Origin of the sequence: Pseudomonas sp. S36 (assembly GCF_016647875.1) — a bacterium.
Taxonomy (GTDB): domain Bacteria; phylum Pseudomonadota; class Gammaproteobacteria; order Pseudomonadales; family Pseudomonadaceae; genus Aquipseudomonas; species Aquipseudomonas parafulva.
The window spans coordinates 1-114725 of record NZ_JACVVG010000009.1; the positions used below are offsets into that span (position 1 = coordinate 1).

Annotated in this window: 105 protein-coding genes (1 of these 105 running past the window's edge); 62 read left to right on the forward strand and 43 right to left on the reverse strand. The window is 61.3% G+C overall.

Annotated elements, in window-relative coordinates; all coding sequences use genetic code 11:
• Positions 1 to 215 precede the first annotated feature (215 nt).
• From IAE36_RS07185 to dprA, 3 genes are all read right to left on the reverse strand, one after another.
• On the reverse strand, positions 216 to 521 hold the full coding sequence (locus tag IAE36_RS07185) for a hypothetical protein (RefSeq protein WP_201211483.1): 306 nt from the start codon (positions 519 to 521) through the stop codon (positions 216 to 218).
• A 356-nt stretch (positions 522 to 877) separates the two neighbouring features.
• A complete protein-coding gene (locus IAE36_RS07190) occupies positions 878 to 1435 on the reverse strand; it encodes an L-threonylcarbamoyladenylate synthase (protein ID WP_201211485.1) in 558 nt (185 codons plus the stop codon).
• 42 nt (positions 1436 to 1477) lie between these two features.
• The gene (gene dprA / locus IAE36_RS07195; RefSeq protein WP_201211493.1) at positions 1478 to 2575 is read right to left on the reverse strand and encodes a DNA-processing protein DprA; all 1098 of its coding nucleotides are present in this window, start codon (positions 2573 to 2575) and stop codon (positions 1478 to 1480) included.
• 206 nt (positions 2576 to 2781) lie between these two features.
• Between dprA and def the strand changes: the two genes are divergently transcribed.
• From def to IAE36_RS07220, 5 genes are read left to right on the forward strand one after another with little or no spacing between them, the layout of a single operon-like run.
• Entirely contained in the window at positions 2782 to 3288 is a 507-nt protein-coding gene (gene def, locus IAE36_RS07200; protein WP_028633176.1) for a peptide deformylase, read from the forward strand.
• Between the two features lie 59 nt (positions 3289 to 3347).
• The gene (gene fmt, locus IAE36_RS07205) at positions 3348 to 4280 is read left to right on the forward strand and encodes a methionyl-tRNA formyltransferase (protein WP_028633177.1); all 933 of its coding nucleotides are present in this window, start codon (positions 3348 to 3350) and stop codon (positions 4278 to 4280) included.
• A complete protein-coding gene (gene rsmB, locus IAE36_RS07210) occupies positions 4277 to 5587 on the forward strand; it encodes a 16S rRNA (cytosine(967)-C(5))-methyltransferase RsmB (RefSeq protein ID WP_201211495.1) in 1311 nt (436 codons plus the stop codon). Before fmt ends, rsmB begins: the two co-directional genes overlap by 4 nt.
• Positions 5588 to 5610: 23 nt before the next feature.
• Positions 5611 to 6984, forward strand: a complete 1374-nt coding sequence (gene trkA, locus IAE36_RS07215; RefSeq protein WP_060480975.1) for a Trk system potassium transporter TrkA — start codon at positions 5611 to 5613, stop codon at positions 6982 to 6984.
• A gap of 11 nt (positions 6985 to 6995) precedes the next feature.
• Positions 6996 to 7310 (forward strand): tetratricopeptide repeat protein, encoded by a 315-nt coding sequence (locus tag IAE36_RS07220; protein ID WP_201211497.1) that lies wholly within the window; start codon positions 6996 to 6998, stop codon positions 7308 to 7310.
• Between the two features lie 105 nt (positions 7311 to 7415).
• On the opposite strand, the gene IAE36_RS07225 is transcribed toward IAE36_RS07220, so the two are convergent.
• The gene (locus IAE36_RS07225) at positions 7416 to 8303 is read right to left on the reverse strand and encodes a lysophospholipid acyltransferase (protein ID WP_028633181.1); all 888 of its coding nucleotides are present in this window, start codon (positions 8301 to 8303) and stop codon (positions 7416 to 7418) included.
• A gap of 41 nt (positions 8304 to 8344) precedes the next feature.
• The gene (locus IAE36_RS07230; protein ID WP_201211499.1) at positions 8345 to 8896 is read right to left on the reverse strand and encodes a DNA-3-methyladenine glycosylase I; all 552 of its coding nucleotides are present in this window, start codon (positions 8894 to 8896) and stop codon (positions 8345 to 8347) included.
• An 83-nt stretch (positions 8897 to 8979) separates the two neighbouring features.
• Here IAE36_RS07230 and glyQ point away from each other — a divergent pair, with 83 nt between their 5' ends.
• The 4 genes from glyQ to IAE36_RS07250 are packed head-to-tail and all read left to right on the forward strand — an operon-like array spanning position 8980 to position 13344.
• Complete coding sequence (gene glyQ, locus IAE36_RS07235; RefSeq protein WP_028633183.1) at positions 8980 to 9927, forward strand: glycine--tRNA ligase subunit alpha; 948 nt, start codon at positions 8980 to 8982, stop codon at positions 9925 to 9927.
• Entirely contained in the window at positions 9924 to 11978 is a 2055-nt protein-coding gene (glyS, locus tag IAE36_RS07240; RefSeq protein WP_201162489.1) for a glycine--tRNA ligase subunit beta, read from the forward strand. Before glyQ ends, glyS begins: the two co-directional genes overlap by 4 nt.
• Before the next feature lie 3 nt (positions 11979 to 11981).
• Positions 11982 to 12509 (forward strand): D-glycero-beta-D-manno-heptose 1,7-bisphosphate 7-phosphatase, encoded by a 528-nt coding sequence (gmhB, locus tag IAE36_RS07245; RefSeq protein ID WP_028633185.1) that lies wholly within the window; start codon positions 11982 to 11984, stop codon positions 12507 to 12509.
• A gap of 46 nt (positions 12510 to 12555) precedes the next feature.
• The gene (locus IAE36_RS07250) at positions 12556 to 13344 is read left to right on the forward strand and encodes a lysophospholipid acyltransferase family protein (RefSeq protein ID WP_201162491.1); all 789 of its coding nucleotides are present in this window, start codon (positions 12556 to 12558) and stop codon (positions 13342 to 13344) included.
• A gap of 205 nt (positions 13345 to 13549) precedes the next feature.
• Here the strand turns inward: IAE36_RS07250 and IAE36_RS07255 are convergent, their stop codons facing one another.
• Both IAE36_RS07255 and IAE36_RS07260 read right to left on the reverse strand, forming a co-directional pair.
• Positions 13550 to 15169, reverse strand: a complete 1620-nt coding sequence (locus IAE36_RS07255; protein ID WP_028633187.1) for an MFS transporter — start codon at positions 15167 to 15169, stop codon at positions 13550 to 13552.
• Between the two features lie 98 nt (positions 15170 to 15267).
• Positions 15268 to 16914 (reverse strand): GMC family oxidoreductase, encoded by a 1647-nt coding sequence (locus tag IAE36_RS07260; protein WP_201211501.1) that lies wholly within the window; start codon positions 16912 to 16914, stop codon positions 15268 to 15270.
• A gap of 159 nt (positions 16915 to 17073) precedes the next feature.
• On the opposite strand from IAE36_RS07260, the gene IAE36_RS07265 reads away from it, so the two are divergent.
• Positions 17074 to 17961: a LysR family transcriptional regulator gene (locus IAE36_RS07265; protein ID WP_201211509.1), complete on the forward strand. Its 888-nt coding sequence runs from the start codon at positions 17074 to 17076 to the stop codon at positions 17959 to 17961.
• Here the strand turns inward: IAE36_RS07265 and IAE36_RS07270 are convergent.
• The 3 genes from IAE36_RS07270 to IAE36_RS07280 are packed head-to-tail and all read right to left on the reverse strand — an operon-like array spanning position 17950 to position 20959.
• Positions 17950 to 18768: a sulfite exporter TauE/SafE family protein gene (locus tag IAE36_RS07270; protein ID WP_201211512.1), complete on the reverse strand. Its 819-nt coding sequence runs from the start codon at positions 18766 to 18768 to the stop codon at positions 17950 to 17952. The two genes, IAE36_RS07265 and IAE36_RS07270, sit on opposite strands and share 12 nt — an antisense overlap.
• On the reverse strand, positions 18765 to 20036 hold the full coding sequence (locus tag IAE36_RS07275) for an NAD(P)/FAD-dependent oxidoreductase (RefSeq protein ID WP_201211514.1): 1272 nt from the start codon (positions 20034 to 20036) through the stop codon (positions 18765 to 18767). Before IAE36_RS07275 ends, IAE36_RS07270 begins: the two co-directional genes overlap by 4 nt.
• A 38-nt stretch (positions 20037 to 20074) precedes the next feature.
• A complete protein-coding gene (locus tag IAE36_RS07280) occupies positions 20075 to 20959 on the reverse strand; it encodes an MBL fold metallo-hydrolase (RefSeq protein WP_201211516.1) in 885 nt (294 codons plus the stop codon).
• Positions 20960 to 21180: 221 nt separating this feature from the next.
• Here IAE36_RS07280 and IAE36_RS07285 point away from each other — a divergent pair, with 221 nt between their 5' ends.
• Complete coding sequence (locus IAE36_RS07285; RefSeq protein WP_201211518.1) at positions 21181 to 22488, forward strand: sigma-54 interaction domain-containing protein; 1308 nt, start codon at positions 21181 to 21183, stop codon at positions 22486 to 22488.
• A 78-nt stretch (positions 22489 to 22566) separates the two neighbouring features.
• On the opposite strand, the gene gyrB is transcribed toward IAE36_RS07285, so the two are convergent.
• From gyrB to dnaA, 4 genes are read right to left on the reverse strand one after another with little or no spacing between them, the layout of a single operon-like run.
• A complete protein-coding gene (gene gyrB / locus IAE36_RS07290; protein WP_201162503.1) occupies positions 22567 to 24987 on the reverse strand; it encodes a DNA topoisomerase (ATP-hydrolyzing) subunit B in 2421 nt (806 codons plus the stop codon).
• A gap of 4 nt (positions 24988 to 24991) precedes the next feature.
• Positions 24992 to 26095 carry a DNA replication/repair protein RecF gene (gene recF / locus IAE36_RS07295; protein ID WP_201211520.1) on the reverse strand — a complete coding sequence of 368 codons (1104 nt, stop codon included), beginning with the start codon at positions 26093 to 26095 and terminating at the stop codon, positions 24992 to 24994.
• A 15-nt stretch (positions 26096 to 26110) separates the two neighbouring features.
• Positions 26111 to 27214 (reverse strand): DNA polymerase III subunit beta, encoded by a 1104-nt coding sequence (gene dnaN / locus IAE36_RS07300; protein WP_201211522.1) that lies wholly within the window; start codon positions 27212 to 27214, stop codon positions 26111 to 26113.
• Between the two features lie 44 nt (positions 27215 to 27258).
• Positions 27259 to 28791 carry a chromosomal replication initiator protein DnaA gene (dnaA, locus tag IAE36_RS07305; protein ID WP_201211524.1) on the reverse strand — a complete coding sequence of 511 codons (1533 nt, stop codon included), beginning with the start codon at positions 28789 to 28791 and terminating at the stop codon, positions 27259 to 27261.
• Between the two features lie 591 nt (positions 28792 to 29382).
• Between dnaA and rpmH the strand changes: the two genes are divergently transcribed.
• The 22 genes from rpmH to ptaA all read left to right on the forward strand — a co-directional run bounded on the left by rpmH (position 29383) and on the right by ptaA (position 50989).
• Positions 29383 to 29517 carry a 50S ribosomal protein L34 gene (gene rpmH / locus IAE36_RS07310; RefSeq protein ID WP_003253163.1) on the forward strand — a complete coding sequence of 45 codons (135 nt, stop codon included), beginning with the start codon at positions 29383 to 29385 and terminating at the stop codon, positions 29515 to 29517.
• A gap of 13 nt (positions 29518 to 29530) precedes the next feature.
• Positions 29531 to 29935: a ribonuclease P protein component gene (gene rnpA / locus IAE36_RS07315; RefSeq protein ID WP_028632795.1), complete on the forward strand. Its 405-nt coding sequence runs from the start codon at positions 29531 to 29533 to the stop codon at positions 29933 to 29935.
• A complete protein-coding gene (gene yidD, locus IAE36_RS07320; protein ID WP_075046823.1) occupies positions 29928 to 30173 on the forward strand; it encodes a membrane protein insertion efficiency factor YidD in 246 nt (81 codons plus the stop codon). The genes rnpA and yidD overlap by 8 nt, the downstream gene beginning before the upstream one ends.
• 2 nt (positions 30174 to 30175) lie before the next feature.
• Positions 30176 to 31858, forward strand: a complete 1683-nt coding sequence (gene yidC / locus IAE36_RS07325; RefSeq protein WP_201211526.1) for a membrane protein insertase YidC — start codon at positions 30176 to 30178, stop codon at positions 31856 to 31858.
• Between the two features lie 87 nt (positions 31859 to 31945).
• Entirely contained in the window at positions 31946 to 33316 is a 1371-nt protein-coding gene (gene mnmE / locus IAE36_RS07330; RefSeq protein ID WP_201211528.1) for a tRNA uridine-5-carboxymethylaminomethyl(34) synthesis GTPase MnmE, read from the forward strand.
• 470 nt (positions 33317 to 33786) lie between these two features.
• Entirely contained in the window at positions 33787 to 35679 is a 1893-nt protein-coding gene (mnmG, locus tag IAE36_RS07335; protein WP_201162510.1) for a tRNA uridine-5-carboxymethylaminomethyl(34) synthesis enzyme MnmG, read from the forward strand.
• The gene (gene rsmG / locus IAE36_RS07340) at positions 35676 to 36326 is read left to right on the forward strand and encodes a 16S rRNA (guanine(527)-N(7))-methyltransferase RsmG (protein WP_028632799.1); all 651 of its coding nucleotides are present in this window, start codon (positions 35676 to 35678) and stop codon (positions 36324 to 36326) included. Before mnmG ends, rsmG begins: the two co-directional genes overlap by 4 nt.
• A gap of 18 nt (positions 36327 to 36344) precedes the next feature.
• A complete protein-coding gene (locus tag IAE36_RS07345) occupies positions 36345 to 37136 on the forward strand; it encodes a ParA family protein (protein ID WP_028632800.1) in 792 nt (263 codons plus the stop codon).
• A 9-nt stretch (positions 37137 to 37145) separates the two neighbouring features.
• Positions 37146 to 38018, forward strand: coding sequence for a ParB/RepB/Spo0J family partition protein (locus IAE36_RS07350; RefSeq protein ID WP_201211530.1), 873 nt, complete (start codon positions 37146 to 37148; stop codon positions 38016 to 38018).
• A 148-nt stretch (positions 38019 to 38166) separates the two neighbouring features.
• The gene (locus tag IAE36_RS07355; RefSeq protein WP_028632802.1) at positions 38167 to 38574 is read left to right on the forward strand and encodes a F0F1 ATP synthase subunit I; all 408 of its coding nucleotides are present in this window, start codon (positions 38167 to 38169) and stop codon (positions 38572 to 38574) included.
• Between the two features lie 16 nt (positions 38575 to 38590).
• Positions 38591 to 39460 (forward strand): F0F1 ATP synthase subunit A, encoded by an 870-nt coding sequence (gene atpB / locus IAE36_RS07360; protein ID WP_028632803.1) that lies wholly within the window; start codon positions 38591 to 38593, stop codon positions 39458 to 39460.
• 144 nt (positions 39461 to 39604) lie between these two features.
• The gene (gene atpE, locus IAE36_RS07365; RefSeq protein WP_003097235.1) at positions 39605 to 39862 is read left to right on the forward strand and encodes a F0F1 ATP synthase subunit C; all 258 of its coding nucleotides are present in this window, start codon (positions 39605 to 39607) and stop codon (positions 39860 to 39862) included.
• Between the two features lie 56 nt (positions 39863 to 39918).
• Positions 39919 to 40389 carry a F0F1 ATP synthase subunit B gene (locus tag IAE36_RS07370; protein WP_028632804.1) on the forward strand — a complete coding sequence of 157 codons (471 nt, stop codon included), beginning with the start codon at positions 39919 to 39921 and terminating at the stop codon, positions 40387 to 40389.
• 12 nt (positions 40390 to 40401) lie between these two features.
• Positions 40402 to 40938, forward strand: coding sequence for a F0F1 ATP synthase subunit delta (locus IAE36_RS07375; RefSeq protein WP_003253191.1), 537 nt, complete (start codon positions 40402 to 40404; stop codon positions 40936 to 40938).
• Between the two features lie 21 nt (positions 40939 to 40959).
• On the forward strand, positions 40960 to 42504 hold the full coding sequence (atpA, locus tag IAE36_RS07380) for a F0F1 ATP synthase subunit alpha (protein WP_028632805.1): 1545 nt from the start codon (positions 40960 to 40962) through the stop codon (positions 42502 to 42504).
• A gap of 48 nt (positions 42505 to 42552) precedes the next feature.
• The gene (atpG, locus tag IAE36_RS07385; protein WP_028632806.1) at positions 42553 to 43413 is read left to right on the forward strand and encodes a F0F1 ATP synthase subunit gamma; all 861 of its coding nucleotides are present in this window, start codon (positions 42553 to 42555) and stop codon (positions 43411 to 43413) included.
• A 27-nt stretch (positions 43414 to 43440) separates the two neighbouring features.
• The gene (atpD, locus tag IAE36_RS07390) at positions 43441 to 44817 is read left to right on the forward strand and encodes a F0F1 ATP synthase subunit beta (RefSeq protein WP_028632807.1); all 1377 of its coding nucleotides are present in this window, start codon (positions 43441 to 43443) and stop codon (positions 44815 to 44817) included.
• A 43-nt stretch (positions 44818 to 44860) separates the two neighbouring features.
• Positions 44861 to 45280, forward strand: a complete 420-nt coding sequence (locus IAE36_RS07395; RefSeq protein WP_028632808.1) for a F0F1 ATP synthase subunit epsilon — start codon at positions 44861 to 44863, stop codon at positions 45278 to 45280.
• 120 nt (positions 45281 to 45400) lie between these two features.
• Positions 45401 to 46768 (forward strand): bifunctional UDP-N-acetylglucosamine diphosphorylase/glucosamine-1-phosphate N-acetyltransferase GlmU, encoded by a 1368-nt coding sequence (gene glmU / locus IAE36_RS07400; protein ID WP_201211532.1) that lies wholly within the window; start codon positions 45401 to 45403, stop codon positions 46766 to 46768.
• Positions 46769 to 46939: 171 nt separating this feature from the next.
• Entirely contained in the window at positions 46940 to 47713 is a 774-nt protein-coding gene (locus tag IAE36_RS07405; RefSeq protein ID WP_060480963.1) for a DeoR/GlpR family DNA-binding transcription regulator, read from the forward strand.
• Between the two features lie 6 nt (positions 47714 to 47719).
• Entirely contained in the window at positions 47720 to 49555 is a 1836-nt protein-coding gene (glmS, locus tag IAE36_RS07410) for a glutamine--fructose-6-phosphate transaminase (isomerizing) (RefSeq protein WP_201211534.1), read from the forward strand.
• Between the two features lie 351 nt (positions 49556 to 49906).
• Positions 49907 to 50989, forward strand: a complete 1083-nt coding sequence (gene ptaA, locus IAE36_RS07415) for a pyoverdine biosynthesis transaminase PtaA (protein WP_201211536.1) — start codon at positions 49907 to 49909, stop codon at positions 50987 to 50989.
• Positions 50990 to 51139: 150 nt separating this feature from the next.
• Here the strand turns inward: ptaA and IAE36_RS07420 are convergent, their stop codons facing one another.
• The 6 genes from IAE36_RS07420 to IAE36_RS07445 all read right to left on the reverse strand — a co-directional run bounded on the left by IAE36_RS07420 (position 51140) and on the right by IAE36_RS07445 (position 57828).
• Positions 51140 to 53560: a TonB-dependent siderophore receptor gene (locus IAE36_RS07420; RefSeq protein ID WP_201211537.1), complete on the reverse strand. Its 2421-nt coding sequence runs from the start codon at positions 53558 to 53560 to the stop codon at positions 51140 to 51142.
• Positions 53561 to 53672: 112 nt separating this feature from the next.
• Positions 53673 to 54638 (reverse strand): FecR family protein, encoded by a 966-nt coding sequence (locus IAE36_RS07425; protein ID WP_201211539.1) that lies wholly within the window; start codon positions 54636 to 54638, stop codon positions 53673 to 53675.
• 88 nt (positions 54639 to 54726) lie between these two features.
• Positions 54727 to 55224: an RNA polymerase sigma factor gene (locus tag IAE36_RS07430; protein WP_201162542.1), complete on the reverse strand. Its 498-nt coding sequence runs from the start codon at positions 55222 to 55224 to the stop codon at positions 54727 to 54729.
• Between the two features lie 111 nt (positions 55225 to 55335).
• Positions 55336 to 56175 (reverse strand): alpha/beta hydrolase, encoded by an 840-nt coding sequence (locus IAE36_RS07435; RefSeq protein ID WP_201162543.1) that lies wholly within the window; start codon positions 56173 to 56175, stop codon positions 55336 to 55338.
• Positions 56176 to 56357: 182 nt separating this feature from the next.
• Entirely contained in the window at positions 56358 to 57026 is a 669-nt protein-coding gene (locus tag IAE36_RS07440) for a GntR family transcriptional regulator (protein ID WP_060480952.1), read from the reverse strand.
• 67 nt (positions 57027 to 57093) lie between these two features.
• On the reverse strand, positions 57094 to 57828 hold the full coding sequence (locus tag IAE36_RS07445; protein ID WP_201162544.1) for an SDR family NAD(P)-dependent oxidoreductase: 735 nt from the start codon (positions 57826 to 57828) through the stop codon (positions 57094 to 57096).
• A gap of 186 nt (positions 57829 to 58014) precedes the next feature.
• Between IAE36_RS07445 and IAE36_RS07450 the strand changes: the two genes are divergently transcribed.
• From IAE36_RS07450 to cfaB, 5 genes are all read left to right on the forward strand, one after another.
• Positions 58015 to 59046: an ABC transporter substrate-binding protein gene (locus IAE36_RS07450; protein WP_028632823.1), complete on the forward strand. Its 1032-nt coding sequence runs from the start codon at positions 58015 to 58017 to the stop codon at positions 59044 to 59046.
• A gap of 3 nt (positions 59047 to 59049) precedes the next feature.
• On the forward strand, positions 59050 to 60171 hold the full coding sequence (locus IAE36_RS07455) for a phosphotransferase (RefSeq protein ID WP_328822855.1): 1122 nt from the start codon (positions 59050 to 59052) through the stop codon (positions 60169 to 60171).
• Positions 60168 to 61487: an aspartate aminotransferase family protein gene (locus IAE36_RS07460; RefSeq protein ID WP_201211541.1), complete on the forward strand. Its 1320-nt coding sequence runs from the start codon at positions 60168 to 60170 to the stop codon at positions 61485 to 61487. The genes IAE36_RS07455 and IAE36_RS07460 overlap by 4 nt, the downstream gene beginning before the upstream one ends.
• A 175-nt stretch (positions 61488 to 61662) precedes the next feature.
• Positions 61663 to 63714, forward strand: a complete 2052-nt coding sequence (locus IAE36_RS07465) for a TonB-dependent receptor (RefSeq protein ID WP_201211543.1) — start codon at positions 61663 to 61665, stop codon at positions 63712 to 63714.
• 120 nt (positions 63715 to 63834) lie between these two features.
• On the forward strand, positions 63835 to 65019 hold the full coding sequence (gene cfaB, locus IAE36_RS07470) for a C17 cyclopropane fatty acid synthase CfaB (protein ID WP_201211545.1): 1185 nt from the start codon (positions 63835 to 63837) through the stop codon (positions 65017 to 65019).
• A gap of 62 nt (positions 65020 to 65081) precedes the next feature.
• Here cfaB and cls read toward each other — a convergent pair whose 3' ends face one another.
• On the reverse strand, positions 65082 to 66521 hold the full coding sequence (gene cls / locus IAE36_RS07475; RefSeq protein ID WP_201211547.1) for a cardiolipin synthase: 1440 nt from the start codon (positions 66519 to 66521) through the stop codon (positions 65082 to 65084).
• 130 nt (positions 66522 to 66651) lie between these two features.
• On the opposite strand from cls, the gene IAE36_RS07480 reads away from it, so the two are divergent.
• Entirely contained in the window at positions 66652 to 67179 is a 528-nt protein-coding gene (locus IAE36_RS07480) for a DUF3617 domain-containing protein (RefSeq protein WP_201211549.1), read from the forward strand.
• On the opposite strand, the gene folE2 is transcribed toward IAE36_RS07480, so the two are convergent.
• Positions 67163 to 68068, reverse strand: coding sequence for a GTP cyclohydrolase FolE2 (gene folE2, locus IAE36_RS07485; protein ID WP_201211551.1), 906 nt, complete (start codon positions 68066 to 68068; stop codon positions 67163 to 67165). The genes IAE36_RS07480 and folE2 overlap by 17 nt on opposite strands.
• Positions 68069 to 68092: 24 nt before the next feature.
• Complete coding sequence (locus tag IAE36_RS07490; protein WP_201211553.1) at positions 68093 to 68473, reverse strand: glutamine synthetase; 381 nt, start codon at positions 68471 to 68473, stop codon at positions 68093 to 68095.
• A 113-nt stretch (positions 68474 to 68586) separates the two neighbouring features.
• On the opposite strand from IAE36_RS07490, the gene zigA reads away from it, so the two are divergent.
• The 3 genes from zigA to IAE36_RS07505 are packed head-to-tail and all read left to right on the forward strand — an operon-like array spanning position 68587 to position 71430.
• Positions 68587 to 69795, forward strand: a complete 1209-nt coding sequence (gene zigA / locus IAE36_RS07495) for a zinc metallochaperone GTPase ZigA (RefSeq protein WP_201211555.1) — start codon at positions 68587 to 68589, stop codon at positions 69793 to 69795.
• Entirely contained in the window at positions 69792 to 70418 is a 627-nt protein-coding gene (locus IAE36_RS07500; protein WP_201211556.1) for a DUF1826 domain-containing protein, read from the forward strand. Before zigA ends, IAE36_RS07500 begins: the two co-directional genes overlap by 4 nt.
• A 40-nt stretch (positions 70419 to 70458) precedes the next feature.
• On the forward strand, positions 70459 to 71430 hold the full coding sequence (locus tag IAE36_RS07505) for a CobW family GTP-binding protein (protein WP_201211558.1): 972 nt from the start codon (positions 70459 to 70461) through the stop codon (positions 71428 to 71430).
• On the opposite strand, the gene IAE36_RS07510 is transcribed toward IAE36_RS07505, so the two are convergent.
• Complete coding sequence (locus IAE36_RS07510) at positions 71431 to 71823, reverse strand: DUF3301 domain-containing protein (RefSeq protein WP_028632835.1); 393 nt, start codon at positions 71821 to 71823, stop codon at positions 71431 to 71433.
• 110 nt (positions 71824 to 71933) lie between these two features.
• Here IAE36_RS07510 and pdxY point away from each other — a divergent pair, with 110 nt between their 5' ends.
• Positions 71934 to 72806, forward strand: coding sequence for a pyridoxal kinase PdxY (pdxY, locus tag IAE36_RS07515; RefSeq protein WP_060480940.1), 873 nt, complete (start codon positions 71934 to 71936; stop codon positions 72804 to 72806).
• Here pdxY and IAE36_RS07520 read toward each other — a convergent pair.
• A complete protein-coding gene (locus IAE36_RS07520; RefSeq protein ID WP_060480939.1) occupies positions 72803 to 73288 on the reverse strand; it encodes an acyl-CoA thioesterase in 486 nt (161 codons plus the stop codon). The two genes, pdxY and IAE36_RS07520, sit on opposite strands and share 4 nt — an antisense overlap.
• A 338-nt stretch (positions 73289 to 73626) precedes the next feature.
• On the opposite strand from IAE36_RS07520, the gene IAE36_RS07525 reads away from it, so the two are divergent.
• Positions 73627 to 75387, forward strand: coding sequence for a cation:proton antiporter (locus IAE36_RS07525; RefSeq protein WP_028632838.1), 1761 nt, complete (start codon positions 73627 to 73629; stop codon positions 75385 to 75387).
• A gap of 105 nt (positions 75388 to 75492) precedes the next feature.
• On the opposite strand, the gene IAE36_RS07530 is transcribed toward IAE36_RS07525, so the two are convergent.
• The 5 genes from IAE36_RS07530 to zwf form a co-directional block, all read right to left on the reverse strand.
• Complete coding sequence (locus tag IAE36_RS07530) at positions 75493 to 75900, reverse strand: SMI1/KNR4 family protein (protein ID WP_201211560.1); 408 nt, start codon at positions 75898 to 75900, stop codon at positions 75493 to 75495.
• A 115-nt stretch (positions 75901 to 76015) separates the two neighbouring features.
• Positions 76016 to 76870 carry a Tim44 domain-containing protein gene (locus tag IAE36_RS07535; RefSeq protein ID WP_028632840.1) on the reverse strand — a complete coding sequence of 285 codons (855 nt, stop codon included), beginning with the start codon at positions 76868 to 76870 and terminating at the stop codon, positions 76016 to 76018.
• Between the two features lie 134 nt (positions 76871 to 77004).
• Positions 77005 to 79191, reverse strand: a complete 2187-nt coding sequence (uvrD, locus tag IAE36_RS07540) for a DNA helicase II (protein WP_028632841.1) — start codon at positions 79189 to 79191, stop codon at positions 77005 to 77007.
• A gap of 119 nt (positions 79192 to 79310) precedes the next feature.
• Entirely contained in the window at positions 79311 to 79625 is a 315-nt protein-coding gene (locus tag IAE36_RS07545; protein WP_201211562.1) for a hypothetical protein, read from the reverse strand.
• 89 nt (positions 79626 to 79714) lie between these two features.
• Entirely contained in the window at positions 79715 to 81157 is a 1443-nt protein-coding gene (gene zwf / locus IAE36_RS07550) for a glucose-6-phosphate dehydrogenase (RefSeq protein ID WP_201162573.1), read from the reverse strand.
• A gap of 103 nt (positions 81158 to 81260) precedes the next feature.
• Between zwf and hexR the strand changes: the two genes are divergently transcribed.
• Positions 81261 to 82127, forward strand: coding sequence for a transcriptional regulator HexR (gene hexR, locus IAE36_RS07555; RefSeq protein ID WP_060480936.1), 867 nt, complete (start codon positions 81261 to 81263; stop codon positions 82125 to 82127).
• 154 nt (positions 82128 to 82281) lie between these two features.
• Entirely contained in the window at positions 82282 to 82500 is a 219-nt protein-coding gene (locus IAE36_RS07560) for a PA3496 family putative envelope integrity protein (RefSeq protein ID WP_201211569.1), read from the forward strand.
• On the opposite strand, the gene IAE36_RS07565 is transcribed toward IAE36_RS07560, so the two are convergent.
• Complete coding sequence (locus IAE36_RS07565) at positions 82442 to 83404, reverse strand: LysR family transcriptional regulator (protein ID WP_328822856.1); 963 nt, start codon at positions 83402 to 83404, stop codon at positions 82442 to 82444. The genes IAE36_RS07560 and IAE36_RS07565 overlap by 59 nt on opposite strands.
• Before the next feature lie 188 nt (positions 83405 to 83592).
• On the opposite strand from IAE36_RS07565, the gene IAE36_RS07570 reads away from it, so the two are divergent.
• The gene (locus tag IAE36_RS07570; RefSeq protein ID WP_028632847.1) at positions 83593 to 85008 is read left to right on the forward strand and encodes an acetyl-CoA carboxylase biotin carboxylase subunit; all 1416 of its coding nucleotides are present in this window, start codon (positions 83593 to 83595) and stop codon (positions 85006 to 85008) included.
• A 96-nt stretch (positions 85009 to 85104) separates the two neighbouring features.
• A complete protein-coding gene (oadA, locus tag IAE36_RS07575; protein ID WP_201211571.1) occupies positions 85105 to 86913 on the forward strand; it encodes a sodium-extruding oxaloacetate decarboxylase subunit alpha in 1809 nt (602 codons plus the stop codon).
• Positions 86914 to 87016: 103 nt separating this feature from the next.
• On the opposite strand, the gene IAE36_RS07580 is transcribed toward oadA, so the two are convergent.
• From IAE36_RS07580 to IAE36_RS07590, 3 genes are read right to left on the reverse strand one after another with little or no spacing between them, the layout of a single operon-like run.
• Positions 87017 to 87688, reverse strand: coding sequence for a GNAT family N-acetyltransferase (locus IAE36_RS07580; RefSeq protein ID WP_201211573.1), 672 nt, complete (start codon positions 87686 to 87688; stop codon positions 87017 to 87019).
• Positions 87681 to 88142, reverse strand: coding sequence for a GNAT family N-acetyltransferase (locus tag IAE36_RS07585; protein WP_028632850.1), 462 nt, complete (start codon positions 88140 to 88142; stop codon positions 87681 to 87683). The genes IAE36_RS07580 and IAE36_RS07585 overlap by 8 nt, the downstream gene beginning before the upstream one ends.
• A gap of 14 nt (positions 88143 to 88156) precedes the next feature.
• Positions 88157 to 88786, reverse strand: coding sequence for an FMN-binding negative transcriptional regulator (locus tag IAE36_RS07590; protein WP_201211575.1), 630 nt, complete (start codon positions 88784 to 88786; stop codon positions 88157 to 88159).
• 89 nt (positions 88787 to 88875) lie between these two features.
• On the opposite strand from IAE36_RS07590, the gene pdxR reads away from it, so the two are divergent.
• Positions 88876 to 90408 (forward strand): MocR-like pyridoxine biosynthesis transcription factor PdxR, encoded by a 1533-nt coding sequence (gene pdxR / locus IAE36_RS07595; protein WP_201211577.1) that lies wholly within the window; start codon positions 88876 to 88878, stop codon positions 90406 to 90408.
• A 38-nt stretch (positions 90409 to 90446) separates the two neighbouring features.
• Here pdxR and IAE36_RS07600 read toward each other — a convergent pair whose 3' ends face one another.
• From IAE36_RS07600 to aspA, 4 genes are all read right to left on the reverse strand, one after another.
• Positions 90447 to 91550, reverse strand: a complete 1104-nt coding sequence (locus IAE36_RS07600; protein ID WP_201162583.1) for an extracellular solute-binding protein — start codon at positions 91548 to 91550, stop codon at positions 90447 to 90449.
• The gene (locus IAE36_RS07605) at positions 91547 to 92593 is read right to left on the reverse strand and encodes a histone deacetylase family protein (protein ID WP_201211579.1); all 1047 of its coding nucleotides are present in this window, start codon (positions 92591 to 92593) and stop codon (positions 91547 to 91549) included. The genes IAE36_RS07600 and IAE36_RS07605 overlap by 4 nt, the downstream gene beginning before the upstream one ends.
• A 131-nt stretch (positions 92594 to 92724) precedes the next feature.
• A complete protein-coding gene (locus IAE36_RS07610; RefSeq protein WP_201211581.1) occupies positions 92725 to 93717 on the reverse strand; it encodes an AraC family transcriptional regulator in 993 nt (330 codons plus the stop codon).
• A 148-nt stretch (positions 93718 to 93865) separates the two neighbouring features.
• The gene (aspA, locus tag IAE36_RS07615) at positions 93866 to 95290 is read right to left on the reverse strand and encodes an aspartate ammonia-lyase (RefSeq protein ID WP_028632856.1); all 1425 of its coding nucleotides are present in this window, start codon (positions 95288 to 95290) and stop codon (positions 93866 to 93868) included.
• A 182-nt stretch (positions 95291 to 95472) separates the two neighbouring features.
• On the opposite strand from aspA, the gene IAE36_RS07620 reads away from it, so the two are divergent.
• The 5 genes from IAE36_RS07620 to IAE36_RS07640 all read left to right on the forward strand — a co-directional run bounded on the left by IAE36_RS07620 (position 95473) and on the right by IAE36_RS07640 (position 99087).
• Positions 95473 to 96402 carry a LysR substrate-binding domain-containing protein gene (locus tag IAE36_RS07620; protein ID WP_028632857.1) on the forward strand — a complete coding sequence of 310 codons (930 nt, stop codon included), beginning with the start codon at positions 95473 to 95475 and terminating at the stop codon, positions 96400 to 96402.
• A gap of 170 nt (positions 96403 to 96572) precedes the next feature.
• A complete protein-coding gene (gene purE / locus IAE36_RS07625) occupies positions 96573 to 97064 on the forward strand; it encodes a 5-(carboxyamino)imidazole ribonucleotide mutase (protein WP_201211582.1) in 492 nt (163 codons plus the stop codon).
• Positions 97065 to 97074: 10 nt separating this feature from the next.
• Positions 97075 to 98157: a 5-(carboxyamino)imidazole ribonucleotide synthase gene (locus tag IAE36_RS07630; RefSeq protein WP_201211584.1), complete on the forward strand. Its 1083-nt coding sequence runs from the start codon at positions 97075 to 97077 to the stop codon at positions 98155 to 98157.
• A gap of 108 nt (positions 98158 to 98265) precedes the next feature.
• On the forward strand, positions 98266 to 98511 hold the full coding sequence (locus IAE36_RS07635) for a GlsB/YeaQ/YmgE family stress response membrane protein (protein WP_028632860.1): 246 nt from the start codon (positions 98266 to 98268) through the stop codon (positions 98509 to 98511).
• A 42-nt stretch (positions 98512 to 98553) separates the two neighbouring features.
• Positions 98554 to 99087: a DUF3299 domain-containing protein gene (locus IAE36_RS07640; RefSeq protein WP_201162591.1), complete on the forward strand. Its 534-nt coding sequence runs from the start codon at positions 98554 to 98556 to the stop codon at positions 99085 to 99087.
• A 123-nt stretch (positions 99088 to 99210) separates the two neighbouring features.
• Here IAE36_RS07640 and IAE36_RS07645 read toward each other — a convergent pair whose 3' ends face one another.
• The gene (locus tag IAE36_RS07645; RefSeq protein ID WP_201162593.1) at positions 99211 to 100107 is read right to left on the reverse strand and encodes a D-hexose-6-phosphate mutarotase; all 897 of its coding nucleotides are present in this window, start codon (positions 100105 to 100107) and stop codon (positions 99211 to 99213) included.
• Between the two features lie 71 nt (positions 100108 to 100178).
• The gene (locus IAE36_RS07650; RefSeq protein WP_003253317.1) at positions 100179 to 100577 is read right to left on the reverse strand and encodes an acyl-CoA thioesterase; all 399 of its coding nucleotides are present in this window, start codon (positions 100575 to 100577) and stop codon (positions 100179 to 100181) included.
• A 362-nt stretch (positions 100578 to 100939) separates the two neighbouring features.
• On the opposite strand from IAE36_RS07650, the gene IAE36_RS07655 reads away from it, so the two are divergent.
• From IAE36_RS07655 to IAE36_RS07690, 8 genes are all read left to right on the forward strand, one after another.
• The gene (locus IAE36_RS07655; RefSeq protein WP_201162595.1) at positions 100940 to 102229 is read left to right on the forward strand and encodes an MFS transporter; all 1290 of its coding nucleotides are present in this window, start codon (positions 100940 to 100942) and stop codon (positions 102227 to 102229) included.
• A gap of 129 nt (positions 102230 to 102358) precedes the next feature.
• Complete coding sequence (locus IAE36_RS07660; protein WP_028632864.1) at positions 102359 to 103357, forward strand: phosphate ABC transporter substrate-binding protein PstS; 999 nt, start codon at positions 102359 to 102361, stop codon at positions 103355 to 103357.
• 135 nt (positions 103358 to 103492) lie between these two features.
• A complete protein-coding gene (locus tag IAE36_RS07665; protein WP_201211586.1) occupies positions 103493 to 105781 on the forward strand; it encodes an ABC transporter permease subunit in 2289 nt (762 codons plus the stop codon).
• A gap of 71 nt (positions 105782 to 105852) precedes the next feature.
• Positions 105853 to 107469, forward strand: coding sequence for a phosphate ABC transporter permease PstA (gene pstA, locus IAE36_RS07670; RefSeq protein ID WP_174435874.1), 1617 nt, complete (start codon positions 105853 to 105855; stop codon positions 107467 to 107469).
• A 102-nt stretch (positions 107470 to 107571) separates the two neighbouring features.
• A complete protein-coding gene (gene pstB, locus IAE36_RS07675) occupies positions 107572 to 108405 on the forward strand; it encodes a phosphate ABC transporter ATP-binding protein PstB (protein ID WP_201211588.1) in 834 nt (277 codons plus the stop codon).
• A 143-nt stretch (positions 108406 to 108548) separates the two neighbouring features.
• Positions 108549 to 109319 (forward strand): phosphate signaling complex protein PhoU, encoded by a 771-nt coding sequence (gene phoU / locus IAE36_RS07680; RefSeq protein ID WP_060480922.1) that lies wholly within the window; start codon positions 108549 to 108551, stop codon positions 109317 to 109319.
• 164 nt (positions 109320 to 109483) lie between these two features.
• Positions 109484 to 110380 (forward strand): response regulator, encoded by an 897-nt coding sequence (locus tag IAE36_RS07685; RefSeq protein WP_201211590.1) that lies wholly within the window; start codon positions 109484 to 109486, stop codon positions 110378 to 110380.
• Between the two features lie 121 nt (positions 110381 to 110501).
• Positions 110502 to 111398 (forward strand): M23 family metallopeptidase, encoded by an 897-nt coding sequence (locus IAE36_RS07690; protein WP_060480920.1) that lies wholly within the window; start codon positions 110502 to 110504, stop codon positions 111396 to 111398.
• Positions 111399 to 111432: 34 nt separating this feature from the next.
• Here the strand turns inward: IAE36_RS07690 and IAE36_RS07695 are convergent, their stop codons facing one another.
• The 3 genes from IAE36_RS07695 to phoB all read right to left on the reverse strand — a co-directional run.
• Positions 111433 to 112773: a hemolysin family protein gene (locus IAE36_RS07695; RefSeq protein ID WP_028632871.1), complete on the reverse strand. Its 1341-nt coding sequence runs from the start codon at positions 112771 to 112773 to the stop codon at positions 111433 to 111435.
• A 135-nt stretch (positions 112774 to 112908) separates the two neighbouring features.
• Positions 112909 to 114216 carry a phosphate regulon sensor histidine kinase PhoR gene (gene phoR, locus IAE36_RS07700; RefSeq protein WP_028632872.1) on the reverse strand — a complete coding sequence of 436 codons (1308 nt, stop codon included), beginning with the start codon at positions 114214 to 114216 and terminating at the stop codon, positions 112909 to 112911.
• A gap of 112 nt (positions 114217 to 114328) precedes the next feature.
• Positions 114329 to 114725, reverse strand: the 3' portion of a protein-coding gene (gene phoB / locus IAE36_RS07705) for a phosphate regulon transcriptional regulator PhoB (RefSeq protein ID WP_003253341.1). It continues 293 nt past the right edge of the window; 397 of the gene's 690 nt are visible here — the last part of the coding sequence; its start codon lies off the right edge, out of view; it ends in the stop codon at positions 114329 to 114331.

A 114725-nucleotide genomic window follows, 5' to 3' on the forward strand; every position in this document is an offset into this window, starting at 1 on the left:
CGCGGGCGGCGCTCGATCTCCCAGGCGCTGCACCTGGAAAGGCGAACACCTGCCAGCCCAATCGCATTCTGCCGGTGAAGGGTCCGGGGCAGAGATTGCATCAGGGCTGCCAGGTGCTCGCCACAACACGGTCTGCGCCTACGAGACCGAGCGCCGCGCGGGCGGCGCTCGGTCGCACAGGCGAAACCATCACCAAAGCGTGCACCTGTATGCCCTCACTCCCTCTCTCGTAAACCCGTCGGCGACTCGATGCCATCGAGGATCGCCTCGATCACACCTTCTGCCATTTCAATCGCATGCAGGTTCGCCCAGAACAGGCCTCGGCCCTCTTCGCGCAGATAATCCAAGGCTTTGTAGCCGGTTTCATAGGCGCCGCGCAGGTATAGGGCTACATGAACCAGGGCGTCTTCAGCAGAGATATTGGGGTTTACGGTGAAGAGGTGGTCATGGCCGGCGTCGCAGTGGCCAAATGCGTGGGTGGAGGTGCAGGGGAGGGGTGGATCGGGGACAATCTTCTTCATGGTTTGCTCCAGACGATGAAGCCGGCGCCAAGCCATTACCACATGGTTAAGGCGGCAGCTGTACGCGAGGTGGTAAACCGGGCTAGAGCGATCCCGGCAGGCATGACGCCTCCCGCGCACAGCTGCCATAGCTGTGACGCCCCAGGTACATCCGGGTTACCACACCCGATCGCCAAGTTATTCGGCGACGGCTGAAGCCTATGGGTGACGGTTCCCACTGAAAAGGTGATGGCAGGGGACGCGGGTCGTAGGGTATTTCCTAAATGGCTAGCCGGACAGCCATTTGGGTAAGAATCAGAAAACCCTGACGATCGATCTCACAGGCGAAAACACCATCAAACCGGGCACCTCCGGCATCACCCTGGCCGAACAACTTCCCCGGTCGCCAAGTTACGAATCACACTCGGGTTCTTCCGCCCCCCCAACGCACCACCCAGCACCAGGTCCAGCTGGCCGTGGAAATATTGCTCCACCCGCAACCGGGTTTTCGCGGCCGGGCGCCCGCCAGGGTTGCAGGAAGTGGAGATAAAAGGCCCGACCAACGCGCACAATTCACGCACTACCGGGTGGTCGCTGACCCGCAGGGCAACGGTGTCGTGCTGGCCCGTCACCCACTCGGGTAGCAGGTCCTGATGAGACACCAGCCAGGTGTTGGGCCCAGGCCAGGTACTGGCCATTCGGTCAATCCAGTCTTCAGGAAAGTCTTCGAACAGAAAATCGAACTGGCGGATGTTGTCGGCGATCAGGATCAGCCCTTTATCCACAGGCCGTGACTTGAGCGCCAGCAGGCGATACACCGCGTCCTCGTTCCACGGGTCGCAGCCCAGGCCCCAGACCGCCTCCGTCGGGTAGGCGATCACTGCGCCCGCCCGGATCTCACGTGCGGCTTGTTGCACACGAAAACTGCTCACCATTGATGTTTCTCCACCTAGGAACCTTGCTTGCGAGCAGTGTACTTAGCCCACGCGGGCAAACCAACGCCCTGCTTGATTGCTGACCCGCCCCTGCAGCTCCAGTTCGGTAAGCTGCGCCAGCACATCGGTCAGGGCCTGCTCGCTGCAGTGGGCCAGGCTTTCGGTGGTTTGCGGGGCGGCGTGCAGCAATGCCAGCAGCGGGTGGTCAAATGCGTCCGTCACTGCCGGTGGCAGGTTCTGCCAGCCTTTGAGGCTGTCCATGATCTGCTCCACGGTCTCCACCAACAGCGCGCCGTCGCGGATCAGCTGATGGCAGCCCTTGGCACCGGGGTGGTGAATCGACCCCGGTATGGCGTACACCTCCCGCCCCTGTTCCGCGGCAAGGCGAGCGGTGATCAGCGAGCCACTGGCCAGGCTGGCCTCCACCACCAGTACCCCCAACGACAAACCGCTGATGATGCGGTTGCGACGGGGAAAGTTGCTGGGCTGCGGCCCGGCGTCCAGGGGGTACTCAGAAACCAGTGCACTGCCGCCCTCAATCATCGCCTGTGCCAACTGTACGTGCCGCTGTGGATAAAGTTTTTGCAAGCCCGTGCCCAGTACCCCGATAGTGGCGCCCCCGGCCTGCAACGCAGCCCGATGAGCGGCACCGTCGATGCCAACGGCCAACCCGCTGGTAATCACAAAACCTGCCTGCGCCAGGTACCTGGAAAAGGCCCCCGCCGTATCCACAGCAGGTGGCGTGGCACGGCGGCTGCCCACAATCGCCAGCTGTGGGCGGCTGAGCAAACACGGGTTTCCCGCGACAAAAAGCAGCGGCGGGGCATCGTCGATTTCGGCCAACAGCGGCGGATAACCGTCGCCATCCCACATCAGCAAATGCTGCCCAGGCCGCTCCAGCCAGGCCATTGCGGCATGTGCGCCCTCGCGCACCTCGGCACTGCGCCTGGCGTCGATGCTGGCTTGCGGGATGCCCAGTGAGCGCCAGGCAGAGCCCGGCGCACTCAAGGCGCAGGAAGCACTGCCGAATGCGTCGAGCAGGGTTTTGAAGCGGCGCAGCCCTGTATCGGGCAAGCGATGCAGGCGCAACCGCGCCTCGAGCTCGGCGGGTGGGCAGAGCGGAGAATGGCAAACTGGCATAGGGATCGTCCTTGATCTGAATCAGGTTATCTACCCACCACAACCTGTGGATAACTCTGTGGGTAATACTTTGAAAAGCTGTCCATTGGCTGGGGGCTATCGAGCCAATAGTCACCCTAGTCGAGCTTGCCAGGTGCCGAAATCCGCGTTTCCCTTTATTATGTGTGCTCAGTTTTCAACCAAACGCACAGTGACTGCCTGACCTTATGGCCATTCTGAACATTCTCGAATTCCCGGACCCGCGCCTGCGCACCATCGCCAAACCGGTGACGGCGTTCGACGACGCCCTGCGCCAGCTGATCGATGACATGTTTGAAACCATGTACGAAGCCCCTGGCATCGGCCTGGCTGCCACCCAGGTCAACGTGCACCAGCAGGTGGTGGTGATGGACCTCAGCGAAGACCGCAGCGAACCGCGCGTCTTCATCAACCCTTCGGTCGAGGAACTGACCCACGACATGGGCCAGTACCAGGAAGGCTGCCTGTCGGTCCCTGGCTTCTACGAGAACGTCGACCGCCCGCTGCGGGTGCGCATCAAGGCGCAGGACCGGGACGGCAAACCGTTCGAGCTGGAGTGCGAAGGCCTGCTGGCGGTCTGCGTACAGCATGAATTCGATCACCTCAACGGCAAGCTGTTCGTCGACTACCTGTCGCAGCTCAAGCGCGACCGGATCAAGAAAAAGCTCGAAAAACAGCACCGACAGCAGGCCTGACCCCCACCTTGCAGAAGGCTTGCTCCGGCAAGCCTTTTTCTTTTTGAAGCGAGAACTCCATGCGCATCGTCTTTGCAGGCACTCCCGAGTTTGCTGCCGAACACCTCAAGGCCCTGCTCGACAGCCCGTACGAGATCGTGGCCGTCTACACCCAACCTGACCGCCCTGCAGGCCGTGGGCAGAAACTGATGCCCAGCGCGGTGAAGGCGCTGGCCGTGGCCCATGACATCCCGGTGTTCCAGCCGCCGACGCTGCGCAATGCCGAGGCCCAGGCCGAGTTGGCGGCACTGAAGCCCGACCTGATGGTAGTGGTTGCCTATGGCCTGATCCTGCCGCAGGCCGTGCTCGATATTCCGCGCCTGGGCTGCATCAACAGCCACGCCTCGCTGCTGCCACGCTGGCGCGGTGCAGCACCAATCCAGCGCGCCGTGGAAGCCGGCGATGCCGAAAGCGGCGTGACCGTGATGCGCATGGAGGCCGGCCTGGACACCGGGCCAATGCTGCTGAAGGTCGCCACCCCGATCAGCCCTGAAGACACCGGCGGCAGCTTGCATGACCGCCTGGCCGAGATGGGCCCGCCTGCCGTGATTCAGGCCATTGCCGGGCTGGCCGACGGTTCGCTGCAGGGTGAAGTGCAGAACGATGCACAGGCCACCTACGCGCACAAGCTGAACAAGGACGAAGCGCGTATCGACTGGCACCGCCCAGCCGTCGAGCTGGAGCGCCTGGTGCGCGCTTTCAACCCTTGGCCGGTGTGCCACAGCACCCTGGATGGTGAAAGCCTCAAGGTGCTGGCCGCCAATTTATCCACAGGCCAGGGCAACCCGGGCGAGATCCTGTCCGCCAGCAAGGATGGCCTCGTCGTTGCGTGCGGTGACCAGGCCCTGAGCCTGACCCGCGTGCAGCTGCCGGGTGGCAAGGCCTTGAACTTCAGCGACCTGTTCAACAGCCGCCGCGAGAAGTTCGCCGCCGGCAAGGTGCTGGGCCAATGAACCCTCGCCTCGCCGCCGCCCGTGCGCTGGCCGCTGTACTCAGCGGCAAGGCTTCGCTCAACAGCTCACTGCCGGCCCAGCTGGACAAGGTGGAAGAGCGCGACCGCGGGTTGACTCAGGACCTGGCATTCGGCACTGCACGCTGGCAGCCCAGGCTGGAACTGCTGGCCGCCCAGTTGCTGCAAAAGCCCTTCAAGGCCGCCGATGCCGATGTGCAGGCCCTGTTGCTGGTGGGCCTGTATCAGCTGTTCCATACCCGTATTCCCGCCCACGCAGCCATTGGCGAAACCGTTGGCTGCGCCGACAAGCTGAAAAAGCCTTGGGCCAAGGCACTGCTCAATGCCGTGCTGCGCCGGGCACAGCGCGAAGGTGACGCACTGCTGGCTGACATGCAGCGCGACCCGGTGGTACGTACCGCGCACCCGCGCTGGCTGCAAAAGGCCCTGAAGGCCTTCTGGCCTGAGCAATGGGAAGCCATCTGCGCCGCCAACAATGCCCACCCGCCGATGATCCTGCGGGCCAACCGCCGCCACCACAGCCGCGACGCGTACCTGGCATTGCTGGGTGAGGCTGGCATCAGCGCCAGCCCTTGCGTGTACAGCCGTGACGGTATCGTGCTGGCCGAAGCGTGCGACGTGCGCAGCCTGCCAGGCTTCGCCGAGGGCTGGGTGAGCGTACAGGACGAAGCCGCACAACTGGCCGCCGACCTGCTGGAACTGGCCCCTGGCCAGCGCGTGCTCGATGCCTGCTGCGCCCCGGGCGGCAAGACGTGCCACCTGCTGGAAGCCGAGGCCGGGCTGGGCCACGTGGTCGCCGTCGATCTGGAAGCCAAGCGCCTGACGCGCGTGCGCGAAAACCTCGAGCGCCTGCAACTTCAGGCCGAGCTGATCGCCTGCGATGCCCGCGACACGGCAAGCTGGTGGGACGGCAAGCCGTTCCAGCGCATCTTGCTGGATGCACCGTGCTCGGCCACCGGCGTGATCCGCCGCCACCCGGACATCAAGCTAACCCGCCAGGCGGATGACATTCCGGCACTGGCCGCCTTGCAAGGCGAGCTGCTCGACGCCTTGTGGCCCACCCTGGAAGTGGGGGGCATGCTGTTGTACGCCACCTGCTCCAGCTTGCCGACCGAGAACACCGAGGTAATCGACGCCTTCCTGGCGCGTACCCCGGGTGCCCGCGAGCTGGACCTGGCCACCGAAGCCGGCCTGCGCCAGCCCCACGGCCGCCAGTTGCTGGCCCAGGAAGGCGGCCACGATGGCTTCTACTATGCCAAGCTGATCAAGATCGCCGCCGCGCGCGGTTAAGCACAACGGGTAGGGAGTAGCGGATGAAGATCATCATCCTCGGCGCTGGCCAGGTAGGCGGTACCCTGGCCGAGCACCTGGCCAGCGAGGCCAACGACATCACCGTGGTGGACACCGACGGTGACCGCCTGCGCGACCTGGGCGACCGCCTGGACATCCGCACCGTACAGGGCCGCGGCTCGCTGCCCACGGTGCTGCGCCAGGCTGGCGCCGACGATGCCGACATGCTGGTGGCGGTCACCAACAGCGACGAAACCAACATGGTGGCGTGCCAGGTGGCCTACTCGCTGTTCCACACCCCCACCAAGATCGCCCGGGTGCGTGAAACGGCTTACCTCACCCGCGAAGAGTTGTTCGACAACGACCACATCCCCGTGGATGTGCTGATCAGCCCCGAACAGGTGGTTACCAACTACATCAAGCGCCTGATCGAGCACCCAGGCTCCCTGCAGGTGATCGACTTCGCCGAAGGCAAGGCGCAGTTGGTCGCAGTGAAGGCCTACTACGGCGGGCCGCTGGTAGGCCAGCAACTGCGCCAGATTCGCGCCCACATGCCCAGCGTTGACACCCGGGTGGCGGCCATCTTCCGCCGCGACCGCCCGATCACGCCGCGAGGCGATACGGTGATCGAGGCCGACGACGAGGTGTTCTTCATTGCCGCGAAAAAAGACATTCGCGCCGTGATGGGCGAGCTGCGACGTATCGATGAAACCAACAAGCGCGTGGTCATTGCGGGCGGCGGGCAGATTGGCGAGCGCCTGGCCGAGGCCATCGAAAGCCGTTACCAGGTGAAGATCATCGAGATGAACCCGGCCCGCTGCCGGTACCTGTCCGACAACCTGGAAAGCACCGTGGTGCTGCAGGGCAGCGCCTCTGACAAAGACCTGATGCTGGAAGAAAACATCGCCGATGCGGATATTTTCCTGGCCCTGACCAACGACGACGAAGCCAACATCATGTCGTCGCTGCTGGCCAAGCGCCTGGGCGCGCGCAAGGTGATGACCATCATCAACAACCCGGCCTACGTCGACCTGGTGCAGGGCGGTGAAATCGACATCGCCATCAGCCCGCAGCTGGCCACCATCGGCACCTTGCTGGCCCATGTGCGCCGGGGCGATATCGTCAGCGTGCACTCCCTGCGCCGTGGCGCTGCCGAGGCCATCGAGGCAGTGGCCCATGGTGATTCCAAGTCGAGCAAGGTGGTTGGCAAGGCCATCGAAGCCATCGACCTGCCGCCCGGTACCACCATTGGCGCCATCATCCGTGACGAAGGCGTGCTCATTGCCCATGACGCGACGGTGATCGAGTCCGGGGACCATGTGATCCTGTTCGTTGTGGATAAAAAGCATATTCGCGATGTGGAGAAGCTGTTCCACGTCGGCTTGAGTTTCTTCTAGGAGCAGGGCGCATGCGGGAGTCACTGGAAAAGATGCTGGCCAAGGGTGTGGATAACCCGCTGCTGAGGTTTGGCCTGGGCAAGACCTGGCTGGATGAAGGCAACGGTACAGAAGCGGCCATTCACCTGGCGCGGTGTGTGCAGCAGGACCCGAAGTATTCCGCAGCCTGGAAGCTGCTGGGCAAGGCGTACCAGCTGCAAGGCGACCTGCCGGCGGCGCGCAAGGCCTGGGAGGACGGGATGGTGGCGGCACAGGCCCATGGGGACAAGCAGGCCGAGAAAGAGATGACGGTGTTTCTGAAGAAACTCGATAAAGCAGCGGGTTAACGCGGCCCCAGTGGGAGCGGGTTCACCCGCGAATGCGTCGGTGAAGCCAACATTGCATTCGCGGGTAAACCCGCTCCCACTGGGTACCGGCTACAGCAGGCTGACTCAATACCAGCGCGGTTCGCCTTCCGGGCGCTTCTTGAAGCGCTTCATGCTCCACATGTACTGGCTGGGGTACTCGCGCACATAACGCTCCACCACCTTGCTCATCGCCGCCGCCGACACGTTCACATCGGTGCTGTACATGTCCTGCGGGGCTGCCTCCAGGAACACCTTGAAGCCCGAGCCGTCGGGCAAGCGCAGCGCATGCAGGAACACCCCCACCGCCTTGCCGCCGGCCAGCATGTTCGGCACAAACTTGCTGGTCAGCGCCTGGGTGCCGAGAAACGGCACGAACACGCCTGCCGATTCCGCAGGCTCTGGGTCGGCCGGGATACCCACCTGGCCGCCACGGCGCACTTCCTTGATCACGCTCAGGATGCCTTCCTTGGTCGACGGCGCCACGCGGTTGCCCATCTGCACCCGTTGCTCGCGCAGCAGGTCGTCCACCGCCTTGAGCTTGGGCGGGCGGTAGAAAATGATCGGTTTGCACTGGTTGCAATAGAAGTGGTTGAGCACCTCCCAGTTGCCCAGGTGGCTGGTGATGCCAACCACCCCTTTGCCCGAAGCCAGGGCCTGCTGCAGTACTTCCAGGCCATGCACTTCTTTCACCAGGTCCAGGGAGCGCTGCGGTGGCCAGATCCATGCACAGGCGCTTTCGACGAAGGACTTGCCGATGTCACGCAGTGCCTGGCCAACCAGTTGCTCACGGGCAACCGGGTCCATTTCCGGGAAGCATTTGGCCAGGTTGATGCGCACCACATTGCGCGACCCGTTGGGCACTTTCCACATCAACCAGCCGATACCAGCGCCCACGCGCTGCACGGCGCCCCAGGGTAGCTTGGCGAACAGGCGCAGCACCCCGACCATCAGGGCGCCCTTGAACTTTTCCACAGGCTAATTCCTTATTTCAGCAAGGCGGGCATTGTAACCCTTCAGCGGCACAAGGCGGGGTAGCGATCACAGTCGGTGGTGTGGTCCATGACCATGCCAGTGGCCTGCATGAAGGCGTAACAGATGGTGGGCCCGACAAACGTGAAGCCGGCTTTCTGCAGCGCCTTGCTCATGGCTTTGGCTTCCTCGGTCACGGCAGGTATGTCGCTGCGCCCGGTGAAATGGTTGATTTTCGGTTCACCGCCCACGAACGACCATAGCCATTGGGCGGGGTTATCCACAGCCAGCCAGGCCTGAGCGTTGCGCCGGGCGGCCTTGAGCTTGAGGCGGTTACGAATGATGCCGGCGTCCTGCATCAGTACGTCGATGCGGTCGTCGTCCATGGCCGCCAGTTTCACCGGGTCGAAGCCATACAGCACCTCGCGGTAACGCTCGCGCTTGCGCAGCACGGTGATCCACGAAAGGCCAGCCTGGAACCCTTCGAGCAAAAGCATCTCGAAGAGCAACGCCGGGTCACGCTGGGGTGTCCCCCATTCCTGGTCGTGGTAGGCCTGGTACAACGGGTCGTCGGTACACCAAAAGCAGCGTGGCATAAGGCTCCAATGAGTAGAGGGCGAGGCGAATCAGGTTATACTCCCGCTCTTTACATCCGCATCCCCAGATACAGGTGAATTTCGTGAGCCAGCCTACGCCAGCCGTGCGTACCTTCCAAGACCTGATCCTCGCCCTGCAGAACTACTGGGCCGAGCAAGGTTGTGTGGTGCTTCAGCCCTACGATATGGAAGTAGGCGCCGGCACTTTCCACACCGCCACGTTCCTGCGCGCCATCGGCCCAGAAACCTGGAACGCCGCCTACGTGCAGCCTAGCCGTCGCCCTGCCGACGGGCGGTATGGCGAGAACCCCAACCGCCTGCAGCACTACTACCAGTTCCAGGTAGTGCTCAAGCCCAACCCGGCCAACTTCCAGGAGCTGTACCTCGGCTCGCTGAAAGCCATCGGCCTGGACCCGCTGGTGCACGACATCCGCTTCGTCGAGGACAACTGGGAATCGCCAACCCTCGGCGCCTGGGGCCTGGGCTGGGAAATCTGGCTCAACGGCATGGAAGTCACCCAGTTCACCTACTTCCAGCAGGTAGGCGGCATCGAGTGCTACCCGGTTACCGGTGAAATCACCTACGGCCTCGAGCGCCTGGCCATGTACATCCAGGGTGTGGATTCGGTGTACGACCTGGTCTGGGCCGACGGCCCGTTCGGCAAGGTCAGCTACGGCGACGTGTTCCACCAGAACGAAGTTGAGCAGTCCACCTACAACTTCGAACACGCCAATGTGGAAAAACTGTTCGAGCTGTTCGATTTCTACGAAAGCGAAGCCAACCGCCTGATCAAGCTGGAGCTGCCGCTGCCGACCTACGAAATGGTGCTGAAGGCCTCTCACACCTTCAACCTGCTGGACGCCCGCCGCGCCATCTCGGTGACCGAGCGCCAGCGCTACATCCTGCGTGTGCGTACCCTGGCCCGGGACGTGGCGCAAAGCTATCTGCAAGCCCGCGCACGCCTGGGCTTCCCGATGGCCACCCCTGAACTGCGTGACGAAGTGTTGGCTAAGCTGGAGGCTGCACAATGAGTGCTCAAGATTTCCTGGTAGAACTGGGCACCGAAGAGCTGCCACCCAAGGCCCTCGCCAGCCTGGGCGAGGCGTTTCTGGCAGGCATCGAAAAGGGCCTGCAGGCCGCCGGCCTGAACTACACCGGCAAGTCCATGTACGCAGCGCCGCGTCGCCTGGCCGTGCTGATTCGCCAGCTGGACGTGCAGCAGCCTGACCGCAGCATCAACATCGACGGCCCGCCCCTGCAGGCAGCCTTCAATGCCGAAGGCGAACCAACCCAGGCCGCCCTGGGCTTTGCCAAGAAGTGCGGCGTGGAGCTGGCCGATATCGACCAGAGCGGCCCGAAGCTGCGCTTCTCCCAGCACATCCCGGGCAAGGCGACCGCAGGCCTGCTGCCGACCATCGTCGAAGATTCGCTCAACGACCTGCCCATTCCCAAGCGCATGCGCTGGGCGGCAAGCCGTGAAGAGTTCGTGCGCCCAACCCAGTGGCTGGTGATGCTGCTGGGCGATCAGGTGGTCGACTGCACCATCCTGTCGCAAAAAGCTGGCCGTGATTCCCGTGGCCACCGCTTCCATCACCCGGAAAACGTCGCCATCACTGCCCCGGCCAACTACGTCGAAGACCTGCGCAAGGCCCATGTGCTGGCAGACTTCGCCGAGCGTCGCGACCTGATCGCCAAGCGCACCGCCGAATTGGCCATGCAGCAGGAAGGCACTGCCATCGTGCCGCCAGCGCTGCTGGACGAAGTGACCGCGCTGGTCGAGTGGCCTGTGCCATTGGTGTGCTCGTTCGAGGAACGCTTCCTCGAAGTGCCACAGGAAGCACTGATTACCACCATGCAGGACAACCAGAAGTATTTCTGCCTGCTGGACAGCGAAGGCAAGCTGCTGCCGCGCTTTATCACCGTGGCCAACGTCGAGAGCCGTGACCCCAAGCAGATCGTGCAGGGTAACGAAAAAGTGGTCCGCCCACGCCTGACCGACGCTGAGTTCTTCTTCAAGCAGGACAAGAAGCAGCCGCTGGAAACCTTCAACGAACGCCTCAAGAACGTGGTATTCCAGGCCCAGCTGGGTACGGTCTACGACAAGGCCGAGCGCGTTTCCAAACTGGCAGCTTTCATTGCCCCGCTGATCGGTGGCGATGCCCAGCGCGCTGGCCGTGCCGGGCTGCTGTCCAAGTGCGACCTGGCCACCGAAATGGTCGGCGAGTTCCCCGAGATGCAGGGCGTTGCCGGCTACTACTACGCACTCAACGACGGTGAGCCACAAGACGTCGCCTTGGCCCTGAACGAGCAGTACATGCCCCGCGGCGCGGGTGCCGAGCTGCCGCAGACCCTCACCGGTGCTGCCGTGGCCATCGCCGACAAGCTCGACACGCTGGTGGGTATCTTCGGTATCGGCATGCTGCCCACCGGCAGCAAAGACCCGTACGCCCTGCGCCGTGCAGCGCTGGGTGTGCTGCGTATTCTGATCGAGAAACAGCTGGACCTGGACCTGACCGGTGCAGTGCAGTTCGCGGTCAAGCAGTACGGCGCCAAGGTCAAAACTGCCGGGCTGGCCGAACAGGTGCTGGAATTCATCTTCGACCGCCTGCGTGCGCGCTACGAAGATGAAGGCATCGATGTTGCCACTTACCTCTCGGTACGCGCCCTGCAGCCAGGTTCGGCCCTGGACTTCGACCAGCGCGTCCAAGCCGTGCAGGCGTTCCGCAAGTTGCCCGAAGCCGAAGCACTGGCTGCCGTCAACAAGCGTGTGTCGAACCTGCTGAGCAAGGCCGAAGGCGCCATCGCCGAACAGGTCGAGCCCAAGTACTTCGACAACGCCAACGAGTTCTCCCTGTACTCGGCCATCCAGCAGGCCGACCAGGCCGTGCAACCGATGGCTGCAGCGCGCCAGTACAGCGAGTCGCTGGCGCGCCTGGCGGCCCTGCGTGATCCGGTCGACGCCTTCTTCGAGGCGGTCATGGTGAATGCCGAAGATGCCAAAGTGCGTGCCAACCGATATGCCCTGCTCAGCCGCCTGCGCGGTCTGTTCCTGGGCGTGGCTGATATTTCGCTGCTGGGGTAAGCCGTGAAGCTGCTGATACTCGATCGTGACGGGGTGATCAACCATGACTCCGACGCCTACATCAAGACGCTGGACGAGTGGGTACCCATCCCAGGCTCGATCGAGGCGATCGCGCAGCTGAGCAAAGCGGGCTGGACGGTGGCCGTGGCCACCAACCAGTCCGGTATTGCCCGTGGCTATTACACCGTCGCCACCCTCGAGGCCATGCACGCGCGCCTGCGCGCGCTGGTGGCCGAGCAGGGTGGCGGGGTGGGCCACATCGTTTATTGCCCGCACGGGCCCGACGAGGGTTGCGACTGCCGCAAACCCAGGCCGGGCATGCTGCGGGCCATCGCCAGCCACTACAAGGCCGACCTTCAGGGCGTGTGGTTCGTTGGCGACAGCACCGGTGACCTTCAGGCCGCGCTGGCCGTGGGTGCCCAACCTGTGCTGGTGAAAACCGGCAAAGGTGAACGAACCCTGGCGAAGGGCGTTCCAGAATCCACCTTGATTTTCGACGACCTGGCGGCTATCGCCAGAGAACTAATCTAAACAGTGCGCCGCCAGGCGCATTTTCATGCAGCGGGCAGGCCCCGCAATGGTACAAACCACTATGTCGATCCTGCAGGCGATCAGAGTCTTTCTTTTTTACCTGCTGCTGGGCACCAGTTCGTTGCTGTGGTGCTCGCTGAGCTTCTTCATCGCGCCGTTTCTGTCGTTCCCCAAGCGCTACCGGTTCATCAACGTGTATTGGTGCCGCTGCGCGGTGTTCCTCGCCCGCGTGATGGTTGGCATCGATTACAAGATCACAGGCGCCGAGAACGTGCCGGCTGTGCCCTGCGTGATCCTGTCGAACCACCAGAGCACCTGGGAGACGTTTTTCCTGTCCCAGTATTTTTCGCCCCTGAGCCAGGTGCTCAAGCGCGAGCTGTTGTACGTGCCGTTCTTTGGCTGGGCCATGGCCATGCTGAGGCCCATCGCAATCAACCGTGACAACCCCAAGGAAGCGCTGCGGCAGGTCGCCAGCAAAGGCGATGAATTGCTCAAGCAGAAAACCTGGGTGCTGATTTTCCCGGAGGGTACGCGTGTGCCGTTTGGCACCGTCGGCAAATTCTCCCGGGGTGGTACGGCCTTGGCGGTCAATGCTGGGTTGCCGGTGCTGCCTATTGCCCACAACGCAGGTAAATACTGGCCCAAGACAGGCTGGGGCAAACGTGCTGGCACCATCGAGGTGGTGATTGGCGAGCCCATGTATGCCAACGGCACGGGCCCGCGAGCCATTGCGGAGCTGAACGACCGCGCCGCTGCCTGGAACGAAGCGACGCAACGTGCGCTGGGATCGCTGCCGCCTGTTGAGGAAAACGCTCAGGTAAACAGTGCCTCCTGATCTGTGGATAACGTGTGTGCAATTTATGGATCAATTGCAGGAAATCAAACCTAACTAACTGAATCAATTACATATTTCCTTGTATGGTTTTTTCGCGAAAATCGTGCATAAGTTTTTTTAGGGCATAAAAAAACTGGCCGTTAGGTCCTGGGCCAGTTTGAGGTGACAGGGGCTGCGCTGCAGCCCCCACTTAGTGTGGTCGGCTTCACACCTTGTCGATATCTACATCCTTGGTCTCTTTCAGGCAGAAGATCCCCACCACCAGGCTGATGCCAGTAATCAGCACTGGGTACCACAGCCCATAGAAGATATCGCCGGTATACACCACCAACGCAAACGAAACCGTCGGCAGAAACCCGCCGAACCAGCCGTTGCCAATGTGGTAGGGCAGCGACATCGAGGTGTAGCGGATGCGGGTGGGGAACAGTTCCACCATCACGGCGGCCAGCGGGCCATAGGTCATGGTAGCGATCAGGATCATGGCTACGATCAACACCACCACCATCACCTGGTTCACCTGAGCAGGGTCAGCCTTGGCAGGGTAACCCGCTTGTTCAACGGCGGCGCGCATGGCCGTTTCATCATAGCCATTGATGGTCTTGTCACCGATGTTCACCACCACGTCACTACCGGCCACTGCCACAGAGCTGTAGGGCAGGCCCTGTTTCACCAGGAATGTCTTGACCTTGTCGCAGGGGCTGTCGAAGCGTGCCTTGCCCACAGGGTCGAACTGGAAGGTACAGCCTTTAGGGTCTGCGGTCACAACGATCGGCGCCTGTCGGCTGGCGTTGTCGATCTGGGGGTTGGCGTAAAAGCTCAAGGCTTTGAACAGCGGGAAGTACAGCACCGTGGCCAGCAGCAACCCAAGCATCAGGATGGGTTTACGGCCGATTCTGTCCGACAGCCAGCCGAAGAACACGAAGAAGGGCGCGCCAATCACCACGCTGATGATCAGCAGGGTATTGGCCTGGGCAGCGTCCATCTTCAGCATCTGGGTCATGAAGAACAGCACGTAGAACTGCGCTGTATAGAACGTGACCGCCTGCCCGGCGTTGATGCTGAACAGCGCCGTGAGTACCACTTTAAGGTTGGGCCAGGACGTGAACGATTCACGAATAGGCGACTTGCTGACCTTGCCCTGGGCCTTCATTTTCACGAACGCAGGCGACTCGTGCATGCTCATGCGGATCCAGGTAGAAATGCCCAGCAGCACGATCGACAGCAGGAACGGCAAGCGCCAGCCCCAGGTTTCGAACTGGTCGCCACTGATGTACCGGCTACCCAGCACCACCAGCAATGACAGCAACAGGCCGAGGGTGGCCGTGGACTGAATGAACCCGGTATGGAAACCGCGCTTGCCGGGCGGTGCATGCTCGGCTACATAAGTGGCCGCGCCCCCGTACTCACCACCCAGGGCCAGCCCCTGAAGCATGCGCAACACCACCAAAATGATGGGCGCGGCGATACCGATACTGGCGTAGGTGGGCAACAGCCCCACGGCGAAGGTGGACAGCCCCATCAGCACGATGGTGATCAGGAAGGTGTACTTGCGGCCGATCATGTCACCTAGCCGGCCAAACACCAGTGCCCCGAAGGGCCGCACAAGGAAGCCTGCAGCAAATGCCATGAGGGCAAAGATGAAGGCGGTGGTGTCGTTGACGCCGGCGAAAAACTGCTTGCTGATGACGGCTGCCAGCGCGCCATAGAGAAAAAAGTCATACCACTCGAAAACCGTCCCGAGGGATGACGCGAAAATGATCTTGCGTTCTTCACGACGGCTGGGGCTGCTGGCCGGCGCGTCCTGCTCTTGAATGTAGTCCGACATCGTTGCTGTCCTCGGCCCGCAGGGCCACAGTGATTATTCTTGTTGTTCCACTGTCGGCAGCTTTCGACCGCAAGCTACCGGTGTTGCACGCACCCTGGTCAGGGCGTCGGTAGTGCGTCTTCGCTTACGTAGGTTGGGGTATTGGCTCCTTTGAGAATCATCTGCGCCGCTTTCTCGGCGATCATCAAGGTGGGTGAGCAGGTATTCCCGGAGGTGATCTGCGGCATGATCGAGGCATCCGCCACACGCAGCCCGGGGATGCCATGCACACGCAGCTGGTTATCCACAACGTCCAGCGTGCCACTGCCCATGCGGCAGGTGCCGCTGGGGTGGAAGATAGTGGTGCCGATCTTGCCAGCCGCCTCGAACAAGTCTGCTTCGCTGTGCAGTGCCGCACCTGGCAGGTATTCCTTCGGCGCGAAGGCGGCGAGGGCAGGGGCTTGAACGATACGACGGGTAAGGCGAATGGCTTCGGCAGCCACGCGCAGGTCCTGCGGGTCGCTGAGGTAATTGGGGTCGATCAGCGGTGCACTGTTCATGTCCGTGTCACGGATATCGATACGGCCACGGCTGGCCGGGCGCAGGTTGCACACCGAAGCGGTAAAGGCGGGGAATGTGTGCAGAGGCTCGCCGAAGCGTTCCAGTGATAAAGGCTGTACATGGTATTGCAGGTTGGCACTGGCCTGCTGCGCGTTCGACCTCACGAACGCCCCCAGCTGGCTGGGGGCCATGGCCAGCGGGCCGCTGCGATCGTAAAGGTAACGCAGGCCCATGCCCATCTTGCCCCACAGGCTGTTGGCCATCTGGTTGAGGGTACGGGTGTTGCCGATCTGATAGATCAGGCGCAGTTGCAGGTGGTCCTGCAGGTTGCCGCCAACGCCAGGCATGGCATGGCGCACACCGATGCCCAGGCGGGTCAGCAACTGGCTCGGGCCCACCCCGGAGCGCTGCAGGATACCGGGTGAACCCACCGCCCCCGCACACAGAATGATTTCACGGCGCGCCGCAAACTCGTGCCAGCCTCCTTGCCAGAACGCCTTCACCGCCCGCGCACGGGTATTGTTCAGCAGCACCTGGTCCACCTGCACACCGGTCAGCACCGTCAAGTTGGGCCGGTGCCGGATCGGGCGCAAGAATGCCTTGGCAGCATTCCAGCGCACACCACTGCGCTGGTTCACCTGAAAATATCCACAGCCTTCGTTGTCGCCTGTGTTGAAGTCATCCACCTTGCCGATGCCAACCTGCTCAGCGGCATCGCGGAAGGCGTCGAGGATCGGCCAGCTGTAGCGCTGGCGCTCTACCCGCCACTCGCCGCTGGCGCCGTGGAACTCACTGGCGCCAGCGAAGTGGCTTTCACTGGCCTTGAACAGCGGCAGTACATCTTTCCAGGCCCAGCCTGCATTGCCTTGCTCGGCCCAACCGTCATAGTCGGCGGCCTGGCCGCGCATGTAGATCATGCCATTGATCGAGGAACAGCCACCCAGCACCTTGCCCCGGGGGTAACCCAGGGCTCGGCCAGCCAGCCCTGGCTGGGCTTCGGTCTTGAAGCACCAGTCGGTGCGCGGGTTGCCGATGCAGTAAAGGTAGCCGACGGGAATATGAATCCAGGGGTAGTTGTCACGGCCCCCGGCCTCCAACAGCAGAACACGGCTGGAAGGGTCGGCAGACAGCCGGTTGGCAAGCAGGCAACCCGCAGGGCCAGCGCCCACGACCACGTAGTCAAAGGCAGAATCGGTTGATGGCATTGGCGACCTCTAAACCGTTTTTATTCTTGTCCTGATCCAGCTTAGTGAGTAATTTCGTGGAATAAAGACGAGATTTCGCGCAGCCGCTGTGCGTTTTAGCACAACGGTAACCATGGCAACGTCCAGGCTGAGTGGGCGTTCGAACGTACAGGGATCAGCATGTTCGACTGGAACGATTTGCGGTTTTTCCTGGAGTTGCAGCGCAGCGGCCGCCTGCTGACAGCAGCCAAGCGGCTTAACACCACCCACAGCACCGTCGCCAGGCACATCGAGAATATCGAGCAGAGCCTGGGCACCGCGCTGTTTGTCCAGCATGCCCAAGGCTATGAACTGACCCCGTCGGGGCATGCGCTGCTCAAGCATGCCGAGGCCATGGAAAACGTCGCACTGCTGGCACAGGAAGAAATTACCCAGGCCATTGCCCCCCTTGGCAAGATTCGTCTGGGGGTAACCGAGGGCATCGGCATCATGTTCTTCACGCCACGCATGAACGCCCTGTTCGAACGCTACCCCGGCCTTGAGGTCGAACTGGTTGCGGTACCGCGCTTTGTGAGCATCTTGAACCGCGAGGCCGAAATCAGTATTCATCTGGAGCGGCCCAGCGCCGATCTGCTGATTACCCGCAAACTCACCGACTACCGCCTGGCACTGTACGCAAGCCAGGCCTACCTGGACCGCTCGGCGCCGTTGAGCACCCGCGAAGACCTGGCCCGACATAGCTGGATCGGGTATGTGGACGATCTGCTGTTCAGCCAGGAACTGCTGTTTCTCAACAGCTTTTGCCGGTCACCCAACGTGGTGTTTCGCAGCACCAGCGTGATCGCCCAGCAGGTGGCGGCGCGGGCCGGGCTGGGCATCGCCGTACTGCCCAACTACATGGCCCGCCATGATCCAACCCTGGTGCGCGTACTGCCGGGCGAAACCATCCAGCGCAGCTACTGGATTTGTACACGCCGCGAACTGCACAAGTCGGTGCGCTTGCGGGTGGTCTGGGACTACCTGCTGGCATTGTGCGCTGCAGAGCAGGACGAACTGCTAGCCCAGTAACGCCTTGCCCATCAGCATCAACGCTGCGGCCCAACCGGCTAGCGCAAACAGTTGCTGCAAGCGCGGCCCCGCCAGCCTTGCTGCCAGGGGCCGCGCCATTAACAACCCGATCACTGCCCCCAGGGCAAACGGCGCGCCCACCTGCCAGTGCATCACACCTGCCAGGGTGGCGCTGATAACGCTGCCAGCCGATACCAGCGCGATCACCGCCAGCGATGTTGAAACGATGCTGGCCATGCGCAGGTTGGTATAGCGGTTCAGGGCAGGGATGATGACAAAACCACCGCCCACACCCAGCAGCCCTGACAGCAGACCAGACAACGCCCCCGTGCCGGCGAGCGCCCTTGCGCAGGGCAGCGTCCAGCGCAGCCTGCCCTGCAGCGGGTTGAGCACACAGGGCTCGATCAGCCGGTGTGCACCCACGGTTTCACCCTTCAGCTCGCGGGCAGCCTTGCGCCAGATCCGCAGGCAGGCGTAGACCAGCACGCCGCCGAACAGCAACTGCAGTGGGGTGTTGGGTAGGTGATGGGCCATCATCAGCCCCAATGGTGCGAACAGAACGCCCACCGCTGCGATGAGCAATGCGGCACGGTAGCGCACTACCCCTTGGCGCAAGCCAATAATTGCCCCCACAGCTGCTGCCAACCCAACGGCCAGCAGGCCGATGGGGGCAGCTTCAACCATTGTCAGCCCCAGGCCGAACACCAGCAGAGGCACAGCAAGGATGCCGCCCCCGGCACCGGTCAGTGCCAGCACCGCACCAATGATCGCGCCCAGGCCTGCGCCCAGCAGCTGATGCTCGATCACTGCGCGCCCTCGGTGGCCAGCGGTGCCGGCCTGGCTAGCCATTCGCGCCCTTTGAGCATGCCTTGCCAATACAACGGTGGCAGTACACGGGCCTTGAGCAACCAGGCCAGGCGGGTCGGCTGCCGGCCGTCGAGTAGCCATGTGGGGAAGCTGGGCGCCAGCTTGCCGCCGTAGGTGAATTCAGCCAGCACAATCTTCCCGCGCTCGACGGTGAGCGGGCATGAGCCATAACCGTCGTACCTGGCCAGGCCCGTGCGCCTGCCCAACGCTACCAGCACATTGTTGGCGACCACCGGTGCCTGCTTGCGGGCGGCGGCAGCAGTCTTGGCATTGGTGGTGTTGGCGACGTCGCCCAGGGCATGCACATTGGCGTAACCGCGATGGCGCAGGCTCTGGGGGTCTACATCCACCCAACCGTTGCTGTCAGCCAGGGGGCTGTTGCGAATGAAGTCCGGCGCCACTTGTGGCGGCACCACATGCAGCATGTCGAAAGGTTCGGTGTGGCGCTCGCTGCTGCCATCAGGCAGTGTTCGCACGAATGTGGCGCGTTTGTTCGGGCCATCCACGGCTACCAGGCGCTGGGAGAAATGCAGGTCGACGTTGTATTTCTCAATGTACTTCATGAGCGCAGGCACATAGTCAGGCACACCGAACAGTACGCCGCCGGCGTTGTAGAAACTCGCCTTGATCGCGCCCAATCGGCCGTGACGCAGCCAGTGGTCGCACGACAGGTACAACGCCTTTTGCGGCGCGCCGGCACACTTGATCGGCATGGGCGGTTGGCAGAACAGCGCGCGGCCCTGCTTGAGGTTTTGCACCAGCTCCCACGTGTAAGGTGCCAGGTCATAGCGGTAGTTGGAGGTGACGCCATTGCGGCCTAGGGTGTCTTCAAGGCCATCGATGGCGGCCCAGTCCAGCTTGAGCCCGGGGCACACCACCAGTTGCTCGTAGCTGATGGTCCGCTCGCCCTCCAGCACCACGTGCCGGCTAACCGGATCGAAGCCCGTAACCCGGGCTTGCAGCCAGCGCACGCCGCGAGGGATGGTGGACGCCATGGTGTGGGCAGTACTGGGTGCATCGAATACACCGGCACCTACCATGGTCCAGCCTGGCTGGTAGTAATGCACTTCGGCAGGGTCGATCAACGCCACATCCAGCGACGGGTCGCGGCTGATAAGGCTCGAGGCAGTGGCGATGCCGGCGGCACCGGCGCCGACAATCACCACCTGATGGTGTGTGCAGGTGGCAGGGGACAACAAGGCAGGCATGGCAATGAATCCTGAGTTCTGGTTATGGGGCAAAGCGGTTACAGGGCGTTGATCGGGATTTTCAGATAACGCACGCCGTTGTCTTCCGGCGCGGGTAACTGGCCGCTGCGCATGTTCACCTGCACCGACGGCAAGATCAGCACAGGCATGTCCAAGGTTTTGTCTCGCGCTTCGCGCATGGCAACGAAGCTGTCTTCGTCGACACCCTGGTGAATATGGATGTTGTGGGCACGCTGCTCGGCTACGGTGGTGACGTACCGCAAGGCCCGGCCCTCAGGCAGGTAGTCGTGGCACATGAACAAACGGGTGGTGTCGGGGAAGGCCAGCAGGCGGCGTATCGAGCGATACAGCGTGCGTGCATCGGCGCCTGGGAAATCGCAACGGGCGGTGCCGTAGTCCGGCATGAACAGGGTGTCCCCCACAAACAGTACTGTCTCGCCGGCATCCTCGATCATGAAGCTCATGCAGGCGGGTGTATGACCCGGTGTGTGCAGGGCGCGAGCATGCAGGTTGCCAATGCGAAACCCTTCTTCATCCTCCAGCAGGGCATCGAACTGGCTACCGTCCCGGGCAAAGCCGGGCTCCGCGTTGAACAGGGCACCAAACACTTTCTGCACCTGGGTGATATGCGCGCCGATGGCCGTACAACCGCCCAGCTTGCCTTTCAGGTAGGCCGCTGCCGAAAGGTGGTCTGCATGCACATGGGTTTCAAGCACCCACTGCACCTTGGCATCGAGTGCTTCGACTCGCGCGATCAACTGGTCCGCAGAAGCAGTGCTGGTGCGGCCAGCCTTGGGGTCGTAGTCCAGCACGCTGTCGATCAGTGCGCACTGGCGCGTCTCGCGGTCCATCACCAGATAACTGATGGTCGAGGTTGCCTTGTCAAAGAAGGCTTCCACTTGAAGGTTGTTACCGATGATCATCACGTTCTCCAATTGTCCACCGGGCTCGTACGGACACGGGTGGTAGGGGAAGGGTTATCAAGATGCATGCCAGGCGCCTTTAAGCGAATACTGGCTGCTTCAGGGCAGGTGTCATTGGCCTCGTCACCCTTTGGCAGCCGAATTGGCAGGCTGGCTGTCAGCCGATGGCAGTGTTTGGCAGTCCTTGTTACCCTCGACCGGGTTATCAGACCGGTGCCGTCATGCCTGAACCACATCCGCTTATTCTGGCCTTGGTGTCTTACCTGGAACACGATGCGCTGCCCACCATCGTCCTGGACACCGACTACAACATTCTGGCCGCCAATGCTGCCTACCGCCGTCAGTTTGGCCGCGACGACCAGGCGCCGCTGGGCGAGAAATGTCACAAGGTATCTCACCACTATGCAGTGCCCTGCGATCAAGCCGGTGAGCACTGCCCCCTGCGCAAAGCCTGGGGGAGCAAGCAACCTGAGCGCGTCCTGCACATTCACCACACGCCACGGGGCCCGGAGCATGTGGATGTAGAGCTGCGGCCGATTCTCGACGAGCAGGGCAGGGTGGTAGCGTTTGTCGAGCGTCTCACCAGCATAGCCCTCGCCGCGGCGCAGCCCCAGGAGCAGGGGCTTGTCGGCCGGGCGCCGGCCTTCAAGGCTGCCCTTGCCAGCCTGCAACGTGCAGCGCCGGCGCAGATCCCGGTCTTGCTGCAGGGCGAGTCGGGCACCGGCAAGGAGCTTTTTGCCCGCGCCGTGCATATGGGCAGCCCGAGAGCTAACGGCCCGTTGGTGGTAGTCGACTGCACGGGCCTGACCGATTCACTGTTCGAGAGCGAGTTGTTCGGCTACGAGAAGGGCGCATTCACCGGGGCAAACCAGCGCAAGATCGGCCTGGCCGAAGCGGCCCATGGCGGCACGCTGTTCCTGGACGAAATCGGTGAAGTGCCGTTGCCGATGCAGGTAAAGCTGTTGCGGCTGATCGAGACAGGCAGCTTTCGCCCGGTGGGCAGCCTGCGTACGGTGCACTCGGATTTCCGCCTGGTATCGGCCACGCACAAACCGCTCAAGCAGATGGTGGCTGACGGCACATTCCGGGAAGACCTGTACTACCGCATCAGCGGCTTCCCCATTCGCCTGCCCGCACTGAGGGAGCGGGTAGAGGATCTGCCCCTGCTGACCGAGAGCTTGTTAAAACGCATGGCAGGCACACCCACTGCCAGCGTGGATGAGGCGGCATTGCAGCAACTGGCGCTGCATCCGTTCCCCGGCAATATCCGTGAGCTGCGCAATATTCTGGAGCGGGCGAGGTTGTTTGCTGATGACGGCGTGATCAAGCCTGAGCATTTACCGGAGGACGTTGGCGCGAACATGGGCGCCGGAAGTTGGGATGGGAGGGGGGCTGGCCAGTTGGGGAATCTGGCACAGGCGCTGGCGCACTTCAACGGCTCGCGCAGCGAACTGGCACGGCACCTTGGGGTGAGCGAACGCACGCTGTATCGGCGGTTGAAGGCGCTGGGGGTTAACCCGGCGACGTGACCTGTCATCTGTCTTTTATTCAAACAGCAAAAAGCCCGCCGAAGCGGGCTTTTTGCTGCGGGGCAATTTACAACCCGATCAGAAGTCCAGGTTGGAAACCGACAGCGCGTTGCTCTCGATGAAGTCACGGCGTGGCTCGACCGCATCACCCATCAGGGTGTTGAAGATCTGGTCAGCCGCAATGGCATCTTCGATGGTGACCTTCAGCATACGGCGCACCGTTGGGTCCATTGTGGTTTCCCACAGCTGGTCCGGGTTCATTTCACCCAGCCCTTTGTATCGCTGGATGGTATGGCGCTTGGTGGTCTCGTTCATCAGCCAGTCCAGGCCTTCCTTGAACTCGACGATGGCTTTGCGGCGTTCGCCACGCTGCACGTAGGCGCCTTCACCCAGCAAGCTGGACAACTTGCTACCCACGTTGACCACCGTGCGGTAGTCATTGCTACCGAAGAAGTCGCGGTTGAAGGTGATATAGCTGGCCAGGCCGTGGGAGATGATTTCCACTTCCGGCAGCCACACATTGCGCTCCTTGTCTTCGCGCAGGCTGGCTTTGTAGGCAAGGCCAGACTTCTGCGTGTTATCCAGACGCGCCTGGAACTGGGCCAGCCAAGCCTGCATGACGGCGTGATCACCCAGCTGTTCCAGGGTAACTTCCGGCAGGTAGATGAAGTGCTCGGTCAGCTCTTCCGGGTACAGGCGCGACAGGCGCTTGAGCGTCTTCATGACACTGCGGAACTCATTGACCAGTGCCTCAAGCTGCACACCCGATACCGCAGGCGCGGATTCGTCCAGGTGCAGGCTGGCGTCTTCAAGGGCAGACTGGGTCATGTATTCTTCCATGGCCTCGTCGTCCTTGATGTACTGCTCTTGCTTGCCACGCTTCACCTTGTACAGCGGTGGTTGAGCGATGTAGATGTAGCCACGCTCTACCAACTCTGGCAATTGGCGGAAGAAGAAAGTCAGCAGCAGGGTACGGATGTGCGAACCGTCGACGTCAGCATCGGTCATGATGATGATGTTGTGGTAACGCAGCTTCTCGATGTTGTACTCATCGCGGCCGATACCACAGCCTAGCGCGGTGATCAGCGTACCCACTTCCTGGGACGAGATCATCTTGTCGAAACGCGCCTTCTCGACGTTCAGGATCTTGCCCTTCAGCGGCAGAATGGCCTGAGTACGACGGTTACGGCCTTGCTTGGCCGAGCCACCTGCAGAGTCACCCTCCACCAGGTACAGTTCGGAGAGGGCAGGGTCCTTCTCCTGGCAGTCAGCCAGTTTGCCCGGCAAGCCGGCAATGTCCAGCGCACCTTTGCGGCGGGTCATCTCGCGCGCTTTACGAGCAGCTTCACGGGCACGCGCGGCATCGATCATCTTGCCGACGACGGCCTTGGCCTCGTTGGGGTTTTCCAGCAGGAAGTCGGAGAAGTACTTGTTCATCTCCTGCTCCACGGCGGTTTTCACCTCCGAGGACACCAACTTATCTTTGGTCTGCGAGCTGAACTTGGGGTCCGGAACCTTGACCGAAATGATTGCGGTCAGGCCTTCACGGGCGTCGTCGCCAGTAGTAGAAACCTTGTTCTTCTTGGCCAGGCCTTCCTGCTCGATGTAGCTGTTCAGGCTACGGGTGAGGGAAGAACGGAAGCCAACCAGGTGTGTGCCACCGTCGCGCTGCGGAATGTTGTTGGTGAAGCACAGCAGGTTTTCGTTGAAGCTGTCGTTCCACTGCAGGGCGACTTCAACACCCACACCGTCCTCGCGCTGCACGCTGAAGTGGAATACCTGGCTGTTCACCGGGGTTTTGTTGGTGTTCAGGTACTCAACGAATGCACGAAGGCCGCCTTCGTATTTGAAAAACTCTTCCTTACCGCTGCGCTCATCTTTCAGCAGGATACCAACGCCCGAGTTGAGGAACGACAACTCACGGATACGTTTGGCCAGGATGTCCCAGCTGAAGTGGATATTCTTGAACGTGTCGGCAGACGGCTTGAAGTGAATATGCGTACCGGTGGTTTCGCTGTCACCGACGATTTCCATTGGCGCTTGGGGTACGCCATGCACGTAGGTCTGTTCCCAGATTTTCCCGCTACGGCGAACGGTCAGCACCAACTTCTCGGAAAGCGCATTCACTACCGATACCCCTACACCGTGCAGACCGCCGGATACCTTGTAGGAGTTGTCATCGAACTTACCGCCAGCGTGCAGCACGGTCATGATGACCTCAGCAGCGGACACGCCTTCCTCTTTGTGTACATCTACCGGAATACCGCGACCGTTGTCGCGGACACTGATGGACTCGTCCGGGTGGATGATGACGGTGATGTCGTCGCAGTGACCTGCGAGGGCTTCGTCGATCGAGTTGTCGACCACCTCGAAGACCATGTGGTGCAGGCCGCTACCATCATCGGTGTCGCCAATGTACATGCCGGGGCGCTTGCGCACGGCATCCAAACCTTTCAGCACCTTGATGCTGGAGGAGTCGTACGTTTGATTTTCGCTCATGCCTTCACTCCCGATGGTCGTGGGTCTGGGTGATACGGCCTTGTTCCACGTGGAACAAAGCAACTGGCGTTTCCGTCTGCCAGCCTTCCCTCAGTAATTCTTGATCTACACAGGTGATGAATACCTGGCAGCGTAATTCTTCAAGCAAGCGGCACAATGCGCGGCGATGCTGGTCGTCCAGTTCGGATGGCAAGTCATCCACCAGATAGATGCAGTTACCCCGCCGCGCCTGGCTGACCAGGTGGCCTTGGGCAATGCGCAATGCGCATACCACCAGCTTTTGCTGACCACGCGACAGGATATCGGCTGCGTTATTGGCAGCCAGGCGAAGACGCAGATCAGCACGTTGTGGGCCGGCCTGGGTATGGCCCATCTGCTGATCGCGAAGGAGAGAGGAGGCGAGTACTTCTTGGAGTTCCCGGTCCTTGTCCCAGCCTCGATAGTAGCTAAGGGTCAACCCGTCCAACTCAACCAGCTCGCTCAGGGTGTGCTCGAAGACGGGCTTCAAGGCCTTGATATAGTTGCGACGGTATTCATCTATCTCCGCGCTGGCCAGGCATAACTCCCGGTCCCAGGCGGCTTGCGAAGCAGCGTCAAGTGTACCATGCCGCAACCATGAGTTCCGCTGCCGTAGCGCCTTCTGCAGACGCTGCCACGCGGGCATGAACCTAGGTTCCACGTGGAACACTCCCCAATCCAGAAACTGTCTACGGATTTTTGGAGCGCCTTCCAGTAAACGGAAACTGTCGGGGTTGATCAGCTGAAGGGGCAACAGCTCCGCGAGTTGAGCGGCACTCCTCGCGTTCTGCCCATCTATTCGTATGGTGAAGTCCCCTTGCCGCTCACGGGATACCCCAAGGTTGCAAATCCCACCTTCAGCTAGCTCCACCTCACCAAACACGGTACAGGCGGCCTGCTCATACTGGATGACCGGGTTCAAGCGGGTGCTGCGGAACGACCGAGCGAGCCCAAGCAGATGCACGGCTTCCAGCACACTGGTCTTGCCGCTGCCATTGTCGCCATACAGGATATTGATGCGGGGGGAGGGGGAGAGTGTCACCGGGTGCAAATTGCGCACCGCGGTGACCATGATACGTCGAAGGGACATGTCGCCTGCTACGGGTTACAAACGCATCGGCATGACAACATACGAAGAGTCGTCGTTGCCTGCCTCCTGCAGCAGCGCGCTGCTGTTGGAGTCCGACAAGATCAGGCGAACCTGTTCAGTGGTCATAACCCCCAGCACATCCAGCAGGTAGCTGACGTTGAAGCCAATCTCCAAGGAGCTGCCTTCGTAGTCCACGCTGATCTCTTCCTCAGCTTCTTCCTGCTCAGGGTTGTTGGCCTGAATTTTCAGCTGCCCGGCAGCCAACTGCAGACGGATGCCACGGTACTTTTCGTTGGACAAAATCGCGGTACGGCTAAAGGCCTCGCGCAGGGCTTGACGGTCGCCCACTACCAACTTGTCACCGCCCTTGGGCAGCACGCGCTCGTAGTCTGGGAATTTGCCGTCCACCAACTTGGAGGTGAATGTGAACTCACCGGTAGTGGCGCGGATGTGATGCTGACCCAAGACGATGCTGACCATGCCCTCAGGGTCGGTCAGCAGGCGGGCCAGTTCCAGAATACCTTTGCGTGGCACGATCACCTGGTGGCGGTCGTCCTGCTCGATAGGTGCACTCATGGCGCAAAGGGCCAGGCGGTGACCATCGGTGGAAACAGCCCGCAGCGTGTTGCGCGAGACTTCGAGCAACATGCCGTTCAGGTAGTAGCGCACATCCTGCTGGGCCATGGCGAAGCTGGTGCGCTCGATCAGGCGGCGCAGCTTGCTCTGTTCCAGGTTGCAGGTCAGCGAACCCGGGCCTTCTTCCACAGTGGGGAAATCATTGGCTGGCAGCGTCGACAGGGTAAAGCGGCTACGGCCAGCTTTGACCAGCAGTTTCTGCTCGTCCACCTTGATGTCGATAAGCACATCGCTGGGCAGGCTCTTGCAGATGTCCATCAGCTTACGCGCCGGGACGGTGATTTCGCCAGGCTCGGCTGACTCTTCGAGTTGCACGCGCCCTACCAGTTCGACCTCCAGGTCGGTACCGGTCAACGACAATTGCTGGCCCTGTACGACCAGCAATACGTTGGACAGCACCGGCAAGGTCTGGCGGCGCTCGACGACACCGGCGACCAGTTGCAGGGGTTTCAACAGGGCTTCGCGTTGAATGGTGAAATGCATGGTCTAGTCCCTTGCCTTCAATTAGCTAGCTGCGCCAACGGCCATCAGGTCGTCAGCGTACGCAGCAGGTTCTTGTAGTCCTCGCGGATGTCCGCGTCGGATTCCTTAAGTTCGTTGATCTTGCGGCAGGCATGCAGCACGGTCGTATGGTCCCGACCACCGAACATGTCGCCGATCTCTGGCAAGCTGTGGTTGGTCAGCTCCTTGGACAGGGCCATGGCTACCTGCCGCGGGCGCGCCACCGAGCGCGAACGCCGCTTGGACAACAGATCGGAGATCTTGATCTTGTAGTACTCAGCCACCGTGCGCTGGATGTTATCCACACTCACCAGCTTGTCCTGCAGGGCCAGCAGGTCTTTGAGCGACTCACGGATCAGCTCGATGGTGATCTCGCGCCCCATGAAGTGGGAGTGGGCGATCACCCGTTTCAGCGCACCTTCCAGCTCACGAACGTTGGAGCGTATGCGTTGGGCGATGAAGAACGCGGCATCATGCGGGAGCTCGACCTTGGCCTGGTCGGCCTTCTTCATCAGGATCGCCACACGGGTTTCCAGCTCTGGCGGCTCGACCGCCACGGTCAGGCCCCAACCGAAGCGCGACTTCAGTCGCTCTTCAAGGCCTTCGATTTCCTTGGGATAGCGGTCGGACGTCAGGATGACTTGCTGGCCACCTTCGAGCAGGGCGTTGAAGGTGTGGAAGAATTCTTCCTGGGAGCGCTCCTTGCGGGCGAAGAACTGAATATCGTCGATCAACAATGCATCCACAGAGCGGTAGAAACGCTTGAACTCGTTGATGGCGTTCAGCTGAAGCGCCTTGACCATGTCCGCGACAAAGCGCTCCGAATGCAGGTAGACCACCTTGGCATTCGGGTTCTTCTTCAGCAGGTGGTTACCCACAGCGTGCATCAGGTGAGTCTTGCCCAGGCCCACGCCGCCATAAAGGAACAGCGGGTTGTACCCGTGCTTGGGGTTGTCGGCCACCTGCCATGCCGCTGCCCTGGCCAGCTGGTTGGACTTGCCCTCTACAAAGGTATCGAACGTGAACGTGCGGTTCAGGTAGCTGGTGTGCTTGAGCGCGCCCTCTACCTGCACGGTGCGTTGCTCGGCCCGGCCATTGACGACAGGGGCCGAGGGAGGTTCGGCCATGGCGTCGAAGCTGTCCCTTGAAGACTGCTGAGCAGATTGTTCAACAGTGGAAGCTTCGGCCTGGGCCACCGCAGCAAGCTCGGGGGCCACAGCAGCAGGCACGGCTTTTTGCGCCTGGGTCTGGGCCTGCGAGGCGGCGATGGCTGCACTCACCGGGGCGTTGGGTGCAGCACGGGGTGCTGAGCTGCGACGGCTGCCAATCAGCAACGAAAGGGCAGGCGCAATACCACTGCCATTTTCCCCCAACAGTTCCAGCAAACGCCCCAGGTACTTTTCATTGACCCAATCAAGGACGAAACGGTTGGGCGCGTAGACGCGCAACTCGTCGCCTTCGGCTTCGACCTGTAACGGACGGATCCAGGTGTTGAATTGTTGGGCAGGCAGTTCGTCGCGCAGAAGCTCTACGCACTGCTGCCAAAGTTCCACTGACACGGATATCCCCTGAGTTTGAAAGCCGGACAAGGCCGAAACAAACCGCCATTGTACCGATCGAGCGTCAACTTATCCACATGTGGACACCACGGTGGCCATGGCAAAACAGCCATTTACCGACTAAAACGACCTGACGCAGCTGTGAATAAACCCTGTGGATAACGCAACCTGAGGGCTATGCACAACCCTGGGTCGAAATCTGTTGATAACTCCGCTGTGGATAACGACCTATTTTATCCACACGTTCTCTCCAGGCCCGAAACAGGCGCAGCACCGGTTTGAAACAGACTTTTGAATCGCTGAAAAGCCTGTTTCACAAGGCCTGCGAGGGGTTATCCACAGAAGGTTATCCACCTAAGCGTTATAAGTTCTTCAGAAAAGCTTTTTATATGTCTCTTCTTTTTTTCATGTTGAACGTGATCTCACTGCTCAATCAAGCCGACGCTGGCCCACCGCGGGCTGCCACTCATCCCGCCGTACATAAGGAAAGGCTGGTTGGAAATTGACCTACGGGCTTGCTTTCTCTAGAATCGCCGGTCTCTTAAAAGGGGGCCATCCCGGCCCGTCGTCGACAAACCCAGGTAACACGCCATGAAACGTACTTTCCAACCAAGCACCATCAAGCGCGCGCGCACTCACGGTTTCCGTGCTCGTATGGCTACCAAGAACGGCCGCGCCGTACTGTCGCGTCGTCGTGCCAAAGGCCGTAAGCGTCTGGCCATTTGATTTTTCGGCACAGGTGGTGAGTCAGGACTTCAGTCGGGAAAAGCGACTGCTTACACCCCGGCATTTCAAAGCGGTCTTCGACTCCCCAACCGGCAAGGTTCCAGGGAAAAACCTGCTGATCCTTGCTCGCGAGAACGGGCTGGATCACCCGCGCCTTGGCCTGGTGATCGGCAAGAAGAGCGTCAAGCTCGCCGTTCAACGCAACCGCCTCAAGCGCTTGATGCGCGATTCCTTTCGTCTTAACCAGCAAACGCTTGCCGGCCTGGACATCGTGATCGTCGCGCGCAAGGGATTGGGTGAAGTGGAAAACCCGGAATTGCACCAACACTTTGGCAAGCTCTGGAAACGCCTGGCGCGCAGCCGACCGGCACCAGCAGCCACCGCCAATTCCGTAGGGGTAGACAGCCAAGATGCGTAAACTGGCACTCGTTCCGATCCAGTTTTACCGTTATGCCATTAGTCCTCTGATGGCCAGCCACTGTCGTTTCTTCCCCAGCTGCTCCTGTTATGCCTATGAAGCCATCGAAAACCACGGCCTCTGGCGTGGTGGGTGGCTAGCCGTTCGTCGCCTGGGGCGTTGTCATCCGTGGAACGACGGCGGTTTCGATCCCGTTCCTCCCGCTCCTTCCTCCCGAACTTCTTCGATAGCCGAGTAATCATGGATATTAAACGCACGATCCTGATCGTCGCCCTGGCAATCGTGTCCTACGTCATGGTCCTCAAGTGGAACCAGGACTACGGCCAGGCTGCCCTGCCGACTCAGAATACTGCTGCCAGCACTGCCAACCCGGGCTTGCCTGACGGTGTACCGGCGGGTAACGCCGGCGCCAGCGCCGATGTGCCTAGTGCCAACGCCGAGACCAGCCAGGCCGAGCTCGCACCGGTCGCTGTCAGCAAGGACCTGATCCGGGTCAAGACCGACGTCCTGAACCTGGCTATCGATCCGGTCGGTGGTGACATCGTCCAGCTGAACCTGCCGAAGTACCCGCGCCGTCAGGATCACCCGGACATTCCGTTCCAGCTGTTCGACAACGGTGGCGAACGCGTCTACCTGGCACAAAGCGGCCTGACAGGCGCCAACGGCCCTGATGCACGTTCGGCCGGTCGCCCACTCTATGCGGCCGAGCAGAAGAGCTATCAGCTGGCCGACGGCCAGGAGCAACTGGTCGTCGACCTGAAGTTCAGCGACAACGGCGTCAACTACATCAAACGCTTCAGCTTCAAGCGCGGTGAATACGACCTCACTGTCAGCTACCTGATCGACAACCAGAGCAGCCAGGCCTGGAGCGGCAACATGTTTGCCCAGCTCAAGCGTGATGCCAGCTCCGATCCATCGTCGAGCACCGCTACCGGTACCGCCACCTACCTGGGCGCAGCCCTGTGGACACCTTCCGAGCCCTACAAAAAAGTCTCGATGAAGGACATCGACAAAGGTAGTTTGAAAGAAAATGTGTCTGGAGGCTGGGTCGCCTGGCTGCAGCACTACTTCGTAACCGCGTGGATCCCTGCCAAGTCGGACAACAACGTCGTCCAGACCCGCAAGGACAGCCAGGGCAACTACATCATCGGCTACACCGGCCCGGCACTCAGCGTGCCTGCGGGCGGCAAGGCCGAAACCAGTGCCATGTTGTATGCCGGTCCGAAGATCCAGTCCAAGCTCAAGGAGTTGTCCCCAGGCCTGGAACTGACGGTGGACTACGGCTTCCTGTGGTTCATTGCCCAGCCGATTTTCTGGTTGCTGCAACATATCCACAGCCTGCTGGGCAACTGGGGCTGGTCGATCATCGTGCTGACCATGCTGATCAAAGGCCTGTTCTTCCCGTTGTCGGCTGCCAGCTACCGTTCCATGGCGCGCATGCGTGCCGTTTCGCCCAAGCTGGCCGCGCTGAAAGAACGCTTCGGTGACGATCGCCAGAAGATGTCCCAGGCGATGATGGAGCTGTACAAGAAAGAGAAGATCAACCCGCTGGGCGGCTGCTTGCCGATCCTGGTGCAGATGCCGGTATTCCTGGCCCTGTACTGGGTGCTGCTGGAAAGCGTCGAGATGCGCCAGGCCCCCTGGATGCTGTGGATTACCGACCTGTCGATCAAGGATCCGTTCTTCATCCTGCCGATCATCATGGGCGCCACCATGTTCATCCAGCAGCGTCTGAACCCGACCCCGCCGGACCCGATGCAGGCCAAGGTGATGAAAATGATGCCGATCATCTTCACCTTCTTCTTCCTGTGGTTCCCGGCTGGCCTGGTGCTGTACTGGGTTGTGAACAACTGCCTGTCCATCACTCAGCAGTGGTACATCACCCGCAGCATCGAAGCAGCCAGCAAAAAAGCTGCTGCCTGACGGGCTACTGCGCTAGCCTGTGAATAAAAACGCCCCCCAGTGGGGCGTTTTTGCTATCTGTCGTTTTTGTCGTAGAGGCTTTCGAGCATGAATACTGTGCGTGAAACCATCGTCGCCATTGCCACCGCCCAAGGGCGCGGTGGGGTGGGCATCGTCAGGCTGTCAGGGCCTCTGGCAGGCAGGGCCGGCGAATGGATCACCGGCCGTCACCTGACCCCGCGCCACGCCCATTACGGCGCGTTTAGAGGTGAGGATGGGCTGGTGCTGGACGAAGGCATTGCCTTGTTCTTTCCGGGCCCTAACTCGTTCACCGGCGAGGACGTGCTGGAGCTGCAGGGCCACGGTGGCCCGGTGGTGCTGGATATGTTGCTGCAGCGTTGCGTACAACTGGGTTGCCGTCTGGCCCGGCCAGGGGAATTCAGCGAACGCGCATTTCTCAATGACAAACTGGACCTGGCGCAGGCAGAGGCGATCGCCGACCTGATCGAGGCCAGTTCCAGCCAGGCCGCGCGCAACGCCCTGCGGTCGCTTCAAGGGGAATTCTCGAAACGTGTCCACAGCCTGACCGAAGCCCTGATTGCATTGCGCATCTACGTGGAGGCTGCAATCGACTTCCCTGAGGAAGAGATTGATTTCCTTGCCGATGGCCACGTGCTGTCGATGCTGGATACTGTGCGAGCAACGTTATCCACAGTCCAGCGCGAAGCCGGCCAGGGCGCCTTGCTACGCGATGGCATGACCGTGGTAATTGCGGGTCGGCCCAACGCCGGCAAATCGAGCCTGCTAAACCAGCTGGCGGGGCGTGAAGCGGCAATCGTCACTGATATCGCCGGCACCACCCGGGACATCCTGCGTGAACATATCCACATCGACGGGATGCCCCTCCATGTAGTGGATACCGCAGGGTTGCGCGCTACCGATGACCATGTAGAAAAAATTGGTGTTGAACGCGCGCTCAAGGCCATTGGCGAGGCGGACCGTGTGCTGTTGGTGGTGGACTCCACGGCGCCTGAAGCCAGTGACCCCTTCGCCCTGTGGCCGGAGTTTCTCGACCAGCGGCCTGACCCGTCCAAGGTCACACTCATCCGCAACAAGGCAGACCTGAGTGGTGAACGTATTGCGCTTGAGCAGAGTACGGATGGCCACGTCACCCTCACCCTCAGTGCCAAAGGTAACGATGCCGGCCTGCAGTTGCTGCGTGATCACCTCAAGGCCTGCATGGGGTACGAGCAAACCGCCGAAAGCGGCTTTAGCGCACGCCGGCGACACCTTGATGCATTGCGCCAGGCCAGTGAGCACCTGGAGCATGGGCGGGCACAACTGACACTGGCGGGTGCCGGTGAGTTGTTGGCCGAAGACCTGCGCCAGGCGCAGCAAGCGTTGGGCGAGATCACAGGTGCCTTCAGTTCGGACGACCTGTTGGGCCGAATTTTCTCGAGCTTTTGCATCGGCAAGTAGTTCACCGCAGCCTCGGGCACAGCCGCTCCACATGGAGCGGCTTTTTTTTGCGCTTTTTTTGGCCGGCTCGGGCTTTATTGGGTATCAGGAGCCCTGTGGAAAACCCTCAATGAGCTCAGTTGATAAGCAGGCGTTTTTGTTGAGGGTAAACTGCCCTGTGGGTAAACAGACCTTTTATGCACAGGCTAAAACCGCTTATCCATAGCCCTCATGGGTACTAAGCCACAGGGTTTAATTTCTCTGTACATGGCTATTTGAAAGGCGTGCAGAACCTTATCCACAGATAAGGCTGTGCATAAGAATAAACATAAAAACAAAGCTTTTATAAATTTCTCTTCTTTGATTTCTGTTGTCTGCCATTCATCCACAGACTGGTCAAAATTTGCTCAGGCGGTTCCTTTAAGGGGGGTGAAGTCCCTATACTTGTCGGCTTACCTTCTCTATTCGCAAAAACAGGCACGAGGTGCGTGGTGGATTTCCCTTCCCGTTTTGAAGTGATCGTCATCGGCGGCGGCCATGCCGGTACCGAGGCTGCGCTTGCGTCTGCACGCATGGGTGTAAAAACCCTGCTGCTGACCCACAACGTGGAAACCCTCGGTCACATGAGCTGCAACCCCGCTATTGGCGGTATTGGCAAGAGCCATCTGGTCAAAGAGATCGATGCCCTGGGCGGCGCCATGGCCCTGGCTACCGACAAGAGCGGTATCCAGTTCCGTGTGCTGAACAACCGCAAAGGCCCAGCCGTTCGGGCAACCCGGGCACAGGCAGACCGCGCCATCTACAAGGCAGTGGTCCGCGAGATCCTGGAAAACCAGCCGAACCTGTGGATATTCCAGCAGTCCTGCGATGACCTGATCGTCGAGCAGGACGAGGTCAAGGGTGTGGTCACCCAGATGGGCCTGCGTTTCTTCGCCGATGCCGTGGTACTGACGACTGGCACGTTCCTCGGCGGGCTGATCCATATCGGCATGCAAAACCATTCCGGCGGTCGCGCCGGTGACCCACCCTCGATCGCCCTGGCACACCGCATGCGTGAACTCCCGCTGCGGGTGGGGCGCCTGAAAACCGGTACCCCGCCGCGTATCGATGGCCGCTCCGTGGACTTTTCGGTGATGACCGAGCAGCCCGGCGATACCCCGATTCCGGTGATGTCGTTCATGGGCAATGCGGGCATGCACCCGCGCCAGGTCAGTTGCTGGATCACCCACACAAATGCGCGGACCCACGACATCATCGCTTCCAACCTCGACCGCTCGCCCATGTATTCAGGGGTTATCGAGGGGGTTGGGCCGCGCTACTGCCCGTCGATCGAAGACAAGATCCACCGCTTCGCCGACAAGGAAAGCCATCAGGTATTCATCGAGCCGGAAGGCCTGAACACCCATGAGCTTTACCCAAACGGCATCTCCACTTCGCTGCCGTTTGACGTGCAGCTGGAGCTGGTACGGTCGATTCGGGGTATGGAAAATGCCCACATCGTTCGCCCCGGTTACGCCATCGAGTACGACTATTTCGACCCACGCGATCTGAAGTACAGCCTTGAAACCAAGGTTATCGGCGGTTTGTTCTTCGCCGGCCAGATCAACGGCACCACGGGTTACGAGGAAGCCGGCGCCCAGGGCCTGCTGGCCGGGACCAACGCCGCACTGCGTGCCCAGGGCCGCGACAGCTGGTGCCCGCGGCGCGACGAGGCGTACATCGGTGTGCTGGTCGACGACCTGATTACCCTGGGTACCCAGGAGCCGTACCGCATGTTCACCTCCCGTGCCGAGTACCGCCTGATTCTGCGCGAAGACAACGCCGACCTGCGGCTTACCGAAAAAGGCCGCGAACTGGGCCTGATCGATGACCAGCGCTGGGCAGCGTTCTGCACCAAGCGCGACGGTATCGAGCGTGAAGAGCAGCGCCTGAAAACCACCTGGGTGCGGCCGAATACGGAACAAGGCCAGGCCATTGTGGATAAGTTCGGCACGCCGCTCAGCCATGAATACAGCCTGCTCAACCTGCTGGCGCGCCCTGAAATCGACTACGCCGGGCTGATTGAGGCCACCAACGGTGAGCCGATTGACCCACAGGTTGCCGAACAGGTGGAAATCCGCACCAAGTACGCCGGGTACATCGACCGCCAGCAGGACGAGATCGCTCGCCTGCGGGCCAGCGAGGACACGCGCCTGCCTGTGGATATCGACTACTCGAGCATTTCTGGCTTGTCCAAGGAGATTCAGGGCAAGCTGGGCCAGACGCGCCCCGAAACCCTGGGCCAGGCTTCGCGCATCCCCGGTGTTACACCGGCCGCGATCTCCCTGTTGCTCATTCACCTGAAAAAACGCGGCGCCGGCCGCGAGTTGGAGCAAAGCGCTTGAGTGCCCTGGTCACCCCGCAACATGCCGAAGAGTTGTCCACAGGTGCCCGCGAACTGGGGGTGCCACTGAGCCCGGAGCAACACGACAAGCTGCTTGGCTACCTTGCTCTGTTGATCAAATGGAACAAAGCCTACAACCTCACCGCGGTGCGCGACCCCGACGAGATGGTTTCGCGCCACTTGCTCGACAGCCTCAGCGTGATGCCGTTTATCCACAGCGAACGCCATGAATGGCTGGACGTGGGCAGCGGCGGTGGCATGCCTGGGGTGCCATTGGCTATTCTGCATCCGCACAAGCGTGTGACGGTGCTGGATGCCAATGGCAAGAAAACGCGCTTTCTGACCCAGGTGAAAATGGAGCTCAAGCTGGACAACCTCACGGTTATCCACAGCCGCGTGGAGGCGTTCGAGCCTGCACGTCCGTTCGATGGCATCGTCTCCCGTGCGTTCAGCAGCATGGAGAACTTCACCAACTGGACCCGCCACCTGGGCGACACCGGGACGCAATGGCTTGCAATGAAGGGGCTGCATCCTGCCGATGAACTGGTAGCATTGCCCGCAGACTTCACAGTGGAAAGCGAGCAGGCCCTGACCGTTCCGGGTTGCCAGGGCCAGCGCCATCTGCTGATACTGCGCCGCAAGGCTTGACTGGGAACACACGCAACAATGGCTAAGGTATTCGCAATCGCGAACCAGAAAGGTGGTGTAGGCAAGACCACCACCTGTATCAATCTCGCGGCCTCGCTGGCTGCGACCAAGCGCCGTGTGCTGCTGATCGACCTCGATCCGCAGGGCAACGCCACCATGGGCAGCGGGGTGGACAAGCACGAGCTCGAGCACTCGGTGTACGACCTGCTGATCGGCGAATGTGACCTGGCCCAGGCCATGCACTATTCCGAGCATGGTGGTTTCCAGTTGCTGCCGGCCAACCGTGACCTGACCGCAGCCGAAGTGGTGCTGCTGGAGATGCAGGTCAAGGAGAGCCGCCTGCGCAATGCACTGGCGCCCATCCGCGACAATTACGATTTCATTCTGATCGACTGCCCGCCGTCGCTGTCGATGCTCACGCTCAACGCCCTGGTTGCGTCCGATGGCGTGATCATCCCCATGCAGTGCGAGTACTACGCGCTGGAAGGCCTGAGCGACCTTGTGGATAACATCAAGCGCATCGCTGCACGGCTGAACCCCGAGCTCAAGATCGAGGGCCTGTTGCGGACCATGTACGACCCGCGCCTCAGCCTGAACAACGATGTTTCTGCGCAGCTGAAGGAGCACTTTGGCCAGCAGCTGTACGACACCGTGATCCCACGCAACATCCGCCTGGCCGAAGCGCCCAGTTTCGGCATGCCGGCGCTGGCCTACGACAAGCAATCGCGTGGCGCGCTGGCCTACCTGGCCCTGGCTGGCGAACTGGTTCGCCGTCAGCGTCGTCAAACCCGCACTGCACAAACAACTTAAGGAATCCGCATGGCCGTCAAGAAACGAGGTCTCGGACGTGGGTTGGATGCGCTGCTCAGCGGTCCTTCCGTCAGCGCGCTCGAAGAGCAGGCTGTAAAGATCGACCAGAAGGAACTGCAACACCTGCCCGTGGAGTTGATTCAGCGGGGCAAGTACCAGCCGCGCCGCGACATGGATCCACAGGCGCTCGAGGAACTCGCCCATTCGATACGCAGCCACGGGGTGATGCAGCCCATTGTGGTGCGGCCGATCGGCGACAACCGCTACGAAATCATTGCCGGTGAGCGCCGCTGGCGCGCCAGCCAGCAGGCCGGCCTGGACACCATCCCTGCCATGGTCCGCGAGGTGCCCGACGAAACCGCCATCGCCATGGCGCTGATCGAGAACATCCAGCGCGAGGACCTTAACCCGCTGGAGGAGGCACTCGCCTTGCAGCGCCTGCAGCAGGAGTTCGAGCTGACCCAGCAACAGGTGGCCGACGCCGTGGGCAAGTCGCGGGTGACGGTGGCCAACCTGCTGCGCCTGATTACCTTGCCCGATGCGATCAAGACCATGCTCGCCCACGGTGATCTGGAAATGGGCCACGCGCGTGCCCTGCTCGGCCTGGAAGAGCATCGCCAGGAGGAGGGGGCGCGTCATGTTGTCGCACGTGGGCTGACCGTGCGCCAAACCGAGGCGCTGGTGCGTCAGTGGCTGAGTGACAAACCTGATCCGGTAGAACCGGGCAAACCTGATCCGGACATCGCACGCCTTGAACAGCGGCTGGCAGAGCGGCTGGGCTCTGCGGTGCAGATTCGCCATGGCAACAAGGGCAAGGGGCAGCTGGTCATTCGTTATAACTCGCTGGACGAGTTGCAGGGCGTGCTTGCTCACATCCGCTGAAACAATTCCCGTTGTAGCGTGCGGCCGTAAATCACTACGAAGAGTTGAATAGGGGTTAATCCACCCCTATACTCTGCGCGCATTTTGTCGGCACAAATTATGCCAAGTCATAGCTGACGGGTTGGTCGACTTTCGGGGAGCAGTTGTGATGGAAATACGCACGCCAAACCGCTTGCCTTTCCATCGCTGGGCGGTTTTTCCGGTACTGCTGGCTCAATTTGTTGTCCTGCTGCTGGCAGCCTTGGTGTTGTGGCAGTGGGGAGGGGCGGTCAGCGGTTATTCGGGCCTTTGTGGAGGCCTGATCGCGTGGCTACCCAATGTGTATTTCGCCTGGAAGGCTTTTCGCTTCAGCGGGGCACGGGCAGCACAAGCCATCGTCAAGTCGTTTTACGCGGGCGAGGCAGGCAAGATGATTTTAACGGCAGTGCTGTTTGCACTGACCTTTGCAGGAGTGAAGCCATTGGCGCCGTTAGCAGTATTCGGCGTCTTCGTGCTGACCCTTTTGGTCAGCTGGTTCGCGCCCCTGCTGATGAATAAAAGACTTTCGAGACCTTAGGGCGTTTGAGGCAACCATGGCAGCAGAAACCGCTTCGGGCTATATCCAGCACCACTTGCAGAACCTGACCTACGGTCAACTACCAGACGGCAGCTGGGGCTTCGCCCATTCGGCTGCAGAAGCCAAGGCAATGGGCTTCTGGGCGTTCCACCTGGACACCCTGGGTTGGTCCGTCGCGCTGGGTCTGATCTTCCTGTTCATCTTCCGCATGGCGGCCAAGAAGGCGACTTCCGGCCAACCCGGCGGCCTGCAGAACTTCGTGGAAGTGATGGTGGACTTCGTCAACGGCAGCGTGAAGGACTCCTTCCATGGCCGTAGCCCGGTGATCGCCCCGCTGGCGCTGACCATCTTCGTCTGGGTGTTCCTGATGAACGCCGTCGACCTGGTACCGGTCGACTGGATTCCTCAGCTGGCCATCCTGATTTCCGGTGACCCGCACATTCCGTTCCGTGCCGTGTCCACTACCGACCCGAACGCGACCCTGGCCATGGCCTTCTGCGTGTTCGCCCTGATCATCTTCTACAGCATCAAGGTCAAGGGCCTGGGCGGCTTCATTGGTGAGCTGACCCTGCACCCGTTCGGCAGCAAGAACATCTTCGTGCAGATCCTGCTGATCCCGGTGAACTTCCTGCTGGAATTCGTCACCCTGATCGCCAAGCCAATCTCTCTGGCCCTGCGACTGTTCGGTAACATGTACGCCGGCGAACTGGTGTTCATCCTGATCGCGGTCATGTTCGGCTCGGGCCTGCTGTGGCTCAGCGGCCTCGGCATCGTGCTGCAATGGGCGTGGGCTGTGTTCCACATCCTGATCATCACCCTGCAAGCCTTCATCTTCATGATGCTCACCATCGTCTACCTGTCGATGGCGCACGAAGATAACCATTAAGACCGCCTGGCGTGTCTGATAGCCTTCCCCGCTCGTTTGGGGGGAGGGCTTAAAAAGTCCGCAAGGGCATGCTGTACCAAACGATTTGTTTTACCGCTTCAAACTAAAAACCTAACCAATACGACGTAAAAGTCGGGAGGAAAGATGGAAACTGTAGTTGGTCTGACCGCTATCGCTGTTGCTCTGCTGATCGGCCTGGGTGCTCTGGGTACCGCCATTGGTTTCGGCCTGCTGGGCGGCAAGTTCCTGGAAGGCGCTGCTCGTCAGCCTGAAATGGTTCCGATGCTGCAGGTCAAAATGTTCATCGTTGCCGGTCTGCTCGACGCCGTCACCATGATCGGTGTGGGTATCGCTCTGTTCTTCACCTTCGCGAATCCGTTCGTTGGTCAGATCGCCGGCTAATCACTCGTCTTCACGAGTTGATGGCTGTATGAATTAAGACCGAGCGAGGTGTTGGCGTGAACATTAATGCAACCCTGATTGGCCAATCCGTTGCTTTTCTGATTTTTGTACTCTTCTGCATGAAGTACGTATGGCCTCCGGTCATCACTGCTCTGCAAGAGCGCCAAAAGAAGATTGCCGACGGCTTGGACGCTGCCAACCGCGCAGCTCGTGACCTGGAGCTGGCCCAAGAAAAAGCGGGTCAGCAACTGCGCGACGCTAAAGCACAGGCAGCCGAAATCATTGAGCAAAGCAAGAAACGCGCTGCTCAGCTTGTCGAGGAAGCCCGTGATCAGGCCCGCGTCGAAGCTGACCGTGTGAAGGCTCAGGCTCTGGCCGAGATCGAACAGGAACTGAACAGCGCTAAAGACGCCCTGCGTGCCCAAGTGGGTGCCCTGGCCGTTGGCGGTGCTGAAAAGATCCTTGGCGCCACAATCGATCAAAACGCGCATGCGGAGCTGGTTAACAAACTGGCCGCTGAAATTTAAGCGAGGGCGATCATGGCAGAACTGACCACGTTGGCCCGACCTTACGCTAAGGCTGCCTTTGAGCATGCCCAGGCCCATCAGCAACTGGCCAATTGGTCAGCCATGCTCGGCCTGGCTGCTGCGGTGTCGCAAGACGACACCATGCAGCGCCTGCTCAAGGCCCCGCGACTGACGAGCGCAGAAAAGGCCGCCACGTTCATTGACGTGTGCGGTGACAAGTTCAATGCACAGGCACAGAATTTCATTCATGTTGCCGCGGAAAACGACCGTCTCCTGCTTCTGCCGGAGATTGCCGCTCTGTTCGACCTGTACAAGGCCGAGCAAGAGAAATCCGTGGACGTGGAAGTCACCAGTGCCTTCGCGTTGAACCAAGAACAGCAAGACAAACTCGCCAAGGTTCTCAGTGCACGGTTAGGCCAGGAAGTGCGCCTGCACGCGTCGGAGGATGCCAGCCTGATTGGCGGCGTCGTCATCCGCGCCGGTGACCTGGTAATCGATGGCTCTGTTCGCGGCAAAATCGCGAAACTGGCCGAAGCATTGAAATCTTGAGTTTGAAGGGGCAGCAGAGCAATGCAGCAACTCAATCCTTCCGAAATTAGTGAAATCATCAAGGGCCGCATCGACAACCTCGATGTGAGCTCCCAAGCCCGTAACGAAGGTACCGTCGTTTCGGTTTCCGACGGTATCGTGCGGATCCACGGTCTGGCCGACGTCATGTACGGCGAAATGATCGAGTTCCCTGGCGGCGTCTACGGTATGGCACTGAACCTGGAGCAAGACTCCGTGGGTGCAGTGATCCTGGGTGCCTATGACACCCTCGCCGAAGGCATGAGCGCCAAGTGCACCGGCCGCATCCTGGAAGTTCCGGTTGGTAAGGAACTGCTGGGTCGCGTCGTCGACGCACTGGGTAACCCGATCGACGGCAAAGGCCCGCTGGGCAACACCGAGACCGACGCGGTCGAGAAAGTTGCTCCAGGCGTGATCTGGCGTAAGTCGGTAGACCAGCCTGTACAGACTGGCTACAAGTCCGTCGACGCCATGATCCCTGTCGGCCGTGGTCAGCGTGAGCTGATCATCGGTGACCGTCAGATCGGCAAGACTGCCATGGCCATCGACGCCATCATCAACCAGAAAGACTCCGGTATTTTCTGTGTTTATGTGGCTGTCGGCCAGAAGCGTTCGACCGTTGCCAACATCGTTCGCAAGCTGGAAGAAAACGACGCACTGAAAAACACCATCGTGGTGGTTGCCAGCGCCTCGGAATCCGCCGCACTGCAATTCCTGGCGCCTTACGCCGGTTGCACCATGGGCGAATTCTTCCGTGACCGCGGCGAAGACGCACTGATCGTTTACGATGACCTGTCCAAGCAAGCCGTTGCTTACCGTCAGATCTCCCTGCTGCTGCGCCGTCCACCAGGACGTGAAGCGTACCCAGGCGACGTGTTCTATCTCCACTCCCGTCTGCTGGAGCGTGCATCGCGCGTTTCGGAAGAGTACGTCGAGAAGTTCACCAATGGCGCAGTGACTGGCAAAACCGGTTCCCTGACCGCTCTGCCGATCATCGAAACCCAGGCTGGCGACGTTTCCGCGTTCGTTCCGACCAACGTGATTTCCATCACCGACGGTCAGATCTTCCTGGAGTCGGCCATGTTCAACTCGGGCATCCGCCCTGCAGTGAACGCCGGTGTTTCGGTATCCCGCGTAGGTGGTGCCGCTCAGACCAAGATCATCAAGAAACTGTCCGGTGGTATCCGTACCGCTCTGGCTCAGTACCGTGAGCTGGCTGCATTCGCCCAGTTCGCTTCCGATCTGGACGAAGCGACCCGCAAGCAGCTGGAGCATGGTCAGCGCGTAACCGAGCTGATGAAGCAGAAGCAGTACGCACCGATGTCCATCGCGGACATGGCGCTGTCGCTGTACGCCGCTGAGCGTGGTTTCCTGACTGACGTAGAAGTCTCCAAGGTCGGCAGCTTCGAGCAAGCGCTGATCGCCTTCTTCAACCGTGATCACGCTGAACTGATGGCGAAGATCAACGTGAAGGGTGACTTCAACGACGAAATCGACGCAGGCCTGAAAGCCGGTATCGAGAAGTTCAAGGCCACCCAGACCTGGTAAGCCGCAGCGGGGGCTCAGGCCCCCGCTTGCTAACCTGATAGGTGATACATGGCAGGCGCAAAAGAGATTCGCAGTAAGATTGCGAGCATCAAAAGCACGCAAAAAATTACCAGCGCCATGGAGAAAGTGGCGGTCAGCAAAATGCGTAAGGCACAAATGCGCATGGCTGCTAGCCGTCCTTACGCGGAGCGTATCCGCCAGGTGATCGGTCATCTGGCCAACGCCAACCCGGAATACCGCCACCCGTTCATGATCGAGCGCCCTGTAAAGCGCGTTGGTTATATCGTGGTGAGCAGTGACCGTGGTTTGTGCGGTGGCTTGAATACCAACCTGTTCAAGGCCTTGGTCAAGGACATGAACGTAAACCGCGAACAGGGCGTGGAAATCGACCTGTGCGTGATCGGCAGCAAGGGTGCGACTTTCTTCCGCATCTTTGGCGGCAACGTTGTAGCCGCGATCAGCCACCTGGGCGAAGAGCCATCGATCAATGACCTGATCGGCTCCGTCAAAGTGATGCTGGACGCCTACCTGGACGGCCGTATCGATCGCCTTTCGGTGGTTTCGAACAAGTTCATCAACACCATGACCCAGAAGCCAACGGTCGAGCAATTGGTACCGTTGGTGGCAACCCCGGATCAGGATCTCAAGCACCACTGGGATTACCTGTACGAACCCGACGCAAAAGAGCTGCTGGACGGCTTGATGGTGCGTTATGTGGAGTCGCAGGTGTACCAGGCGGTGGTCGAGAACAACGCTGCTGAACAAGCGGCCCGGATGATCGCCATGAAAAACGCCACAGACAACGCCGGTGATTTGATCAAAGAGCTTCAGTTGATCTACAACAAGGCGCGTCAGGCTGCGATCACCCAGGAGATCTCGGAAATCGTCGGCGGCGCTGCCGCGGTTTAACGGTTCACATATTCAGAGGATCCAGCTATGAGTAGCGGACGTATCGTTCAAATCATCGGCGCCGTCATCGACGTGGAATTCCCACGTGACGTCGTGCCGAGTGTTTACAACGCGCTGAAAGTACAAGGCGCGGAAACCACCCTGGAAGTTCAGCAGCAGCTGGGCGACGGCGTGGTTCGTACCATTGCGATGGGCTCGACCGAAGGTCTGAAGCGCGGTCTGGGCGTTGTCGATACCGGCGCGGCCATTTCGGTTCCAGTCGGCAAGGCCACCCTGGGCCGTATCATGGACGTCCTGGGTAACCCAATCGACGAAGCCGGCCCGATCGGCGAAGAAGAGCGTCGCGGTATCCACCAGCCAGCGCCTTCGTTCGCTGACCAGGCGGGCGGCAACGACCTGCTGGAAACCGGCATCAAGGTTATCGACCTAGTTTGCCCGTTCGCCAAGGGTGGTAAGGTTGGTCTGTTCGGTGGTGCCGGTGTCGGCAAGACCGTAAACATGATGGAACTGATCCGTAACATCGCCATGGAACACAGCGGTTATTCCGTGTTCGCTGGTGTGGGTGAGCGTACTCGTGAGGGTAACGACTTCTACCACGAGATGAAGGACTCCAACGTTCTCGACAAAGTAGCCTTGGTCTACGGTCAGATGAACGAGCCACCAGGAAACCGTCTGCGCGTAGCGCTGACCGGCCTGACCATGGCTGAGAAGTTCCGTGACGAGGGTAACGACGTTCTGCTGTTCGTCGACAACATCTACCGTTACACCCTGGCCGGTACCGAAGTATCCGCACTGCTGGGCCGTATGCCTTCTGCAGTAGGTTACCAGCCGACCCTGGCTGAAGAGATGGGCGTTCTGCAAGAGCGCATCACCTCCACCAAGGAAGGTTCGATTACCTCCGTTCAGGCCGTCTACGTACCTGCGGACGACTTGACCGACCCATCGCCGGCGACCACCTTCGCCCACTTGGACGCCACCGTCGTTCTGTCCCGTGACATCGCCTCCCTGGGTATCTACCCAGCGGTCGACCCACTGGACTCGACTTCGCGCCAGCTGGACCCGAACGTGATCGGCAACGAGCACTACGACACCGCGCGTGGCGTTCAGTATGTTCTGCAGCGCTACAAAGAGCTGAAGGACATCATCGCGATCCTGGGTATGGACGAGCTGTCCGAGACCGACAAGCAACTGGTAGCCCGCGCTCGTAAGATCCAGCGCTTCCTGTCGCAGCCGTTCTTCGTAGCCGAAGTCTTCACCGGTTCGCCAGGCAAGTACGTTTCCCTGAAAGACACCATCGCTGGCTTCAGCGGCATCCTCAAAGGTGACTACGACCACCTGCCAGAACAAGCGTTCTACATGGTCGGCAGCATCGACGAAGCGATCGAGAAAGCCAAGAAACTGTAATTCCTGCGCCCCGCAAGGGGCGCTATCAGGTTGAGGCAAGCAGATGGCTATGACAGTCCATTGCGATATCGTCAGCGCGGAAGGAGAGATCTTCTCCGGTCTGGTCGAGATGGTGGTTGCGCACGGTAACCTGGGTGATCTTGGTATCGCTCCAGGCCACGCGCCGCTGATCACCAATCTGAAGCCAGGTCCGATCACGCTGACCAGGCAGGGTGGCGCCCAAGAGGTGTTCTACATCTCTGGTGGTTTCCTCGAGGTTCAGCCGAACATGGTCAAGGTGCTTGCCGATACCGTGCAACGTGCTGCAGACCTGGATGAAGCGCAGGCTCAGGAAGCCCTCAAGGCTGCCGAGAACGCCCTGAATCTGAAAGGCGCGGACTTCGACTACGGTGCCGCCGCCGCACGTCTGGCCGAGGCCGCAGCGCAGCTGCGTACCGTCCAGCAAATGCGCAGAGGCAAGTAATCGGCCCACGCTGATCACTGCTGTTGCGATTGAGTAAAAGGGTAGCCTCGGCTACCCTTTTTCTTTTTCCGAATTCCCCTCCGGTCATTTCACTGACCGCCCAGGATTGGTAGCCAGTCAATGTCACTCGATATCGTTATTCTCGCCGCCGGCCAAGGCACCCGCATGCGCTCGGCGCTGCCCAAGGTGCTGCACCCGGTAGCCGGCAACTCCATGCTCGGCCATGTTATCCACAGCGCCCGGCAGTTGCAGCCACAGGGCATTCATGTGGTGGTTGGCCATGGCGCCGAGTTGGTGCAGCAACGGCTGGCGAGTGACGACCTGAACTTCGTCATGCAGGACAAGCAGCTGGGCACTGGCCATGCACTGGCGCAGGCGCTGCCGGCTCTTACTGCCGATACGGTGCTGGTGCTTTACGGTGATGTGCCACTGATCGAAGTGCAGACCCTGCAACGGCTGCTGGCCAAGGCCAGCGAGCAGCGCCTGGGCCTGCTCACCGTCACCCTGCAGGACCCCACCGGCTATGGCCGGATCGTGCGCAACACTGACGGCAAGGTTACGGCCATCGTGGAGCACAAGGATGCCAGCGACGCGCAGAAGGCCATCAACGAGGGCAACACCGGCATTCTGGCCCTGCCTGCCGCACGTTTGGCCGACTGGATGGGCCGGTTGTCCAACAACAACGCCCAAGGCGAGTACTACCTCACCGACGTGATCGCCATGGCCGTGGCCGATGGCCTGGAGGTGGCCACCGAGCAGCCGCACGACCCCATGGAAGTGCAGGGCGCCAACGACCGCCGCCAGCTGGCAGAGCTTGAGCGTCACTACCAGTTGCGAGAAGGCCGTCGGCTCATGGCCCAAGGGGTCACCCTGCGTGATCCGGCGCGCTTCGATGTGCGCGGTGAAGTGACCGTGGGCCGGGATGTGCTGATCGACATCAACGTCGTTCTTGAAGGCAAGGTGGTCATCGAGGATGACGTGCAGATTGGCCCGAACTGCGTGATCAAGGACAGCACCTTGCGCAAGGGCGTGATCATCAAGGCCAACAGCCACCTGGACGGCGCGGTGATGGGCGAGGGCAGTGACGCTGGCCCGTTCGCCCGTCTGCGCCCAGGCAGTGTGCTGGAGGCCAAGGCCCATGTGGGTAACTTTGTCGAGCTGAAGAACGCCCACCTGGGTGAAGGCGCCAAGGCGGGTCACCTGACCTACCTGGGCGATGCCGAGGTTGGCGCGCGTACCAACATCGGCGCCGGCACCATCACCTGCAACTACGACGGTGCCAACAAGTTCAAGACCGTGATGGGCGAGGACGTATTCATCGGCTCCAACAATTCGCTGGTGGCACCGGTGGAAATCAAAGCCGGCGCAACCACTGCGGCAGGTTCCACCATCAATCAGGCCGTCGAGGCAGGTGAACTGGCCGTGGCACGTGCCCGACAACGCAATATCAGCGGCTGGAAGCGGCCGGAGAAAATCAAAAAGGGCTGAGTTATCCACAGCCTTCTACGGCAAAGCCGATTTATGTGAATAAATCGGCTTTTTTCATTTCTGGGGTGCTGCATTACTTTTTGTCAGGAATTTTTATCCACACCTTGACGAGCGCGCTGGCTTAGGTTTTGATTGCAACCATTATCTTTCGAACCGAAACTTAATAGCCCAATGTCGAAACGAAATACACCTCAGCGTCGGCACAACATCCTGGCTCTGCTCAGCGAGCACGGCGAGGTGACGGTCGATGCCCTTGCCAAGCGTTTCGATACCTCCGAAGTGACCATCCGCAAAGACTTGGCCGCGCTGGAGAGCAACGGCCTGTTGCTGCGTCGTTACGGTGGTGCCGTACCGGTACCGCAGGAGCTGCTGGTGGAACCGGCCCAGCCGGTATCTGCCTACAAGCGGGCAATTGCCCGTGCCGCGGTAGGCCTTATTCGCGAGCATGCACGCATCATCATCGACAGTGGCAGCACCACCGCGGCCATGATCCCTGAACTGGGGCGCCAGCCTGGGCTGGTGGTGATGACCAACTCGCTCAATGTGGCCCGCGCCATCAGCGAAATCGAGCACGAGCCGGTGTTGTTGATGACCGGTGGCACCTGGGACCCCCACTCGGAATCGTTCCAGGGCCAGGTGGCCGAGCAGGTGTTGCGGTCCTACGACTTCGACCAGTTGTTCATCGGTGCCGACGGCATCGACCTGAGCCGTGGCACCACCACGTTCAATGAGCTGCTGGGTTTGAGCCGGGTGATGGCCGAAGTCGCCCGCGAAGTGATCGTGATGGTCGAGTCCGACAAGGTCGGGCGCAAGATCCCCAACCTCGAACTGCCCTGGAGCAGGGTGCACACCCTGATCACAGACGAACGCCTGCCCAGTGAGGCACGCCAACAAATTCAAGCCCGCGGCGTCAACCTGATCTGCGCCGCGATCAGCCAGGAGTAAATAGACATGTGTGGAATCGTGGGTGCAGTCGCCGAGCGCAACATCACCGCCATCCTGATCGAGGGCCTGAAGCGTCTGGAATACCGTGGGTACGACAGTGCAGGCCTGGCCGTGTTGACCCAGGACGGCGAGCTGCAGCGTCGCCGCCGTATTGGCAAGGTCAGTGAGCTGGAAGCTGCTGTGGTGGCCGAGCCGGTTGCCGGGCGCCTGGGCATTGCCCACACCCGTTGGGCTACCCACGGCGCACCTACCGAAGGCAATGCACACCCCCATTTCTCTGGCCATGAAGTGGCTGTGGTGCACAACGGCATCATCGAGAACCACGAAGCGCTGCGCGAAGAGCTCAAGGGGTTGGGCTATGTGTTCGCATCGCAGACCGACACCGAAGTCATCGTCCACCTTATCCACCACACCCTCAAAAGCCTCCCGGACCTGGCCGACGCCCTCAAGGCAGCGGTCAAGCGCCTGCATGGCGCCTATGGCCTGGCGCTGATCAGTACTCACCAACCCGACCGCCTGGTGGCCGCGCGCAGCGGCAGCCCGCTGGTCATCGGCTTGGGCCTGGGTGAAAACTTCCTGGCGTCCGACCAACTGGCCCTGCGCCAGGTCACCGACCGCTTCATGTACCTTGAAGAAGGGGACATCGCCGAAATACGCCGTGACCAGGTGCGCATCTGGGACCAGGGTGGCCGTGAGGTTCAGCGCGAAACCGTGCAGTACCACGAAGGGGCAGAAGCCGCTGATAAAGGCCAGTATCGCCACTTCATGCTCAAGGAAATCCACGAGCAACCACGCGTGGTGCAGCGCACCCTCGAAGGCCGCCTGGGCACTGACCACGTGCTGGTCCAGGCCTTCGGGCCACAGGCGGCCGAGCTGTTCGCCAAGGTGCGCAACGTGCAGATCGTGGCCTGCGGCACCAGCTACCACGCAGGCATGGTTGCCCGTTACTGGCTGGAAAGCCTGGCGGGGATCCCTTGCCAGGTAGAGGTCGCCAGCGAGTTCCGCTACCGCAAGGTGGTGGTGCAGCCCGACACGCTGTTCGTGTCCATCTCCCAGTCCGGTGAAACCGCCGACACCCTCGCGGCCCTGCGCAACGCCAAAGAGCTGGGCTTTCTCGGCAGCCTGGCCATCTGTAACGTCGGCATCAGCTCGCTGGTGCGTGAGTCGGACCTGACCCTGCTGACCCTGGCCGGCCCGGAGATCGGCGTGGCCTCCACCAAGGCCTTCACCACCCAGCTGGTGTCGCTGATGTTGCTGACCCTGGCCCTGGGCCAGGTGCGCGGTACTCTGGCGGCCGGCATAGAGGCCGAGCTGGTCGAAGAACTGCGTCGCCTGCCGGCCCGCCTGGGTGAAGCCCTGGCCATGGACGCTACCGTCGAAAAAATCGCCGAGCTGTTCGCCGACAAGCACCACACGCTATTCCTGGGCCGTGGTGCCCAGTACCCCGTTGCCATGGAAGGGGCACTGAAGCTGAAGGAAATCTCGTACATCCACGCCGAAGCCTACCCGGCCGGCGAGCTGAAACACGGCCCGCTGGCGCTGGTGGACAACGACATGCCGGTGGTTACCGTTGCGCCGAACAACGAACTGCTGGAAAAGCTCAAGTCCAACCTGCAGGAAGTGCGTGCCCGCGGTGGTGAGCTGGTGGTGTTTGCCGACGAGCAGGCCGGGCTGAGCAATGGCGAAGGTACCCATGTGGTTCAGGTGCCGCACATCGCCGATGCCCTGGCGCCGATCCTGTACACCATACCGCTGCAGTTGCTGTCGTATTACGTGGCTGTGCTCAAGGGTACTGATGTGGATCAGCCGCGGAACTTGGCGAAGTCGGTGACGGTGGAGTGATGGGGGGGTTGTTGGGATAAAACGTGGATTCTGAGAATTAAAACTGTCGCTGACGGAGGGAGCCTTAACTGGCTCCCTTCTTCGTAACGCACCTCCTCTCAGCTGTTGCGCTCACCGCACCCCTGTGTCGACGCTCATTCATGCCTCTCCAAATCCAAAACGGTGAATCGGTTGCTTGTCTTAGACCTGCATGACGCAATTGTGGATGTCTTGGCCGGCGATGCTGTGGGGCGGTCTCGCTTTGCATTGGTGCATCCAGGCTTGACCGGCAAAGGCATGGCACCATGCCACCCTAAACACCGGTGCCACGAATGCGTCCTCCAGTGAACCTATTTCAGGAGACGCAGAGTCATGGAAGGTCTATCTCGCCGTCGTCTGGTCGGCCTGGGCGCGGCGCTGCCGTTGCTCGGGCAAGTGAGCTGGGCGGCGCCGGCAGCGGCTGCTGGCGCCGCGGCGCCGGTGCGCCTGAACTACAACGAAAGCCCGTTCGGCCCCAGCGCGGCGGCCCAGGCGGCGATGCATCAGGGGGTCGCCGGCTGTGGCCGCTACCCGTATCCCCTGCAATATCAGCTGATCGAAGTGTTCGCGCGCCAGCAGGGCGTGGACGAGGATCAGGTGCAGGTGTTCTGCGGTTCGAAGCTGGCGTTGCAAAATGCGGTGCATGCTTTCACTGGCCCACGCAGCCTGGTGGTGCCTGAACCCTCCTACGAAGCCCCGACACAGACCGCCGAAGCGCGTGGCGCGACCGTGCACAGCGTGCCGCTGAATGGGCAGCAGGCGCACGATGTCGACGCCATGCTGGCTGCCGACCCGAACCCTGGGCTGATCTACCTGTGCAACCCCAACAACCCCACCGGCAGCGTTACGCCTGCCGCAGACATCGAGCGCCTGTTGCGCAGGGCGCCGGCCGACAGTGTGATAGTGGTCGATGAGGCGTACATCCATTTCAGCGATGTGCCCAGTTGCATCCCGTTGGTCAAAGCCCACGCCAACCTGCTGGTGCTGCGCACGTTCTCCAAGCTGTACGGCATGGCCGGTGCCCGAGTCGGTCTGGCCATCGGCCAGGCGCCTCTGCTGGAGGCGCTGGAGAAGTTCGACGGCTACAACGTGGCCGCTGAGCCAAGTTTGCGTGGCGCGCTGGCCAGCCTTGGGGACGCGACCCTGGTGGCACGGCGCAAGCAGGGTAACCAGCAACTTCGTGACGCCACCGTGGCGCGGCTGACTGGTGCCGGCTGGTGCTGCACGGCGTCGCAGGCCAACTGTTTCATGGTAGATATACGCCGACCCGCCGAGGCAATTGTGGCGGCCCTCAAGGAGCAGAACGTGCTGGTCGGACGGGTGTGGCCGAGCTGGCCGACGTGGATCCGCGTCAGCGTAGGTGATGAGGCGCAGATGCGCCGCTTCGAAGACGCGTTTTTCCACGTGCTCGGCTAAGCGACCATCATCTGCGCTGCCGGGGTCTGCTAGGCAGCGCTGAGCAGCCTCTTCGATGAAGCGCGGGAGTCTTGATCCGGGTGCTCCATCGTTCAGTAGAGCCGTTGCCGCCACTTCGCGTGCGGCAACGGCTTTACCTTCGCGGATACTTCAGTATTTCCAGCTCACGGTCGCCATCAAATTCCGCGGCGCGCCATAGTTCGTAGAGCCTGCCGACTGATACAACGACAACAGGTACTTCCGGTCTGTCACGTTATTCAAGTTCAAACCCAGACTCCAATGCTCATCCACATCGTAACTCGCCATCAGGTCCACCAGCGCATACGCCGCTTGGTTAACCCTGCTGTTGGTATCCAGCTCGGTTCCACTCTGCCACTGAACTCGCGTGCCCACTTTGGCCTTCGGCAGCGCCGGCAGGCGATAGGTCAGGCTCCCGCGCAGTGAATGGGTAGGAATGTATTTGCGAGCATGTTCGCCTTCGTCGTTCTCGATATCCACATAGGTGTAGCCGCCTGACAAATCCAGACCCGTCAGCACTTCACCCGAAACGCCCAACTCCACCCCGCGGCTCTTGAAGTTGGTGCCACGGTACAGGTACTGACCACCCACGATCTCGCCGGTCAGCTCCGCCACGTTGTCCTGCTCGGTCTTGAAAGCCGCCGCCGTCAGCGTCAGGCGATTGTCCAGCAGCAACCCTTTCAGCCCGATTTCCAGGCTTTTGCCATCGAGTGGCTCGACCACACCGCCGCTAGTGCTGCGCACGTACTGCGGTTTGAAGATTTTGGTCCAGCTGGTGTACAGGCTCCATTGTGGCGTCAGGTCGTAGACCAGGCCGGTATAGGGCGTGACCTTGCCGTGCACGCGGGTGTCGTGGGGCGAGCCGTAGCCTGCACCGTCGCCGTCAGCGCTGAGCATGCGTGCGCCGGCTATCCAGTGCAGGTCATCGGCCACGCTGAAGCGTGCGCCGGCGAACAGGCTCTTTTGCCGGTCGGTGAACAGCTGGGTGTTGACGTCGTCGGTGTAGTCGAATGCTGGCTGCACCACGTTACCGGCCAGGGCGTCGGCGAGGCTGGCGGTTATGTAGCCGGCCTGGCTGAAGTAGTGGCCGCGCTCATCATGATGGGTACGGCCGTAGTTTGCGCCCACGGTCAACTCGTGCTCACGCCCCAGAAACGCGAAAGGCCCGGACAGCTTTGCTTCGCCGGTCACCTGATGCTCGGTGCTCGTGGTGCGATTGACATAGGCAAGCACACTGTCCGGCGTGAACGGGATGGCATAGAGCATCTTGGTGTCGGAGTCTTGCTTCATCCCGGTCAAGGTCAGCGTGCTGGTCCAACCGTTATCGAAGGCATGGGTTAGCTCGGCGAATGCGCGCTGCGTGTGTACGTCCCAGTAGGTCCAGGGTTGCCCAACGCTGGAGCTGCGGCTGCCGTAATGGATGCGATTGCCCGCGTAGTCCGCGATTGGCAGGGCGCCCCAGGTGCTGCCGTTGGAATAGCTGTTCTGCTGGGTGAAACCCACCGTCAGGGTGTCGGCGTCGGTCAGGTCGATGGCCAGCAGGCCGGCGGCGACGTTGACCTCGTGGCCGTATTGGTCGAGGTAGGAGTTGCCTTTGTCATGGGATGTGACGAAGCGCCCGCGTACATTGCCGCTTTCGGTTAGCGGGCCGGAGAGGTCCAGGGCCAATCGACGGTTGTCCCAGGAACCGATGCTTGAGTCGACACGGGCCTGAAAAATGTCTGTAGGGCGTTTGCGCACCAGGTTGACCGTAGCCGACGGGTCCCCGGTGCCGCTCATCAGGCCATTGGCGCCGTGTAGCACATCCACCTGTTCGAATTCGGTCATGTCCTGATCGCCGACCAGCACACCGCCGGAGAACGGCAGGCTCATGCCGTCGAACTCGAAGTTCTCAATCTTGAAGCCGCGCGAGGTGAACGCTGTACGGTCGGTCTCGAACTGCTCGACGGTGACCGAAGGCGCGTTACGCAGAGCGTCCTTGACACTGTTGAGCTTGAAGTCGTCGATCTGCTCGCGGGTCACCACCGTGATGGCTTGCGGCGTTTGTTTATCGGTCAGGCCCAGGCGGGTGGTGCTGGAAGCGGCTTCGCCCCGGTAGCTACGCGACGGGCTGATGCTGCCGGCTAGCTGTTGCTGTATTTGTGTAGGGGCCAGCATGACTTGGTTGCCTGCGCTCGAGGCCTGAGTCGGCACCAGGTACAAGGTCACCGCGTCGGTGCGTGAGAAGTTGTAGCCGCTGCCTTGCAGCAACTGGCTCAGGGCTTCTTCGACTGAATACCGGCCCACCACGCGTGGGCTGCGCAGCGTAGCGTCGAGGTTGCCATCGAGCATGATGTTCTGGCCCGACTGCTGGCTGAATTCCAGCAGTGCCTGGCGCAGCGGTTGGGCCGGAATGTCTACTGCCAGCTTTTGCATCGCCGTAGCGGCCGCCGGTGTCTTGGTACCCTGCGCATGCGCCGTACCCACAAGCAGGCTGCATGCCAGTGCCGTGCTCAAAGCGCTGCGCTGCCAGCGGCCATCGGGTCGGAAAAAGGGGGAGTGGTGCAGGGCCATTGCGGGTGTTCCTCGAGTAGGGCGCAGAATGCGAATACCAATCACTCAGGCGAAGACGCATGACCGCGCGCTATTTCTGGAGGCTCGGTGAGTTATTTTTGCGAAGGTGCGATCAGGCCGGGTAGATCAGCGTGACCAGGTCGGTATAACGCTGGGTGCGTATTGCCAGCGCAGTGGTCATGGCGTCAAGCATCTGCTCGGGTTTGTCGAGGTTGAGAATCAGGCTCACCCGCCGCGTTCCCAGTTGCTCATCCATGATGAAGATGCGGCCATGGCGCCAGCGCTGCAATTGCTCGACCACACTGGCCAACGGTTTATCAAAGAACACCAGGCGCCCGCTACGCCAGGCGAGCATCTGTTCCAGCTCAGCGTGCTGGATGGGCCCTGTGTGGTCATCAGTGAAACGCAGCGACAACCCTTCACCAATGTCCGTGCGCTGGTTGGCGGTGACTACACTGGCCGTTTTTCGGCTGACCGCCAAAAGTGCTGACGAGGGGTCGCAGGACAAACAGAACTCGCCGTCAGCGGCCAACACCTGGCCGTAGGGTGTGTTGACCTTGAACTCACCGCTGGCGCTGGGTTGCACGGCAAAATAGGCTTCGCCCTGTAACAGCTCTACCGAGCGCTTGCCGGCGGAGAAATCCAGGTTCAACGCGGTGTTGCCAGCCAACTCCACTGTCGAACCATCGGGCAGCGCGAAGTTACGGCGCTCGCCAATGCCGCTGCGAACGTCGGCAAACAACGAGCCCCCGCCGGTAAACCACCATACCGAAGTCGGCGCTGTGACGGCCACCGCGCTGGCGGCGATGCCCATGCCTACAAAGCGTCGCCGTGACAGCGTCGCAGCTGGCTTGGGCACCGGTGGCACGGGTGGCTGGAGTTGCGCGGTCGCTGCCCATAGCTGTTCGAGCTGAACGTAGGCGATGCGGTGCCGGGGGTCGGCATCAAGCCAGGCGCCCAGGCGCTCGCGCTCGGTGTCGGTGGGCTCGCCGCCGTGTATCAGAGCGAACCAACGGCTTGCCTCGTGACTGATGTCATCGGCATGCAGCGGTGGAGCCTGGGGTGGTTCGGCGCTCATAGGGATGGCAATGGGCTGCGGTAGGCACGGGCGGCAGAGTGTAATGCAACGCGGCGATGCGCGCCTGCCGCTTGGGAGGGCGAGATGCTCATTCGGTCATTCCGCTTTTCAGCAGGTCCAGCGCACGCACCATGCGGCTGTAGGCGGTTTGCGCAGGAATGCCCAGGCGCTGGCTGATTTCGGCGTAGGTCAAGCCCTCTACGCGTACCAGCAGAAACACTTCGCGGCACGGGGCTGGCATGTTGGCAATTACCGCGCTCAGCGCGGCCAGTTGCTGGTGGGCAATTGCAGCCTGCTCAAGGGTTGGGGTGGCAGGCTCGGAGGTCGCCGCTGCCTGCTCGTCCAACGGCTTGGCGTTACGGTGTGACTGGCGCCGCGTGTGATCGATGAACAGGTTGCGTGCAGCGGAAAACAGGTAGGCCCGGAAGTTGCCGATGGGGGTACGGGTCATCTGCTCGGACAAGCGGATGAAGGTGTCCTGGGTCAGATCGGCGGCGGTTTCCTTACAGCGCAAGCGGCGGTCCAGGTAGTCCTGGATTTCGCCGCGATGGGCGAGGTACAACGCTTTGAGATCTGAACCGGACATGAAAGCGGCCTTGTTACGCGGGGAGCAGACGCAGGAAAATAGCACAAAAGAGAATCATTTACGCTTATGTGGCAGGGCCCAGCCGCCCCCTTCCGATAGTTGGCGAATCCCTTAATAACGGCGGTTGCTCATCAACTCGCCAAGTACCTGGTTAGGAATGCGAAACGGCACCGAGGTATGGTCTTCACCGGCTTCGACCCGAAAACCTGTGCGCAGCCCTGTGGCGGATAACGCCTGCAATCGGTAGGACAAGGCTTGAGCGTGGTCGATCATCTGCACGGAGTCACGCTCGCCCATGACGATGCTCAGGCTGGTTTGGGTCAGCAGGAGTTGCCCTGCCAATGCACGTTGGGTGAAGGCCCGCTCGGGCGCCAGCAAGTGCTGGTCGCGCCACCAGAGGCTTGGGCTCACCGCGACCACGTGCTGGAACAGCGTGGGCCGGGTGAAAAGCGCGTAGATACCGAGCATGCCGCCGAACGAGTGCCCGACCAGGCTGCGTTGGTCGGGGTCGACCTTGAAGCGTTCGGCCACCTTGGGCATGAGCCGTTGCTCGATGAAATCAAGAAAAAGGTCCTGCCCACCCTGGGGCGGGTTATTGCGTTCTGGCGGCGCGGGGGGCGTCAGGTCGAAGGCTCTGCGCGTAAAGTCCAGCGGCGTATCGCTCGGATAGCCGATGGCAACCAGGATAGCGCCGCGTAAGTTTGCTTGCGCCCGTTTGGCAGCATGAAAGGTGGGAAAGTAGGCATTGCCGTCGAGCAGGTAGATCACCGGGTAGCCCCCGGTGTAGGGCACATTGCCTTCGGGCAGGCTGATCATGATGCGATACGTACGGCCAGTGGCGCTTTGCATCTGCCATTGTTCGGTACCGTCCAGTGTGACGGGGTCGGCGTGGCCGAGCGAGGCGGTAGCGAACAGGTAAAGCACCAGCAGAGTGAAGAGGCGTCGAGACATGGCTTCGGGCGCGATTCCGAGTATGGGGGGAAGTGCTCGTTTGCCCCTGCCTACAAGGTGTGGACTGAAGGGGTACTAGTAAGACGGCTCAGGTGCCAGATTTTCTGAAGCTAAGGCACGTTGCGTCAGGCGATGGGTTGAAAGGCTGTTTTCGTGGTTGTGCCATCATGCAAACCTTTCCATCAATCATGCTCAAGCTGCACATACTCCAGCATCTTCTGGCTCCCATCCAGAATATCCGCACAGATCGCCTCCCGGGCGGCAGCCCCATCCTTGTTCTTTAGCGCCGCCAGCACTTCCCAGTGATGGTCGATGGCCATGCGTTCATTGAAGCTGCCATACGCCCGCGCAATCAACGGCCCTGTGCGCATCCACAGGCCATCCAGCAGGCTGGACAGCATCGGCATGTCGGCTATTTCGGTGAGCGCATAGTGGAACTCGTGGTTGTGGGTAAGTGCGGCCGCCAGGTGGTTGGCCTGGATCGCAGCCAGGTTGTCCTCAATACAGCTTTCGAGCCGTTCGAGCTGTGGCGTTGTCACGTGCGCGGCTGCTGTTTCGGCCGCCAGGCCTTCGAGGGAAAGGCGGATACGGCGGATTTCCAGAAACTGCTTGGAGGTCAGCATCGGGACGCGGATGTCCCTGGGCGTTTTGAGAACCAGCGCCTGCTCCTTGGCCAGTTGCAGAATCGCATCCCGTACCGGCGTAACGCTGGTGCCCAGTTGCTCGGCCAGGTCGCGAATACGCAGCCTGTCGTTGGGCTGGAAGCGACCGGTAATCAACGCCTCGCGTAACAGGCCATAGATGCCGCTGCCCAAGTAGGAGTGTTTCAGGTTCTCGATGGGGTAGTTCATTGCTTACTCGTGTACGGCACAGGACCGGCGGCGGAGGGGAACCTTCCACGGCAGATTATCGAATAACTCAAACATGTTGCCCACCATTCACATGTATTTCTGCACCGTTCACGTAAGACGCCCCGTGGGTACACAGGAAATGCACCAGCGCTGCGACTTCCTCCGGTTTACCCATGCGCTTCATCGGGATCGAACGCTCAACGATCAGCTCGGTGCCTGCAGACAGGATCGACGTGTCGATTTCACCGGGTGCAATGGCGTTGACCCTTACGCCGTGCTGGCCGAAATCATGGGCCATTTCCCGGGTGAGTGCAGACAGCGCCGCCTTGGAACAGGCATAGGCAACGCCTGCAAAGGGGTGTACCCGGGAGCCTGCGATGGAGGTGACGTTGATGACCGAGCCCTTTGCAGCCTTCAGTTCCTCGAACAGCCCGCGGGCGAGCAGGGCGGTGGAGAACAGGTTGACGTTGAACACGTTCAGCCAGGTGGTGTAGTCGGACTCCAGCACACCCAGGCGCTCGCCGTGCTCGCCCTTGGGTGAAATGCCGGCGTTGTTCACCAACGCGTCCAGGCGGCCACCCAGCTTTTCGCGGATCTCCGGCAGCCTTGCCTGCACGTCCTCGATGTTGCCCAGGTCGAGGTGAATGTGGTTGGCGAGGCCTTCAGCCCATGGGCAGCCTTCGCCAAGGTCCTGGCGAGAGGCGGTGAAGACTCGCCAGCCAGCCGCATTGAAGTGCTTAACCGTCGCGTGGCCGATGCCGCGGCTGGCGCCGGTGAGCAACAAGGTGCGTGGTTCGGTCATGGTGGCGTCCTTTCGGTAATGAGTGGGAAGAGCATAGCGTAAAAATATGATGCATCATATTTTGATTGTGGTTAAATGACTCGCCCTCCACTGGGAGGCGCACTGCCTGATCTGTTTGCTGCCACTACAAAAAAACTGCCATCCCTTGAAGCTGCCCACGACCTCGTAGCTCACCTGGAGAGACGCATGAACAAGAAAATCGCAGCGGTACTGATACTTGGAACACTCGCAGGCCCCCTCAGCGCCGCTGAGAGGCTGACCGTTGTGTCCTTTGGCGGGAACAACCGCCAGGCCCAGGAAAAGGCCTTCTACCAACCCTTCACCGCACAGTACGCCACCCCCATTACGGCAGATGACTACAACGGCGAAATGGCCAAGATCAAAGTCATGGCCGATACCGGCAAAACCAGCTGGGATGTGGTGGAAGTGGAGTCGCCCGAGCTGATTCGCGGATGCAGTGAAGGCCTGTTCGAGCCTTTGGATTGGGGGCGGATCGGCAAGAAAGAAGACTTCATCCCCGCTGCGGTAAGCGATTGTGGGGTCGGTATTTTCATCTGGTCGACTGTCCTCACATTCGACCCCAAAAAAGTCGCCTCGGCGCCCCAAGGCTGGGCTGACTTCTGGGATGTGAAGAAGTACCCGGGCAAGCGGGGCCTGCGCCGGGGTGCCAAGTTCACCCTGGAATTCGCCCTGATTGCCGATGGGGTCCCCCTGAAGGACCTGTACCAGGTGCTGGGAACCGAAGCCGGTGTGCAGCGCGCGTTCAAGAAGCTGGACCAGATAAAGCCCAATATCCAGTGGTGGGATTCCGGTGCACAGCCTCTGCAATGGTTGGTATCCGGTGATGTGGTAATGACGTCGGCCTACAACGGCCGGGTGACGTCGGCCCAGGACGAGGGCCAGTCATTTGCCATGCAGTGGAACGGCAGCCTGTACGACCTGGACCACTGGGCAATTGTGAAAGGCAGCCCGAAAAAAGCCCTGGCAGAAACGTTCATTGCCTTTGCAAGCGAACCTGTGCAACAGAAGCATTTCGTCGAAGCCATTCCCTACGGGCCAAGCAACAGGCATGCGGTAGAGCTGGTAGACAGAAAAGTCGGCGACAAATTGCCAACCGCGCCAGACAACCTCAAGAACGCCCGGGCTACGGATGCCGAGTTCTGGATCGACCATGGCGAAGACCTGGAAGAGCGCTTCAACGCCTGGGTCAACAAGTAATGCATGATGGCGCCTGCGGGGCGGGCGCCGGTTTCGCGCCAGATAAGGGGTAGGGTTATGCCGCTCGAAAATTTCGCAATCGATGACAGCTTGCTGGAAGTCGCCCCGGCGCACGTCAGTGATGCCCAGGCGGGCGAGGTGCTGCATCGGCACTTCGGCTTAAGCGGCACGCTCGAAAAACTTGGCGGTGAAAGAGACCTGAATTTTCGGGTGCTACTGCCTGACGGGGCATCCCGCTTGCTGAAGCTTTCCCATCCGCTGGAAAACCCTGACGTTGTCGATTTTCATAATCAGGCAATGCGCTGCATCGCCTTGCGTGACCCTGCCTTGCCTGTGCAGCGCGTACACACCTCACTGGCCGGGGAGCACTTCGTGCGCGTCGAAGCCAACGGTCACCGCATGCTGGCCCGGCTTCTGTCATTCGTCGACGGTATGCAACTGCACCGGGTAGGCCGCACTACCCAAACGTTTCGTCGGTCGTTGGGGGCGTCTCTCGCACGCCTGGATGTTGCGCTGGAAGGTTTCGATCATCCGGCTGCCCGCCACACGTTGCTCTGGGACATGCAACATGCGGCGCACCTGCGGCCCCTGCTTGCCCATCTCGAACCGGGGCAGGGTCGCGCGCTGGTGGAGCAGAGCCTGGATCAGTTCGAAGCACGGGTGGTACCGACGATGGCTGGGCTGCGCAGGCAAGTTATCCACAACGACATGAACCCCCACAACATCATCGTGGATGCTGACAACCCGGATGTATTGCGCAACATCCTCGACTTCGGAGACATGGTCCACGCGCCCCTGATCAATGAAGTGGCTGTGGCGGCTTCGTACCATCTTGGCCACGATGGCGACGCCCTGGCGCCGGCGCTGGATGTCATCGCCGCATATCACCAGCACAACCCGCTTGCCCACGAAGAGCTGCAACTGCTGCCTGAGCTGCTGCGCACCCGGCTGGCCTCGGCCCTGTGCATAAATTCATGGCGTGCGCAGCTGCACCCGGAAAACCGCGGCTATATCCACCGTAACTCCCAGCGTGCTTGGGCGAACCTTGCATCGATCGCGGCCCTGCTGCGGGCGGAGATCGAAAACCGAATACTGGCGGCCTGCAGCCGGGAGGGCAGGGCATGAGCATGGTCAATGGCTTCACCCCAGACGATGCGGCGCGGCTCACGGAGCAGGAGCGGCGCCTTGTAGAACGTCGTGAACGCTTGCTGGGCCCTGCCTACAGGTTGTTCTACGAACGGCCGCTGCACACGGTGCGAGGCGAGGGCGTGTGGCTGTTCGATGAGCAGGGCCGTCGCTACCTGGATGCCTACAACAACGTTGCATCAATTGGGCACTGCCACCCGCGCGTGGTGGAGGCAATGCATCGCCAGGCCCAGCAGCTCAACACCCATACACGCTATTTGCAGGAGGGCATTCTCGACTACGCCGAGCAGCTGCTGGGGACCTTCCCGAGTGACTTGGACCGGGTAATGTTCACCTGTACCGGCAGTGAAGCGAACGACCTGGCACTGCGCATGGCCAGGCACTATACCGGCGGTACCGGCATCATCATCACCCAGTTTGCCTATCACGGTGTTACCGGCGATGTGGCCGAGCTGTCGCCCTCGCTGGGTCGCGGTATGGTGTTGCCCAGCCATGTGCGCACCGTCAGGGCGCCGGATGCCTACCGGCTGGGTGCTGACAACGTTTCCGCGTTGTTTGAAGCCGACATAAAGGCAGCCATCCAGGACATGCAAGCACACGGCATACGCCCTGCCGCCATCGTGATGGATGGCATTTTCTCCAGTGACGGTGTACTGGTTGGGCCCGCGGGCTTCATGGCCGCGGGCATTGCAGCGGCCCAGGCCGAAGGCTTGCTGTATATCGCCGACGAAGTTCAGCCAGGCTTCGCTCGCACCGGGTTGAACATGTGGGGCTTCATGCGTCATGGCGTACAGCCGGATATGGTCACGTTGGGCAAGCCAATGGGCAACGGGCAACCCATTGCTGGCCTGGTGGGGCGCAGTGAGGTGGTCGATTGCTTTGGCAGGCACATGCGCTATTTCAACACCTTTGGGGGCAACCCGGTGTCGTGCGCGGCGGGTAAGGCGGTGCTGGATGTTATTCAGGAGCAGAACCTGCAGCAGCAGTCGCACGCTATTGGCGGCTACCTGCTTGAGGGGTTGTCCCGGCTTGCGCAGCGGCATGCGTGCATGGGCGACGTGCGCGGCGCGGGGATGTTCCTGGGTGTCGAGTTGGTGACCGACCGCGTTACCCGGCAGCCGGCAGCCGAGCAGGCTCGGAAGGTGGTTAACAGCATGCGGGAAAAGGGTGTGCTGATCAGTGCCTCAGGGCCACTGGAAAACGTGCTCAAGATCAGACCGCTGCTGACCTATACCCAAGAACATGCAGACATGTTGATTGAGGCGGTGGACACGGCCATGGCGGATATCGGCTGACGTTAACTGCTTTGAACTGATGAAGAGAGCATTCTGGGAGCCCCTTACGGGGCGCATGTGCTCGGCCAATATCAGGCTCATTACAGTCATTAGTAGTTATGATATAACGTTTGCCGATTAAGCAGGCCCAGACCTGCGCCGCCCACACTTTCATCTTTGCAGCCCAGGAGCTCCCATGCGATTCACCCCGGCCTCCCTCGCCATGTTTACGGTGATGTTCTCCCCTGAACTGTTCGCCGACCAGACCGGCAACTCGACCATCACCCTTGGCGAGGTGAACATCACCCAAAATGCGGGGGTGGCGCTGAGCACCGAACATGTACTCACCTCGGTGGATGTGCTGGGTGGCGACCAGGTGCAGGAAAAGAACGTCATGAACAGCTGGCAGTTGCTGGGCCAGATGCCCGGTATTCAGCTTACGGAAACGGGGCAGGGCGCCGAGTCTGGCAAGGTCACGTTCCGTGCATTCAATGGCGAGGGCTACATCAACGGCATCAAGACCCTCATCGACGGCATTCCCAGCAACGTGAACAGCGGCAACCAGCGCTTCATCGACATGATCTTCCCGCTGGATATCGACTACATCGAAGTGGTGCGCGGTACCAACGACCCGCGTTATGGCCTGCACAACATTGCCGGCAACATCAACTTCGCCACCCGCCAGGGTGGCAACTACGTTGATAGCCGGGTTACCTACGGCAGCTTCGACACCCGCGAAATACAGCTGGCGGTCGGGCACGAAGAAGGCAACGTTGCCCAGAACTACATACTCGCCAAGCAAGACAGTGACGGTTACCGCGACCACAGCCAGTCCAACAAGTACGCACTGGGCGGTAAGTGGTTCGTCAGCAATGATGAACAGAACTTCCGCATTGGGCTGATTGCACGGCTGTACCATCACCAGGCTGAAGAGCCGGGTTTTCTGACCCGCGAACAGATGCACGCCAGCCGTACCCAGTCGCCCGAAAAAAATGCCAACGATGGCGATGACCGGGATATGAAGCACCTCAGCCTGCACGCCGACTGGCAGATCAACGACGACCTCAACCTGAGCAGCAAGCTGTACTTCAACAGCTACAACGACGACCGCACCATCACCTTTACAGACTATCGGCCAGGCAATGCGCCGCGACAGCGCCGGCAGTGGGATGAGCAGCAAACCGGGGTGCTCAACAACCTCACCTGGCGCATCAACGACCTGCTCACCCTCGATGGCGGCATCAATTACGAAGAGCAGGACAACACTTATAGGCGCCTGCGCTACAGCTTCGGTATCCCTACCGATTTCGATGTGAAGCCGGCCCGGGTGCAGAATGACGACAGCTACACCCTGCGCAACATCGGCGGCTATGTGCAGGCTGTGATCCAGCCCACCGAGTCACTGAAGATCATCCCGGCCATGCGGGTGGACAAGTTCTCTGGCAACACCGAGCTGCTCGGGGGCGTCAAAGCGCCGCTGCAGGACTACGGCTGGATTCGCCAACCCAAGCTCAGCGTGATCTATAGCCTTACCCCCGATATCGACCTGTACGCCAACTGGGGGCGCACCTTCCAGATTCTGACGGGCTCTACCCCGCCCGCTTACATGACGCCAGGCCAGGCTTCTTACGACCCTTCGATCAACACCGGCAAGGAAGTCGGTATCAAGTTCCGCCCCTTCGAGGGCGCCCAGGCCCGGGTTGCACTTTGGCAACAGGATGCCACCGACGAAGTGGCCAACATGCCGAGTACGGGCACTACCGTAGGGTTGGGTGAAACGCGCCGGCGGGGTGTAGACATGCAGATCACCGCGCAACTGGATGAACAGTGGACGGTCTGGGCTTCTCACGCCATTCAGGAGGCCAAGGTAGTGAAGGCCTACGCTGCGTCCGGCCAGTCGCTGTCTGGCAAGGACGTGTTCTCTACCCCCCGGTACATCAGCAATGTGGGCGTGGACTACCGCTATAACGATGACTGGAAGTTCGGCGTGCAAGGGCGGGCCCAGGGCAGCTACTACATCGATGAGCTGAACGAGCAGGGCAAATACGGTGGCTTCGTGGTTGCAGATGCCAGCGTCAGCTATCGCATAACGCCTGCCACCAGCGTCGATCTGCAGGTGAAAAACCTGTTTGACCGCCAGTACGAGTATGTCTGGTACGACAATTTCTTCTGGGGCGGTGATGATCAGGCCATGTTCTCCCCTGCACCGGGCCGCTCTGCATTCGTGTCGCTCAACATGAAGCTTTAGGCGCCAGTGCTTACCTACGCCCTACGTTTAACAGAAACTTCCTGCCAATGAACTACGCTATGCCGGTGGCTTTCGAAATGACATGGGTCTTCCCCTGCACAGGGGACGGGAGGGTGCTTCATGTTTGCTCAACTTCCACCGGCATTGCAGCATCTGCATCTGCCACTGCGCCTCAAGCTGTGGGACGGCAACTACTTTGACCTTGGGCCCAGCCCTCAGGTGACTATCCTGGTCAAGGAGCCACAGCTGATTACCCAGCTGACGCATCCGAGCATGAATGAGCTGGGTACTGCCTTCGTCGAGGGCAAGCTCGAACTGGAAGGCGACATTGCCGAAGCCATCCGGGTGTGTGACGAGCTCAGTGAAGCCTTACTGGGTGGTGAGGATGAGCATATTCCCCAGCGGCTGGCCCACGACAAGGACACCGACGCCGAGGCGATTTCCTACCACTACGATGTATCCAACGCGTTCTACGCGCTGTGGCTGGACCCGGACATGGTGTATTCCTGTGCCTATTTCCGTGAGCCGGACAACACGTTGCAGCAAGCCCAGCAGGACAAGTTCGACCATATCTGCCGCAAGCTGCGCCTGGGTGCAGGTGACTATCTGCTGGATGTCGGCTGCGGCTGGGGTGGCCTGGCCCGCTTCGCGGCGCGGGAGTACGGCGCCAAGGTGTTTGGCATAACCTTGAGCAAAGAGCAGCTAAAACTTGGGCGGCAGCGCGTTGAGGATGAGGGCCTGGGCGACCAGGTCGACCTGCAGATTCTGGACTACCGGGATTTACCCCAGGACGGTCGCTTCGACAAGGTCGTGAGTGTGGGCATGTTCGAGCACGTGGGGCACGCCAACTTGCCGTTGTATTCCCAGACGCTGTTCAATGCGGTACGTGAAGGCGGCCTGGTAATGAACCACGGCATCACGGCCAAGCATGTGGATGGTCGGCCTGTAGGGCGGGGGGCGGGTGAGTTCATCGACCGCTACGTATTCCCCCATGGGGAGCTGCCGCACTTGTCGATGATTACGGCCAGCGTGTGCGAAGCGGGGCTTGAGGTGGTGGATGTCGAGAGCTTGCGCATGCACTACGCCAAGACCTTGCACCACTGGAGCGAGAACCTGGAAAACCAGCTGCACAATGCCGCTGCGTTGGTCCCGGAAAAAACCCTGCGTATCTGGCGGCTGTACCTGGCAGGTTGTGCCTATGCCTTCGAAAAGGGCTGGATCAACCTGCACCAGATACTGGCAGTGAAGCCCTACGCTGATGGGCACCACGACCTGCCCTGGACCCGCGAACACCTGTATCGCTGACCGCAGCCCAAACCGGGCGACCCCTGCCGAAATGGCAGGGTCGCCCTGGTTGTGTATGGCGCTTACAGAACGGGTGAAATCAGGCGCGCAATGCGCATGCCCAATTGCTGCACCCGGTGAGTGGTCTGGCTGTCTTCGGCGGTTATCTCCCGTGCTTGTGCAAAGTCGTCATTGAGCATTTGCTCGACCTTGTCGGCGAAGTCACGGTCCACGGTCAGCAAGGTAATTTCAAAATTGAGGCGGAACGAACGGTTGTCCAGGTTGGCGCTGCCTATCGCGCTGATCTCGTCATCCACCAGCACCACTTTCTGATGCAGAAACCCCGGCTGATAACGGAACATGCGCACACCCGCGCGCACTGCTTCGAACGCGAACAGGCTGGAGGCCGCGTAGACCACACGGTGGTCCGGGCGGGACGGGATCAGTACCCGCACGTCCACACCCCGCAACACCGCCAGGCGCAGCGCGGCGAATACCGCCTCGTCGGGTACGAAGTAGGGGCTGGTGATCCAGACCCGCCGGGTGGCGGAGTGGATCGCTTCCAGAAAGAACAGCGCGCAGGTCTCCTGCGAATCGGCCGGGCCGCTGGCAAGGGCCTGGCAGAGCACGCCGTTATCCGGGTAGGTATCCAGCAGAATCAACGGCGGTAGCTGGCGGGTGGCCCAGTACCAGTCTTCGGCAAAGGATTCCTGCAGGCAGGCCAGCACGGGCCCGCTGATGCGTACGTGCGTATCCCGCCAGGGTGACAGCTTGGGGTCGGCCCCCAGGTATTCGTCACCGACGTTGTGCCCGCCGATGAAGCCCACCACGCCGTCCACCACGACGATCTTGCGATGGTTGCGGAAGTTGACCTGCAAGCGGTTGAACCAGCCTCGACGTGTGGCGAAGGCATGGATCTGTACACCACCTTCGCGCAACCGCTGGCTGTAACTCGCCGGCAATGCGTGGCTGCCTACCCGGTCGTACAGCACGAACACCTTCACGCCATCGGCAGCCTTGCGCAGCAACAGCGCTTGCAACGCTTTACCCAAGGCGTCGTTGTGGATGATGAAGAACTGTACCAGCACGACTTCCTTGGCGTTCTCGATGGCTTCGAAGATCGCATCGAAGGTTTGCTTGCCATCAATCAGCAACTCCACCTGGTTATTGGCCAGGCATGGCATGCGGCTGAGCTTGGGCATCGCCCTTAGCGCGGCGTAGCTGGCCGAGGCGCGGGCAGCCAGCGCTTCTTCAACCCACGGTCGCCAGTTCAGGCTGGCCATTGCCACATGCATCTCCTGATTGGCCTGGCGCCTGGCCTTGATGTAGGCGTAGAACGAGCGGGCACCGAATATCAGGTAAGGGATCAACGTGAAGTACGGGATGAAAAACAGCGGCATCGCCCAGGCGATCGCACCTTGGGCAGTGCGCACGGTAAACAGCGCGTGCAGTGCGGCGACGACCCCCAACAGGTGAACAACACCCAAGAGGTAACCGAAGAAGTAGGGGCTGTGGTAATCCATATGCATCCTGCTTATTGAATACACCTTAGGTAACAGAACACGTTCCGGGTTCGCCTGCAACAACCGCTTATTTTTAGCGTCTAAGCGGGATATTGTCCGGGTCGTCCGGCTTTTTCAGGAGCGTTTGTCCATGAAGATTCGTCTGCCGCTGTTGGCGTTGGCCCTTGGTTTGAGCAGTGCCGGTGCGCAGGCCCAGATGCTGCAACCGGGTTTGTGGGAGTTGACCACCAGCAACATGCAGGTGGACGGTAAACCGCTACCCGATATGGAATTCATGCTCAGCCAGTTGAAGAACCTGCCACCCGAGCAACGGGCAATGATGGAAGGTGTGTTGGCCAAACAGGGCGTTACCGTGGGTGGTAAAGGGGTGCGTTCTTGCCTGACCCCGCAGCAGGTGGCAACCAACGACATCCCCTTGCAGGACCCCAAGTCCGGCTGCACGCAGAAAATTACTGACCGCACGGGCAACGTCTGGAAGTTTCAGTTCAGCTGCCCCAAAGCCCAGGGCAGCGGTCAGGCCACGTTCCTCAGTGACAGGGAATTCACCACGCAGGTGAACGGTACCTTTAATGCCTCTGGGGTGCAGCAGCAGGGCAGCATGAATACCCGCGCTGTATGGCTGGGCAACGATTGCGGCACGGTCAAGCCTCGCACCTGAACTCCCAGCCCCACTGGCTTGTCGCCACAGCGTCGTGGGCATGCAGGCTTTCTGCATGCTCCACGCGTACCTTGAACGCACTGCTCCACGGCGCCTGCTTCAATGTTTCATGCAGCCTTCGTGCGGCGTCTTCGCAGAACATCAGGTTTTGGCCATTGGCCAGTGCGAAGGCTTGCTCATCAGCACGTTTTACCGCTGTTTGCACGGCAGTACCCAGGCTGGTCTCCACCTGATCGATCAGTTCAGTAATGGGTAACGTCGCCTGGTTACTCCGCAGCCTGACTTGAATCTTGGCCAGGCTTCTTTGGCTATGGGGGGTTGCAACGATGCCCTCTGCCGTGCCCAGCCACCTCAGTACCGCTTCCCGGTCCACGTGCTCAGCCGTGAATGTGGCTTGGAACTGCTGCTGGATGAGTTGTCTGGCCAACGCCGCCGAGCATGGGCAGGTGGACGAGTAGGGAACTGACACGGATAGTTCCACGTGGAACATTTCGTTTTCGATACGCGCATTCACCTCTACTTCGTAGCTCTTCCAGCCAGCCAGCGGGCTAACCAGTGCAGATCTTTTCAGCAAATGCTCGAAGCGTAGGCGGATGTAACTCGCGGATGAAAGCCCCTCATGGCTCGTGAGGAAATCGGCCAGTAGCCGTCGTAGGGCGACGGGCGTCAACGGCACTTGCTCCAGAGATTCCAGCGCCAGGTAAAGCCGCGACATGTGAATGCCTCTGGAGCTGCCATCCACCAGGCTTACTCCCGCGTCGATCTTTGCAGCTGCCGTACGCCCTTCGAAGGCGATGGGCAAAGCGATACCGCACATGCCTACCCAATCCAACGGCTGGGAGTGGTCCAGGTTCTGTGCGGCGATATCGGGTAGCTTCAGCTGAGTCATTGGGTATTCCAGAAAGTAGTGTTTTCAGCGGCATCCGCCGATCAGGCTGCAGTGCAGGTTGAAACGCTGGCCGCTTGAGCTGGATACCCTGTTCAACGTGGTCCAGCCCACCCTGCGGCTGTATCCAACCCAAGCTTCCCCATTGCTTGCCAGGCCTGTGAAGAAAGTCAGGCTGCCGTAACGGCTATTGGTCTGTGCCCATAGGCGCCTGCTCTGCGCGTCGTAGCCACGTAAATAAAACGTGCTGCCCTCTGTTCGAACGCTGTAGTAGCCGCCGGCGCGGTCCTGGCAGGCCAGCAGCGTGGCGCTGCGTGTGCAAAGTGCGAGTGTAGGGCTGGGAGGCATCGCCAACGCGCTGCAGGGCAAGGCGAGCATCAGCAGCATGAGGATGCGTTGCACGTTCATCTGGGGCACTGGCGAGCTCTCGTTTGTCAGGAACAGCTTGGCGAAATTGTATTGTTACTTTATAACATTGTGCAATGCATCGTTTCGAATGCTTCTGCCTGTAGAGGTTTGCCATGTCTGATCGCCTTCCCGTCACCGTGCTCTCCGGCTTTTTGGGGGCCGGCAAGAGCACGTTGCTTAACCATGTACTGCGTAACCGCGACAATCTTCGGGTGGCGGTCATCGTCAACGACATGAGTGAAATCAACATTGATGCCAGCGAGGTGCAGCGCAACGTCAGCTTGAACCGTGCCGAAGAAAAACTGGTGGAAATGAGCAACGGTTGTATCTGCTGCACATTGCGCGAAGACCTGCTGGAGGAGGTTGCGCGGCTGGCTGAAGAAGGCCGCTTCGATTACCTGCTTATCGAGTCGACCGGTATTTCAGAGCCGCTACCCGTTGCAGAAACCTTCACCTTCCGGGACGAGCAGGGGCGCAGCCTGTCAGACCTGGCGCGGCTGGACACCATGGTCACCGTTGTCGATGGCCTGAATTTCATGGGTGATTATCAAGCTGCCGATAGCCTGGCCAGCCGTGGCGAAACATTAGGCGAGGAAGACGAGCGCTCGATTACCGACCTGCTCATCGAGCAGGTGGAGTTTGCCGACGTATTGTTGCTGAGCAAGATCGACCTGATCAGCCAGGCAGAACGGGAAGAACTCATCGCGATTCTGCGTAGCCTCAACGCCCGGGCGCAGATTGTGCCTATGGTCATGGGCCAAGTCCCATTGGCCAGGATTCTCGACACCGGCCTGTTCGATTTTGACGAGGCAGCCCAGGCGCCGGGCTGGCTGCAGGAACTGCGCGGCGAGCACGTGCCTGAAACCGAGGAATACGGCATCGCCGCCAGCACATGGCAGGCACGGCGCCCGCTTCATCCACAGCGCTTCTTCGACTTTATCCACACCCCTTGGACCAATGGGCGCCTATTGCGCTCGAAAGGCTTCTTCTGGCTGGCCAGCAAGTATCAGGAGGCTGGTAGCTGGTCCCAGGCGGGCGGCATGATGCGTCATGGCTTGGCAGGGAGATGGTGGCGATTCGTACCGAAGGATGAGTGGCCGGAGGATGTGGATAACACCGCTGCCATTCTCAAGCACTGGACGCCTGACACCGGCGACTGCCGGCAAGAGCTGGTGTTTATAGGGCAAAACATCGATTTCGATGAATTATCCACAGCGCTGGATGCTTGCTTGCTCACCGATGAGGAGATGGAACTCGGCCCGATGGGCTGGCTGCGGCTGGATGACCCGTTTGGACCATGGCTAGAGCAGGCCGCCGCATGAATCAGGCCCTTCAGCTTGTGGATATCCGCCAGGCATTCGGCGATTCTCCTCAGATACTGGCGGATGTGCTGCAGGACGGTGTGAACATGTCTGTGTGGCGCAGGCATCTGCCGCCGCAGTTGGAGGACTTCGCCGCAGTCGTGGTGGGCCTTGGCCCATCACTGGCAGACCAGCGCGTGATCGAGGTGGATGAGCACAGGGCGCCGGTACTTGGCGACCTGTTGGCGGAGGCCGCCGACGTGGAGGGTTACGGGGCCTTCGTCGCTGACGTGACATGGTTGGTCGAGGCCTTCACCTGCCTGTTGGGCGCTCGCCGGTTAGGGCTGCGCATTCGCGTGCTTGAAGGGCCGATGTGCCCACGCTTCCATGTGGATAACGTGCCTGTGAGGCTGCTGTGTACCTACTCAGGGCCGGGGAGTGAATGGCTGGTTAATGACACCAACACACAAGAATACTTATCCACAGCTGCGGTTGATCTGCACAGCATCAAGCGTTTGCACGCGGGTGAGGTGGCATTGCTCAAAGGTGAGAAGTGGCAGGGCAATGAGGGGGCGGGGCTTGTGCACCGATCACCTGCCGGGCCACAGCGCCGCCTGCTGCTCAGCCTTGACTGGCTGGCGTGACAGCGCATAGTGGGCTACCCCAGCCAGCCATAGATCAGCCATGTTCCACGATATCCCCACCTACGTGATTGCAGGCCCCCTGGGGGCCGGCAAGACCACCCTGATCCGCCACTTGCTGGCACAACGGCCTGCGAGCGAGCGCTGGGCAGTGCTGGTGAACGAATTCGGCTTGGTGGGCCTGGACGCCGCTTTGCTGGCCCGCGACGAGGATGGCGTCGCGATAGGCGAAGTGGCTGGCGGTTGTGTGTGTTGCGTGAGTGGTGTGCCTTTCCAGGTTGGTTTGGGTCGTCTTCTGCGCAAGGCCAAGCCCGACAGGCTGTTCATCGAGCCTTCCGGGTTGGGGCACCCGTTGCAGTTGCTCGATCAGCTGAAAAACGAACCTTGGCAGAATGTGTTGACGGTGCAGCCTTTGATCATGGTGGTCGATGCCCGCTATCTGCTGGTGGATGATCTACTTTCGGATGCACAAAGGCGTGCTCTGGCAGCTTGCGAGCTACTGGTAATCAACAAGTCAGACACTGTGGATGAAAATACTAAGCTGTTGATAAATAACAAATTCTCAACAGTTAAGCTTGCTTGGGTGGAGCAGGGATGCCTGCCTCTGGCAAACCTTCCACTGCGCAATGGCGGCACAATCCAGCATTCGTCTGTGGATAACCAGATTGTCGACAATCTTCAAGGCCCGCCTTTGGTCGTCTGGGCGGATCCTACCCTGCCACTTTCCATGGCGCAGCAGGGGGAGGGCGGCTGGAGCATTGGCTGGCGCTGGCATCCGAGCCTGCAGTTTTATCCACAAGCTATCGCAACCGCGCTGGAGCGCCTGCCGTGGCGGCGAGCGAAAGGGATTATCCACAGTGCGGCTGGTTGGCAGTCTTTCAATGGGCTGGATGGCAGTGTACCTGCCTGGCAACCCAGTGCTTGGCGCACCGATAGCCGTATCGAGCTGATTTTCGATGAACCGCAACCTGAGGCGTCGCTTCAGGCCGTGTTCGCTGCGTGCCGGGTCAGCTGATCAGTTATGCCAGCGGTTATGCTGCTGGCGCCACTGCTGCATTTCGATGACGTTATCGGTGCGCGGCGGCGTCTTGATTTCGAACGGGTAGGGTGCAAGCTCTATTTGCACGCTGTGCGCGCCGAACTGGGTCACGGTCCCCGGGTGGCGCTGCTCGCCGGTCACGGTGAATTCGAACCCATAGATGCGCGCCAGCCGTTTGCGGCCCTTGGCATCGCGCACGAAGGCGATGCGCTTGAGGGCGACCGCATCGTCCAGCAACTCCAGGTCCAGCTTGGCGCAATGCTGCTTGACCCGTTCCAGGGCTTTTTCGCGCAAGCCGTGGTTGTGCCACAGCCAGGCGCCTGCGGTGGCCACCAGCATCAGCAGGAAGAGGTTCTCCAGGGTCAACATTTGCGTATGCTCCAAACAGGTAGATCCAGCTTAACTGCGTCCCTGGCCTGTCGTACAGGTGGCAATCGAGTTCATACTGCGCAGTCTTGAAACCGCTTTGGAACCCCTGCATGAAACGTACTCCGCACCTGCTCGCCATTCAGTCCCATGTGGTGTTCGGCCACGCCGGCAACAGCGCTGCGGTGTTTCCCATGCAGCGTATCGGGGTCAATGTCTGGCCGCTCAATACCGTGCAGTTCTCCAACCACACACAGTATGGCCAGTGGGCCGGCGAAGTGCTCGCCCCTGCGCAAATTCCTGCGTTGGTGGAAGGCATTTCCAATATCGGTGAGTTGGGCCACTGTGACGCGGTGCTGTCCGGTTACCTGGGTAGTGCCGAACAGGGCAGGGCGATTCTGGCCGGTGTGGCGCGCATCAAGGCGGTAAACCCCAAAGCACTGTATGTGTGCGACCCGGTGATGGGGCACCCGGAGAAGGGCTGCAGCGTGCCGCAGGAAGTCAGCCAATTCCTGCTGCAAGAAGCCGTTGGCAAGGCAGATATCCTGTGCCCCAACCAGTTGGAGCTGGACAGCTTCTGCGGGCGCCGCGCGCAGTCCCTGCAGGATTGCGTTGGCATGGCACGCAGCCTGTTGCAACGTGGGCCCAAGGTAGTGCTGGTCAAGCACCTGGCCTACCCGGGGCGTGGCGAAGACCACTTCGAAATGCTGCTGGTAACCGCCGAGCACAGCTGGCACCTGCGCAGGCCTTTGCTGGCGTTCCCGCGTCAGCCGGTCGGCGTTGGCGACCTTACCTCTGGCCTTTTTCTGGCCCGGGTGCTGCTGGGCGACAGTTGGGAGCAGGCCTTCGAATTCGCCGCAGCGGCCGTGCACGAGGTGCTGCTGGAAACACAGGCATGCGCCAGCTACGAACTGCAGCTGGTGCGTGCCCAGGATCGCATCGCTCACCCCAGGGTACGCTTCGAGGCGCAGCCGCTGGCGTTCTAGGTCGCGTCGGTTTTCAGGTTCTGGTAGCGCTTTTCCAGTTCCTGGCGAATCTCACGGCGCTGCTGGCCTTGCAGGAAGCGGCGCTTTTCTTCGCTGGTTTGCGGCTGGCGCGGCGGGACCGACACCGGCCTGCGGTTGTCATCCACGGCCACCATGGTGAAGAAGCAGCTGTTGGAATGGCGTACCGAGCGCTCGCGGATGTTCTCGGTCACCACCTTGATGCCTACTTCCATGGACGTGTTGCCGGTGTAGTTCACTGACGCCAGGAAGGTCACCAGCTCGCCCACGTGCACGGGCTCACGGAAGATCACCTGGTCGACCGACAGGGTCACCACATAGGAGCCGGCATAGCGGCTGGCGCATGCATAGGCCACCTCGTCGAGGTACTTGAGCAGGGTGCCGCCATGTACGTTGCCAGAAAAGTTGGCCATGTCCGGGGTCATCAGGACAGTCATGCTCAGCTGGGCGTTTCCAGGTTCCATAGCGTGCTCACGGTGTGGTTGCGCTGAATCGGGCAAATGGGGGGGCGTTATCTTCAGGCATCGCAGTTCCCCTCTCGTTGAGTTGCCAGGCCAATACGGGACGTCGGTGGGCGCGCGGGCGTCACGCCGATACTGCCATCGGCGGCGGTTTCCCGGCCGATCTGTTTCATCATATTGCACTGGCATTTTGCGCCTAGGTGCAATGTTAACCTGAGTACACCCGTGAACCACGGGCCTTCCAGTGTTCAATACAGTCTGTACTGCTTGCTTGGCTTGCCTCGGCGCAGGCGCGGTCTGCCTGGGTTTTCACCAAATGACGAGAAAAGGAGTATCGCGCCATGCATGCCATCAGCTTCATCCAGGACCTGGCGGTCATCATGCTGGTCGCGGGCGTGGTCACCATCCTTTTTCATCGCCTCAAGCAGCCCGTGGTACTGGGCTATATCGTTGCCGGTTTCATCATCGGCCCGCATACCCCGCCTTTCGGTCTTATCCACGATGAAGACACCATCAAGACCCTGGCCGAACTGGGGGTGATCTTCCTCATGTTCTGCCTGGGGCTCGAATTCAGCTTGCGCAAGTTGTTCAAGGTTGGCGCTACCGCGTTCATCGCAGCCTTCCTGGAAATCGTGCTGATGATATGGATCGGCTTCGAAATTGGCCGCTGGTTTGGCTGGAACACCATGGATTCGCTGTTCCTGGGCGCCATCCTGGCCATTTCTTCAACCACCATCATCGTCAAGGCGCTCAACGACCTGAAGATGAAAAACGAGCGTTTTGCCCAGCTGATCTTCGGCGTGCTGATTGTCGAGGACATTCTGGGCATCGGTATCATTGCGCTGCTTTCGGGTATCGCCGTCAGTGGCACGGTGAGCTCCGGTGAGGTGTTCTCCACCGTTGGCAAGTTGTCGCTGTTCATGATCGTTGCCCTGGTTATCGGCATTTTGCTGGTACCGCGCCTGCTGGCTTATGTGGCCAAGTTCGAAAGCAACGAGATGCTGCTCATCACCGTGCTGGGCCTGTGTTTCGGCTTCTGCCTGCTGGTGGTGAAGCTGGAGTACAGCATGGTGCTGGGGGCGTTCCTGATTGGCGCGATCATGGCCGAATCGCGCCAGTTGCTGAAAATCGAACGCCTGATCGAGCCGGTGCGCGACATGTTCAGCGCCATCTTTTTCGTCGCCATCGGCCTGATGATCGATCCGCAGGTGCTGATCGATTACGCCTGGCCCATCGTGGTGATCACCTTGGCGGTGGTGCTGGGCAAGATGCTGTCGTGCGGCATGGGGGCCTTCATTGCCGGTAATGATGGGCGCACTTCGCTACGGGTTGGCATGGGCCTCTCCCAGATTGGCGAATTTTCATTCATCATCGCCGCGTTGGGTATGACCCTGCAGGTCACCAGTGACTTTTTGTACCCGGTAGCCGTTGCCGTCTCGGCCATCACCACACTGCTTACTCCCTACCTGATTCGTGCCGCTGACCCGTTGTCGATCAAGCTGGGCAAGGTGGTGCCTGGTCGTCTGGCCAGGGTGCTGTCGTTATATGGCGAGTGGTTGCGCAGCATCCAGCCCCAGGGTGAGGGTGCCATGGTGGCGGCGATGATACGGCGCATCCTCATGCAGGTCGGGGTAAACCTGGCCCTGGTGATCGCCATCTTCTTCAGTGGCGGTTACTTTGCAGGGCGTATCGGTGCCTGGCTCACGCAATGGGTGGGCGATATCAGCCAGCAAAAGGCGATGATCTGGGGGGCGGCGCTGTTGTTGTCGCTGCCCTTCCTGATTGCCGCTTACCGCAAGCTCAAGGCGCTGTCGATGCTGTTGGCCGAGATGGGTGTAAAGCCAGAAATGGCCGGGCGCCATACCCAACGTGTACGGCGTGTGATCGCAGAGGTGATACCGCTGTTGTCGCTGCTGGTGATCTTCCTGCTGCTCTCGGCGCTGTCGGCGAGCATTCTGCCTACCAACGAGCTGTTGCTGATTATCGCGGTGGTTGCGGCGGTAGTAGTGGCGTTGCTGTGGCGCTGGTTCATCCGCGTCCATACACGCATGCAGATCGCCTTGCTGGAAACCTTGGAGAACAGCCGGGAGAACACCCACTAACACCGCATGTAGGAGCGAGCAAAGCTCGCGATGCGCCGCGAGAGCGGCGCCCGCCCCATCCCGCCGCCAAGCCCGCTCTTACAGGCCAATCACCCGACCATTGGCTCAGCTTTCCAGCCAGACATCCCGCGCCCAGTGCCACACCGACTCCCAGCTCTCTTCACCGACCAGCTCCTCGTCGGCATCCCACAACACCACCGTGCCGTCCTCTTCAACGCAGTAGTAGTTCTCGCCATCCTGGCACAACGGGATCAACTCACGCGGTACGCCGGCGTCCCATGCATTGGCAGCGACTTCAGGCAGATAGGTGTGCGATTGCGGGTCAGTGACCGTAACAGGCTCCAGTGCGCCGTATACAACGTCACTTACGTTCAACAAGAACTCTTTGAACACAAACGGAATGTTGATGAACAGTTGTTCTTCGATCTCGACCAACAATTCCTCATCCGGAAGCTCGAGGGGCACCGGCACTGGCTCGTTGGCTTCACGGAGTTGTTCGATCACTTCTTCCACGGTTCACTTCCTCAGACCTAGATGACAACGCTGCGGGTTATACCCTAGTAGGCCGCTATGACAAAAGCAAAAACCCCGGGGATGGCCCCGGGGTTTTTGGATGCAGCGTGCGCGGTTAGCCGTTTTGGCGGATACCGGCAACCAGCCATGGCTGGTTATCGCCTTGGGCGCGAACCATGTGCCAGCTTTCGCTGAATGCCTCACCTTGGTCGAAGCGCGAGTTTTTCGACACGCCGCGGAAGGTCAGGGTAGCGTCGGTGCGGTCGGCGCGATCATCAACACCGTCCAGCTGCACTTCGAGGTTATCGATATAGGTCGACTGGAAGCCATCACCGAGTTCGGCACGCTCGCGCTTGAGGAACTCGAGCATCTGCGGGGTAACGAACTCGCCGATCTTGTCCATTTCGTTGGCATCCCAGTGCTGCTGCAGCGACTGGAAGTGGTTGCGGGCAGCGGCCAGGAAGCTCTGCTCGTTGAACCAGGCTGGCGCGTTGATCACCGGCGCCGCTGCCGCAGCAGGTGCGGCCGAGCCGCCGAAGATGGAGGGCTGCGCAGGCTGGCCGTACACCTCACGCTGCATCGGCGCATGGCCAGGCGCGGCCATGTGTGGCTGCTGCTGGCGACGTCGTGCGGCAATGAAGCGGAACACCAGGAAGGCAATGAGCGCGACGATCAGGAAGTCCATGATCTGGAAGCCCTCGAAGCCGTCGCCCATGAACATGGACGCCAGCAGGCCACCGGCGGCCAGGCCTGCCAGTGGGCCCAGCCAGCGCGAAGCACCGCTGGCAGCTGCCGGTGCACGGCCAGGCGCGGTCGGCGTGGCAGCGGGCGTGGTTGGCGTAGCTTGACGGGTCTGGTGGATAGGCGCGGAGCCCGAGCTCTTGCCGCCGCCAAAGCGTTTGGCGTTGGCGTCCAGGCTCAGCGTCAGGCCGACGCAAAGCGCCAGTGCGATGCTAAGAAAACGTTGCATAAGTGGGATATCCCCTGTTGTGGATTGCACGCGCGTCATGGTGCACAGGTTCCTGGGCACATGGCCAGCGACATAATGTTTCGAGCTTTTGCCTAAATGTTGCAGGGCCGCACCCGCAAGGTACGGCCCAGGGTTCAGATCGCTTCCAGCTTGGCATACCCCAGCATCAACCACTTGCTGCCTTCGTCGAAATTCACCTGAACCCGCGCCTGGGCGCCTGAGCCTTCGAAATTCAGGATCACGCCTTCGCCAAATACCGCGTGCTGTACGCGCTGGCCGAGGTTGAACGAGGTCTGTGGGATATTGGCGTTGGCGAACAGGTTGCTGCCAGCAGCTGTTTTGGCCCCGCCGAACGGGCGGCTGACGCTGTTGGACAAACGCACTTCCTGAACCAGGCCTGCCGGAATTTCACGTACGAACCGTGAAACCTTGTTGTAGGTTTCGCTACCGTAAAGCCGACGCGTCTCGGCATAGCTCATGACCAGCTGACGCATGGCGCGGGTGATGCCCACATAGGCCAGGCGACGCTCTTCTTCCAGGCGCCCAGGTTCTTCCAGGCTCATCTTGTGCGGGAACAGGCCTTCTTCCATGCCCACCAGGAACACATAAGGGAATTCCAGGCCTTTGGCGCTGTGCAAGGTCATCAGCTGGACGCTGTCTTCATGCTCGTCAGCCTGCGCATCGCCCGCTTCAAGCGAGGCATGGCCGAGGAAGGCGGACAGCGGCGAAAGGTCGGCGTCTTCTTCGGTGGATTCGAAGTTACGCGCCGCGCTCACCAGCTCCTCAAGGTTTTCTACCCGTGCCTGGCCCTTTTCACCCTTTTCTTCCTGGTGGTAGATAATCAGGCCCGACTGCTCGATGGTGGTCTGGGTCATGGTGTGCAGCGGCATGTCCGCCACTTTGGCAGCCAACCCTTCGATCAGCTCGATGAACGCGCCAAGCGCACTGGCGGCGCGGCCTTTCAGCGCTTTGGCGGCAATCAGCTGGCACATGGCCTGCCACATTGAAGCCTGGCTGTGACGCGCATGCTCGCGGATGGCCTCGACGGTTTTCTCACCGATTCCGCGAGGCGGGACGTTGATTACCCGCTCCAGGGCGGCATCGTTGCCCCGGCCCTCGATCAGGCGCAGGTAGGCCATGGCATTCTTGATTTCCGCACGCTCGAAGAAGCGCTGGCCGCCATAGATACGGTAAGGAATACGCTCGCGCAGCAGGGCTTCTTCCAATACCCGCGACTGGGCGTTGGAGCGGTACAGAATGGCGATGTCGCTGCGGGTATTGCCCTGCTTGATCAGGCTTTCGATGGTTTCCACCACGTAGCGCGCTTCATCATGCTCGTTGTAGGCGGCGTACAAGGTGAGCGGTTCGCCTTCACCCATGTCGGTCCACAGCTCTTTGCCCAAGCGCCCGCTGTTGTTGGCGATCAAGGCGTTGGCAGCCTTGAGGATACCGCCTGTGGAGCGGTAGTTCTGCTCCAGGCGGATCAGCTCGGCGTCAGGGAAATCGGCCGTGTACTGGTGGATGTTCTCGATCTTGGCGCCGCGCCAGCCGTAGATCGACTGGTCGTCGTCGCCCACCGCCATCAGGCTGTCGCCGCCGCGCGCCAGCAGGCGCAGCCAGGCGTACTGCACGGCGTTGGTGTCCTGGAACTCGTCGACCAGCACATGGCGGAAGCGCCGCTGGTAGTGCTCCAGCAAACCGGGGTGGTCCCGCCACAAGTCCAGCGCGCGCAGCAGCAGCTCGGAGAAATCGATGACCCCGGCCCGCTCGCACGCCTGCTCGTAGGCGCTGTACACGTCGCGCATGGTGGACAGGAACAGGTCGCCCCCAGGCTGGATATGCTGCGGCCGCAGGCCCTCGTCCTTTTGCCCGTTGATGAACCACTGTGCCTGGCGTGCCGGCCACTTCTGCTCGTCCAGGCCCAGCTCGCGCATTACCCGCTTGACCAGCCGCTGCTGGTCGTCACTGTCGAGAATCTGGAAGTTCTGCACCAGGCCTGCTTCCTGCCAGTGGGCCCGGAGCAGGCGATGGGCCAGCCCGTGGAACGTGCCCACCCACATGCCCGCCGGGTTGATGCCCAGCAGTTGCTCGATCCGGTGGCGCATTTCTGCCGCCGCCTTGTTGGTGAACGTCACCGACAGGATCGAATGCGGCGAGGCCTGCTCTACCTGGATGAGCCAGGCAATGCGATGAACCAGCACGCGGGTTTTACCGGAACCGGCGCCGGCAAGCACCAGTTGACGCCCGACCGAGGCGGCTACGGCCTGGCGTTGGGCATCGTTGAGGGAGTTCAGCAGGAGGGAGAGGTCGTCTGTGTGCATCCCGCCATTCTATGGGGAGGCTGACCCGGGGGCAAACGCCTACTGTATGAATATTCACCCCGGCCGACGGCCAGCGGTGGGAAGCCAGGCGGCAACCGTATGCCACCTGGCTGGCCGTATCAATCGCAGGCCTGGGCCGGTTCGATCTCAACCTTGAAGGAACCTTCCGAATGAATGATTTCTACTTGGCTGAACGGGCAGGCGCCGTCGCGAAGAAATTCGACGGTTTTTTCGGTCAGAACGGCATTGGCTACCACGCCGGTATCCACCAGCTCCAGATGCAGTACCTCCCAATTGCCGCGGTGGCGGACTTCCGGCTCGACCAGTACCGGCTCGAATGCCGGGCTAGGTACAGTAACGGTGCCGTGGACGCGGAAGGTCTGTTCGCCCGCAGCGGTTTGGTTGTAAGCGACAAAATCGGTGCATTTAGCCATTTAGGTAGAGTCCTGTAGGGGTTGAAAGTAGCGCCGGAGCGCACAGCCACTTTCCCCTAGTCTGCGCAAGGCTTGGATTTGGCAATGCTTCACCCGTGCCAGGTTCTGCCATGACGGGCCAGCAGGCTGTTGGCCTGCTCCGGCCCGTTGTTGCCGGCCGCGTAGTGGCGGGGCGCCTGGAAGTGCTCTTCCCAGCCCGCGATGATCGGGTCCACCCACGCCCAGGCGGCTTCCACTTCGTCACGGCGCATGAATAGCGTCGAGTCGCCCTCCAGCACATCCAGCAGCAGCCGCTCGTAGGCTTCCCAGCGGCGGGTCTGGCTGAACACCTGGGCCAGGTTCAGGTTCAGGTCTACCGGCTCCAGCCGCATGCCCTTCCCAGGGGTCTTGGTCATCATGCGCAGGCTGATGCGCTCGTCCGGTTGCAGCTGGATCAGCAACTGGTTTACCTGGCCACCGTTGAACAGCTCATGGGGTACCGGCTTGAACTGGATGACGATCTGCGAAGAGCGCCGCGCCATGCGCTTGCCTGTGCGCAGGTAGAAGGGCACGCCAGCCCAGCGCCAGTTGTCGATGTGCGCCTCGATCGCGACAAAGGTTTCCGTGTCGCTATCGTTATCCACATCCTTTTCGAAGTAATAGGCCATCACTTCCTGGCCGCCGATATGCCCGGCACCGTACTGGCCGCGTACGGTCTTGTCCTGCACATCCTGCCCGGTGATCGGTTTCAGTGCGCGCAGAATCTTCACCTTTTCGTCACGCACCGCTTCAGCCTCGAACTGCGCCGGGGGCTCCATGGCCACCAGGCATAATAGCTGCAGCAGGTGGTTCTGCAGCATGTCGCGCGTCGCCCCTGCGCGGTCGTAGTAGCCGCCGCGGTTTTCTACCCCCAGGGTTTCCCCCACGCTGATCTGCACGTGGTCGACCTGGCTGTTGCGCCATACCGGCTCCAGCAGGGCGTTGGCAAAGCGCAGGGCCATGAGGTTCTGCACGGTTTCCTTGCCCAGGTAATGGTCGATGCGAAACACCTGGCGCTCTTCGAACACTGCACCGATCGATTCGTTGATGGCCGTGGCCGATGCCAGCGAATGGCCAATGGGTTTTTCCAGCACGATGCGTGCTTCACTGTCAGCCAGCCCGGCGATGCGCAGGTGCGTGGCGATAGGCACGAACAGCGAGGGCGCCGTGGCCAGGTAGAAGATACGTGTCAGCCCCCCGGGCTCACCCAGGTAGCGTGCCAGGCGGCCGAAGTCTGCACTTTGCGAGGCATCCATGGCGAAGTAGTCCAGGCGTGCGCAAAAGCGCCGCCAGATTTCATCGTCGAATTCGCTACGGGCAATTTGCGCGCGGCAGTGGCGCTCGGCGAGCTTGAGGTAGTCGTTGCGTGGCAACTGTCGCCTGGCCAGGGCGATGACCCTGACGGCCGGGTCCAGGCGAGCCTCGCGAAACAGGTGGTAGAGCGCCGGGAGCAATTTGTGCAGGGCCAGATCGCCAGTGCCGCCGAAGACCAGAATGTCGCAAGGAATAGTCAAACCACCACGCTCCACGTTCGTTTAACTGGGCGGGTTGGCGTCCATGTAGTATAACTACAAGAAAGCTACAACCCGGCCAGCCGATCATAACCGAGTCCAGCCCGTGAATCTGTTGCAACATATCGCCCAATCGCGCCACCTGCTGCGCAAATCGGAACTGAAAGTGGCCGACCACGTGCTGCTCGACCCGGCTGCCGTGATGCACAGCTCCATGGCCGACCTGGCGCACAGCGTCGGTATCAGCGAACCGACCATCGTACGTTTCTGCAGGGCCATTGGGTGTACGGGTTTTCAGGACCTCAAGCTCAAGCTGGCGCAGAGCCTGGCCGCCGGGGCCAGTTTTGGGCAGTTTGCCATTCACGAAGACGATTCCGTCGCCGACTACAGCCTGAAGATCTTCGACACCACCCTGCATACCCTGATGGAGGTGCGCGAACACCTCGACCCGCACGCGCTGCAGCAGGCGGTAAGTGCCATGGCCCAGGCACAGCGTGTGGAGTTTTACGGCTTTGGTGCGTCCGGTGCGGTAGCGGCGGATGCACAGCACAAGTTCTTTCGCTTGCTGCTAAGCGCGGCGGCGTACTCCGACCCGCACATGCAGGCGATGTCGGCCGTCACGCTCAAGCCAGGTGACGTGGCAGTGTGCATTTCCCAGTCGGGCCGCTCCAAAGACTTGCTGATCACTGCCAACCTGGTACGCGAGAGCGGTGCCAACCTGATCACCCTGTGCCCCAGCCAGACCCCTCTGGCCGAGCTGTCCACGGTCAATTTGGCCATCGACGTGCACGAAGACACAGAAATCTACACCCCACTGACCTCACGCATCGCCCACCTGGTGGTCATCGACGTGCTGGCCATGGGCGTTGCCATGGCGCGCGGGCCCAGCCTGGTCAACCACCTCAAGAGCGTGAAGCGCAGTTTGCGCAGCCTGCGCCTGTCGCCCAAATCGATCAAGGCGACCGACGACTGAGCAGCACCCTGCGCGCCTGTTCAGCCAGGCAGCGCTGTGCCGGCCGGCACTGCCCTGAGGGGTAAAAATTCACGATTCTGTCACCATTCCCGCGCAAAACCGTAAACCCCCTGGGCCAGTCTGAAACTCCCGCATCCTACCAGGGAGACAGGCAATGGCTCGTGACCACGACGGTATCTACCAACCCAACGCCAAAGCTCGCAAGCAGCAGGAAAAGGACCAGCGCCGCATGGAATACCGCCGCGCGATCGAGAGCTACTGCGATCAGCGTCAGCTGCTGCGCGACCTGGTGGATTACCCCGAACTGCAAGAATTCACGGTGTGGCAGGCGTCGGCGGCAAGCGCCCCGAAAAACGCTCAACCAGGCCGCTGATCAACGTTCGTTCACTACGGATGAATGCCTGGAAGGCAAGCGCCACCGGCGATTGCCGCTTGGCCTTGGACTGCACCACGCACCAGCTGCGGTACAACGGCAGTTCTTCTACCGGCAGTTCCGCAAGCGCCCCGGTAGCCAGTTCAAGGTTGACCGCATGCCGGGTCAGCAGGGCGATGCCCAGGCCGGCGATTACGCACTCGCGCTGGGCGTCGGCCGATGCCACCTCCAGGGTCTGGGTGAAATGCACGCGCTTTTCCTTGAAGTATTCCTCGCAGGCCCTACGGGTTCCCGACCCCTGCTCGCGGATCAGCAGCGTATGAGGCTCCAGGTCCTGCAGGCGCAACTGCGCCAGCTTGCACAGCGGGTGATCGGGCGGGGCCACGGCAATGATCGGGTTATTGAGGAAAGGCAGGAACTCAAGGCCCATGTCCTGCGGCACCATGGACATGATGATCAGGTCGTCGCGGTTGTCGGAAAGGCGCCGGATGGCCTGGGCACGGTTGACCACCGTCAAGGTCAGGTTCACCTCCGGGTGACGCTGCTTGAAGGCGGCGAACAGGTGTGGAACGAAGTACTTGGCACTGGACTCGATGGCCAGTTTCAACTGCCCCTGCAATGACCCCTGCATGTCCGACAGTTGCATGTCCAGGCTCTCCAGGCGCCCGAAAATGTCACGGCTGGCGCGCTGCAAGGCTTCGGCGGCCTCGGTCAGGTACAACTTCTTGCCCACGTATTCGAACAAGGGTTGCCCGATGAGCTCTTCCAGCTGGCGTATCTGTAGACTTACGGCGGGTTGCGTCAACGCCATTTCTTCTGCGGCGCGGCTGTACGACCGTAGGTCGCACACCTCATTAAAGATCTGTAATTGACGCAATGTCATACGCATCAAGGACTTACGCATTAATTAGGCTCTTGGGCAATACCTTGTTACTTCACTATAAGCTTTTGCTAATACTGCCTCTAACAAATATTGATTTTTGTTTATCAACCTACAGCGCTAGTGTGAAAGTGCGACTGGCCAGCAATGCCTGGCCACGCGCCGACCGGTAGAACCGGCTCGACTGTTCCTACGGCTTTGGGAAGACTCCAGTGATAAAAAAAATCCTGATCGCCAACCGGGGTGAAATTGCGGTTCGGATCGTGCGCGCCTGCGCCGAGATGGGCATCCGCTCGGTAGCGATCTTTTCCGACGCCGACCGGCACGCCCTGCATGTGAAGCGCGCCGACGAAGCCCACAGCATTGGTGCTGAGCCGCTGGCTGGGTACCTGAACCCGCGCAAGCTGGTGAACCTGGCGGTGGAAACCGGCTGTGATGCGCTGCACCCGGGTTATGGTTTTCTGTCGGAGAACGCCGAACTGGCGGAAATCTGTGCAGAGCGTGGCATCAAGTTCATCGGCCCGGCCGCTGACGTGATTCGCCGCATGGGCGACAAGACCGAAGCGCGTCGCACCATGATCGCGGCGGGGGTACCGGTAACTCCGGGTACCGAAGGCAACGTGGCCGACATCCACGAAGCCCTCAGCGAGGGTGAGCGCATCGGTTACCCGGTGATGCTCAAGGCGACCTCCGGTGGCGGCGGGCGTGGCATCCGCCGCTGCAACAGCCGCGAAGAGCTGGAGCAGAACTTCCCGCGGGTCATCTCCGAGGCCACCAAGGCATTCGGTTCGGCCGAGGTGTTTCTGGAGAAGTGCATCGTCAACCCCAAGCACATCGAGGCGCAGATCCTCGGTGACAGCTTCGGCAACGTGGTGCACCTGTTCGAGCGTGACTGCTCCATTCAGCGCCGCAACCAGAAGCTCATTGAAATTGCACCCAGTCCACAGCTCACGCCTGAGCAGCGCGCCTACATCGGCGACCTGGCCGTGCGCGCAGCCAAGGCAGTGGATTACGAGAACGCCGGTACCGTCGAGTTCTTGCTGGCCGATGGCGAAGTGTATTTCATGGAAATGAACACGCGGGTGCAGGTAGAGCACACCATCACCGAAGAAATCACCGGCATCGATATTGTCCGCGAGCAGATCCGCATCGCCTCCGGCCTGCCTTTGTCGGTGAAACAGGAAGACATCCAGCACCGCGGCTACGCGTTGCAGTTCCGGATCAACGCCGAGGACCCGAAAAACAACTTCCTGCCCAGCTTCGGCAAGATCACGCGTTATTACGCCCCCGGTGGCCCTGGTGTGCGTACCGACACGGCCATTTACACGGGCTACACCATTCCGCCGTTCTACGACTCCATGTGCCTGAAACTGGTGGTGTGGGCGTTGACCTGGGAAGAAGCCATGGACCGCGGCCTGCGGGCCCTGGACGACATGCGCGTGCAAGGCGTGAAGACCACCGCCGCGTACTACCAGGAAATCCTGCGCAACCCGGAATTCCGTAGCGGCCAGTTCAACACCAGCTTCGTTGAAAGCCACCCTGAGCTGACCAACTACTCGATCAAGCGCAAACCCGAAGAGCTGGCCCTGGCCATCGCCGCCGCCATCGCCGCCCACGCCGGCATCTGAATGCAGGGGCAAGCTGCGAGCGGCACGCTGCAAGTAGAAGCGAATCGGCTTTTCTTGCGGCTACCGCTACGAGCTTGCCGCTAAAAGGAGATAACAATGTCCAAGAAAATCCACGTAACCGACACGATCCTGCGCGACGCCCACCAGTCTTTGCTGGCGACCCGCATGCGTACCGAAGACATGCTGCCGATCTGCGACAAGCTCGACAAGGTTGGCTACTGGTCGCTGGAAGTGTGGGGTGGTGCCACCTTCGACGCCTGTGTGCGCTTCCTCAAGGAAGACCCCTGGGAGCGCCTGCGCAAGCTGCGCGCCGCCCTGCCCAACACGCGTCTGCAGATGCTGCTGCGCGGCCAGAACCTGTTGGGCTATCGCCACTACAGCGATGACGTGGTCAAGGCGTTCGTGGCCAAGGCTGCTGTAAACGGCATCGATGTATTCCGCATTTTCGACGCCATGAACGACGTGCGTAACCTGCGTGTGGCCATCGAAGCGGTCAAGGCGGCGGGCAAGCATGCCCAGGGCACCATCGCCTACACCACCAGCCCGGTGCACACCATCGAAGCCTTCGTGAACCAGGCCAAGCAGATGGAAGCCATGGGCTGCGACTCGGTGGCAATCAAGGACATGGCAGGCCTGCTGACACCGTTCGCCACGGGCGAGCTGGTCAAGGCATTAAAAGCCGAACAGTCGCTGCCGGTGTTCATTCATTCCCACGACACTGCAGGCCTGGCTGCCATGTGCCAGCTCAAGGCTGTGGAAAACGGCGCCGACCATATCGACACGGCCATCTCCAGCTTTGCCTGGGGCACCAGCCACCCGGGTACTGAATCGATGGTCGCCGCGCTCAAGGGCAGCGAGTTCGACACTGGCCTCGACCTGGAACTGCTGCAGGAAATCGGCCTGTATTTCTACGCCGTGCGCAAGAAGTACCACCAGTTCGAAAGCGAGTTCACCGCCGTGGACACCCGCGTGCAGGTCAACCAGGTGCCGGGTGGCATGATTTCCAACCTGGCCAACCAGCTGAAGGAGCAGGGCGCCCTCAACCGCATGAGCGAAGTGCTCGCCGAGATCCCGCGTGTGCGTGAAGACCTGGGCTTCCCGCCGCTGGTCACGCCAACCTCGCAAATCGTCGGCACCCAGGCGTTCTTCAACGTGCTGGCCGGCGAGCGCTACAAAACCATCACCAACGAGGTGAAGCTTTACCTGCAAGGCGGTTACGGCAAGGCGCCTGGCGTGGTGAACGAGCAACTGCGCCGCCAGGCCATCGGCAGCGAAGACGTGATCGACGTGCGCCCGGCCGACCTGTTGAAGCCGGAAATGGCCAAGCTGCGCACCGAGATCGGTGCCCTGGCCCGCAGCGAAGAGGACGTGCTGACCTTCGCCATGTTCCCGGACATCGGGCGCAAGTTCCTTGAAGAGCGCGAGGCCGGTACGCTCACCCCAGAAGCGTTGCTGCCCATTCCTGAGGCTGGCGCCGTCGCTGCCCCGGGTGGCGAGGGTGTGCCCACCGAGTTCGTCATCGACGTGCACGGTGAAACCTACCGGGTGGATATCACCGGGGTCGGCGTCAAGGCCGAAGGCAAGCGCCACTTCTACCTGTCGATTGATGGCATGCCCGAAGAGGTGGTGTTCGAACCTTTGAACGAGTTCGTCGGTGGTGGCGGCAGCAAGCGCAAGCAGGCCAGCGCACCCGGCCACGTCAGCACCACCATGCCTGGCAACATCGTCGATGTGCTGGTGAAGGAGGGCGATACGGTCAAGGCGGGCCAGGCTGTATTGATCACCGAAGCCATGAAGATGGAAACCGAAGTGCAGGCGGCCATCGCCGGCAAGGTCGTGGCTATCCACGTAGCCAAGGGCGACCGCGTCACGCCCGGCGAGATCCTGATCGAAATCGAGGGCTGATACACGCCCGGGGCTGTAATGGTTTACCTCTGGGGAGCGCATGCTCCCCTTTTTTTCGGTCGTATGGCCTACCCCGAAGCGTGCTGCGCAGTGAAACCAACCCTCAGCCTCTACGGCACACTTCGAGCGTTTCAACCTGGCCTTGCGGTTGTTGGTTGGCATCACCCAACCATCGCTCGAACCCTGCAGCCACCGCCGGCCATTCATCGTCGGTAATCGAGTACCACGCCGTATCGCGGTTGTGGTCCTTCACCACCAGATGCTTGCGGAACACCCCTTCGAAGGTGAAGCCGAAGCGCTCGGCCGCGCGCCTGGAGCGGGCGTTGGCGTTGTTGCACTTCCACTCCAGGCGCCGGTTGCCCAGTGCGAAACCCAGCTTGCCCAGCAGGTAAACCGCCTCGGTGCCTTTGGGGGTGCGCTGCATGGCCGCGCCGAAGGCGATGTGGCCTATTTCGATGCGGCCATGATCGGGCACGATCGACATCAGGCTGAGGATGCCCTGTGCCTGCCCGTTGCGGCGGTCGATGACGCTATAGAACAACGGGTCGGTACCGGCCGCATTGGCTTGCAGCCAGCGGTCGAAGGCTCCGCGCTCGGTGAAGGGGCCGTAGGGCAGGTAATCCCAGAGGGAGGGGTCTGCCCCGGGGCCTTGCAGCACCTGCCAAAGGTCATCGCCATGGCGTGCGGGGGTGAGCTTTTCCAGGCGCACGAAGCGGCCCTCGAGGGTGTCGGCCTTGGGTATCGCGGCCGGTTTCCAGTTCAAGGCATCAGTCATGGTTGCCCTCCAGCCCTTTGCGAAATTGGATGAAGCCAGAGCGTTCGGCCACCTGCTGGTACAGGCTGATGGCCGTGGCATTGGTTTCGTGGGTGAGCCAGTGCACCTTGATACAGTTATCGGCCTTGGCCGCCGCATACACATGCTCGATCAAGCGGCGGCCGATACCCAGGCCGCGCTGGGCGCTGTCGACGTAGAGGTCCTGCAGGTAGCAGGCGTTCTCGATGCTCCAGTTGGAGCGGTGATAGATCCAGTTGACCATGCCGACGGCCTTGCCATCGGCCCAGGCCAAGGCCGAGTGGGTGGGCTCGTTGGGGTCGAGCAGGCGCTGCCAGGTGCTGAGGCTGACCGGGTCTGCCACCTCGGACTCGTAGAAGCAAAGGTAGGCCTGCCACAGTTCAAGCCAGGCTGCATGGTCTTGGGCGGTTACAGGGCGCAGGGTAACGCTGGTCATGGGCGATGCCTTCCTTAGAGGTGGCGCATGTGCGCCGCCAGTTGGTTGTCGAGAGGGTCGGGGCTGGCGCTCAGTGCCTCACGCACGCCAGCAATGTCCTGCGGCGGGCGGTTCTGGCTGAGCTTGCGAGCACCTTGCACGCGGCTGATGGGCAGGCGCACGCCGACGATGGCCTTGAGCATGCTGGCCAGGTAATCAGCCGGTGCGTCGCTGACGCGCCAAGGCATGCTGGCGCCTTGTTCATGCAGGTCGGTGAGCCGGCTGACGATCGCCAACAGCGGCTCGGGCTTGTGGATAACTTCGGCGGCGCCGTAGGCATGCACAGCCAGGTAATTCCAGGTAGGGACCACCTTGGGGTTGGCTTGCTTGCTGGGATAGAAACCGGGGCTAACGTAGGCATCGGCACCCGGGAACACCAGCAGCGCCTCGCTTACCTGGGCCAAATCCTGCCATTGGGGGTTGGCCCGTGCCAGGTGGGCATACACGGTACCCAATTCACCTTCTGCCGTTTCGATCAGCACAGGCAGGTGGGTAGCCAGCAAGCCATGTGGGCCATGGGTGACCAGAATGGCCAGGCGTGTAGCCAGCATCGCTGCGTGCAACTGTGCAACATCGTGCTCTTGATGAGGCTTGCTGGAGTACATGCTCGGTTTCCTTATGCAATGGTGCCATCCTAGGCAGATGATTGGCTCCGGGTAAGAGCCATTACCTGCAAATTTCAAAGGTCCAATGCATGAGTGAAACTCGCCGCCCCCCGTTACCGTTCGACCCCACGGGCATCACCCTGGACCGTAGCCGTGGGCTGAGCCGGCAGTTGTACCAGGCGCTGCGGATTCGCGTGCTCGATGGCCGCCTTGGCAGTGGCACACGCTTGCCGGCCACTCGCGAACTCGCCGCCATGCTGGCCCTGTCGCGTAACAGCGTGGTGCGTGCCTATGATCAATTGTATGCAGAAGGCTACATCGAGAGCCGGGTTGGGGACGGTACCTACGTCAGTCAGCTGCCAAAACTGTCCACACAGTTGTCCACAGGGTTATCCCAGTGCTTATCAACAGGTTTATCCACAAATTCACCGTCTGACACTGATGATTTATCCAGTTCAGGCGCCAGTAACGGGCCTTTGCAGCGGCTGAAAAAACATCATTTGGTGCCACCCCCGGAGGGCGCACCCAAGGCATTTCGTTTGGGCCTGCCTGCCTTCGACCTTTTCCCGTTCGGCGTCTGGGCCAAGCTGCAGGCGGGTTTCTGGCGTAACCCCGACCCTGCAAAGCTGGGCTACGGCAACCCTGCAGGTGAGCGTGAGCTGCGTGAGTTGATCGCGGCCTACCTGCGTAGTTCAAGGGGCCTTGTATGCACTGCTGAACAAATTGTGATCACCAGTGGTGCGCAGCAAGCCATCAGCCTTTGTGCACAGCTGCTGTTGCAGCCGGGTGAAGCCGTGGCTGTGGAAAACCCGGGCTATCGCGCAGCGGGGCATGCCTTTGCGTTGGCGGGTGCGCGTTTGTACGGCGTGGCGGTGGATGAGGAAGGGGTCGCCTGCGATCAGCTTGAGCAATTGCCGGCGTGCCGCCTGGCCTATGTGACCCCGGCGCACCAGTACCCCACCGGCGTCACCATGAGTCTGGCCCGACGCCTGCAGTTGCTTGCCTGGGCGGAGCGCAACCAGGGCTGGATCATCGAAGACGATTATGATGGGGAATACCGCTACAGCGGCGCCCCCTTGGCTCCGCTTGCCGCCTTGGACACACAGGGGCGGGTGCTGTACGTCGGTACCTTTGGCAAGATCGCCTTCCCGGCGTTGCGCATGGGCTACCTGGTATTACCCCCACCGCTGGCACAAGCGTTCGGGCAGGCCAAGGCGTTGGCCGTGCGCCATTCAGAAGTGAGTACGCAATGTGTGATGGCGCAATTCATAGCCCAAGGGCACTTCCAGCGGCACGTTCGCCGTATGCGCAAGGCCGCGCTCAGCCGGCGCAACATGCTCAAGGCCGGTTGGCCTGTGGATATTCCCGGGCTATCAGCGATGCCCGACGTGTCGGCAGGGCTACACGTGAAGGTGGATGTGGATAACTTCGCCCGTGAGCAGGCTCTGGTAACCAAAGCCCGTTCAGCCGGGGTAGAGGTGACGCCGCTCAGCAACTTCTGGTTGGGCGACAGCAGGGTGCCTGTGGATAAGCGGGCGGGGCTGGTGCTGGGGTTCGCAGCAGTACCGGAAGGGGAGATCGCCGATGCGCTGATGCGCCTGCGCAGAGCATGGCGAGCCTGAGACTCGCCACGGGTTCCCGCTCCCAAAGGCCCGCGCCGTCAGGTGCCGGACTTGATCCGCGTCCAGGCCCGTGTCCGCGCACGTTCAGCGTCGCGAGCGAGCGGCGTGAGCGTATACAGCTTGGCCATGGCCTCTGCAGTCGGGTACAGGTTGGGATTGTTGCGGATGGCAGGGTCCACTTTGTCGGTCGCATCCTTGTTCGGGTTGGGGTACCCGACAAAGTCGCTGATCGGCGCAATCACCTCAGGGCGCAGCAGGTAATTGATGAACGTGTAGGCATCCTCGGGGTTGGCCGCGTTCTTCGGAATCGCCAGCATGTCGAACCAGATCGGTGCGCCTTCCTTCGGCAGGCGCATGTCCACGACCACGCCGTTCTTGGCCTCGCGTGCGCGGTTGGCGGCCTGGGAGAAGCTGCCGCTGTACCCGACCGCCACGCAGATATCGCCATTGGCGATGTCAGCCATGTACTTGGAAGAGTGGAAGTAGGTGATGTACGGGCGGATCTTCAGCAGCAACGCCTGAGCCTTTGCATAGTCCGCAGGTTTGTCGCTGTTGGGCGGCAGGCCCAGGTACTGCAGGGCCAACGGCAGGATTTCCGACGGTGAGTCGAGCAGCGCCACGCCGCATTGCTTGAGCTTGGCGATGTTCTCTTCCTTGAAGATCAGGTCCCAGCTGTCTACCGGCGCGTTGTCACCCAGCGCCGCCTTGACCTTGGCCGGGTTGAAGCCGATGAGTACGGTGCCGTACATGTAGGGCACTGCAAACTGGTTACCAGGGTCGTTGGCCTCGATCAGTTTCATCAGGGCCGGGTCAAGGTGTTGCCAGTTGGGCAGCTTGCTGCGGTCCAGTGGCTGAAACACCCCGGCCTCAATCTGCTTGGCCAGAAACACGTTCGAGGGCACCACCACGTCATAGCCGGAATTACCGGTCAGCAGCTTGGCCTCAAGGGCTTCATTGGTATCGAAGATGTCATAGATCAGTTTCACGCCGCTGTCCTGCTGGAAGCCGGTCAGGGTCTGCGGCGTGATGTAGTCGAACCAGTTATACACCCGCAGGGTGCGCTGTTCGGCCTGCGCGTGCAGTGCGCCGGCGAATAGCGATGCAGCGACCAACGGGGCGAGCAGGTGCTTGAGACGGATCATGGCCGGGCTCCAGGCTGGGCGCGCTGGAAGCCTTCCAGCACATTGACTGCGTTGATGCCGATTTCCTCGACGGCATAGCCACCTTCCATCACGAACAAGGTGGGCTTGCCCAGCTGGGCAATACGCTTGCCCATCTCCAGGTAGTCGGGGCTGTCGAGCTTGAATTGCGAAATGGGGTCATCCTTGAAGGTGTCCACACCCAGCGAAACCACCAGCACCTCGGCGTCGTAGCCGGCGATGCGCTGGCAGGCGTCTTCCAGGGCGGTGCTCCAGGCAGCCCAGTCACTGCCGGCAGGCAGGGGGTAGTTGACGTTGCAGCCTTCGCCAGCGCCCTCGCCGGTTTCATCGGCGTAGCCCAGAAAATAGGGGAACTCGTCCTGCGGGTCGCCGTGGATCGATGCGAAGAACACGTCGCTGCGCTGGTAGAAGATGTCCTGTGTGCCGTTGCCATGGTGGTAGTCCACGTCCAGGATGGCGACCTTGCGCCGGCCCTGGTCAAGAAACGCCTGGGCAGCGATAGCGGCGTTGTTGAGGTAGCAGTAGCCGCCCATGACTTCACCGGCCGCGTGGTGCCCTGGCGGGCGGCACAGCGCAAAGGCTGCGTGCGCGCCTTGCTCAATCGCCGCCTGGGCAGTCAAGGCAACCTGCGCAGCGCTGTAGGCGGCCTGCCAGGTGCCGGCGGTAATTGGGGCGCCGGCGTCGAAGCTGTAGTAGCCCAGTTCGCCGTGCAGGCCTGTGGGCTTTACCTGCCGCAGGGTACGGGCTGGCCAGGTAAACGGCAGCAGGTCGCCTTCCTGGCCCAGCGCGGCCCAGCGCGCCCAGGCGCCCTCGAAGAAGGCCAGGTATTCGGCACTGTGAACCCTCAGCAGAGGCGCCCGCCCATGGTCGGTGGGCGGCTGAACGTCGCCGAGGTTGCGCTTTTTGACCTGCTCCAGCACATGGTCGGCCCGCGACGGCATTTCGAAACAGGGCATCAGCTTGCCATCGATCAGCTCGCAGCGGCCATGGTGCAGGCGGTGGTCATCGGAATAGATCGTCAGCATTGTTGTTCTCCGGTAAGGACTGGCGTGGGCCAATTGTCACGGGCTGCCCAGTGCGCGAGAACGACCCAAATGGCCAAAAGGGGATCGATGTGGCCAAGTGCTGTGGCCTGTTAGGGCCTGCTACGCACACGTCAGCCGCGAAACTGGCTGGGTGCTACACCACTCCAGCGCTGGAACGCATGCCGGAAGCTGGCGGTTTCACTGAAGCCAAGGGCTTCGGCAATCCGGTAGATGGGCATTTGCTCGTCGGCCAGCAACTGCTTGGCCCGCTCGAAGCGCAACTCGTCCAGCAACTGTTGATAACTGCTACCTAGCGCCTGCAAATGGCGGCGCAGGGTGCGTGACGAGCAGTTCATTTGCCGGGCCAGCCCTTCCAGGCCGGGTGCTGCGGCCAGTTGTTGCGCCAGCAGGTGGCGGATCCGCCCAAGCCAGGCCTGCCGGCCGGTGAATTCCAGGTTCAGGCGCCGGCAACGCTCGCTCATGGCCTTGTGGGTAATGGGGTCGGCCAGCGGCAGCGGTGTATCCAGCCAGCGTTTGTCGAAGCCAAAGGCATTGCCTGCTGCGGCGAAGATGACGGGGCACTGGAAGGCATCGGTATAGAGGGCGTGATAAGCGGGCCGAGGGTGTTCGAAGCGGGTGCCGACCAGTGGCAGGGTACGGCCCAGCAGGTCGTCGCAGATGACCTTCAGCGATACCAGGCAGAACTCTGCGTTGAACGCGCTCAGCGCCGGGCTATCGTGATAATCGCTGGCGGTGAGCCAGACGCGCTGGCCGTCTTCCTGCAGGCGCAACTTGAAAACTGTTCCCAGCAGTGCCGGATATTGCAGGGCCAGGCGCAAGGCGTCACCCAAAGTGGCACTGGAGAGCAGGGCGTAACCCAGCATCCCGTAGCTGGACACATGCATGCGCCGGCCCAGTTCAAGGCCGATGTCCTGCCGCCTGGCCACGGCATTGGCACACACCTGCAGCTCTTGCTGGGTGGTGATACGGGCATCGGCATGCCCCAGGTCTGCCGGGCCGATGCCACTGCCGGCCAGCAGCGCAGAGGCCTCGCAACCGTCTGCCTGGAAGACGTTGAGGATCAGCGAAACCGCATTCAGGGTGGTCAGGTGGCTGTGCAGCATGCTGGGCGATCCCGTCGGGCTGGAGCGCATTCCAGAGCAAGTTGCGTGCCGGTTCAGGCAAAAAAAAACCCAGGGCAAGCGCCCCGGGCTAGGTAAAGGTTGAGAGGTGTCTAGTCCCTCGACCTGGTGAGACTGTTTACAGCCGCGGTTACGCTTTCAGCGGAACCAGGCGGGGGGCGATCATGTTTTCCGGGCGCAGGATGTCGTCGAGCATCGCGTCGTCCAGCAGCTTCTCTTCGCGCACCAGTTCCAGCACGCCGCGGCCTGTCTCCAGGGCAACACGGGCGATACGGGTGGCGTTTTCGTAACCGATGTACGGGTTCAGTGCAGTGACCAGGCCAATGGAGTGCTCGACCAGTTCACGGCAGCGCTGTTCGTTGGCGGTGATGCCGACGATGCAGTGCTCGCGCAGCATGTCCATGGCGCGCTGCAGCAGGCGGATCGAGTCGAAGATCTTGTAGGCGATCAGCGGCTCCATCACGTTCAGCTGCAGCTGGCCACCCTCGGCCGCGACGGTCAGTGCCAGGTCGTTGCCCATGATGGCGAAGGCGACTTGGTTGACGGCTTCCGGAATGACCGGGTTGACCTTGCCCGGCATGATCGAGCTGCCTGGCTGGCGAGCCGGCAGGTTGATTTCGTTGATGCCGGTGCGTGGGCCGCTGGACAGCAGGCGCAGGTCGTTGCAGATCTTCGACAGCTTGACCGCGGTACGCTTGAGCATGCCCGAGAACAGTACGAAGGCACCCATGTCGGAGGTGGCCTCGATCAGGTCGGCGGCCGGCACCAGCGGCTGGCCGCTGATGGTTGCCAGGCGCTGCACGGCCAGGGCCTGGTAGCCAGGGTCGGCGTTGATGCCGGTGCCGATGGCGGTACCACCCAGGTTGATTTCGGTGAGCAGTTCCGGTGCCAGCGAACGCAGACGCTGCAGGTCTTCGGTCATGGTGGTGGCGAAGGCGCGGAATTCCTGGCCCAGGGTCATCGGTACAGCGTCCTGCAGCTGGGTACGGCCCATCTTCAGGACGTGGTCGAATTCCTTGCCCTTGGCGGCGAAGGCCTGGATCAGGCTTTCGAGGCTGGCCAGCAGGGCGTCATGACCCAGCAGCAGGCCCAGGCGGATGGCCGTGGGGTAGGCGTCGTTGGTCGACTGCGCCATGTTCACGTCGTTGTTGGGGTGCAGGTATTTGTACTCACCCTTTTGGTGGCCCATGGCCTCCAACGCGATGTTGGCGATGACTTCGTTGGCGTTCATGTTGGTAGAAGTACCAGCACCGCCCTGGATCATGTCCACCACGAACTGCTCGTGGTAGTCGCCCTTGATCAGGCGTGCACAGGCTGCGCTGATGGCAGCGTGCTTGGCATCGCTCAGGTGACCCAGCTCACGGTTGGCGTCGGCAGCTGCCTGCTTGACCATGGCCAGTGCCACGACCAGCTTGGGGTAGTGCGACAGCGGAACACCGGAGAGGTGGAAGTTGTTGGCAGCGCGCAGGGTCTGGATGCCGTAGTAGGCATCGGCTGGCACTTCAAGGGTACCCAACAAATCTTTTTCGACGCGGAACGATGCAGCGGAGGACATGATGTATATCATCTCGAGTTTGACCCGGCACATGCCGGAATGGCGCCAATCCTAGGCCTGAAGGGGTTTTTGCGGCCAATGCTGTTGCACGCTAACCTATGCACAAACGGCATAGGGATTGATGTGACGCCAATTGATATTCGAGCGTGGTCCATTTTGGTGCACGCCGGGAGATGTGCTTCATGAACCTTGAAAGCAAATGGCTGGAAGATTTCAGTGCCCTGGCTGCCACGCGCAGTTTTTCCCAGGCGGCGGAACGCCGTTTCGTCACCCAGCCAGCGTTCAGCCGGCGCATACGCAGCCTGGAGGCGGCCCTTGGCCTGCAGCTGGTCAACCGGTCTCGCACGCCCATTGAGCTGACCGAGGCGGGGCAACTCTTTTTGGTTACCGCGCGTACCGTTGTCGACCAGTTGAGCGAAATTCTGCGCCATTTGCATCATCTGGAAGGGGGGCAGGGCGAAGTGGTGCAGGTGGCTGCCGCGCACTCCCTGGCGTCTGGGTTTTTCCCTCGCTGGGTGGCGCAGTTGCGCAATGATGGCCTGAATATCGCCACCCGCCTGGTTGCGACCAACGTCGGGGATGCCGTGCATGCCCTGCGTGAAGGGGGGTGTGACTTGATGCTGGCGTTCTACGACCCTGATGCTGCGCTGCAGATGGATGCCGAGATCTTCCCGTCGCTGCACATGGGAACCACCGAGATGTTGCCAGTGTGCGCGGTGGATGCTCAGGGCAAGCCGTTGTTCGACCTTGAAGGTGACGCCAGCGTGCCGCTGCTGGCCTATACCGCCGGGGCATTTCTGGGGCGCTCGGTGAGTTTGCTGCTGCGCCAGCGCAACCTGCGTTACACCACCGTGTATGAAACGGCCATGGCCGACAGCCTGAAAAGCATGGCGCTCGAAGGCATGGGTATCGCCTGGGTGCCTCGGCTGTCGATGCGTGGCGAACTGGAGCGTGGCGAACTGGTGATTTGTGGCGGCAGCCAGTGGCACGTGCCGCTGGAAATCCGCCTGTACCGCTGCGCGCTGGTGCGCAAGGCCAATGTCCGCCTGCTGTGGCGCAAACTGGAGGGTGCCACGGTTGACCTGAAAGTCAGCCAAAGCCCCGAAAAATAAGGCCGACAGTTGGTCGCCGGGGTGCCTTAACCGCACCTGCTTACGGTATACTGCGCGGCCTTCTGACCGGATGCGTCCGGTCCTGATCAGCAAACAAGCCACGCCGGTCGTCCCGCGTGGCTTGTTGTTTTTTGACGCGCCTGCGGGCGCACAAGCGAAGAGGCTCGACGATGAGTGCACTGGTTGGCGTGATCATGGGCTCCAAGTCCGATTGGTCCACCCTTAGCCACACCGCCGATATGCTGGAAAAACTCGGCATTCCCTACGAGGTGAAGGTGGTTTCCGCCCACCGTACCCCGGATCTGCTGTTCCAGTACGCTGAAGAGGCCGATGGCCGTGGCATCGAGGTGATCATCGCCGGTGCCGGTGGTGCCGCGCACCTGCCAGGCATGTGCGCCGCCAAGACCCACCTGCCGGTGCTGGGTGTACCTGTGCAGTCGTCGATGCTGTCGGGTGTCGATTCGTTGCTGTCGATCGTGCAGATGCCCGCTGGCGTCCCTGTCGCCACCCTGGCCATTGGCCGGGCCGGTGCAGTCAACGCTGCCCTGCTGTCGGCCAGCATCCTCGGTGCCAGGTACCCGCAGTTCCACGCCGCGTTGAAGCAGTTCCGCACGGAACAGACCGACACCGTGCTGGACAACCCAGACCCGCGTCAGGCTTGAGGCCCAACCCATGAAGATCGGTGTTATCGGTGGCGGCCAGCTGGGCCGTATGCTGGCTCTGGCGGGTACCCCGCTGGGCATGAACTTCGCCTTCCTCGACCCGGCGCCAGATGCCTGCGCCGCGCCGCTGGGCGAGCACCTGCGGGCAGACTACGGCGATCAGGAGCACCTGCGCCAGCTGGCCGACGAGGTCGACCTGGTCACCTTCGAGTTCGAGAGCGTTCCGGCCGAGACCGTGGCGTTTCTTTCGCAGTTCGTGCCGGTGTACCCCAGCGCCGAGGCGCTGCGCATCGCCCGTGATCGCCTGTTCGAAAAGAGCATGTTCCGTGACCTGGGCATCCCCACCCCGGCCTTCGCCGATATCCTGTCGCAGGCAGACCTGGACGCGGCAGTTGCCAGCATCGGCCTGCCGGCGGTGCTGAAAACCCGCACGCTGGGTTACGACGGCAAGGGCCAGAAGGTGCTGCGCACGCCCGAAGACGTCGTGGGTACGTTCGCCGAACTGGGCAGCGTGCCCTGCCTGCTGGAAGGCTTCGTGCCGTTCACGGGTGAAGTATCGCTGGTCGCCGTGCGCGCCCGCGACGGCGAAACGCGCTTCTACCCGCTGGTGCACAACACCCACGAGAGCGGCATCCTGCGCTTGTCGGTGGCCAGCCAGGCGCACCCGTTGCAGGCGTTGGCCGAGGATTACGTTGGCCGCGTATTGCAGCAACTGGACTACGTCGGCGTCATGGCCTTTGAGTTCTTCGAGGTGGACGGTGGCCTCAAGGCCAATGAAATCGCACCCCGGGTACACAACTCCGGCCACTGGACCATCGAAGGTGCCGAGTGCAGCCAGTTCGAGAACCACCTGCGTGCCGTCGCCGGCTTGCCGCTGGGCTCCACCGCCAAGGTGGGGGAGAGCGCGATGCTCAACTTCATCGGCGAAGTGCCTGCTGTGGATAAAGTGATCGCCATCGATGATTGCCACCTGCATCACTATGGCAAGGCGTTCAAGGTCGGGCGCAAGGTCGGCCACGCGACCCTGCGTTGCAGCGACATGGCTACCCTGGAGCGCAAGATCGCCGAAGTGCAAGCACTGATCGGCGAGTGATCACGCGCAGGTATCGAACTTCTGCAGGCGTCAGGCCCTCTGAAGAGGCAACACGTCAACGCGCACCCATGCGTTGACGTGCTTCATCTTCACTGCAGAGGGATAGCCATGGGCATCATCGGAACCATCTTCATCGGCCTCATCGTCGGCCTGCTGGCCCGCTTCCTCAAGCCGGGTGACGACAGCATGGGCTGGATCATGACCATCCTGCTGGGTATTGCAGGCTCGCTGCTGGCCACGTATGGCGGCCAGGCGCTGGGTATCTACCAGGCCGGGCAAGCGGCTGGCTTCTTCGGTGCGCTGGTCGGTGCCATCATTCTTCTGGTGATCTACGGATTCATCAAGAAACGCTGAATTCTGGTTAGAATGCCCGGCAATTCTTCCGAGTTGCCGAGCATGCGAGCCTTTTTCCTCTTCCCCCTGCTGTTGGCCAGTGCCCTGGCCCATGCCGAGCTGCCCGAGACCGATTGGCTGGAGCTGATGCCCAAGTCGGACCAGAAGGCGCTCGAAGCGATGCCCGAGATCGATCACAACTCACCCGAAGCCATGGGGACCTTCACGGCCAAGGGCGGGATGAAGCAGAGCAAAGGCCTGCCTGCGGTGATGTATTCCACCAAGACCGTAGCGGCCATGAATGGCAAGGACATACGCCTGGGCGGTTACCCGGTGCCGTTGGAAAGCGACGCCAAGGGCAACAGCACGCTGTTTTTCCTGGTGCCATACCCTGGCGCGTGCATCCATGTACCGCCGCCCCCACCTAACCAGCTGGTGCTGGTGCGCTACCCCAAGGGGTTGAAGATCGACGACATCTACACACCGTTGTGGGTCAGCGGCAAGCTGAAGGTGGAAAAGGTCAGCAATGACCTGGCCGATGCCGCCTATGCCCTGGATGCGGGGAAAGTGAGGGTGGTGGTAGATGCGGACCTTTGATTGCCTGTGCGGGCCGGTTAGCCGGGGGCACCCCCCAAGAGCCCCCCGCCACCCCGCCCGACCCCCCCCCCGCCCCCCGGGGGCCCCCCCCCCCCCCCCCCCCCCCGCAGCCCACTGCCATATTCAGATCACTTCGCAACCGACCCTGAAGCCCAGCGAATGGCTCGCCCCCGGCTGCAACGTCACCACGTCATCCCACACATTGGCTGTTTCGATACACAGCATCCGCTGCCAGCCGTCATCGGCCATGTCTGGCAGTTCCCTGGCCCGGTCCGTCCAGGGGTTCCAGATAACGGCAGAACGTGAGCCGCTGCTGGTCAGGTTGATGCGCCGGTTCCATTGCGGGTCGACGATACTCAGCGTGTTCGGGGTGCCCAGGTAGATGCGGTCGGTTTCACCGGTAAACGTCAGGGCGCCTTGCTGTTGGCGCTGCTCCCAGTCGGCCAGGGTTTCGATATACCCCAACCCTTCGACGCCTTCTACACGCGCCTGGCGTACATCGCTGACGGCAAGGTAACTGTGCAGGGCCTGGCTGATGGTCACCGGCGTGCTGCCGGTGTTGCGGCTTGTGAGGGTGAGGCCAAGGTCATTGCCCAACTGCACCACCAGTTTCAGCTCTACCTTGTGGGGCCAGCCGGGGAGCTGCCCCTGGGCTTCGGGCAATTGCAGCTCGATGCGCAGGCCCTCACCCGCTTCCTCGATACCCAGCAATTGCCAGTCGCGGGTGCGCGCCAGGCCGTGGGCAGGGGCTTGTTCACCCTGGTACATGGCCTGAACGGCAGTGGGGTTGCGCTGCAGGTTACCGAACCATGGCCAGCACACTGGCACCCCGGCGCGTACCGACTTGCCCTGGCGGAAGATGGCCTGGTCGCTCAGCCACAGCAGCGGCGGTTCGCCGAGCCGCTGGTAGCTGAGGATCTGTGCGCCCTGCTGGGCGATCAGGAGTTCGGCGTGGTCACTGCTGATCCGCCAGCAGCTCAGTTCGCCATGTTGCTCGGTTACGACCTGGAAGGTAGCCATTGCATTCATCTCGTTGATTGCCAGTGGGCCTTGGACCCGGGCACAGGCAACGAGTTTACCGCCGGCAGGGCTCAGCGACGAGGGACGGAGCGGGTGCGGCCACTGCCGTCGATGGCGACGAACACGAAGACGGCTTCGGTGACCTTGCGCCATTCGCTGGACAACGGGTCGTCACTCCACACCTCGACCATCATCTGGATCGAGCTGCGGCCGATCTCCAGGGTCTGGGTATAGAAGGACAGCTGCGCACCAACGGCGACCGGTACCAGAAACGCCATGCGGTCGATGGCCACGGTGGCAACGCGTCCACCGGCCACGCGGCTGGCCATGGCGGTGCCGGCCAGGTCCATCTGCGCGACCAGCCAGCCGCCGAAGATGTCGCCGAAGCCGTTGGTTTCGCGCGGCAGGGCCGTGATCTGCAAGGCCAGGTCGCCTTGGGGGATTGGATCTTCTTGTTCGAGCTCAATCATGCGGTGGGGCCTCTGACCCGTGACGCTTTTCGTTGGTGTGGCGCAAAGGCCGGGTAGACGATTCAGCTGACAACATACTACGCCGATTTCGTATAACGGGGCGGCCGTAGGGAAACTCTGCGAAACCGCCTGAGTATAGTGACCGGCGTTTTCGCACAACATCCCACGCTAGCAGCACACTTTTCCTACGAAACGCCAGTATATAGAGCATCATCCCAAGCGACGACCGTACATTCGTGAATATCTGTATGGTTTTTGTATCGCTTTCGGCCTGGCCAGGCAATTTGCTATCTTCGCCTGTCCCCACATCAAGAAGCTGCATGCCAAGCGGCCCGCACGCCTTATAAAGAGAACGCCCCGCAATGACTTCCGTGCCCAGCAGTATCGAGCAGGCCCCACGGCCGCTGACCCGCAATGACTACAAGACCCTTTCGCTGTCTGCACTGGGCGGGGCGCTGGAGTTCTACGACTTCATCATCTTCGTGTTCTTCGCCACCGTGGTGGGCAAGTTGTTCTTCCCTGCCGACATGCCGGAGTGGCTGCGCCTGATGCAAACCTTCGGCATCTTTGCCGCAGGTTACCTGGCGCGCCCGCTGGGCGGCATCATCATGGCCCACTTCGGCGACCTGCTGGGGCGCAAGAAGATGTTCACCCTGAGCATCTTCATGATGGCCTTGCCCACGCTGATCATGGGCCTGTTGCCTACCTATGCGCAGATTGGCTTGTGGGCGCCGATTCTGCTGTTGCTCATGCGCGTCGTGCAGGGTGCAGCCATTGGTGGCGAGGTGCCTGGCGCCTGGGTATTCGTGTCTGAGCATGTACCCGCCCGCAACACTGGCTATGCCTGCGGCACCCTCACCGCCGGCCTGACGGCGGGCATTCTGCTCGGTTCGCTGGTGGCGACGCTGATCAACAGCGTGTACAGCGTGGAGGAAGTCGCCGATTACGCCTGGCGAATCCCGTTCCTGCTCGGTGGCGTGTTCGGCCTGTTCTCGGTTTACCTGCGCCGTTGGCTGCACGAGACCCCGGTCTTCGCCGAGATGCAGCAGCGCAAGGCACTGGCCGAAGAGCTGCCACTGCGCGCCGTACTGCGCGACCACCGCGGCCCGATCCTGCTGTCGATGCTGCTCACCTGGCTGCTGTCAGCCGGCATCGTGGTGGTCATCCTGATGACGCCGGCGCTGCTGCAGAGCCTCTACCACATCAGCCCCACCGACTCGCTCAAGGCCAACAGCCTGGCCATCGTGCTGCTCAGCGTCGGCTGTATCGGCGCGGGCAGCCTGGCTGACCGGTTTGGCGCGGGCCGGGTGTTCGTGGTCGGCAGCCTGCTGCTGTTGGCCAGCTCCTGGACGTTCTACCACAGCCTGCCCACCCGGCCTGAGCTGCTGTTCCCGCTGTATGCGCTGACCGGCCTGTGCGTGGGGGTGATCGGCGCGGTGCCGTACGTAATGGTCAAGGCGTTCCCGGCCGCTGTGCGCTTCAGCGGCCTGTCGTTCTCGTACAACGTGGCCTACGCGATCTTTGGCGGGCTTACCCCGATGGCGGTGACCGGCCTGCTGAAAGTCAGCCCGATGGCGCCTGCCTATTATGTGGCGGTGTTGTGCGGGGTAGGGCTGGCAGTGGGGGTGTATCTGCTTGCCAACAAGCGCTGACCGAGGGGCAGGGTGCAATGATGGCATTTCATCCAACTGTCACAATCGAGTCATATGCTGTTCATGCGAGCTGCTGATACTGGGCCCCGTTCCACTGCTGCACACCCCTATTCCTGCTAGGAGCAAGGCATGAAACTGAAGCGTTTGATGGCGGCCCTCACCTTTGCCGCCGCTGGCGTTGCAACCGCCAACGCGGTAGCTGCTGTCGACCCTGCAATCCCGACCTACACCAAGACCACCGGTGTTTCGGGCAACCTCTCCAGCGTTGGTTCCGATACCCTCGCGAACCTGATGACCTTGTGGGCCGAGGCCTACAAAAAGGAATACCCGAACGTCAACATCCAGATCCAGGCTGCTGGCTCCTCCACCGCGCCACCTGCGCTGACCGAAGGCACCGCCAACCTCGGCCCGATGAGCCGCAAGATGAAGGATGTGGAACTGCAGGCGTTCGAGCAGAAATACGGCTACAAGCCAACTGCCATCCCGGTGGCTGTCGACGCCCTGGCCGTGTTCGTGCACAAGGACAACCCGATCAAAGGCCTGACCATGGCCCAGGTTGACGCAATCTTCTCCTCCACCCGCCTGTGCGGCGGCAAGGCTGACATCAAGACCTGGGGCGACGTGGGTGTAACCGGCGACCTGGCCAACAAGCCAATCCAGCTGTTCGGCCGCAACTCGGTATCCGGCACCTACGGCTACTTCAAGGAAGAAGCCCTGTGCAAGGGCGACTTCAAGCCTAATGTGAACGAGCAGCCTGGCTCGGCTTCGGTGGTGCAGTCGATCAGCTCGTCGCTGAACGGCATCGGCTACTCGGGCATCGGCTACAAGACCGCCAGCGTCAAGACCGTAGCCCTGGCCAAGAAAGAAGGCGGGGAGTTCATCGAAGACAACGAGACCAACGCCCTGAACGGCAGCTACCCGCTCTCGCGCTTCCTGTACGTCTACGTCAACAAGGCGCCGAACAAGCCGCTGGCGCCGCTGGAAGCCGAGTTCGTCAAGCTGGTGCTGTCGCAGGCCGGTCAGCAGGTGGTGGTGAAGGACGGCTACATTCCGCTGCCGGCCAAGGTGGTCGACAAGACCCTGGCTGACCTGGGCCTGTCCCACGCCGGTAATGTTGCCAAGCAGTAATTGACCAATGGAGGGGCCGGGGTAAACCGGCCTCTTTCACAACTCCCAGCCCGAAGCCAGGCTTACTGTGCGTCGGGCTTCCGTGCGTCATCGCATTGTCATGTTTTTGTCATACGGGACCGCTAGGGTGTGCCCATGAATGATCTGGCCAACTCCACAATGACCCAAAATTCCCAGCCTGTGCGCATTGATTTCAATACGCCAGAGCTGCAACGCAAGCGGCGCATTCGCGCCTTGAAGGACCGCCTGACCCGCTGGTACGTACTGGTGGGCGGGCTTGCTGTGCTGGCCGCCATCACGTTGATCTTCTTCTACCTGGCCTACGTGGTGCTGCCGTTGTTCCAGGGCGCCGAGCTGACCAAAAAGCAAGCCCTGGCCCCGGCCTGGCTGCAGCAGGATGCCGGCAAGCCGCTGATGATCGCCCTTGAAGAGCAGAACCTGGTTGGCATGCGCGTTTCGGACAAAGGCCAGGCGCTGTTTTTCGAAACCAAGACGGGTAATGAACTCAAGCGTGTGGACTTGCCCGTGCCCACCGGCACCCAGGTCACATCCATTGGTGCCGACCAGCCGGGCAGCCCGGTGGTGGTGTTGGGCCTGTCCAACGGCCAGGCGCTGGTGTTCCACCACAGCTACAAGATCACCTACCCGGACAACCACAAGACCATCACCCCCGGCATCGACTACCCGTATGGGGAACAGCCCTTTGTGCTGGACGAGCAGGGCCGTGGGCTGGACCACGTCAGCGTCAACGTCAATGGTGACACCCTGCTGCTGGCCGGCTCGACCGGGGCCCAGTTGCAGGTACTGGCGCTGACCCGTAGCGAAAACATGATGACCGACGAGGTCACCACCGAGCAGAACCGTATCGCCCTGCCGCAAATGACCGAAACGGTGAAAAACATCTTCATCGACCCCCGTCAGCAGTGGTTGTACGTAATCAACGGCCGCGCCAGCGCGGACGTGTTCAGCCTGCGCGACAAAAGCCTTAATGGCCGCTACAAGCTGTCTGAAAACGCCGGCACCGAAGTGACCGCGACCACCCAGCTGGTCGGTGGCATTTCGCTGATCGTGGGTAACTCCGAGGGTGGCCTGGCCCAGTGGTTCATGGCCCGCGACCCGGATGGCGAGTCGCGTTTCAAACAGATTCGGACGTTCCAGATGGGCACGGCGCCTATCGTGCAGATTGACGCCGAGGAGCGCCGCAAGGGCTTCATCGCCCTGGATGCAGACGGCAAGCTGGGCGTGTTCCACAGCACCGCACACCGCACCTTGCTGGTGGAACCCGTAGCCCCTGGCGCGGGTATCCTCGCCCTGTCGCCCCGGGCCAACCGCATCATCATCGAAGAAGCGGGCAAGCTGCTGCCGCTGAGCCTGCGCAACCCGCACCCAGAGGTATCCTTCAGCGCGCTGTGGGGCAAGGTGTGGTACGAAAACTACGATGAGCCCAAGTACGTCTGGCAGTCGACGGCTTCGAACACCGACTTCGAGCCCAAGCTCAGCCTGTCTCCGCTCACCTTCGGTACGCTGAAGGCGGCGTTCTACGCCATGATCCTGGCGGCCCCGCTGGCCATCGCTGCTGCTATCTACACGGCCTACTTCATGGCCCCGGGCATGCGCCGCAAGGTCAAGCCGGTGATCGAGCTGATGGAAGCCATGCCCACGGTCATCCTCGGGTTCTTCGCCGGCCTGTTCCTGGCGCCGTACCTGGAAGGCCACCTGCCAGGCGTGTTCAGCCTGTTCCTGCTGATGCCGCTGGGCATCCTGCTGGCAGGGTTCACCTGGAGCAGGCTGCCCGAGTCGCTGCGCCTGCGTGTGCCCGATGGCTGGGAAGCCGCGATCCTGATCCCGGTCATTCTGCTCACCGGCTGGTTCGCCCTGACCATGAGCCCGCACCTGGAAAGCTGGTTCTTCGGCGGCGACATGCGGTTGTGGATCACCAACGACCTGGGCATCACCTATGACCAGCGCAACGCCATGGTGGTGGGCATCGCCATGGGCTTTGCGGTTATCCCGAACATCTACTCCATTGCCGAAGACGCCGTGTTCAGCGTGCCACGCAGCCTCACCCTGGGCTCGCTGGCCCTGGGTGCGACGCCCTGGCAAACCCTGACCCGCGTGGTCATCCTTACCGCCAGCCCCGGTATCTTCTCGGCGCTGATGATCGGTATGGGCCGGGCGGTAGGCGAAACCATGATCGTGCTGATGGCCACTGGCAACACCCCAGTGATGGAAATGAACCTGTTCGAGGGCATGCGCACCCTGGCCGCCAACGTGGCCGTGGAGATGCCGGAGTCGGAAGTCGGCGGTAGCCATTACCGGGTGCTGTTCCTGGCCGCCCTGGTGCTGCTGATGTTCACCTTCGTCATGAACACCTTGGCCGAGCTGATTCGCCAGCGTCTGCGCAAGAAATACTCGTCGCTTTGATAGAAAGGTAGCGATCCGTGAAAAAGGATTCCCTCAAAGGCTGGTTCAAGAGCGGCGCCCCCGGCGTATGGATGAGCGGTGGCGCGGTGGCCATGGCGGTGATCATGACCGTCGGGCTGCTGGCGGTCATTGCCGTACGCGGGCTGGGCCACTTCTGGCCGGCAGACCTGGTTCAGGCCACCTACAAGGTGCCGGGCCAGGCGCAGCAGACCGTCATCGGCGAGGTGGTGCAGCAGGAAGAAGTGCCGCGTGCGCGCCTGAAGGGCGCCGGCCTGCCGGTGCCCGACCAGGGCCCGGAGTTCATGACCCGCGAGTTGATCAAGGTAGGTAACCGCGACCTCAACGGCAGCGACTTCACCTGGGTGGTGGGCGAATGGCTGGTCGATGAAAAACGCCCGTCCGAGCTGATGGCCCTTGAGCGTCGCGAGTGGGGCAACTTCTACGGCTACCTGGTCAGCGTCAAGGAAGAAGGCCGTGTGGTCGCCCAGGGGCCCGCTGCCTGGGGTGAACTGCAGGCTCGCCTGCAGCGCGCCAACACGCTCAACAGGCAGCTGCAGGCGCTGGAAAAGAAAGACATCGGCGCCATCAACCATGGCCTGGAACGTCTGCGCCTGCAGGCCCGCAAGCTTGAGCTGGAAGGCAAGCTGGACGCCGCGGCCCAGGCTGACATGGACGCTGACAGGGCCGAGCTGAACAGCCGCTACAAGGCCGTGGAAGAGCGCCTGACCGGCCTGCACCAGGCTTTCGCCCGCGACAGCCTGGTGGCGCGTGATGGCAATGGCCGGGAGGTTGAAATCAACCTGAGCAAGGTGGTGCATGCCATCCAGCCCAATGCCATGTCCGGCTTCACCAAGCTGGGCACCTACTTCGGCAAGGTCTGGGAATTCCTCAGCGACGACCCGCGTGAAGCCAACACCGAAGGCGGGATTTTCCCGGCTATCTTCGGCACCGTGATGATGACCCTGATCATGGCGGTGATCGTCACCCCGTTCGGTGTACTTGCGGCGGTGTACCTGCGTGAGTACGCGCGCCAGGGCCCTGTGACGCGCCTGATTCGCATCGCGGTGAACAACCTGGCCGGTGTACCGGCGATCGTCTACGGTGTGTTCGGGCTGGGCTTTTTTGTCTACGTGCTGGGCGGGTCGATCGACCGCCTGTTCTTCCCAGAGGCCCTGCCGGCACCTACCTTGGGTACGCCCGGCCTGCTGTGGGCATCGCTGACCCTGGCGCTGCTGGCGGTGCCAGTGGTGATCGTGGCCACGGAAGAAGGGCTGGCACGCATCCCGCGTACAGTACGTGAAGGCTCGCTGGCGCTGGGCGCCACCAAGGCCGAGACGCTGTGGAAGATCGTCCTGCCCATGGCCAGCCCGGCCATGATGACCGGCATGATCCTGGCGGTGGCACGCGCTGCCGGTGAAGTCGCGCCGCTGATGCTGGTAGGTGTAGTGAAGCTGGCGCCCTCGCTGCCGGTGGATGGCAACTACCCGTACCTGCACCTGGACCAGAAGATCATGCACTTGGGCTTCCATATCTACGACGTGGGCTTCCAGAGCCCCAATGTGGAGGCGGCCCGCCCGCTGGTGTACGCCACCGCGCTGTTGCTGGTGCTGGTGATTGCGTCGCTGAACCTTTCGGCAGTGTGGATTCGTAACCACCTGCGCGAGAAGTACAAGGCGCTCGACAGCTAATTCAAGCCTTAAGCCACAAGCGGCAAGCTTCAAGCTGATTGCCGCTTTGCTCAAACTTGCAGCTTGCAGCGCGAAGCTTGCAGCTTCGAATGGAGTGAGACGATGCAACACGATAATCACACCCACGGCATCGACATGTCTGCCTTGGGCCGCGACAAGCAGAGCCTGCGCCTGGCCGAAGAAACGGTCGCCATCGAAGTACCGGGCCTGAGCCTGTTCTACGGTGACAAACAGGCCCTGTTCGATGTCAGCCTGAACATCCCCAAGCAGCGCGTTACCGCCTTCATCGGCCCGTCGGGCTGCGGCAAGTCCACGCTGCTGCGCACCTTCAACCGCATGAACGACCTGGTCGACGGTTGCCGGGTAGAGGGTGCAATCAACCTCTACGGCAACAACATTTACCGCAAGGGCGAAGACGTGGCCGAGCTGCGTCGCCGGGTGGGCATGGTGTTTCAGAAGCCCAACCCGTTCCCCAAGACCATCTACGAGAACGTGGTGTACGGCCTGCGCATTCAGGGCATCAACAAAAAGCGCGTGCTCGATGAAGCCGTGGAGTGGGCGCTGAAGGGCGCTGCGTTGTGGGATGAGGTGAAGGACCGCTTGCACGAATCGGCGCTGGGTTTGTCCGGCGGCCAGCAGCAGCGCCTGGTGATTGCCCGTACCATCGCCGTCGAACCCGAGGTACTGCTGCTCGATGAACCTTGCTCGGCGCTGGACCCGATCTCGACGCTGAAAGTCGAAGAGCTGATCTACGAACTGAAAGCCAAGTACACCATCGTCATCGTCACCCACAACATGCAGCAGGCCGCGCGGGTATCGGACTACACGGCGTTCATGTACATGGGCAAGCTGGTGGAGTTCGGCGACACCGACACCCTGTTCACCAACCCTGCGAAGAAGCAGACCGAAGACTACATCACCGGTCGCTACGGCTAGCAGCGGCAAGCCGCAAGCCGCAAGCCGCAAGCTACAAGCGGCAAGCTGCAAGTCAAAGCGGCTGCGGCTAGCACTGAGCTAGTGAACAACACGAACTACTTGAAGCTTGCAGCTTGAAGCTTGCAGCTTAGCGGAGCGACCGGATGATCAACAAAGAAAGCCTTACCCACCATATCTCTCAGCAGTTCAACGCCGAGCTCGAGGAAGTGCGCAGCCATCTGCTGGCCATGGGCGGGCTGGTGGAAAAGCAGGTCAATGATGCCGTGACGGCCCTCATCGAGGCGGACTCCGGGCTGGCCCAGCAAGTGCGCGAAGTGGATGAGCAGATCAACCAGATGGAGCGCAACATCGACGAAGAGTGCGTGCGCATTCTGGCCCGTCGTCAGCCCGCTGCCTCCGACCTGCGCCTGATCATCAGCATCTCCAAGTCGGTGATCGACCTGGAGCGCATCGGCGACGAATCCACCAAGATCGCTCGCCGGGCCATCCAGTTGTGCGAGGAGGGCGAGTCGCCCCGTGGCTACGTCGAAGTACGACACATCGGTGACCAGGTGCGCAACATGGTGCGCGATGCCCTGGATGCCTTTGCAAGGTTTGATGCCGACCTGGCCTTGTCGGTAGCCCAATACGACAAGACCATCGATCGCGAATACAAGACGGCGCTGCGCGAGCTGGTGACCTACATGATGGAAGACCCGCGGTCGATCTCCCGGGTACTCAGCGTGATCTGGGCGCTGCGTTCGCTGGAGCGCATCGGCGACCACGCGCGTAACATCTCCGAACTGGTCATTTACCTGGTACGCGGCACCGATGTGCGCCACATGGGCCTCAAGCGCATGACTGCAGAAGTGCAGGGCAGCGCGGCGGTGGATGGCGAAAAAGCTAATGTTCCGGGTGAAGCGGACGATAAATAAGGTTGCTCCCGAGCATCGACGCCCGGCCTCTGCCGGGCGTTTTCGTTTGTGGTCGTAGAGCCAGCAGGGCCGTGGCGAACCGTTGGAAAAGTCCCGACGTTGGATAGGCAGTAGCAAGTGGCCAGCAATTGGCAGTAGGCTAGTCGGGATCAGAAGGAGTATCGATGAGTAAAGTGAATGTGCTGGTCGTGGATGACGCCCCGTTTATCCGCGACCTGGTCCGCAAGTGCCTGCGCAATGCCTTCCCCGGCATGACCATAGATGACGCTGTGAATGGCCGTAAAGCCATGGCTCTGCTGGGCAAGGAGCCTTTCGACCTGGTGCTCTGCGACTGGGAGATGCCAGAGATGTCGGGCCTGGAACTGCTCACCTGGTGTCGCCAGCAACCGGAGCTTAAACACCTTCAGTTCATCATGGTGACCAGCCGCGGCGACAAGGAAAACGTGATCCAGGCGATCCAGGCAGGGGTTTCCGATTTCGTCGGCAAGCCGTTCACCAACGAACAACTGCTGACCAAGGTGAAAAAGGCCTTGGCCAAGATCGGCAAGCTCGACAGCCTGATGGCGCCTGCGCCGGCACGCTCCAGCGGGGCATTCGCCAACGACTCGCTCAACGCCCTCACTGCCGGCAAACCGGAGGCGGTGAAGGTTGCCGCGCCAGCGCCCGCCAAGCCGGTGCCCAGCGCAGCCAGGCCTGCAGCCGCTGCACCTGCCGCTGCACCCAGTGGCCGCGGGCAGGGCCAGCTGCGCCTTGCCAGCGGCGCTCAGCCTTGTGTAATCAAGGCGCTGAGCCTGAAGGAGGCGCTGCTGGTGGTGCGGCGCAGTGAAACCCTGCCCCAGGTGCTCGAAGGGGCCGTGCTGGACCTGGAGCAAGGCGAGAACGCCGAGGTCGCCCGCTTGAACGGCTACCTGCACGCGATCGTTGCATTTGAACCGAAACCTGACAGCGACTGGCTGCAACTCACGTTCAAATTCGTCGACCAGGACGCCCAGAAGCTCGATTACCTGTCGCGGCTGATTGCCCGCGGCACTGCCCAGAAACACTTCACCCCGGGCGCCTGACGCACGGTTCTGCGGGTGGCCGGCTTCGCCAGGGGCCTGTGCCATCCGACCAACTGCCATGGTCATCGCGTAACCCGCTGCTAGGCTTCGACAGATCGCCAACTGTCAAAAAGCCACTATCATGCCTGCACGCCTGCTGCTTGTTTGCGCGTTGCTCCTGGCCTCGGCGTCGAGCCTGGCGGTGACGCTGCACCCTGTCACCGATGCATCGGGTGCGGTGTCCTATGCCGACCGCCCAGGGCCTGGGGTGAAGGCCATGCTGTCGGACGAATCCATGATCGAGATCCAGCCCGAAGACGTGCGCCTCAACGCCATCGTGTTTCAGGGCGGGGTGAGTTTTTCGGCGCGCAACGAGCTGCCGGTAGCCGTGCAGGTGGAGCTGCGCCTGGACAACCTGGTGAACGCGCAGGGTGGCAATGCACCGCGCATCGTGCGGCGTGTGCTGCCGCCGCGGTCAACGCAAATGCTCAGCGTGCTGCGGGGCCGGCCCGGTACCCTGCTCAATTATCGCTCCACCCTGCTGCAGGCCATGGGCGACCCCGGGGCGCGCCCGCAGGGCTATCGCTATGCTTTCCCCTGGGTAGGTGGGCCCTTTCGCATAAGCCAGGGGCCAAACGGGCGGGTCAGCCATTTCGGGCCCAAGGGGCGTTATGCCATGGATATCGCCATGCCTGAAGGCACCACGATCGTGGCTGCGCGGGAAGGGGTGGTGGTGAGCCTGCAGAACAGCCAGAGCGGGCGGGGCGAGAACCCGTCGGGCAACTTTGTGCGGATCCTGCACCCGGACGGGACGATGGGCGTGTACCTGCACCTGATGCGCGGCTCGGTGGTAGTTACCCCTGGCCAGCGGGTGCGGCAGGGGCAAGTGCTGGCCAAATCAGGCAACACCGGCAACAGCACCGGCCCGCACCTGCATTTTGTGGTGCAACGCAACGTGGGGCTGGCTGTGGAATCGATACCCTACCGGTTCGACAAGCCGATCAGCGGGTCGCCTGACTACACCGCAGGCAACCCGTGAGGGCATGAGGGGCTGACGCACAGCCCGGTTAGCCTCAGTCCAGCTTGAGCACCTTGGCCAGTACGATCTTCGGCCCTTTCATCTTCTTGATGATGATGCGCAACCCTTCGACCTCCAGCACTTCTTCCTCTTCAGGCACGCGCTTGAGCGTTTCATAGATCAACCCGGCCAGCGTCTCGGCCTCGATATGGTCCAGGTCCACACCCAGCAGGCGTTCCACCTTGAACAGCGGGGTGTCGCCACGCACCAATAGCTTGCCCGGCTGGTAGGCCAGGATGCCGCGTTCGGTCTTGCGGTGCTCGTCCTGAATGTCGCCGACCAGCACTTCCAGAACGTCTTCCATGGTCAGGTAGCCGATGACCTTGCCGTCGGCCTCTTCCACCAGCACAAAGTGGGCACCACCCTTGCGGAACTGCTCCAGCAACTGGGACAGCGGCATGTGCCGCGAGACGCGCTCCAGCGGGCGAGCCAGGTCTTCCAGGTCGATGGTTTCTGGCAGCTGTTCCAGCTCGGCCAGCTCCAGCAGCAGGTCCTTGATGTGCAACAGGCCGGTGAATTCCTCGCGCTCGGCGTCGTACACCGGGTAGCGGCTGAACTTGTGGCGGCGTATCAGCCCTAGAATCTGCTTCAGCGGGGCATGGGCATCGATGCTGACCATGTCCTCGCGGGAGTTGGCCCAGTCCACCACCTCCAGCTCGCCCATTTCCACGGCCGAGGCCAGCACGCGCATGCCTTGGTCGCTGGGGTCCTGGCCACGGCTGGAGTGCAGGATCAGCTTGAGTTCTTCACGGCTGTAATGGTGTTCGTGGTGGGGCCCTGGCTCACCCTGGCCGGCAATGCGCAAAATGGTATTGGCGCTGGCGTTGAGCAGGTAGATGGCCGGGTACATCAGCCAGTAGAACAGGTACAGCGGCACCGCCGTCCACAACGACAGCAGCTCAGGCTTGCGGATGGCCCAGGACTTCGGCGCCAGCTCACCGATCACGATGTGCAGGTACGAAATCACGAAGAAGGCGACAAAGAACGACACCGCCTTGATCAGCTCGGGCGTATCCACGCCCATGTAGGCCAGCAGCGGCTCGAGCAGGTGGGCAAATGCCGGCTCGCCCACCCAGCCCAGGCCCAGCGAGGCGAGGGTGATACCCAGCTGGCAGGCCGAGAGGTAGGCGTCGAGCTGGTTGTGCACTTTGCGCAGGATGCTGCCGCGCCAGCCGTGCTGCTCGGCAATGGACTCCACACGCGTGGCACGCAGTTTGACCATGGCGAATTCTGCCGCAACGAAGAAGCCGTTGAGCAGTACCAGGAGCAAAGCAAAGATGATCATGCCGAAATCGGCGAACAGAGAGGTGAGGCTGATACCAGGGGAAGGGTCCATGATGGAGTTTTTACGGGGTCCGTCTATGAGGTAGGAAGAAAAATGCCGGCTCCAGCCGGCACTGGGGGTCCAATGTAGCGGCTGGTGCTGCAAAAGCAAAGGGTGACGGGTTCATCTGCCTGTGAGGCAGCCGCTTCAGCCTTTGTCGCTGGCCAATTGTACCGGCGCAAAATGACAGGTGAAGGTGCTGCCGTGGCCAGGCACGCTGCTGATCTCAAGTTTGCCGCGGTGGCGCATCAGCACATGCTTGACGATCGCCAGACCAAGCCCGGTGCCGCCGGTGTTGGAGGCCCGGCTGGAGTCCACGCGGTAGAACCGCTCGGTCAGGCGAGGCAAGTGCTTGGCGTCGATGCCCACCCCCGAGTCCTGCACCGACAGGTGCGCACCCTGGGCATCGACCCACAGGCGGATACGGATGTTGCCTTCGTCCTGGGTGTACTTGACGGCGTTGAACACCAGGTTGGAAAACGCACTACGCAGCTCCGATTCGCTGCCTTTGAGCCGCACCCCTGGCGTTGCGTCCAGGGTAATGCGCTGGTTGCGCCCGCCGGACAGTGCCTGGGCATCGTTCCTGATCGCGGCGAGCAGGGCATCGACCGCCACGGGCTGGTTGTCTGAGGGGTAGTCGGTGGCCTCCAGCTTGGCCAGCAGCAGCAGGTCGTTGAGCAGGGTCTGCATGCGCGAGCCCTGTTGGCTCATCTGCTGCAAAGCGCGGCGCCAGCGTGGGTTCACGTCTTCTACGTTGTCCAGCAGGGTTTCCAGGTAGCCGGTGATCACAGTCAGTGGCGTGCGCAGTTCGTGGGAAACGTTGGCGACGAAATCCTTGCGCATCTGTTCAAGCTGATGAATACGGGTGACATCTCGCACCAGCATGAGGTGTTCGTTGTTGCCGTAACGGGTGATGTGCAGCTGCACCCGCATGCGGTCGTTGATCGGTGAAGGGATTTCCAGGGGCTCAAGATAGTTTTCGGCCTCGAAGTACTCCTTGAAGCGCGGGTGGCGCACCAGGTTGGTCACCTGCTGGCCGCCATCCTGGGGGGTCTTGAAGCCCAGCAGGGTTTCGGCAGCACGGTTCCACCATTCAAGGTTACCGTGGCTGTCGAGCATGATCACGGCGTCGCGCAGCGCCGCGGTGGACTCCTGCACCCTGTCGATCACAGCCTGCAGCCTGCCGCGTACACGCTGATCGCGGCGCTGCAGGTGGTAGATGCTGTCGAACACTTCGCCCCACAGGCCGTAGCCATCGGGGGGGGCCTCATCGGGCTGATGGTTGCGCAGCCAGTCGTGCAGGCGCAGCAATTGCTTGAGGGTCCAGCCCAGGTAGAGCGCAAGGCCGATGGCCAGGCTCCAGCCGTAGTAGCCACTGACCAGCCCGCCGATCAGGCAGAGCGTAATCAGCAGCAGCAGGTGGCGAATCAGCGTCGCGTGCCAGTTCTGGTTCAATTTGGGGGGAATCCTTCGGATCCGGCGGCACGTTGCGAGCTTCAAGCTGCAAGATGAAGCGGATCTGTGATGCTGATAGTCCTTTTTCTAGCTTGAAACGAATGGCTTGCAGCTAGCTCTTGGTGGAGAAGCGGTAGCCGGTACCGCGTACGGTTTGTACCAGATTTTCGTAGGCCTCACCCAGGGCTTTGCGCAGGCGGCGGATATGCACATCGACGGTGCGTTCTTCCACATACACATTGCCACCCCAGACCTGATCGAGCAGTTGGCCGCGGGTGTACGCACGTTCCTGGTGGGTCATGAAGAATTGCAGCAGGCGGTATTCGGTAGGGCCCATTTCAGCGGGCTTGCCATCGATGGTGACGCGGTGGCTGATGGGGTCGAGCAGCAGGCCGCCGACTTCAATCGGTGCTTCGCTGTCGCTCGGGCCGGTGCGGCGCAGCACGGCCTTGAGGCGCGCCACCAGCTCACGCGGCGAGAACGGCTTGGTGATGTAGTCGTCTGCACCC

Bases quoted from the DNA above. Each gene is read 5' to 3' on its own strand.
- IAE36_RS07185 (WP_201211483.1), bottom strand. From the start codon at position 521: ATGAAGAAGATTGTCCCCGATCCACCCCTCCCCTGCACCTCCACCCAC.
- IAE36_RS07190 (WP_201211485.1), bottom strand. From the start codon at position 1,435: ATGGTGAGCAGTTTTCGTGTGCAACAAGCCGCACGTGAGATCCGGGCG.
- dprA (WP_201211493.1), bottom strand. From the start codon at position 2,575: ATGCCAGTTTGCCATTCTCCGCTCTGCCCACCCGCCGAGCTCGAGGCG.
- def (WP_028633176.1), top strand. From the start codon at position 2,782: ATGGCCATTCTGAACATTCTCGAATTCCCGGACCCGCGCCTGCGCACC.
- fmt (WP_028633177.1), top strand. From the start codon at position 3,348: ATGCGCATCGTCTTTGCAGGCACTCCCGAGTTTGCTGCCGAACACCTC.
- rsmB (WP_201211495.1), top strand. From the start codon at position 4,277: ATGAACCCTCGCCTCGCCGCCGCCCGTGCGCTGGCCGCTGTACTCAGC.
- trkA (WP_060480975.1), top strand. From the start codon at position 5,611: ATGAAGATCATCATCCTCGGCGCTGGCCAGGTAGGCGGTACCCTGGCC.
- IAE36_RS07220 (WP_201211497.1), top strand. From the start codon at position 6,996: ATGCGGGAGTCACTGGAAAAGATGCTGGCCAAGGGTGTGGATAACCCG.
- IAE36_RS07230 (WP_201211499.1), bottom strand. From the start codon at position 8,896: ATGCCACGCTGCTTTTGGTGTACCGACGACCCGTTGTACCAGGCCTAC.
- glyS (WP_201162489.1), top strand. From the start codon at position 9,924: ATGAGTGCTCAAGATTTCCTGGTAGAACTGGGCACCGAAGAGCTGCCA.
- IAE36_RS07250 (WP_201162491.1), top strand. From the start codon at position 12,556: ATGGTACAAACCACTATGTCGATCCTGCAGGCGATCAGAGTCTTTCTT.
- IAE36_RS07255 (WP_028633187.1), bottom strand. From the start codon at position 15,169: ATGTCGGACTACATTCAAGAGCAGGACGCGCCGGCCAGCAGCCCCAGC.
- IAE36_RS07260 (WP_201211501.1), bottom strand. From the start codon at position 16,914: ATGCCATCAACCGATTCTGCCTTTGACTACGTGGTCGTGGGCGCTGGC.
- IAE36_RS07265 (WP_201211509.1), top strand. From the start codon at position 17,074: ATGTTCGACTGGAACGATTTGCGGTTTTTCCTGGAGTTGCAGCGCAGC.
- IAE36_RS07275 (WP_201211514.1), bottom strand. From the start codon at position 20,036: ATGCCTGCCTTGTTGTCCCCTGCCACCTGCACACACCATCAGGTGGTG.
- IAE36_RS07280 (WP_201211516.1), bottom strand. From the start codon at position 20,959: ATGATCATCGGTAACAACCTTCAAGTGGAAGCCTTCTTTGACAAGGCA.
- IAE36_RS07285 (WP_201211518.1), top strand. From the start codon at position 21,181: ATGCCTGAACCACATCCGCTTATTCTGGCCTTGGTGTCTTACCTGGAA.
- gyrB (WP_201162503.1), bottom strand. From the start codon at position 24,987: ATGAGCGAAAATCAAACGTACGACTCCTCCAGCATCAAGGTGCTGAAA.
- recF (WP_201211520.1), bottom strand. From the start codon at position 26,095: ATGTCCCTTCGACGTATCATGGTCACCGCGGTGCGCAATTTGCACCCG.
- dnaN (WP_201211522.1), bottom strand. From the start codon at position 27,214: ATGCATTTCACCATTCAACGCGAAGCCCTGTTGAAACCCCTGCAACTG.
- rpmH (WP_003253163.1), top strand. From the start codon at position 29,383: ATGAAACGTACTTTCCAACCAAGCACCATCAAGCGCGCGCGCACTCAC.
- yidD (WP_075046823.1), top strand. From the start codon at position 29,928: ATGCGTAAACTGGCACTCGTTCCGATCCAGTTTTACCGTTATGCCATT.
- yidC (WP_201211526.1), top strand. From the start codon at position 30,176: ATGGATATTAAACGCACGATCCTGATCGTCGCCCTGGCAATCGTGTCC.
- mnmE (WP_201211528.1), top strand. From the start codon at position 31,946: ATGAATACTGTGCGTGAAACCATCGTCGCCATTGCCACCGCCCAAGGG.
- IAE36_RS07345 (WP_028632800.1), top strand. From the start codon at position 36,345: ATGGCTAAGGTATTCGCAATCGCGAACCAGAAAGGTGGTGTAGGCAAG.
- IAE36_RS07350 (WP_201211530.1), top strand. From the start codon at position 37,146: ATGGCCGTCAAGAAACGAGGTCTCGGACGTGGGTTGGATGCGCTGCTC.
- IAE36_RS07355 (WP_028632802.1), top strand. From the start codon at position 38,167: ATGGAAATACGCACGCCAAACCGCTTGCCTTTCCATCGCTGGGCGGTT.
- atpB (WP_028632803.1), top strand. From the start codon at position 38,591: ATGGCAGCAGAAACCGCTTCGGGCTATATCCAGCACCACTTGCAGAAC.
- atpE (WP_003097235.1), top strand. From the start codon at position 39,605: ATGGAAACTGTAGTTGGTCTGACCGCTATCGCTGTTGCTCTGCTGATC.
- IAE36_RS07375 (WP_003253191.1), top strand. From the start codon at position 40,402: ATGGCAGAACTGACCACGTTGGCCCGACCTTACGCTAAGGCTGCCTTT.
- atpA (WP_028632805.1), top strand. From the start codon at position 40,960: ATGCAGCAACTCAATCCTTCCGAAATTAGTGAAATCATCAAGGGCCGC.
- atpG (WP_028632806.1), top strand. From the start codon at position 42,553: ATGGCAGGCGCAAAAGAGATTCGCAGTAAGATTGCGAGCATCAAAAGC.
- atpD (WP_028632807.1), top strand. From the start codon at position 43,441: ATGAGTAGCGGACGTATCGTTCAAATCATCGGCGCCGTCATCGACGTG.
- IAE36_RS07395 (WP_028632808.1), top strand. From the start codon at position 44,861: ATGGCTATGACAGTCCATTGCGATATCGTCAGCGCGGAAGGAGAGATC.
- glmU (WP_201211532.1), top strand. From the start codon at position 45,401: ATGTCACTCGATATCGTTATTCTCGCCGCCGGCCAAGGCACCCGCATG.
- IAE36_RS07405 (WP_060480963.1), top strand. From the start codon at position 46,940: ATGTCGAAACGAAATACACCTCAGCGTCGGCACAACATCCTGGCTCTG.
- glmS (WP_201211534.1), top strand. From the start codon at position 47,720: ATGTGTGGAATCGTGGGTGCAGTCGCCGAGCGCAACATCACCGCCATC.
- ptaA (WP_201211536.1), top strand. From the start codon at position 49,907: ATGGAAGGTCTATCTCGCCGTCGTCTGGTCGGCCTGGGCGCGGCGCTG.
- IAE36_RS07420 (WP_201211537.1), bottom strand. From the start codon at position 53,560: ATGGCCCTGCACCACTCCCCCTTTTTCCGACCCGATGGCCGCTGGCAG.
- IAE36_RS07425 (WP_201211539.1), bottom strand. From the start codon at position 54,638: ATGAGCGCCGAACCACCCCAGGCTCCACCGCTGCATGCCGATGACATC.
- IAE36_RS07430 (WP_201162542.1), bottom strand. From the start codon at position 55,224: ATGTCCGGTTCAGATCTCAAAGCGTTGTACCTCGCCCATCGCGGCGAA.
- IAE36_RS07435 (WP_201162543.1), bottom strand. From the start codon at position 56,175: ATGTCTCGACGCCTCTTCACTCTGCTGGTGCTTTACCTGTTCGCTACC.
- IAE36_RS07440 (WP_060480952.1), bottom strand. From the start codon at position 57,026: ATGAACTACCCCATCGAGAACCTGAAACACTCCTACTTGGGCAGCGGC.
- IAE36_RS07445 (WP_201162544.1), bottom strand. From the start codon at position 57,828: ATGACCGAACCACGCACCTTGTTGCTCACCGGCGCCAGCCGCGGCATC.
- IAE36_RS07450 (WP_028632823.1), top strand. From the start codon at position 58,015: ATGAACAAGAAAATCGCAGCGGTACTGATACTTGGAACACTCGCAGGC.
- IAE36_RS07455 (WP_328822855.1), top strand. From the start codon at position 59,050: ATGATGGCGCCTGCGGGGCGGGCGCCGGTTTCGCGCCAGATAAGGGGT.
- IAE36_RS07460 (WP_201211541.1), top strand. From the start codon at position 60,168: ATGAGCATGGTCAATGGCTTCACCCCAGACGATGCGGCGCGGCTCACG.
- IAE36_RS07465 (WP_201211543.1), top strand. From the start codon at position 61,663: ATGCGATTCACCCCGGCCTCCCTCGCCATGTTTACGGTGATGTTCTCC.
- cfaB (WP_201211545.1), top strand. From the start codon at position 63,835: ATGTTTGCTCAACTTCCACCGGCATTGCAGCATCTGCATCTGCCACTG.
- cls (WP_201211547.1), bottom strand. From the start codon at position 66,521: ATGGATTACCACAGCCCCTACTTCTTCGGTTACCTCTTGGGTGTTGTT.
- IAE36_RS07480 (WP_201211549.1), top strand. From the start codon at position 66,652: ATGAAGATTCGTCTGCCGCTGTTGGCGTTGGCCCTTGGTTTGAGCAGT.
- folE2 (WP_201211551.1), bottom strand. From the start codon at position 68,068: ATGACTCAGCTGAAGCTACCCGATATCGCCGCACAGAACCTGGACCAC.
- IAE36_RS07490 (WP_201211553.1), bottom strand. From the start codon at position 68,473: ATGAACGTGCAACGCATCCTCATGCTGCTGATGCTCGCCTTGCCCTGC.
- zigA (WP_201211555.1), top strand. From the start codon at position 68,587: ATGTCTGATCGCCTTCCCGTCACCGTGCTCTCCGGCTTTTTGGGGGCC.
- IAE36_RS07500 (WP_201211556.1), top strand. From the start codon at position 69,792: ATGAATCAGGCCCTTCAGCTTGTGGATATCCGCCAGGCATTCGGCGAT.
- IAE36_RS07505 (WP_201211558.1), top strand. From the start codon at position 70,459: ATGTTCCACGATATCCCCACCTACGTGATTGCAGGCCCCCTGGGGGCC.
- IAE36_RS07510 (WP_028632835.1), bottom strand. From the start codon at position 71,823: ATGTTGACCCTGGAGAACCTCTTCCTGCTGATGCTGGTGGCCACCGCA.
- pdxY (WP_060480940.1), top strand. From the start codon at position 71,934: ATGAAACGTACTCCGCACCTGCTCGCCATTCAGTCCCATGTGGTGTTC.
- IAE36_RS07520 (WP_060480939.1), bottom strand. From the start codon at position 73,288: ATGGAACCTGGAAACGCCCAGCTGAGCATGACTGTCCTGATGACCCCG.
- IAE36_RS07525 (WP_028632838.1), top strand. From the start codon at position 73,627: ATGCATGCCATCAGCTTCATCCAGGACCTGGCGGTCATCATGCTGGTC.
- IAE36_RS07535 (WP_028632840.1), bottom strand. From the start codon at position 76,870: ATGCAACGTTTTCTTAGCATCGCACTGGCGCTTTGCGTCGGCCTGACG.
- uvrD (WP_028632841.1), bottom strand. From the start codon at position 79,191: ATGCACACAGACGACCTCTCCCTCCTGCTGAACTCCCTCAACGATGCC.
- IAE36_RS07545 (WP_201211562.1), bottom strand. From the start codon at position 79,625: ATGGCTAAATGCACCGATTTTGTCGCTTACAACCAAACCGCTGCGGGC.
- IAE36_RS07560 (WP_201211569.1), top strand. From the start codon at position 82,282: ATGGCTCGTGACCACGACGGTATCTACCAACCCAACGCCAAAGCTCGC.
- IAE36_RS07565 (WP_328822856.1), bottom strand. From the start codon at position 83,404: ATGCGTAAGTCCTTGATGCGTATGACATTGCGTCAATTACAGATCTTT.
- oadA (WP_201211571.1), top strand. From the start codon at position 85,105: ATGTCCAAGAAAATCCACGTAACCGACACGATCCTGCGCGACGCCCAC.
- IAE36_RS07580 (WP_201211573.1), bottom strand. From the start codon at position 87,688: ATGACTGATGCCTTGAACTGGAAACCGGCCGCGATACCCAAGGCCGAC.
- IAE36_RS07585 (WP_028632850.1), bottom strand. From the start codon at position 88,142: ATGACCAGCGTTACCCTGCGCCCTGTAACCGCCCAAGACCATGCAGCC.
- IAE36_RS07590 (WP_201211575.1), bottom strand. From the start codon at position 88,786: ATGTACTCCAGCAAGCCTCATCAAGAGCACGATGTTGCACAGTTGCAC.
- pdxR (WP_201211577.1), top strand. From the start codon at position 88,876: ATGAGTGAAACTCGCCGCCCCCCGTTACCGTTCGACCCCACGGGCATC.
- IAE36_RS07600 (WP_201162583.1), bottom strand. From the start codon at position 91,550: ATGATCCGTCTCAAGCACCTGCTCGCCCCGTTGGTCGCTGCATCGCTA.
- IAE36_RS07605 (WP_201211579.1), bottom strand. From the start codon at position 92,593: ATGCTGACGATCTATTCCGATGACCACCGCCTGCACCATGGCCGCTGC.
- IAE36_RS07610 (WP_201211581.1), bottom strand. From the start codon at position 93,717: ATGCTGCACAGCCACCTGACCACCCTGAATGCGGTTTCGCTGATCCTC.
- aspA (WP_028632856.1), bottom strand. From the start codon at position 95,290: ATGTCCTCCGCTGCATCGTTCCGCGTCGAAAAAGATTTGTTGGGTACC.
- IAE36_RS07620 (WP_028632857.1), top strand. From the start codon at position 95,473: ATGAACCTTGAAAGCAAATGGCTGGAAGATTTCAGTGCCCTGGCTGCC.
- purE (WP_201211582.1), top strand. From the start codon at position 96,573: ATGAGTGCACTGGTTGGCGTGATCATGGGCTCCAAGTCCGATTGGTCC.
- IAE36_RS07630 (WP_201211584.1), top strand. From the start codon at position 97,075: ATGAAGATCGGTGTTATCGGTGGCGGCCAGCTGGGCCGTATGCTGGCT.
- IAE36_RS07635 (WP_028632860.1), top strand. From the start codon at position 98,266: ATGGGCATCATCGGAACCATCTTCATCGGCCTCATCGTCGGCCTGCTG.
- IAE36_RS07640 (WP_201162591.1), top strand. From the start codon at position 98,554: ATGCGAGCCTTTTTCCTCTTCCCCCTGCTGTTGGCCAGTGCCCTGGCC.
- IAE36_RS07645 (WP_201162593.1), bottom strand. From the start codon at position 100,107: ATGGCTACCTTCCAGGTCGTAACCGAGCAACATGGCGAACTGAGCTGC.
- IAE36_RS07650 (WP_003253317.1), bottom strand. From the start codon at position 100,577: ATGATTGAGCTCGAACAAGAAGATCCAATCCCCCAAGGCGACCTGGCC.
- IAE36_RS07655 (WP_201162595.1), top strand. From the start codon at position 100,940: ATGACTTCCGTGCCCAGCAGTATCGAGCAGGCCCCACGGCCGCTGACC.
- IAE36_RS07660 (WP_028632864.1), top strand. From the start codon at position 102,359: ATGAAACTGAAGCGTTTGATGGCGGCCCTCACCTTTGCCGCCGCTGGC.
- IAE36_RS07665 (WP_201211586.1), top strand. From the start codon at position 103,493: ATGAATGATCTGGCCAACTCCACAATGACCCAAAATTCCCAGCCTGTG.
- pstA (WP_174435874.1), top strand. From the start codon at position 105,853: ATGAGCGGTGGCGCGGTGGCCATGGCGGTGATCATGACCGTCGGGCTG.
- pstB (WP_201211588.1), top strand. From the start codon at position 107,572: ATGCAACACGATAATCACACCCACGGCATCGACATGTCTGCCTTGGGC.
- phoU (WP_060480922.1), top strand. From the start codon at position 108,549: ATGATCAACAAAGAAAGCCTTACCCACCATATCTCTCAGCAGTTCAAC.
- IAE36_RS07685 (WP_201211590.1), top strand. From the start codon at position 109,484: ATGAGTAAAGTGAATGTGCTGGTCGTGGATGACGCCCCGTTTATCCGC.
- IAE36_RS07690 (WP_060480920.1), top strand. From the start codon at position 110,502: ATGCCTGCACGCCTGCTGCTTGTTTGCGCGTTGCTCCTGGCCTCGGCG.
- IAE36_RS07695 (WP_028632871.1), bottom strand. From the start codon at position 112,773: ATGGACCCTTCCCCTGGTATCAGCCTCACCTCTCTGTTCGCCGATTTC.